Origin of the sequence: Aeromonas sp. ANP5 (assembly GCF_963870295.1) — a bacterium.
In the GTDB taxonomy this organism is placed as follows: Bacteria; Pseudomonadota; Gammaproteobacteria; order Enterobacterales; family Aeromonadaceae; genus Aeromonas; species Aeromonas veronii.
In genome coordinates this window covers 56,795-146,736 of sequence record NZ_CAWMRY010000006.1, presented here as the reverse complement: position 1 = coordinate 146,736, position 89,942 = coordinate 56,795, and the positions used below count along the sequence as shown (strand labels likewise).

The window sequence follows — 89,942 nt, the reverse complement described above, 5'->3', positions numbered from 1 at the left end:
GCTCCACATCCTAATCTGATGTGAATTGGTACACAAAATGGGCGATGAAAGCTGCGTGCGTTTAACGCGGTGGAAATATCATCCCGTGCAGGCTGTTGGAGGGGATGGAATACCCGGATGGGCACATTCCCCTTTATCGCTGTCGTTATGACCTGCAAAGAGTGATATGACCTGAATAGCCCGAGTTAACCGCAGCTTGAAAATCAGCTTTCAACAGTTTCACTCTATAAATCCCGTTTATCCTTGTCGCCTTATAGCGAATATAACCGCTGGTTATCCGTTATTTTTTCTCCAACTCTTCGGTCGCAGGCTATCGGGTGGGCTGGAGCGAGCATGGGAAGCTGTATCCAGAAGGCGGAGGTGTCTACCGCTATCGATGGCGACAAGGCGAATAAATGGGTGATGGAGTTCACAGTTTGGTTAATTAATTTGGGGATGGTGGCAGTTATGAGCGTTGTGGTGTGCCTTTATTCAAAATTCTTACTGGCAAACCGAGCACTCTTTAATTCTGATTAAGTCATAATTAAGTAAAGTTGGGGTGTTGATTGTTTCGCTCAGATATGAGTTTTTAAAATTGCTCACAATCTCTACGCGAGATTTAAAAAGTCTGCTCGCATATTTTTGAACGGATAAATATAACTTGAATGGGAGTGGCCAAATAAATCCAGCTGTGATCTTTGTCTTTTCAAGGTGCGCAGGTTCATAAATGTCTATAAAAACAAGGTAAAAGGCTCGGCTATTGACTAAGTTGATAGAAGGCGAAGCATAAAACAGCGCCAGTTTGATACGACAACATCGCATGGGACCCGGATCATGGACAGAGCGCAGGGCGCAGCCCCCTTTTCGTTGCAAGTGGATCTAAGGCAGGTGGTGTATGCCCTGTCAGCCTCGCTGGATCTGGTGGGCATTGGCGATGTGGCCCACGGTAAACGGGTCGGGATTATGGCTGCCGAGTGCAGCCGGGAGCAGGGGATGAGTGAGGCCGAAAGCTGTCTGCTGTTCGAGCTGGGGGTGCTGCATGATATCGGAGTCTCCTCGACCATCACCCATCATCATCTGGTCAGCGAGTTCGATTGGGAGTCCTCCCAGCGCCACTGCGAGGTGGGATATCAGCTGCTCAAGGATTTCCGTTTGCTGGCCCCGCTGGCCCTGCCTATCCGTTATCACCATACCCACTGGCATCTGTTGCGCGAGATGGCCGATGTGGACCCCAATGTAGCCCGTCAGGCCAACCTTATCTTTCTGGTGGATCGCTGCGATGCGTTGGCGGCGCCCTACTATGGCGATGGTTCATTGTTGATGCATACAAACGAGATCCGCGCACGCCTGCAGGATTTCCGTGACGAGTTTTTTGCCCCCGAGCTGGTGGATGCCTTCCTCAAGGCGTCTCGCTCTGAGGCATTTTGGCTGCAGCTGGAAGCGCGCTCTATCAATGATTACATGCTGGAGATGCTGCAGGTGCGGGAGCCTTGCCTGACCTTCAACGGGGAGCTTAAAGCGCTGGCGCAGATCTTCTCCGGCATTGTCGACGCCAAAAGTCCATTCACGATGACGCATTCACTCGGTGTGAGCAGGTTGTCTCGTGCGTTGGCAGAATTGATGGGAGTCAGTGCCATCCATTGTGACATGCTGGAGATCGCCGGTTTGCTGCACGATTTGGGCAAGCTCAGGGTGCCGGACGAGATCCTCGACAAGCCTGCCAGCCTGACGAAAGAGGAGCGGGCCATCATCAATACCCACAGCTTCGAGACTTACCAGATCCTGCGCCATATCGAAGGGTTTGAAGAGATTGCCTGTTGGGCGGCCTATCACCATGAGGAGCCTGACGGGGAGGGCTATCCGTTCCACCTGCCGGCATCCGCCATGGCGCTCGAAGCGCGGATCCTGCGGGTCGCCGATATTTTTCAGGCCATGGTGCAGGACAGACCTTATCGGCGCGGTCTGCCTGCCCGTGACGCATTGACCTTTATGCAGCAACTGGCGGATCAGGGGCGGGTCGATCCCGCTGTGGTGGCGGTGCTGGCCGATCACCTGCCGCAGATGATGATGGCAGCCATTCCGGATTGCGAGCCGGATCATGCCATCAATTGAGGGAGAGGCTGGCCGCTGACTCATACTGCCGCGAGCCAGCTATGCTTGGAACAAGCCGAGCATGGTGCCGGTACCGGCGCACAAGACGCCAGCTTGATGGACTACCGTAGGGGAGCAGATATGGAATCGCTAAAAGCCAAGGATTATATGCAGAGCAGACCCATCACCTTCACTGCCGACATGATGGTGCAAGCTGCGGTCGAGAAATTTCTGAACAGTCATCAGCTCGGTGGCCCGGTGGTGGATGGGCAGGGCCATCTGATTGGCTGGATCTCCGAGCAGGATTGCATCGCAGTGCTGCTTAAGGAGGCCTATCACTGCGAACAGGTGGCGCAGGTCAAGGATGTGATGCGCAAGGAGGTGTTGTCGGTGGGACCCGATACCAGCATTTTGAGCCTGGCGGAGATGATGATGGGGCAAAAGCCGAAGATCTATCCGGTAGTGGAGGAGGGGCGTCTGCTCGGGGTTATCAATCGCCACAACGTCATGCAGGCCATTCATGCCCAGCTCACCACCTGTTTTGTCCATCACACCCACGGTTAACCCTGTTTTTCTCTCTCCCAAGGCAAGCTTCGGCTTGCCTTGGCTATTTCATATGCTGCCATTTATTCATGTTATGCCATCTTACAATGATTGTTCTGTCATGTTTGGGGATTGGCCAATCTCTCAGTCTTCCCATATATAACGCTATGTTATGGCTTGCACCGTTCCCGCTCGCTCTTTAGGATCGCTCCCAGCTTATCGATATGGCCCCTCTGGGCACCTATTTAAGGAATTCGTACCTTGTCTCTCTCTATCGAGGCGCTGCGCCGCCGTCTCTCTGCCTGCATGAACCTCGACGCCCGTCGCCTTTCCAGCCGTCTGCACGGGGTCAAGAAGCTGCCTGAAGGCAAACAGGCCGCCGTGCTGGAGACCATCGCCGCTGATTTGGCCGCCGCCGAAGTGCGCTATCAAACCCGTCTGGCCGGAGTGCCCAAGGTCACTTATCCGGACAACCTGCCGGTGAGCCAGAAGCAGGCTGAGATCGCCAAGGCCATTCAAGAGCATCAAGTGGTGATCATTGCAGGGGAAACAGGCTCGGGCAAAACCACCCAGATCCCCAAGATCTGTCTGGCGCTCGGGCGCGGAGTGAAGGGCTTTATTGGCCACACCCAGCCGCGCCGTCTGGCGGCCCGTACCGTGGCGGCCCGTATTGCCGAGGAGATGGAGTCCGAACTCGGCCACTACGTGGGTTACAAGGTGCGCTTTACCGATCAGGTGAGCGAGCAGACCCACATCAAACTGATGACCGACGGTATTCTGCTGGCGGAGATCCAGAACGACCGGATGCTCACCCAGTACGACACCATCATCATCGATGAGGCCCACGAGCGCAGCCTCAACATCGACTTCATTCTGGGCTATCTCAAACAGCTGCTACCAAAACGCCCGGATCTCAAGGTGATCATCACCTCGGCCACCATAGACCCCCAGCGCTTCTCCCGCCATTTCAACAAGGCGCCGGTGATCGAAGTCTCCGGTCGCACCTATCCAGTGGAGGTGCGCTACCGTCCACTCACCAGTGACAAGAGTGAAGGGCTGGAAGAGCGCGATGAACTGCAGGGGATTTTCGATGCGGTGGAAGAGCTGGCCCGCGAAGGGCTGGGGGACATCCTCATCTTCATGAACGGCGAGCGGGAGATCCGCGATACCGCCGATGCCCTGCGCAAACTCAACCTGCGCGATACCGAGGTACTGCCGCTCTACGCCCGCCTCTCCAACGCCGAGCAGAACAAGGTGTTCCAGCAACATGCCGGACGGCGCATCGTGCTCGCTACCAACGTGGCGGAGACCTCGCTGACGGTGCCAGGCATTCGCTACGTTATCGATCCGGGCACCGCCCGCATCAGCCGCTACTCCTGGCGTACCAAGGTGCAGCGCCTGCCCATCGAGCCGGTCTCCCAGGCCAGCGCCAACCAGCGTAAAGGGCGTTGCGGTCGGGTGGCGGACGGCATCTGTATCCGCCTCTACTCGGAGGAGGATTTTAACAGCCGTCCCGCCTTTACCGACCCCGAGATCCTGCGCACCAACCTGGCCTCCGTCATCCTGCAAATGCTGGCGCTCGGCCTTGGCAATATGGAGGCCTTCCCCTTCGTCGAGCCGCCCGAGTCGCGCCATATCAAGGATGGCTTGACCCTCTTGAAAGAACTGGAGGCGGTGCGTGAGCTGCCTGCCACCGGCGAGCGCGAAGCCAAGTTGCAGCTGACCGAGACCGGTCGCCAGCTCTCGCGTATCCCCCTTGATCCGCGTCTGGCGAAGATGGTGATCAGCGCCGCGCAAACCGGCTGTTTGAGCGAGGTGATGGTGATCACCGCTGCCCTCAGCATTCAGGATCCCCGCGAGCGACCCATGGAGAAGAAACAGGCCGCCGACGAGCTGCACAGACGCTTTGAAGACAAGGATTCCGACTTCCTCGCCTTCGTCAATCTGTGGAATTACCTGAAAGAGCAGCAGGATGCCCTTGGCAGCAATCCGTTCCGCCGCATGTGCCAGAAGGAGTTTCTCTCCTACCTGCGGGTGCGTGAATGGCAGGACATTCACTTCCAGCTGCGCCAGACGGTCAAAGAGCTGGGTTTTAAAGCCAACCATGAACCTGCAGATTTCAAGACGGTGCACTGCGCCCTGCTGACCGGCCTCTTGAGCCATATCGGCAACAAGGATCTGGAAAAACCGGAGTTTCTCGGCGCCCGCAACGGCCGCTTCCACCTCTTCCCGGCCTCGGGTCTGTTCAAGAAGCCGCCCAAGTGGGTGATGGCCGCAGAATTGGTGGAGACCTCCCGCCTCTACGCCCGCATCAACGCCAAGATTGAACCCGAGTGGGTAGAGCCGCTGGCGGGTCATCTCATCAAGCTGCACCACAGCGACCCCCACTGGTCGAAGAAAAACGGCGCCGTGATGGCCAAGGAGAAGGTGACGCTGTATGGCCTGACACTGGTCAACGAGCGCACCATCAACTTCAGCCGTATCGATCCGGCGCTGTGCCGCGAGCTGTTTATCCGCCGCGCGCTGGTGGAGGGGGATTTCGAGACCCGTCACCGTTTCTTCAGCGACAATCGCAAGCTCCTGGCCGAGGTGGAGGCGCTGGAGCACAAATCCCGTCGGCGCGACATCCTGGTGGATGATGAGGACTTGTTCCGCTTCTACGATGCCCGTTTGCCGGAGGAGGTGATCTCCGCCCGTCACTTCGACAAGTGGTGGAAAGAGGCGCAAAAGCAGGATCCCGAGCTGCTCAACTTTGAGAAAGAGATGCTGATGAAGGGGGATGCGGCCCACATCAGCGATCTCGACTACCCCAACTTCTGGCAGCAGGGGCGCCTCAAGCTCAAGCTGACCTATCAGTTCGAGCCGGGGGAGGCCGCCGATGGCGTGACCCTGCATATCCCGCTGCCGCTCCTGAATCAGGTGGAGGTGAAGGGGTTTGAGTGGTTGATCCCCGGGCTGCGTCACGAGCTGTTGGTAGCCCTCATCAAGTCGATGCCCAAGCCGATGCGCAAGAACTTCGTACCGGCCCCCAACTATGCCGATGCGCTGCTTGCCACCCTCAATCCCGAGCAGGGGCCGCTGTTGGACGAAATGGAGCGCCAACTGCGCCGCATGACCGGCGTGACCGTGCCCCGAGAATCCTGGGATTGGGCTGCGGTGCCCGATCACCTGAAACTCACCTTCCGCGTGGTGGATGATAAGCACAAGAAGGTGGCTGAAGGGAAAGATCTGGAAGCCTTGAAAGAGTCGCTGCGTGGCAAGGTGCAGGAGACCCTGTCGCAAGTGGCGGATGATGACATCGAGCAGTCCGGTCTCACCCTGTGGAGCTTTGGCGAGCTGCCCCAGGAGTACAGCCAGAAGCGCGGCGGCTTCGAGGTGAAAGCCTATCCGGCGTTGGTAGACGAGAAGGATTCGGTCGCCATTCAGCTGGTGGAGAGCTCTGTGGTGCAGCAGCAGCTGATGTGGGCGGGCCAGCGCCGGCTGGTGCTGCTCAACGTGCCATCCCCCATCAAGTATCTGCAGGAGAAGCTGCCCAACAAGGCCAAGCTCGGGCTCTATTTCAACCCGTTTGGCAAGGTAGCGGAGCTGATTGACGACTGCATCGCCTGCGGCTGCGACAAGCTGATCGAGCAACATGGCGGGCTGGCTTGGGACGAGGTCGGTTTCGAGGCGCTCAAGGAGTTTGTCCGTGCCGAGCTCAACGATGCGGTGGTGGAGGTAGCCAAGCAGGTGGAGGCCGTACTGACGCTGTCCCATGAGATCAAGAAGCGGCTCAAGGGCAAGATGCAGCTCGATACCGCTTTTGCTATGTCTGATATCCAGCAGCAATTGGGCAACCTTATTCACAAAGGCTTTGTCACCGAGACCGGCTGGCAGCGGTTGCCTGATTTGCTGCGTTACCTGCGCGCCATTGAGCGTCGCCTGGAGAAGCTGGCTATCGATCCCAACCGGGATCGGGTCTACATGCTCAAGGTGCACAGCGTGGAGTCGGAGTACAAGGCGCTGCTGGCCAAGATCCCCAAATCCCAGCTTATTCCCACCGAGGTGGCCAATATTCGCTGGATGATCGAGGAGCTGCGAGTGTCGTTCTTTGCCCAGAATCTGGGGACCCCTTATCCGGTCTCCGATAAACGGGTGCTTAACGCCATCGCTCAGTGCTAAGCTGCTATCTAACTGTTTTAACAGCATGATAGCGGGTGATGAGAAGGGGTTGCCGGTCAGGTAGCCCCTTCAAACCGCAAATCAGGGAGGCAAGGATGCTGGGGATCTGGTTGAGTGTGGCGCAGGTGGTGATCAGCGGTTATCAACCCATCGCGGAACAAACCTGGGTGCAGTTGAACCCGGAATATTACCCGCTGGCTCGCACGCCGCCTGCGATGTTTGTGGCTTGGCGTGGCAATCAGTTTCCGCCGCTGGCCCAAAAGCAGAAGCAGGGTCGCTGGCAGATCCTCTTTCCAGCCCGGCTGGTGCCTCCCTTTGATCTGTTCGAGGGGGAGGCGCAGCTCTCCAAAACCTATCTGGCAAGGCTGCGGCGCATCGACGAGATGGCTTACGGGGTTGTCCCCGGGCAGGCTGTTGCGGCTGGTGCAATCGTGCTGCAGGGGAGTGGGTTCCCTGCTTATCACGCGCAACCTGTCGCGCCCTTTATCGCCGAGTTTCGCACACCCCAAGACGCGTTCGGTAGTGTTGATATGTCTACCGACCCCGACGAGAGCGAACCTCTACTGGCTCAACTGGGGGTGACGTTTCGCACTGCGGGGATGAGTGGTGCCAAAGTAGATGAGGGAGTAGTGAGCGCCGATATAGCGCTCGCCAGCCACACGGCTAGCTTATCCGCAGGCAGTGACGTCATGCTTACCCTCTCGGCTCCCGCTGCTGGCGGTCCACAAACCGTGTGTCATCAGGTCGCAGCAGGGGAGACCCTGTGGCGTATAGCGAATCAGTTATCCAGTGCCCGGGGAGCCGATACCTACAGCTATTTGCTGGCGCTGGTGGCAGAGAACCAGCCGCGGCTTGGCAAGAGCATTCGAGTCAGAACGGGGGAGGCTCTCTACTGCCCGCGCGCCGAGACCCTGGCGCGGTTTGATGCCCTGAGCCCGGCCCAGCGTCAGCAGCAGTTCGCCCGGTTGGAGCAGGGGCGCTAAATGCAGAGTCGGTACCTTGTATCCGAATTTGGCCCGTGGTAGTATTCGCGCTCGTTTTGCGAGGTGCTGACCGGTCGCAGTTAGCACCATAAATTCATCCAAAAGAGATACATACTATGTCTTTCGTATTCCAAGCTGAAGTCCGTTCTGACCTGGGGAAAGGTGCGAGCCGCCGCCTGCGTCAAGCTGACCAAGTTCCTGCCATCGTTTACGGTGCAGGCAAAGAAGCCCTGTCCATCACTGTTGACCACAAGAAAATGATCCTGGCTCAAGAGAAGCCGGAATTTTATGAGTCTGTACTGACTCTGGTTATCAACGGTGAAGAAGTTAACGTAAAAGTGAAAGCTATCCAGCGTCACCCGGTACGTTACAAGCTGATCCACCTGGACTTCGTTCGCGTTTAATAGCGAACCGTCAGGTTGAAGAAAAGCCACTCTCAGGAGTGGCTTTTTGCTATCTGGCATCTTGTGAGCGGGCTGAAAGGACTTACCTGATAAGCCAGCAAGGCGGTTATCCCAGCTGGCTAAGGGCTTGTTGGCAACGCTGCTCGGCGGCATCCAGCTCCAGCAGCACCATCCTGATATCTTCCATCTGCTGTTGCAGTGTCTCCCGTTTCTCCTCAACCAGTCCCAGCATGGTCTGTAACTGGGTGCGGCTGCTCTTGTCGGCATCATAGAGATCAAACAACTCGCGGATCTCGGCGAGGCTGAACCCGAGCCGCTTGCCGCGCAGGGTGAGCTTGAGGCGAACCCGATCCTGCTTGCTGTAAATGCGGGTTTGTCCCTCTCGGGCGGGATTAAGCAACCCCTGATCCTCGTAGAAACGGATACTGCGCGTCGTAATATCAAATTCCCGGGCCAGCTCACTGATGCTGAAGCGCCGTCCTTCATCCTTGTTGTTCATACAGACTTCTTGGCGAACTAAATCCTGTCTGCACCTTACCTAAACGTAAACTGCACTGCAACTCTTGTTCCATCGCGTCAGAACCCCTATGTTATGGCCATGTAACAAACAGAGGAAGGCAAATGGATATTGCAATTGTGGCGGCAAAACGGACTCCGATGGGGGCGTTTCAGGGGGCATTGGCAGAGGTAACTGCGCCTGAGTTGGGTGCCTGTGCCATTGAGGCGGCACTACAGCAAAGTGGGCTGAGTCCGGAGCAGGTCGATGAAGTGTTTATGGGCAATGTGCTGGCGGCGGGCGTGGGGCAAGCGCCAGCCCGGCAGGCGTTGTTGAAAGCAGGGTTGCCAGATAGTGTGCCTGCTACCACGGTCAACAAGGTGTGCGGATCCGGCATGAAAGCAGTGATGCTGGCGGCGGATACCATCCGCCTTGGTGACAACAGGGTGGTGGTCGCGGGGGGGATGGAGAGTATGAGCCGTGCCCCCTATCTGCTGGATAATGCCCGCAACGGCTTTCGGATGGGGCATCAAAAGGTGTTGGACCACCTATTCCTCGACGGTTTGCAAGATGCCTATGATGGTCAGCTGATGGGGATACATGCCCAGCGCAGCGCCGATCAGGCCGGTTTGACCCGCAGTGCCATGGATGAGTTTGCTCTTGCGTCGTTGCAGCGTGCCCGCGATGCGCAGCAAGCCGGCGCGTTTGCATCCGAGCTGGCAAGTGTCTATCGCGGTGATCGCTTGTTGCTGGCCGAAGACGAGCAGCCTGGCAAGGGCAGACCGGAGAAGATCCCGACCCTGAAGCCTGCATTTGGCAAGGAGGGCACCATTACGGCGGCCAATTCGAGCTCCATCTCGGACGGTGCGGCGGCGCTGATATTGATGGATGGCGCCACGGCGCAAGCCTGGCAGGTACCAGTGCTGGCACGGATCGTCGGTTATCAGAGCCACGCGGCATTGCCCGCCGAATTTACCTCTGCGCCCATTGGCGCCATTTCACGCTTGCTGGCGCGTCTTGCATGGTCGGTGGAAGAGGTGGGTCTCTTTGAGATCAACGAGGCCTTCGCCATGGTCACCATGCTGGCCATGAGCGGGGTCGGCATCCCTCATCCCAAGGTTAATGTGCATGGTGGGGCCTGTGCGCTTGGTCATCCGCTGGGGGCGAGTGGCGCACGCATTCTGGTGACGCTGATCGCCGCGCTGCGGCAACGGGGTTTGCGGCGAGGCGTGGCCGCGCTCTGTATCGGGGGCGGGGAGGCGACCGCTATCGCGGTCGAGGTGAATGACGAGACGAATTAATTGGTGGCTTCCATCGCCAGCAGTTGTTCCGTGACCCAGGTGGTGGCGGCCAGATAGAGGTGACTCACCTTATCCTCGCTCAGCCCCAGGCGGGCTGTTCTGGCCGTGACCCGTGACCAGTTGGCGCTTTCGTAATCTTCACAAAACGCGAGGTAGAAACCCAGATTGCCTTTGCGCTCCAGCAGCGCCAGCCGAATATCGTCGATAAGAGGGATAGTGCCGAGCAGCTTGTCCATCGGCTGCTCCATCAGTACATCCAGCAGGGAGAAGAGACCGGTGATAAAGGCTTGTTGTGCCTGCTGGCTCGGAGCGTGGGCGTGGGCCAGCAGTTCACAGAATCGGGCACGGATCATCGACATCTGGTAGAGCTCGGCGCTCTTGCCCTTGCCGGCGCTGGTCGCGGCTACCAGCGAAACAAAGCGCTTTAACTGGGTGTTGCCCAGATAGATTGCAGCCTGGCGAAATGACGAAATAGGGTTGGTGTGGCCTTTGAGATGGTTGACATAGCGCAACAGCTTGAGAGAGAGGGAGATATCCTGACCGAGCAGCTGCTCAATCTTGTTGATATCAGGCTCTGCCTCGTTGACCACGTTGAGCAACTGCATCACCACGACTTGCGCCGGCTCCATAGTAGCTTGCTTGACCATCTCGGGTCGACTGAAGAAAAAGCCCTGGAACAGCTGGATCCCCAGCTGTTTGACCCGCTCGAACTCCGCCTTGTCCTCTACTTTTTCCGCTAGATAGGTGAGCCCCAGCGTCTGATGCCGCTGGATAAACACTTTGATCTGCATCAGGGGGGTGGCACGAAGATCAAACTTGATGATGTGGATAAAGGGGAGGAAGCGCTCCCAATCCGGTGACATGGTGAAGTCATCGAGTGCCAGTTGATATCCCAGCTTGTGCAGCTGTTTCACCTTTTCCAGCAGGGCATCATCCGGTGGGGAATCTTCCAGGATCTCAATCACCACTTTTTCGGGCGGCAGGCACTCTGCCAATCCCTCCAGCAGCAGTGAGTGGGGGAAATTGATAAAGCAGGGGCGGCCCCCCAACAGCTGATCGATATTTTGTTGCAGGAACTGTTCGACCACCAGGCGTGACGTTGCCTGTTGGGAGGAGATGCTTGGGAAGACATTATTCAGACTATCGCGAAAGAGCAGCTCATAGGCATGAGTTTTGAGGTCTCTGTCGAGGATCGGCTGTCTTGCTACGTAGGAATACATGCCTTGCTCCAGTAAAGGTACTGGGTTGATTTTATGGTGTTGCAGAACACTATGCCAGTGTTCACCTTATTGAGTAAGGCAATAATTGGCATAGCGTTTTTTGCAGGGAAGGAATTTAGAAGAGATAGCTCAATTGTGCACCAGCCAGCCAGGCATCCCCTTCGGAAGTGCCCTGGAAGGTGGAGGTCGTCATCGGATTACCCGGTTGCAGCTCCATTTTTTCAGTGACATCCACCTTTTTGCCATCGATCAGGGTCAGCCCCAGATCCACGGTCAGGTTGGGCGTGAACTGATACCCCATTCCCAGGCTGTACCAGAGCCGATCGGCATCTGGGATGGAGATGGTACGACGATCGGCTGGCACCGGGCTGGCGTCATAGGCCACACCGGAGCGCAGTTGCCACTTGGGAGTGACCTGATAGGTCATACCGATGGCGTAGCGCCAGCTATCTTCCCAGTACTCGTCCTTGATGTGCATGTTCTGCAAATTGTTGAGATCAGCTTCCAACTGAACGAATTTGCTCCAGTTGGTCCAGTTTAGGCTGCCGTGGAGAGCCAGCTTGTCAGTCAGTTGATGGAATGCAGCAAGTTCTGCGGTGGCGGGTAATGGCAGATCCAGACTGCCGGTATCTCTGATCTCGGTAACGGAGCCATCTGCATTGGGTCGGCCCACGATAGCATCTCCCGAGAGGGTCAAAGTGACATCGTGACGGTAGGAGAGGCCAATTCGGGTTTGTTCGGACAACTCCAGCAAGGTGCCTACATTCCAGCCCCATGCCCAGCCATCCCCTTGCAAATGTTTTGCGATCAAGTTTCGAGAAGGGAAGGTGCCACCGACTTCGCCTTCGCCCTGAATAGCAGAGATCCCGGCACCAATTGACCACATCTCATTGATGCGGTAGGCGAGTGAGGTACCCAGGTCTATGGTCTTGATATCGGAGACATTGCCAAAGTGTCCTGCGCTGTAGTTATCCGGCATCTTGACGCCAAGGCCGTAGTAAGAGGTTGCCGAGAAGCCGAGGCGCCACTGCTCATTGAGTGGAATGATGAGATAGGCGTTGGGAACCCAGGCCGCGGCGGCGATATCGTGTGCACTGGCGTCGGAGGTGACGATACCGGCTTTGGTCGGCAAGCGGGTGTTACCTTCAATATTGACGTCAGGACTGACATAGATGACTCCGCCAGAGAGCGCCATCTGATCGAAGCGGGTCATGGCTGCTGCATTGCGGGAGAGCACACTGGCGTTATCCGCGATGGCGGCCTCACCGGCAAAGGCGCGTCCCAGGCCTGTAGCGGACTGTTCAGCCAGCTGGAACCCGGCGGCATGAGTCTGACCCGCGATCACCAGCAGGGCGATGGCGGACGGTTTGATGATGGGATGCATGGCAAAATCCTTGCTGTTACCCGAAGGTTCAATCGGTCATATGAATGAGGGCAGGATTTTATATGGTATGACCAGTAAGGCAACGGTAATGGCCAGTATCTGGATAAAACAAGATTAAATGCTGGGATGATGCACTCTAATAGCTTGATTGGAAAAGAAAAATAAACACGTGTGTGCTACATGTGTGCGCTGAACTGGCTTTTGCGGATAAAAAAAGAGCGCCTGGCGGCGCTCTTTCAATTCTATCAATAATCAGAACTTCATGTTGAAGCCAACAGATGCTAAGAATGCATCACCATGTGAAGTACCAACCCAATGCGGGTTTTGTAGGCTTGCAGGACCATGAGTCGCACCCAAGCTTTCATCTACATCAACTTTCTTGCCATCGATATAGGTCAAGCCGAAGTCCAAGCTCATATCTTGGTTGAAGTGGTATGTTGTACCAGCGCTATACCAGATTCGATCTGAGTCTGGAATGCTCAAGCTGCGATACTCAGCTTCGATTGGAGTTTTGTCATAAGCAAAGCCTAGACGTGCTTCCCAAACTGGGTTTATGTACCAAGTTCCGCCGATCGCATAACGAGTTGAGTCTTTAAACTTCTCGTCTTTTTGTAAAAGCGTTGCACCACTGCTGGAGGTTGCTTTCAGTTCTTGGAATGCGCTCCAGTCGGTCCAGTTAACGGAGTAGTGAACTGCAAATTGCTGATTAAGACGATGGTAACCAGCAAACTCTGCTTGTGCTGGCAAATCGAGCTTAAGATTGCCGTCAATCGTTCTACCGGCCAAGCCGCCAGCAATCGCAGGGAGGTCATTCGAGTAATCCCCGTCAAAGCTCATGTCAACCTGTGAACGGTAGGTTAGTGCCAAGCGGTTATTTTCGTTAATTTCGTAAAGTGTACCAATGTTCCAACCGAAGCCCCAAGTGTCTCCTTTCATGTGAGAAACACGAGTCGCATTAGGTAACTGAGGAATCAAATCTCCGTTGAAGCGATTCAACTCAGCTGCGCCATAAACTGCATTAATTCCAGCACCGATACTGAATTGCTCGTTGATTCTGTAGGCAATGTTGGGGTTTATGTTGAACGTAACAAGGGATGTGTCACCTGCTCCAGAGCCTGCGTTGAAACTCTTATCGTACTCGGTAGACAACCCGTAGTTGGAGAAGAGACCAATACCCCAAGCCCACTGGTCATTAATTGGTTGGATAAAATATGAGGCTGGCACAAAGGCTGCTGGTGCAATGTCATCTTGGCTGGCACTTACGCCACGCAAAGGAATAGTTCCCTCCACATCCACATCCGGTTTGATGTAGGTGCCGGAGACAGAAACTGCCATCTTGTCGAAGGTGGTCATGGCGGCCGGGTTACGGGCCAGAACGGAGGCGTTGTCGGCAATAGCTGCTTCACCGGCATAGGCGCGACCCAGACCGGAGGCCGAGTGCTCGTTCAACTGGAATGCCGCGGCATGGACTTGACCGGTGGCCAGCGCGATGGTGGCGGCAATCAGGCTCTTCTTGAAAATAGTTGTCGTCATGGTGTTCTCTCTTGTAGGCAGATTTTTTTGCCGATATTGGCTGCACGTTCAATGCAAACCTCGACAAAATCCGTTTTTATTTCAGCTTCTTCCCAATCAATTCTGGCGTGATTCTATGGATCTGGTAGGAGGTAAGAAATCAGACCAGTGACAGCAGAATACATAAAAGTGATCGACGTGTTAATCATTTGTTTTAACTTGCTGTTTAATTCATCATTTTGAGGGTCTAAAGGTGGATTATTGACCTGGATTGCCGATCTCCGTCACAAAAATAATTTTGTCAATTTTTCGAAATCTTGAGGCAAATGAGTGACAAAGAGGAGTAATCAGGGGGAGAACAGGCAGCGGCTGGTGACCGCCACCTGCTATTGAGGATGGATCTGAGGTTGTTAACCGGCGATGTTAAATGTCCCACTGCAGACGTGACTGCAGGGCGTTGGCAACGGGGGCAAGTGGCTCTTTCATCTCGCCAATCAGTACCATATTGGCGCCTTTGAGCTGGACAATCTCCCCTTTGAGGGTGCCATCTTCAAAGGTGGCCTGTTGCAGGGTTAATGGAACATGTTTGGGCACTAAAAAGAGGGTGACTGGCCCCATCTTTCCCTGGATCACCATGTGCAAGGCCGGACCCTGATAAAACGAGCAGTGATTGACATAGGTCACCTTGAGCCCATCCATCCCGCTTAAGGTGGCGCCATACTTCTCCATCTTGGCATTGATGTTATGCAGATTGACCTGCTCATCGACACCTTCAATAAAGGGTTCTTCGCCATAGACATGAGCCATCGCCACCTGTGCGAGGGAGAGAGCCGCAGGAGCCGTTTCTGGCAGCGTGATCCAGCGGGTGCTCATTCCCAGCAGGAAGGCGACCGATGCAGCCAAGGCGATCTGGCGCCAGGATGTAGATGTCCGGAGCTTGACTGGCACCGTGCCAAGGGGGCGGGATGGCGGTAAATCATCTGGCGCGTCACTGTCTTGCTGCATGGCTTGCCTGAGCAGGATCCGCTCGGCCAGTCCGGCTGGGACCTCTACCTGCATGGCGCGCTTGAGGGTTCTGTCGAACTGCTTCATCTCGTCGAGATAGTTCCGATTGGCCTGGCTGGCGTCAGCGGTTCTGAGAAAGTCCGGTTGTTGATCGTTGGGCTGGATCATGGCGTTGCGGCGAAATTCGAGTTCATCCATGTCCGTGTCCTCTTGCTTGGTTCTTCTGCTCCATCGCCTCCTTGATCTGGTTGCGGGCGCGAAACAGGCGGGTCATGACGGTGTTCTTGTTGAGGCCGAGCATCTCGGCAATCTCCTCACCACTGAATCCTCCCACGACTTGCAGCAGCAGTGGCTCCTGGTACTCCTCGGGTAACCGGGCGATGTGACGGTGCAACCACTCGTTCTCCATCTCCTGTTCGCTGTGCAGTGCATCGTGCTGGGGTTGAGGGTGATCGTCGAGATCAACCAGCTCCAGCTGTTTGCGTTCAAAGCGGCGGGCGTTTTCCCGTCTGAGGATGGTGATCAGCCACCCCTTGGCCGCCTTGTCATCCTGCAGGGTGTCGATAGCCTTCCAGGCGCGCAGGAAGGTCTCTTGCACCAGATCTTCCGCCACGTTGGGATGCCGGGTCAGCCAGTAGGCATACCGGTATAGATCGCCATGCAGCGCATGAACCAGTGCTTCAAATTTGGTTTGTTTGTCAGCCATGGGATCAGAGACCGGCGAAGTGGCCGGATCATTTCCACCAATATGCTGCTGAGCACGTTTTTTTCTAAAAAACAGTAGTGCCATAGGGCAATCCTTGTCAGGGGGCGTGGCGGCGGGAGCGGGAACTCCCGTGCGCCAGCAGGTAAATCAGGTGCGCAATACCGGCCGTTTCATCAGCCCTGAGGGTACGCGCCAGAGCGCGCCACTCGATGGGCGGGCCAGAAGAGGGCCGTGCAAAACAGGCTCGCTCGAGTGTGGCGAGCGCGTTGCCGAGCCGATTATGCCCAGCGTCAGGCAACTGGCCTAATTGATAATAGGAGACCTGCCAGCGCATGGTCGCCCACTTGATCAGCGCCTTGCGACTGGCATCCGGCTGGTGTCGGGCAAGGGCTCGTTGCAGTTGATAGAAGGCACGCCAGCGGGGCCAGTGGCGCCATAGCGTACGCAGCGTCACGGCCAGCACGACCCACCAAAGGCTCTCTCGCAGTGCCATCTGCGATGTCTGCTGATCAGGTTGCCGATTTGTCGTTGCCTGAAACGTCAGCGTGATGGCAGGCAGGCTGACCTGCTCAATCCGGCCACTTTGGGTATTAAACCAGGGCAGATCAATGGGGGGCAGCTGGTAGTCGCCGCTCTGCTCCGCGACCAGAGTCTGGCGCCACTGTCGCTCAAACAGCAGCTTGCCATCTCGGTAACGCTCCTGCTGTTGCTCGCCATCGGGATGTGCCTGTATGCCGTTTGGCAGTTGATGGGCCATCAGGGGGGCAAGCTGTATCTGGCCGCTGTCACCATTTTCCATGGTCAGGGTGAGGATACGGATCAGTGGTTCACCCACTTCCCCCGTGGAGGCCGGTTCAAGCCGTTGACTCAGGGTCAGCCGGGTGGCCACCGGCGTGGCGGGGGCTTTGTCGACCCGAACCTCGAGTGGTGCCGCGCGGGCCGAGAGTTTTTGCGGCTTGTTCCCTTGCTGCGTGAGCTGCCCCTGCAAGCGGGGTGAGTCGAGGAGCCATAGCCCAGGCGCTTTTGCCTGAATGAGCCAGCTGCGGGTGAGCCGGCCGGGTAGACCAGCCTGAGCGGGGGCGATCCACTCGTCACTACCGAGGCGACGGATGGTAAAGTGGGCAGAGCTGAGCTCGCTCAGGGCCGGGTTTTGCATGCTGGTAGGCAGCCAAAGAGTCAGGCGGTAGATCACCGGCTGGCCGGGATAGAGAGGGCCCTGATGATCAAGGCTGGCCTGCATTTCGAGGGGCGAGGGGGCTGCGGGTTGCGGCAGCGCCGCTGTTTTCGCCTCTCTCAATGGCAGGGGGAGAGAGGGGGTGAACTCATTTCCGAGCTTGAGCGGGGCAATCACCACCTTTGTATTAGCGGGTGAGTTGCTCTGGTGCAGCGGGATCTGCCAGCGAGTCAGTTGTTGTACCGGGGTGGTGACCCGGCTCATGGTCACTCTGCCCACCGCAAACTGGCGCAGTAAGGGGGTGATCTCCAGTTCGCTGCTCTGGCGCTCGCCATCCGCTTCGATGATCAGCAGCCAATCGCTGGGGTCTACCCCCGGCAGCAGCTCTGCTCGGGGGGGCAAGGCCCAGCAAAGTGGACTCGCGAGTGCGAGCAACAGCCCCCATCCTGCCCGCGTCACCAGGGCTCCTCCACCTTGATCAGATCCCGGCGTAGTGCCTCTTTGCGCAGTCGCTGCTCCAGCAGCAACACCGGGGGAGAGGGGGGCAGGGGCATTGCTGCTGCCTGCTGTTCAGCCGATGGCTTGGGTTGCTTGCTGGTGCTGGTATCGGGAGCGGCAGCCGCACCGCCTTGCAACAGAGAGAGGTTATAGAGCGCATCTTCATGGCCGGGCTCCAGTGCCAGAGCGGCCAGATAGGCCTCTTTGGCTGCGGCAAACTCCCCCAGTTGCAGCAGGGCATTGCCGCGGTTGTAGTGGGCAGTGGCGCTCGCCGCTTCCTGATAGGCTGAGATGGCTTGCCGGTAGGCTCCAGCTCGATACCAGGCGTTGCCGCGCCAGACTGGATCGTTGAAGGTGCGGGCTGCCCGCTGAAAATCCCCCTCTTGATAAGCCTGCATCGCTTGCAGGTCTCCCCTCTCTGCCGCTTGCAGGTCTTGTGGCGCAAGCAGCTGAGCACCCACCATCAGCGCCATCATCAACCGGGCGCCGACTCTGGCCAGCAAGGCCAGTGGTAACAAGGGGATCAGCAGCCAGGGGCCAAGATCCAGTGGTGCCGGGGTGAGGGCCGAGGTCGTGGCGGGGAGAGGGGCAAAGCGGGGGATGTCGCTGCCAAGCCACTGCAGCTCACCGCCGAGGCGATTGGCCAGTGCGGCAATGGCCTGACTATCGGGGGCGGGCAACTGCGCGGGCATGCGGGCGGCAAACCCCAACTCATTGGCCGGAATGGCGGGCATGGGGGCCGGTTGACCACTGCTGGCAAGCAGAATATCGAGGCGTGCCGACTGGGTGTCGCGGCAAAGAAGGCGTTGCTGGCAGGGCCACAGGGCGGCGATTTGGGTCATCTGATTCCGGGTGAGGTCGTCGGTGATCAGCAGCAGACGCGCTTGTTCTCCAGGGGCCAGCTGCTTCATGGCAAGTTCCACCGCCCGTGCCGGGTTGCTGCCCTGCAGCGGCATGATATCGGGGCGCAAGTCGGGCAGCAGCAGCGAAAGGGCTTGATGATCCCGGGTGGGCGGCATGGCGAGGTAGGCATCGCCTGCGTAGAGGATCAGCGCGATGCGCTCGCCCTGAGCACGGCTCAGCAGTTGCTGCAACTGCCACCTGACCCGGGTCGCCCGATCCGGTTTGAGATCGGTGGCGGTCATCGAGCGTGACAAGTCCAGTAGCCAGATATCTAGCGGTGCTGCAGGCTGCTGTTGCAGCTCACCGCGCAGTGCGGGGCCACTCAGGGCCAAAATCACGGGCAGGGTTGCCAGCCAGAGCCAGGGGCGCTGAGGACGGGAGGCTGGCAGCAGATAAGCCTGCATCGCAGGTGCGAGCAGCAGGGGCTGGCGACGACGGCGCCACCCTTGCCAGAGCCAGGGGATGAGTGCGATCAGCCACAGGGGGCGGAGCAAGATCAGATCCATCTGCGTGCACCTCGTGTCAGCCAGCTACGCACCATGCGAAACTCGAGCCTGCCGTGCCCTGACGGCAGAAGCAACAAGCCACAAAGCAGTGCCAACGGCCAGGGGTAGAGCTCGATCACCGGCTGGTAGTGGGCAATCGGCATTGGGGCAGGTTCAAGGGCATTGAGAGTCGCGTTGATGGTATCGAGATCGCTTTGGGTGCGTGCCCGAAAGTAATGCCCCTTGCCGATCTGCGCCAGCTCTTTAAGCAGCGGTTCGTCCAGTTCGCTGCTGGGATCGGCCTGACCGCTGCCCGCCTCATCGTAGGGTTGGATAAAGGTATCGGGATCGGCCCCGACCCCCAGCGTGTAGATCCGTATTCCCTGCGCTGCGGCGAGTTTGGCCTCCTGCAGCGGGTCGGCATTGCCTGCGGTATTGCGGCCATCAGTGACCAGCAGCAGGGCGGTGGGGCGACCAGGATCCCCATGCTGACGTGCCAGCTGGATCGCTTCGCCAAGGGCGGTGGTTCGGCCGACCAGATCAAAATCGAGCTCGTCGCTCAAGGTCAACAGCGCCGGGATCTCCTGAGTGAGGGGAGAGAGCAGGTAGGCGTGATCGGCAAATACGATGAGGCCCACCCTGTCTCCGGCCCGTTTGGCGATCAGCGCCTTGATCTGCTGGCGCACTGCCGTCAGCCGTGCTTGCTGCTCGCCGTTATCGAGCATATCCGGGGTGCGCATGCTGTCTGACAAATCCACCGCCAGCAGCAGATCCCGACTCCCTTCATATTGAATAACCGGTTCCCCCCACCACTGGGGGCGGCAGAGGGCGAGGATAAGGGCGCACCAGAGCAGCATGGCGCGCCAGAGCGGTAATCCGGCCTGAGGACACAGCAGGGCAAACCCGGGGTGAGCCAGATAGCCGCGGCGCAGGGGCGGCAAGCCGAAGCGCACCAGCAAGGGAAGCACCAGCGCCAGCGCAAACCAGGGCCAGGCCAGGATCATGGATGCCTCCGCGCGGTTTTACGCCTCGAGCGGGGGGCGAGCTGGAAGAAGAGGGTTTGACCCCAACGGCGATAATGTTGCTGAAGCTGTTCGCACTGCTCGCGAGTCGGGTTCTGGCTGCCATAGAGCCAACTGCTCCAGTGAGACGAGAACTGGCTAAAATCGCTGCCGCCGTGACGATCGACGAAGGCGAGCCACGCCTCACCTTGCAGTTGGCGCGCCTCGGGCCAGCGCTGTAGCGCTTCATGACGCAGGGCCTCCTGTATTTGCGCCACCAGCAGCGCCGGATCCCCCTCCAGCTGACGACACCAGCGGCGGTAACGTATCACCCTGCGGGCAATCAGGACGAGCAGCAGCAGAAGAAAACCGGCGATCAGGAGCCACAATAGCGCCTGCACTCTGGGGTCAAGACTCTGTTCAATCAGATCCGGCCCCGGGTGGATGTCGCGCATCAGGGCGGCCAGTGGCGGGGTGATGGCCTCGGAGGCGGGGCTGGTAATGTCGACGTCGGCGTGCGTGATCATCCCTGATGACATAACCCCTCCTGCCACTGTTGTTGCAGCGTCTGGCCGTTATCGAGCAGATAGAGGCGCTGCACCAATGGCAACAGCAACTGTTTGCCGTGGGTCAGTTGCTGTTCGGCGGCATACCGGTAGCGCTGGGAGAAACCGGCATGGCCCCCATCCAGCCAGCCCTGATAGTGTTGCCCTGGCCGATCAATGGCCACCGGCAGCTGGCCATCAGGGGGAAGGGCAGCCTCGAGGGGGTCACGGACCTGCCAATAGTGAATATCGTGGTACTGCGAAAGCAGTTGCAACTGCTGACAGAGCGCCGACTCACAGGGTCTGTGATCGGTGATGATCGTCAGCTTGGCTCCGTGAGGCAGCTTCACGCCGGACAAGGTATCGGCCAGTGAGTGAGAAAGCGCCCGGCGGGCCAGCCCTTGCTGATAGTGATGGCAGAGGGATTCGAGCAGGGGCAGCACGCTGCCGCGCTGGCTCTGGTGATGGGGGATAAGCCCGTGGCAGATCAGGGTGTTGTGCTGCTGCTCCCCTTGCCAGATCAGGGCTGCCGCCAGCTCGCATCCCAGGCGAGCCTTGAGTTGCAGCGTGGAGCCGAAATACATAGCGGGAGAGAGATCGAGCAGCAGCCAGTGCGCCTGATCGAGCTCCTCGCTATAGAGGCGGGTATAGGGACGACCGAGGCGTGCGGTCACTCGCCAGTCGATATGGCGTACCTCGTCACCAGCCTGATAGGCGCGCAGCTCTCGAAACGTGAGTCCGGGAGATCGGCCCGGTTTGCCGCGTTCGCTGCTGCTTCTGCCAGCGTGAGGTGGCTTCTTGGCCTTGGCCCAGAGCCGGATATTGAGCAGCCGTGGCAGCGACAGGGCGATATCGGGATGCAGACCGGGTTCTAGGGGCATGGCACCTGATCCAGCAGTTGGGCGATCAGGATATCGTTATCCAGATTGTCGGCCAGTGCCTGATAGCTGGGTATAAGGCGGTGGCGCAGCACCGGATAGGCTTGCAGCTGAATATCTTCCGGCAGCACATAATCACGTCCGGCAAGCCAGGCTCGGGCGCGGGCGGAGCGAGCCAGCCCAAGTGTGGCGCGGGGGCTGGCCCCTACGGCAATCAGTGGCTCAAGGGCAGGGCAAAGGCCACTACCCGGGCGGGTGGCGCAGACCAGCTCCACCAGATAGTGCTCCAGTCTGCTTTGCATGGTCACCGCCAGCACGTCGCTGCGAGCACCTTGCAAGCTGGTCTGGCTCAGGGTCACCGGCGCCGCGCCAAGTTGTTCGCCGCTGGCGTTGAGCTGCAAGATGGCGAGCTCCATCGTGGGGCTCGGGTAATCCACCATCAGCTTGAGCAGAAATCGGTCGAGCTGCGCCTCCGGCAGGGGATAGGTTCCCTCCTGCTCGATGGGATTCTGGGTGGCGGCGACCATAAAGAGGGGTGGCAGCCGCCAGCTCTTTTTGCCCACGGTGATCTGGTGTTCGGCCATGGCCTCCAGCAGCGCTGATTGCACCTTGGCTGGTGCCCGGTTGATCTCGTCCGCCAGCACCAGATGGTTGAAGAGGGGGCCGGGTTGGAATACAAAACTGGCATCCTGCGGGTGAAACACCTCGCTGCCGGTGAGATCGGCAGGTAGCAGGTCGGGAGTAAACTGGATACGGGCAAAGCGTCCCTCGACGGCGCCAGCGAGCGCCTTGACGGCGCGGGTTTTGGCAAGACCGGGGGCCCCTTCGATTAACACATGTCCTTCACATAACAGGGCAATCAGGAGCCCTTCTATTAGCTCCTCCTGTCCCAGGATCTGACTGCCAAGATAGTCCCTAAGCGCTCTGAACTCGGCCGCTGCCATGCGATAAACCCGTTGTTTTTATGGAAGTTGATCTTTTTATACTCCAGTTGCTTCCCAAGGGCGAGCAAAGGGGCCTTGCCGCGCTTAATTTAGTTTCAATCAGCTGTATGAAACTTGTGATTGGATTGTTAAGATGTGGCGCAATGAGGTCAGACCTCTGCCTTTTAAACCAAGGAGCCAGGATGAAACAGCCATTGAAACTGACGACTCGCCAGGGCGAACGGATTGCCGTCGTGGCGGGGCTGCGTACCCCCTTTGCCAAGCAGGCCACCGCCTTTCATGGCGTGCCTGCAGTCGATCTCGGCAAACTGGTGGTGAGCGAGATGCTTGCCCGTACCGATCTCGATCCCAAGCTTATCGACCAGCTGGTGTTTGGTCAGGTGGTTCAGATGCCGGAAGCCCCCAACATTGCCCGCGAGATCGTGCTCGGTACCGGCATGAGCGTCAATACCGATGCCTATAGCGTCTCCCGCGCCTGCGCCACCAGTTTTCAGGCGGTGGCCAACGTCACTGAATCCATCATGGCGGGGACTGTCGATATCGCCATCGCCGGCGGCGCTGACTCCTCTTCTGTGCTGCCCATCGGGGTGAGTAAGAAGCTGGCCCGCGCCCTAGTGGATCTCAACAAGGCGCGCAATCTGCAGCAGCGTTTCAATATCCTGCGTCAGTTGCGGGTCAAGGATCTGCTGCCGGTGCCGCCTGCGGTGGCGGAATACTCCACTGGCCTCTCCATGGGGCAGACCGCCGAGCAGATGGCCAAGAGCCACCAGATCAGCCGTGAAGCGCAAGATGCGCTGGCGCACCGCTCCCATACCCTGGCCGCGCAGGCTTGGGCTGATGGCAAGCTCAGCGGTGAGGTGTTTACCGCCCATGTGCCGCCCTACAAGTCGCCGCTCGAGCGGGACAACAATATCCGTGAAAGCTCGGATCTCGCGAGCTACGCCAAGCTCAAGCCGGTGTTTGACCGGGTCCATGGCACAGTGACGGCGGCCAACGCCACGCCGCTGACCGATGGCGCCGCTGCCGTGCTGTTGATGCGCGAAGGTCGGGCGAAAGAGCTGGGCCTCGAGCCGCTTGGCTATATCCGCAGCTTCGCTTTCTCGGCTATCGATGTCTGGCAAGACATGCTGATGGGTCCTTCCTATGCCACGCCGCTGGCGCTGGACAGAGCCGGCATCACGCTCAGCGATCTGACCCTGATCGACATGCACGAAGCCTTTGCCGCCCAGACGCTGGCCAACCTCAAGATGTTTGCCAGCCACGAGTTTGCCCGTGACAAGCTGGGCCGCGATCAGGCCATCGGCGAGGTAGACATGGAGAAGTTCAACGTCCTCGGCGGTTCGCTGGCCTATGGCCACCCCTTTGCCGCGACCGGTGCGCGGATGATCACCCAGACCCTGCACGAGCTGCGTCGTCGCGGCGGGGGATTGGGGCTCAACACCGCCTGTGCGGCGGGTGGATTGGGCGTGGCTATGGTGTTGGAGGTTGAATGATGAGCGCTAAGACTTTTTCCCTGGATGTTCGCAAAGATGGCATCGGCATCCTCACCATGGATGTGCCGGGCGAGAGTATGAATACGCTCAAGGCCGCCTTTGTCGAGGAGATCCGCTCCGTACTGGCGGAAGTGAAACGCAACAAGGATTTGATCGGTCTGGTGATCACCTCCGGCAAGAAGGACTCCTTCATCGCCGGCGCTGATATCACCATGCTGGCCGCCTGCACCAGTGCCAAGGATGCCGAGACCCTGTCGCGGGAAGGGCAGGAGATTTTCGCCGAGATCGAGGGGCTGACCATTCCGGTGATCGCCGCCATTCATGGCCCCTGCCTCGGTGGCGGGTTGGAGCTGGCGCTGGCCTGTCATGGCCGGGTGGTGACTGATCACGGCAAAACTGTGCTGGGTTTGCCGGAAGTGCAGCTCGGTCTGCTGCCGGGCTCTGGCGGAACCCAGCGTCTGCCGCGCCTTATCGGGGTGGCCAAGGCGCTGGATCTGATGCTGACCGGTAAGCAGGTGCGGGCCAAACAAGCCAAGAAATTGGGGCTGGTGGACGATGTGGTGCCGCCGTCAATCTTGCTGGATGCTGCCATCAAACTGGCCAAAAAAGGTAAACCGCGTCATCAATTGAAGCGGGATCTGCAGGGCAAGGTGCTTGAGACCAACAAGCTGGGCCGCAAGGTGCTGTTCGATCAGGCCAGCAAGGGGGTGAAAGCCAAGACCCGTGGCAACTATCCGGCGCCGGAGCGGATCCTCGAGGTGGTGCGGATCGGTGTGGAGGAGGGGATGAAGGCCGGTCTGGCCGCCGAATCCCGCCACTTTGGCGAGCTGGTGATGACGGCTGAGTCTGCCGCTCTGCGTTCCATCTTCTTTGCTACCACCGAGATGAAGAAAGAGGTCACCTATCAGGGGGCCGAGCCGCGCAAGGTGGCCCATGCAGCCGTGCTGGGCGGTGGTCTGATGGGGGGCGGCATCGCATTTGTCACCGCTACCAAGGCGGGCGTGCCGGTGCGGATCAAGGATGTGGCAAGCGCCGGGATCGGCAATGCCATGCGCTACAGCTATGACATTCTGGCCAAGAAGCTCAAGCGCCGTCACATTTTGCGCAGCGAGCTGGAAAAGCAGATGAGCCTGTTGACCGGTACCCTCGACTACTCCGGTTTTCACCGGGTGGACATGGTGGTGGAGGCGGTGTTTGAAGATCTCAATCTCAAACACCAGATGGTGAAGGACGTGGAGCGTGAGTGCGGTGAGCACACAGTGTTTGCCTCCAACACCTCCTCCCTGCCCATCAACCAGATTGCGGCAGAGGCGGCGCACCCGGAGCGAGTCGTGGGGCTGCACTACTTCAGCCCGGTGGACAAGATGCCGCTGGCGGAGATCATCCCCCATGCTGGCACCAGTGCCGAGACGGTCGCCACTACCCTGGCCTTTGCCCGTGCCCAGGGCAAAACGCCCATCGTGGTGAAGGACGAAGCCGGTTTCTACGTCAATCGCATCCTTGCCCCCTACATGAATGAAGCGGCGCGATTGGTGCTGGAAGGGGAGCCGGTGGAGGTGCTGGATAGCGCCCTGCTGGACTTTGGTTTCCCGGTTGGCCCCATCACCTTGCTGGACGAGGTGGGGATCGATGTGGGCGCCAAGATCTCCCCTATTCTCGAAAAAGAGCTGGGCGGCGAGCAGTTCCAGGCACCCAAGGCGTTCGACAAGCTGCTGCAAAATGATCGCAAGGGACGCAAGAACGGCAAGGGCTTCTATCTCTATGGCAAGGCGGCACCGCGCAACAAGCTGACTGGCAAAGAGGGCAAGAAGACGGTGGACGAGAGCGTCTATGGCGTGCTCGGCATCAAGCCTTCTGCCAAGCTGGCCCGTCAGGAGATCGCCGAGCGCTGCGTGCTGCTGATGCTCAACGAAGCGGCGATGGCGCTGGATAGCGGTGTGGTGGCGTCGGCCCGTGATGGCGATATCGGCGCCATCTTCGGCATCGGTTTCCCGCCCTTCCTCGGCGGCCCGTTCCGTTATATGGACACGCTCGGGATCGATCATCTGGTTGGCCGTCTGGAGTATTACCAGAAGCGCCACGGCGACCGGTTTGCTCCCTGTGCCCGCCTCAAGGCGATGGCCGCGGAGCAGCAAACCTTTTACTGATAACCGCTGCAGAGTGACCGCAAGACAGAGAGGCCCGCACACCATGCGGGCCTCTTTCTATATTGTGGTTTGTTCGGGTTATTCAGGTGGTGCTGCGATGATGCAGGCAGAGGCGAAGGCCGAAAAAACGGCCCACCGAAGTGGGCCGTCGAGATATCACGTCACGGGTTAGATCCCCGGTTTGCGCTCCGGGCAGCGGCCGATAATATCGGGTGGCAGATCGCCGTTATCCTGTTCCAGCACCACGTCGAACCCCCATAGCTGATGGAGGTGTTTGAGCACCTCGTGGCGCGAATCGCCAAGGGGGATGCGGTTGTGGGGCACATAACGCAGGGTGAGGGAACGATCTCCCTTCACCGCCACGTTGTAGACCTGAATATTTGGCTCCAGATTGCTGAGATTGTATTGAGCTGACAGGGTGTTGCGTACCTGACGGTAACCCTCGTCATTGTGGATGGCCGAGACCTTGATGTAGTTCTTCAGATCGTCGTCATCAATGGCGAACAGCTTCATATCCCGCATCACTTTCGGGCTTAAGAACTGGCTGATAAAGCTCTCGTCCTTGAAGTTCTGCATAGCAAAGTGGAGGGTTTCGACCCAGTTGCTGCCGGCATAGTCGGGGAACCAGTATCTATCTTCCTCGGTCGGGTTCTCGCAGATGCGGCGCAGGTCGGTAAACATGGCAAACCCCAGCGCATAGGGGTTGATCCCCGAGTAGTAGCGACTGTTGTAAGCCGGTTGATAGACCACATTGGTGTGGCTGTGCAGCACCTCCATCATGAAGCGATCGCTCAACTTGCCCTCGTCATAGAGGTGATTGAGGATGGTGTAGTGCCAGAAGGTAGCCCATCCCTCGTTCATCACCTGGGTCTGCTTTTGTGGATAGAAATACTGGCTGATCTTGCGCACTATGCGTACCACTTCCCGCTGCCAGGGCTCCAGCAAGGGGGCATTTTTCTCGATGAAGTAGAGAATGTTCTCCTGGGGCTCTGCGGGGTAGCGCCTGTCCTCCACGCCAGCCGCTTTATGCTGTTTGGGCAGGGTTCGCCACAGCTCGTTGACCTGAGTCTGCAGATAATCTTCCCGTGCCTTCTGACGCCGCTTCTCCTCAGCCATCGAGATCTTCTGGGGACGCTTGTAGCGATCCACCCCGAAGTTCATCAGGGCATGGCAGGAGTCGAGCAGCTGTTCCACCGCCTCGATGCCATGCTTCTCTTCGCACTGGGTGATGTAGTTCTTGGCGAACAGCAGGTAGTCGATGATGGAGGAGGCATCGGTCCAGGCCTTGAACAGGTAGTTGTTCTTGAAGAAGGAGTTATGACCGTAGCAGGCGTGGGCCATCACCAGTGCCTGCATCGGCATGGTGTTCTCCTCCATCAGGTAGGCGATGCAGGGATCGGAGTTGATGACGATCTCGTAGGCCAGTCCCATCTGGCCGCGCTTGTAGTTGCGCTCGGTATGGATAAAGCGCTTGCCGAACGACCAGTGTTGATAGCCGATGGGCATGCCGACGCTGGAGTAGGCATCCATCATCTGCTCAGCGGTGATCACCTCGATCTGGTTGGGGTAGGTATCCAGTTTGTAGAAACGGGCGACCCGGGCGATCTCCTGGTGATAGGTCTCCAGCAGATCGAAGTTCCAGTCTGGTCCGTCATCCAGTGGCGCTACACGTTTTTCTGTTTCGATCATGTGACCTCCTCACGCCGCTTGTTTCTTGAACAGCTCGCGGAACACCGGATAGATATCCTCGACCTTGCGAATGTGCTCCATCGCAAAGTGGGGGAACTGGCTGGCTACCGACTCATATTCGTGCCACAGGGTCTGGTGAGCACGGGTGGTGATCTCGATGTAGGAGTAGTACCGCACCCTTGGCATGATGTCCCGCGCCAAGATCTCCCTGCACTGTGGTGAGTCATCAGCCCAGTTGTCACCATCCGACGCCTGCGCCGCATAGATGTTCCACTGGTTGGCGGGGTAACGCTCATTGATGATGTCATTCATCATCTTGAGGGCGCTGGATACGATGGTGCCGCCAGTCTCCTGGGAGTAAAAGAACTCGTGTTCATCCACCTCCTTGGCCTGGGTATGGTGGCGGATATAGACCACTTCGACGTTCTTGTAGGTCCGGCTCAGGAACAGATAGAGCAGGATATAGAAACGCTTGGCCATCTCCTTGGTGGCCTGATCCATGGAGCCCGAGACGTCCATCAGACAGAACATCACCGCCTGACTGGAGGGGACGGGCCGTTTGACGAAGTTGTTGAACTTGAGGTCGAAGGTGTCGATAAAGGGCACCGCGTCGATCCGCCGCTTCAGCTCCCTGATCTCCTTCTCGAGCAGGGCTATTTCGGCAAAGTGCTCGTTAGGATCGGTGGCCAGCAGGGCCAGCCGATCTTCCAGTTCATGCAATTGGCGTTTCTTGCCTGCTTGCAGCGCCATGCGACGTGCCAGCGAATTTTGCAGGGAACGCACCACGTTGATGTTGGCGGGCACCCCGTTGGAGGTGTAGCCCGCCCGATAGGTTTTCACCTCCATCAGTTGATTGAGCTGGGTTTTCTGCAGCCTGGGCAGCTCCAGATCTTCAAACAGCAGATCGAGATACTCATCCTTGGAGATCTGGAACACGAAATCATCGGCCCCTTCACCCTGATTGGATGCCTGTCCCTCGCCGGAACCCTGTCCGCCGCCCCCTCCTTTGGGACGGTCAATCTTGTCGCCGGAGACGAACTGATCATTGCCGGGATGCACCATCTCCCGTTTACCGCCGTGCCCCTGATGAAAATGGGGCTCGCCGATATCCTTGGTCGGGATGCTGATGCTCTCGCCCTTGTCTACGTCCTGAATGCTGCGCTTGGAGACAGCATCCGAGACCGCTTGTTTTATCTGCTTCTTGTAGCGGCGAATGAAGCGCTGCCGATTGACAGCGCTTTTGTTTTTGCCGTTGAGCCTGCGGTCGATAAAATGCGCCATAACTCCCCCTTGAACAGTCAGGGTCAGGATGACTTGCGTACCCTGAGATACCATTCGGAGAGCAGTCGCACCTGTTTGCGGGTGTAGCCTTTCTCCATCATCCGTTCGACAAAGTTATCGTGCTTCTTCTGCTCCTCGGCCGAGGTTTTGCTGTTGAAGGAGATAACCGGCAGCAGCTCTTCCGTGTTGGAGAACATCTTCTTCTCGATCACGGTGCGCAGCTTCTCGTAACTGGTCCAGTTGGGGTTACGGCCTGCATTGTTGGCCCGGGCTCGCAGCACGAAGTTGACGATTTCGTTGCGGAAATCCTTCGGGTTGCTGATCCCGGCGGGTTTTTCAATTTTCTCCAGCTCGCTGTTGAGGGACGCTCTGTCAAACAGCTGGCCGGTTTCGGGGTCACGGTACTCCTGATCCTGGATCCAGAAGTCGGCGTAGGTGACGTAGCGATCGAAGATGTTCTGACCGTACTCGGAGTAGGACTCGAGATAGGCGGTCTGGATCTCCTTGCCGATGAACTCCACATAGCGTGGGGTCAGATAGCCCTTGATGAACTCAAGGTAGCGATCGTGCAGCTCTTGCGGGAACTGTTCGCGCTCGATCTGCTGCTCCAGCACATAGAAGAGGTGCACCGGGTTGGCGGCCACTTCCGCGTGGTCGAAGTTGAAGACGCGGGAGAGGATCTTGAACGCAAAGCGGGTAGAGAGACCATTCATCCCTTCGTCTACACCGGCGTAGTCGCGATACTCCTGATAGCTCTTCGCCTTGGGATCGGTGTCTTTCAGGCTCTCGCCATCATAGACCCGCATCTTGGAGTAGATGCTGGAGTTTTCCGGCTCTTTCAGCCGTGACAACACAGAGAACTGGCCCAGCAGCTCGAGGGTGCCCGGGGCGCATTTGGCCTCGGTCAATTCGCTGTTGATCAGCAGTTTCTCGTAGATCTTCACCTCTTCGGAGACGCGCAGGCAGTAAGGCACCTTGACGATGTAGACCCGGTCGAGGAAGGCCTCGTTGTTCTTGTTGTTGCGGAACTGCTGCCACTCGGATTCGTTGGAGTGAGCGAGCAAGATGCCGTCAAAGGGGAGGGCTGAGAGCCCTTCGGTACCGTTGTAGTTACCCTCCTGGGTTGCCGTCAGCAGCGGGTGCAGCACCTTGATGGGGGCCTTGAACATCTCCACAAACTCCATCACCCCCTGGTTCGCTTTACAGAGCGCACCTGAGTAGGAGTAGGCATCGGCGTCATCCTGGGCGAAGTGCTCCAGCATGCGGATGTCGACCTTGCCGACCAGTGAGGAGATGTCCTGGTTGTTGTCATCACCGGGTTCAGTCTTGGCAATGGCGATTTGATCGAGGATGGAGGGGTTGACCTTCTCCACCTTGAACTTGGTGATGTCGCCGCCAAACTCGTGCAGGCGTTTGGCCACCCAGGGGGACATGATGGGACGCAGGTAACGGCGCGGGATGCCGTACTCTTTTTCCAGGATCTCCCCATCCTCTTCGATATCGAACAGGCAGAAGGGGTGATCATTGACTGGTGAGCCCTTGATGCGATAGATGGGCACCTTCTGCATCAGGGATTTGAGTTTCTCTGCAAGCGAGGATTTACCGCCGCCAACGGGGCCCAGCAGATAGAGGATCTGTTTCTTCTCCTCCAGCCCTTGGGCGGAGTGTTTGAGGTAGGAGACGATCTGTTCGATGGCCTCTTCCATCCCGTAGAAATCCTTGAAGGCGGGATAGCGTGCCACGACGCGGTTGGAGAAGAGTCGGCTCAGTCTGGGGTTGGCTGAGGTGTCTACCATCTCCGGCTCACCAATGGCGGTCAGCAGACGTTCGGCTGCGGAGGCGTAGCAGGCTTTGTCCTGCTTACACATATCCAGGAACTCCTGGATGGTATATTCCTCTTCTCTCGCTTTTTCATATCGCTGTTGGTAATGCTCGAATATGCCCATAACTTTGCCCTCGTTATAGTCGCTTACCCTGAAAAAAGTGGATGACTGCTTTTGTGTTGTGCGCTTTTAAAGCCTAGTCAACAGACTCCAGTAATCCATCACGGTTGATAGGTTAAATTCTGAAGAAACCTGCCCGATCCTTGTGCGGGGAGGGTCAGTCAACAACACCGCTATGTTACTGACTGTTAAATTATTTTTGCCACGATAGTGAGGTAAATGTCAAAGACATAAAAAATAAATGTTTATGGGAAAGAGGGAACTTATTGCGAAAAGATTAAGGGGTTTGACGAAAGGCAATGGGGCTGCGGGTTGGCGGGGTTATGAATGAAAATATCATTACGTGAACGTCAACGTAAATTGCTTTGTTTGGAGTTTAGACTCTAATTTTTACATTGACGCTACATTTTGAGTGCCCTAGATTGGCGATGTGTGAGCAGCAAGACGCTTTAGCAAGAGAGTTGACTGTTGCCTCACCAAGCTCTGTTTAAGCACGTTTCCGTTGGCTTGACCCTCGCAACCGCGAGGGTCTTCTTTTTCTGCGTCTGTAAACGCTTGTTTCTGCTGGTGGCTATTGACGCCGCCAGCACTCATCTAGCAAGGGTAGGCTTGTTGCACTGCCGCCAGGACGCGGGCAAACGGGTACGCGGCCAACTGGCCTGCGCCCGCCAGCGATTTGGCTTTGACCCGGCTGGTCAGCGGTGTGGCGATACCGCACAGGAAACGGGCCAGAACACGCGCATCCACCGAACCTGTCTTGGCAATCAGCGGATCGCACCAGGCGCGGATCCCCGCCTCGTTTGGCATGGTCAGTGAGGGCAGGGGCGGGAGATGCGCCACCTCGCCGCGACAAACCGAACAGTGGCCACAATGAACCGGCGCCACCTCATCGGCAAAATAGCGGGCGAGGCGGTGGCTCAGGCACTCACTTGAGGTGAAAAAGTCGAGCATGGCTTGCAGTCTTGCCAGCTCGCTCTGCTCTTTTTGCAGGAACAGGGCGTGCAGGGCTTTTGCTTCCTGCTCGTTGTCCCACCCCTGACGGGTGATCCGGTAGACCTCGGTCATCTGTTTGCTTTCAAGCTCGATCCAGCCTTGCTGCTGCAGGTAGTCGAGCGCCGCAACGGCCCGCTGTCGCTCTCCCTGATAGCCCTGCCAGAGGGCGTCAAAGTCCATGGTGCACCAGCTGCGGGCTTGCGGGGCACAGGCGAACAGCTGCTCCAGAAACTGGCGGCGATCCGGATTGAAGCGGCTCACTATCTCGCCTTTATCCAGCACAAACTTGAAGCGGTAGTCGGCGTAGTAGCTGTAGGCCGGGGTGATGATGCCCGCCATCTCCAGATAGACCAGCAGGGTTTTAAGGGGCAACTGGCGGATATTGGTGTCGTTGGAGAGGCGCAGCAGGGTGAATTCCCACTCGTTCCCGCTCTGCTTGATGATGGCAAGGAGCTGGAGGATGGCACTCAAATCCGGCGTATCGCCGTAGACGAAGTTCTCCAGCACCGGCAGCTGGCTCTGGTTGGCCAGCACGATACAGCGCGATGGCTGGCCATCCCGCCCGGCGCGGCCAATTTCCTGGCTGTAGTTCTCGATGGATTTGGGCAGATCGTAGTGAATGACCCGCCGGATATCCGCTTTGTCGATCCCCATGCCAAAGGCGATGGTGGCGACGATGCAGTCCACCTTGCCCGCCATGAAGTCGTGCTGGATCTGACTGCGCAGAGCCGAGTCGAGTCCGGCATGATAGGCGCGGGCGTTGATCCCTTCTCTAATGAGTTGCTCGGCGCAGGCTTCGGCGGTGTGTTGCAAGGTGACGTAGACGATGGTGGGGGCCGCCGGATCGTTTGCCAGCTCCTGCGCGAGCCAGCTATCCCGCGCATCGGGCGACAGGGGAATGACCGCCACATCAAGATTGGGGCGGTAGAAACCGGTGACCACGACCCCCTCCGGCGCTATGCCGAATTTGGTCTGCATATCCTGAATAACCGCCGGTGTGGCGGTGGCGGTGAGCAGCAGCACCTGCGGGATCTTCAGATCATGGCGATAGCTCGGCAGCTTGAGGTAGTCGGGGCGAAAGTTGTGGCCCCACTCCGAGATACAGTGCGCCTCATCGACGACTAGCAGCGAGAGCGGCACTTGCTGGATAAAGCGGCGAAAGCGCTCGTTCTTGAGTCGCTCCACCGAGATCATCAGGATCTTGAGCTGGCCATCCAGCGCCTGCTGCATCACTCGTCGGCTCTCCTCCGGGCTCTGGCTTGAGTCGAGGGTGGCGGCGCTTATTCCCTTGCTTTTAAGGAAGGCGAGTTGATCGTGCATCAGCGCCAGCAGCGGCGATATAACCAGGGTCAGGTGAGGCAGGGCGAGGGCAGGCAGTTGATAACAGAGCGACTTGCCGGAGCCGGTGGGAAAGATGGCGGCGGCACTCTGACCTGCCAGCACCCGGCTGATCACCGCCTCCTGACCTGGCCTGAGTGCGGAGAAACCAAAATATTGGTTGAGCAGGGATGTGATCATGGCAAGGCTCCGCGGCAAATGGGGGATGATAGCACAGCGATTCCGGTCACGGGTGACACAGGAATGGTTGTGAGGGTGAGGGCAGAGAGTGTCGATAAAACGTACAAAAATGGGTGGTTGCTCTGTGGTTAAGGTTTTGTTGCGGTTTTTTGTGATGGAAACGGGATATTTTTTGGTGAGTCTCTGGAAAAAAAAGATGGCGAATGGGATATTCCGTCATGCAATCCGGTGACTGGCGGATCGGCCCGACAGAAGGCTGGCCACAGACACCACATCAGGGCGACAGGGGTCTCCCGATGAGTGGTTGCAGACAGGACTCATGATTCATGCACTACGGTGCTTAGGGACTTTTTTGATGACACAACAACACCCCCTCCTTCGGCTGGTCAATAGCACCAGCCTGGTCAGCCAGATCCTGGTTGGTCTGGTATTCGGTATCTTGCTGGCACTGTTTGCGCCCGAGTGGGCGAAAACGGCAGGTCTGCTTGGCAATCTGTTCGTTGGTGCACTGAAAGCGGTAGCCCCGCTGCTGGTATTCGTACTGGTGATGGCGGCCATCATTGGTCACAAGCAGGGTCAGAAGACCAATATTCGCCCGCTGCTGGCGCTCTACCTCTTTGGTACCTTCTCTGCGGCCGTGGTCGCGGTGATTGCCAGCTTCCTGTTCCCCTCCAACCTCCATCTGGTGGCCAATACTGCCGAGATCACCCCGCCAGGCGGGATCACCGAGGTGCTGCAGACCTTGCTGTTCAATGTGGTAACCAACCCGGTCAAGGCGCTGATGGATGCCAACTATATCGGTATTCTGGCGTGGGCCATCGGTCTGGGTATCGCCATGCGCCATGCCAACGAGAGCACCAAGGCGCTCATCACTGACCTGTCTCACGGTGTCTCCGCCATCGTGAAAGCGGTGATCCGCTGTGCTCCGCTCGGGATCCTGGGTCTGGTTGCCTCCACGCTGGCAGAGACAGGCTTTGACGCCCTGTTTGGCTATGCCCAACTGCTGGTGGTGCTGATCGGCTGCATGCTGTTTATCGCCTTTGTGGTCAACCCGTTGATCGTCTTCTGGAAGATCAAGCGCAACCCTTATCCGCTGGTGCTGACTTGCCTCAAAGAGAGCGGCGTGACCGCCTTCTTTACCCGCAGCTCTGCCGCCAACATCCCGGTCAACATGGCGCTGTGTGAAAAACTGCGCCTGCCCAAAGATACCTACGCGGTCTCCATCCCGCTGGGTGCCACCATCAACATGGCGGGTGCGGCCATCACCATCACTGTGCTCGCCATGGCGGCGGTACATACCCTGGGGATGGAAGTGGACATGGCAACTGCCGTGCTGCTCTCTGTGGTTGCCACCATCAGTGCCTGTGGCGCATCCGGTGTCGCTGGTGGCTCCTTGCTGCTGATCCCGCTGGCGTGCAGCCTGTTTGGTATCAGCAACGACATCGCCATGCAGGTGGTGGCCGTCGGCTTTATCATCGGCGTGTTGCAGGATTCTGCCGAGACAGCGCTGAACAGCTCCACCGACGTGCTGTTCACCGCCGCAGCTTGCATGGCTGAAGATGAAACCTTGCTGGATGTGGCTCCGGTACCGAGCCGCGAAGCCTGATCTCGTAACGGTCAGTTTCGCAACACACTAGCGCCCTCTTCGGAGGGCGCTTTTTATTGCCGGATTTGCTTTCTTTTCCTCTTTAAGCAGGCTCTTTGGCTGATGTGCTGGACATTCTGTCACCCTTGTCCAGGGCGCTGCCTTATCTTTGTCCCTTCGAGTTGTGCTTACTCCCTCTGTTGTGCGTCACACACCTTTGTCTGCTCTGCCAAGAGCCGGTTGCTATGGCTTACCCCAGATCTTCAGGACAATCACAGCATCACAGCATCACAGCATCACAGAAGAACGAAGATGGCTGGCTGCGGCAGATGAACCCAACCTGTCCTATCAGACACGCCATCATGGTTTGGTGAGGGGGAGTAAACGTGTTGGCGATATTGAGCTGCGGGCAGGGGGGCATGTTGATACCCGACGTGCTCAGTCATGGTGTTTGTGAGCATGCAGATATCCAACAAGGTGGGGGGGAGTAATAAGGAGAGTGCAGGACAATCGCGGTGGCACAGGTTGCAGAGATAAAAAAGCCAGCCGAGTGTTCGGCTGGCATTTTGCTATCAGCGGCAGGTAGGGGATTAACCGACCAGCTGATAGAGGATGGCGGAGATGGCGATCATCCCCATCACAGCGACAAATACGTTGCTGATATGGCCCTGATATTTCGCCATGGCCGGTACGCGCTTGATGGCGTACATCGGCATGATGAACAGGATGGTAGCGATGATCGGGCCGCCAAGAGATTCAATCATGCCCAGGATGGAGGGGTTGGCAATGGCAGTGCCCCACAGGGTCAGGATGAAGAAGGCGATGATGAACATCTCGACTTTCTTGGCGTTCGGCTCTTTGCCTGACTTGCGCATGTTCTGCACGATCATCCCCTTCAGACCTTCACGGGCACCCAGATAGTGGCCGAAGAAGGAGGAGACGATGGCCACGAACGCAACCAACGGACCGAAGTAGGAGATGATGGGGCTGGCATGCTGGTTGGCCAGATAGGAGAGCACGGCGATGTTCTGAGCCTTGGCTTCTGCCAGCTGGGCCGGTGTCAGGCTCATGACGCAGGAGAAGACGAAGAACATCACGAAGCCCAGCAGCACCATGGCGGTACGCTTGAGGATGGCATCGGCTTTCTCGACAGCCTGATCGCCATGGTCGCGGCGCTGGGCCAGAGAGAAGCTGGAGATGGCCGGGCTGTGGTTGAAGGAGAAAACCAGTACCGGGATGGTCAGCCACAGGGTAGTGGCGAAATCCTTGGCAGAGGGCACCTGCTCCAGCGCGGCACCGGTCCAGTCAGGGATCAGGTACAAAGAGATACCGGCCAGAATGGCGATCAGCGGATAAACCAGCAGCTCGGTCACTTTCAGCATCAGCTTTTCACCGGCCAGCATCACCGACATCATGCCCATGATCAGCACGATGGAGAGGATCCAGCGCGGCGGGGCACTCATCTGCAGCTGGTTGACCATGAAGCTTTCGACGGTGTTGGTGATACCCACGCCGTAGATCAGCACGATGGGGTAGATGGCGAAGAAGTAGAGCAGGGTGATTAATTTACCGGCACCCACGCCAAAGTGCTCTTCCACCACTTCGGTGATGTCTGCATTTGGCTTTTTGGAGGAGAGCACGAAGCGGGCCAGGCCACGGTGGGCCAGATAGGTCATGGGACCTACCAGCAGCGCCATGACGACCAGCGGCCAGAAACCGCCCATACCCGCGTTGATCGGCAGGAACAGGATCCCCGCACCAACCGCGGTCCCGAACAGACTGATGACCCAGGTAGAGTCGCGTTTTTCCCAACGAGTGGTTTGAGTAGAGCGGATCCCTTGCTCTGTTGACGCCGCAACTCCCTGCGTGCCAGTGACTGTGTTTGACATCTATCTCACCCCGAATGTGTGGTTCTTATTAAGTCGGCGCAAGGATACGGTTTTTCTAATCAAAAATGTTGATCAAATTCATCTTTACGGCACGAAAAACCGCACTTTCTTATGGAAATGTGATCAAAACAAGAAAAATTCAATTATTGTTTATCAATTGGCACGTTATTTTAGTGTTAATGATTAAATCTCGCTCAGCCAAATGTAGGTAAATTGTTATTTTTCGAGATGCTGGGCTAGTTGGTTGATCATGCTGGCGGTAGCCCCCCAGATAAAGTGCTGTTGCCAGGGGATCCAGTAGATGGTGTGCGCTTTCCCCCCTCTGGAAAGGGTCAGGGGGATGTGGTTGCGCCGATCCAGCAGATGGGTCAGCGGCACTTCAAAGGCGTGATCCACCTCATCAGGACTCAGGATGAGGGGATAGTTGCCATCGAGCAGCCCCAGCACCGGCAGCACCTCGAATCGTGACACGGTATTAAGCGGGTTGAGGGTGCCGATCACTTCAATCAGTCGGGCCGGAATGCCGAGCTCCTCTTCGGTCTCCCGCAGCGCCGTGGCAATCAGGTTTTCGTCGCCGGGATCCTGTCGCCCGCCGGGGAAGCTGATCTGCCCCCCATGATGACGCAGCCGTGGGCTGCGCCGGGTCAATAACACGCTGAGCCCCTCATCGCGCATCACCACCGGGATCAACACCGCCGCCGGACTGAGCCCGCCAATAGCGAGGCGATGGGCCGGCGCAGGTTGCTGCAACTGGAAGCGGGTCAGCAGTTCGTGGCGATCCATGGCGGGTGCTCTCTCCTGTGCGGTGGCCTGACAGTGGGGACGGTTACAGCGCCGAGAGCGGCGGCAGGATGCGGGCGACCTTGTCATAGGTCTCCTGATATTCGCTGTCGGCGTCGGAGTCGGCGATGATGCCTCCACCGGCCCAGCAGTGCAGGCGACCCGCTTCGGCGATCAGGGTGCGAATGCAGATGCTGGTATCTATCCGGCCGTGCTGGCTGAGATAGCCGATGCTGCCGCAATAGGCATTGCGCCGCTGGGGCTCCAGCTCCTCAATGATCGCCATGGCGCGGATCTTGGGGGCGCCGGTGATGGAGCCACCCGGGAAACAGGCCCGCAGCAGATCGACTCCTTGCCAGCGTGCATCCAGCTCACCGTGGATGGTGGAGACCAGATGATGTACCGCCGGAAACGACTCCACCGCAAAGAGATGAGGCACGCTGACCGAGCCCGGCCGGCTGACCCGACCGATGTCGTTGCGCAGCAGATCAACGATCATCAGATTCTCTGATCTGTCCTTGTCGGCCTGCGCCAGCTCCCGCGCGACTTGCCGATCGGTGGCCGGATCGGGGTGGCGAGGGCGAGTGCCCTTGATGGGTTTGGTTTCGATATGACGGCCATCGAGCAGCAGGAAGCGCTCGGGGGAGAGGCTCAGCAGCGCGCTCTCCGGCAGACGGATAAAGGCTGAGAAGGGGGCCTTGTTGGCGGTGGCCAGCAGGCAGTAGGCCTGCCACTCATCCCCCTGATAGGGGGCGCTGAAACGCTGGGTCAGGTTGATCTGGTAGCAATCCCCTGCGGCGAGATATTCCTGAATGCGGGCAAACTTCTCGCCATACTCGGCGCGGCTCATATTGCTCTGCCACGCCCCCAGCAAGGCAAAAGCGGGGGCCGGTTTGGCCTGCTGCTGTTCAAGCCAGGCCAGCCGGTTGGCAAGGCCCGCTTTATCCCCCCAGTGCACCAGCTGCCAGTCGCCGGTCGCCACATTGCGAAGCAGCGCCCAGTCGTAGATGCCCACCGCCATGTCTGGCAGCGCGATATCGGCGGCGGCCTGCACCGGCAGTCGCTCAAAGCGGCGGCCCAGATCATAGCCAAACAGGCCGAGGGCGCCGCCAATAAAGGGCAGGTGAGTGGCACACAAATCCAGCTCCCCCAGCAGCTGTTGCTGGGTATGGGCCAGCAGGGCGAGGGGATCTTCGCTGTGTTCGCTGATATTCGCCCCGATACGCAGAGTGGTCACCTCGCCACGGGTTTCGAGGGTCGCCAGCGGATCGGCAGTGATGATATCAAAGCCGTTATCGGCACCGAGTGGTCCCGCCGATTCCAGCAACATGGCCCACGGCTGATGTTGCAGGCGGGCAAAAAGCTGATGGAGTTCAGCACTATGGTCTAGATGATGGATATGAAGTGTTGGCGTCATTTTATGTTACACAGGCAACAGTTTGGTTCCCGAACCCTAGTCGGTGCTGGTGGGCAAGCGTATCATAGGTGTCGGTGACTTAAGAAAAAACTGCCGTGTCGTTCGTTTTTTGCTGGTTGATAGTTTTTAGCCAGCACGTCAGCACGGCCCATCATATGGAAGCCCTTGCCCTGCTCCGTGGCAGAGACAAGGACCAGTGAGGATGATATGAGCATTATAAAAAAACAGGATTTCATCGATTCTATCGCAGATGCCCTCCAGTACATCTCCTATTACCACCCGTTGGATTTTGTTCAGGCTGCCAAAGCGGCGTATGACCGCGAGGCCAACCCGGCCGCCAAAGATGCGCTTGCCCAGATCCTGATCAACTCCCGCATGTCCGCCGAAGGTCATCGTCCGCTCTGCCAGGACACCGGCATCGTGACCTGTTTCGTCAAAATTGGCATGCAGGTCCAGTGGGACAGCGACATGACAGTGCAGGAGATGGTGGACGAAGGGACCCGTCGTGCCTACACCAATCCTGACAACCCGCTGCGCGCCTCGGTGCTGGCCGATCCGGCCGGCAGTCGCAAAAACACCAAAGACAACGCCCCTGCCGTGGTCCATATCGACATGATCCCCGGCAACAAGGTGGAAGTGAGCATCGCGGCCAAAGGCGGCGGCTCCGAGAACAAATCCAAGATGGTGATGCTCAACCCCTCTGACGATATCGTCGAGTGGGTGCTGAAAACCGTGCCGACCATGGGCGCCGGCTGGTGCCCGCCCGGCATGCTGGGCATCGGCATCGGCGGTACCGCCGAGAAAGCGGCAGTGCTGGCCAAAGAGGCCCTGATGGAGCACATCGACATTCAGGATCTGATCGCCCGTGGCCCGCAAACCACTGAAGAGAAGCTGCGGGTCGAGCTCTACGACAAGGTCAACAAGCTGGGGATCGGTGCCCAAGGGCTGGGCGGCCTCACTACCGTGCTGGATGTGAAGGTGAAATCTGCGCCGACTCACGCCGCCTCCAAGCCGGTGGTGATGATCCCCAACTGCGCCGCGACCCGTCACGTTCATTTCGAGCTGGATGGTTCAGGCCCTGCTGAACTGACTCCGCCGAAACTGAGTGACTGGCCGGAGATCGCCCGTGAAGCGGGTGGCAATGTGCGCCGCGTCAACGTCGATGGCATCACCAAGGCCGAACTGGCCAGCTGGAAGAGCGGTGATACCGTGCTGCTCTCCGGCAAGATCCTCACCGGTCGCGACGCCGCCCACAAGCGTATCGCCGACATGCTGAAAAATGGCGAAGGGCTGCCTGAAGGGGTCGATTTCACCAACCGCTTTATCTATTACGTTGGCCCGGTCGATGCGGTGCGTGACGAAGTAGTCGGCCCGGCAGGCCCCACCACCTCCACTCGGATGGACAAGTTCACCGATATGATGCTGGGTGAAACCGGCCTTATCGGCATGATCGGCAAATCCGAGCGTGGTCCGAAAACCGTCGAGAGCATCAAGCAGCACAAGGCCGTCTATCTGATGGCGGTGGGCGGGGCTGCTTATCTGGTGGCCAAGGCCATCAAGAAGGCCCGCGTGGTGGCTTTTGCCGATCTCGGCATGGAAGCGATCTACGAGTTTGAAGTGGAAGATATGCCGGTGACCGTTGCGGTCGACTCCGAAGGCAACAATATCCACGAAACCGGCCCGGCCTACTGGTCGGCCAAGATTGCCGAGCTAGATGGCAAGCTCTCCTCCTGAGTGACCGTTTTCGCTGCCGGTTAACGGTATCGGCCCTGTAAAGAAGGCGCGTCCATCCGGATGCGCCTTTTTGCTTTGGCTGGCCTTATGGGCTCAGGTTTGTCGTTTGTGGCAAGCGGGCATAAAAAAGGATGGCGTGACGCCATCCTTTTTCCGTTGTGCTTGTGCTCTGGCAGCAGACAGCAGAGCAATCGCCCTTGGTTTAGGCCTTTTTCAGGTAGGCAGCAACCAGTACGATCTGCACGCCGTTGACCTTGCCTTCGATATGGAGCGGGTTGTTGGTCAGACGGATGCCCTTGACCAGGGTGCCTCGCTTGGCGGTAAAACCGGCGCCTTTCACGTCCAGATCCTTGATCAGGGTAACGGAGTCGCCCTCTTGCAGCACGGCGCCGTTGGAGTCAACGGTCGGTACGCTGTCGTCATCTTCGTCAGCAATACCAGCTTCAGCCCAGGCCTTGGCTTCGTCCTCCATGTACATCATGTCCAGCAGATCCTGAGCCCACACCTCACCCTTGCCGGAGAGTGCTTTGAGCTGGCGCCATGCCATCACCTGCACCGCAGGCACCTGGCTCCACATGCTGTCGCTCAGGCAACGCCAGTGGTTCACCACCAGGGTATCCGGTTGTTCCAGCTGACCACGGCAGGTGTCACAGATAGCAACGCTGTGATCATCGTCGCTGGCGGGGGAGTGAGGCACCACGAAGGCGGTCAGCGCCTGCTCGGCGCTGCACAGTTCACACTTGGCGCCCGCGCGCGCTTGCAGAATGGCGTTGATGGTCATGTTGTTGGTCCCATAGCTAGTGTAAAGCGACCCGCGTTGGACGGGGCGCGTGAAAGAGGGGGCGGAATATAGCATAAAACCCCGCACTTTGTCAGGTCTGCCCTGGCTCACAAGGTTGGCTGTGCTGTTGCGCGGCGCTGATCGTTTGGTATTGAGAGTGCAATTTGAAGCGGGATCGATAGAATGAGCCTCCTTTTTGACTGCAAGGCAGGGGCATTCGTGCTGGCTCAACGTTTTCAACAACTGGATCGACTGCTCACCCGCTACCAACGCTGGTGGCAATATCAGCCATATCATCATCTGACCATGGCCTTTGCCGATGAGGCGCCCGAATTGGCTGCGTTGCTCAATGGGCTGACGCTCGGCCAGTTGGCAGAGCTCGATGCGGATATGGATGCCCTCAGCAGTCTTCTTGCCCCCTGGATTGCCGAGGGCGCCGAGCTGCAGCAACTCAGCCTGCTTGCCCCGTTTACCCCTGAGCCCATCACTTGCAGCAAGGAGATGGCGCTGCATATGCCGGGGCGCAAGCAGGCCCAGATCGAGTCGTTCACCGCCTGTCTGCCGGCCCATCAGGGCCCCTATCTGGAGTGGTGTGCCGGCAAGGGGCATCTTGGGCGGCTGGTGTCACTTCATCGACAGGCTCCGATCCTCAGTCTGGAGTTGCAAGGGCAGCTTTGTGACGAAGGTCGGCTGCTGGCCGAGCGGGATGGCGCCAATATGACCTTTACCTGCGCCGATGCCTTTGCCCCCGAGTCGGCGGTGCTGATCGCCCCCGAACATCATGCCATGGCACTCCATGCCTGCGGCGAGCTGCACACCCATCTGCTGGAGCGGGTGGCCGAGCGCGGTGCCCGCGGAGTGACCATCTCTCCCTGTTGTTACCACCTGATCCGCAGCAGCCACTATCGCCCGCTGTCGGCCGCGGCCAATGCCAGCGAGCTGGTGTTGAGCAAGGCGGATCTCAAGTTGCCGCTACAGGAGACGGTGACTGGCGGTGCGCGGATCGCCCGCCTGCGCGAGCAGGAAGTGGTGTGGCGGCTCGGGTTTGACTGCCTGCAGCGTCAGGTACGCGGGGTGGATGAGTATCTGCCGGTCCCCAATATGCAAAAGAGCCTGCTGACCGGCACGTTTGAGGCATTCTGCGGCTGGGCTTCCGAGCGCAAAGGGATTGTGCTGCCCGCTGGGCTCGACTATTCCGCCTGGCTGGAACACGGAGAGCGTCGCTTTGGTGATGTCGCCCGCATGGAGCTGGTGCGTCATTTGTTTCGCCGTCCCCTCGAGATCTGGCTGGCGCTGGATCGCGCGCTCTTTTTGCAAGAGCAGGGCTATCGGGTCGAAGTGGGGGAGTTTTGTGCCAAACCCATGACCCCGCGCAATATCCTGATCCGTGCCGTGCGTGCCTGACATCCGGCTATTTTGAGCATTTTTCTTGAACATTGATGATGGCTGACAGGTTGAGCCTGTCAGCCATTTTTTTATCACGAACAATGACCGTATGGCAGGTCACCTGGCTGTCTCAACTGTTCTAAAAATGGGCGACAGATCACGCTGTAGCGTTTTCGTTTGGGTTCTTTTTCTTTGTTTCAGCTGCACTGAATATCACAAAGTGAAATGGCTCACAAATTCTGCTTATTTCTTAATTCTCATCGTGAATTTAGTTGTTGAAACACCTACTCTTGGAACGCATTAATTCAAACAAGGACGATAAACATGTTCAAACCCAAGCGTTGTGCCTGGCTGATCGCTGCCGCCTGCGCATTGCCAAGCTATGCCGCAATGAGTGCAGCCATGAATATTCAACCCGATCCGCAAAATGCGGGAGGATATGTGATTGCGGCCCCGGATCTGGCTGCCATGGAAAAAGCCAAGACGGCCAATCCCATGTATGCAATATGGGCCAAGGCATTGGCGACCAGGTCAAATAAAATCGTTGATGCCATTGAACCGGGTCTGGCAAGCAATCCTGACAACGTAAAACGGGTTGAACGGGTATTTCCCCAATCTGAATGGGAATATTTAACCCAGATGGCAGCGCCGGAATATACTTATGTCCGCTTCTTGCGAGCCATCGGTAAATTTCCTGCGTTCTGTGGCGAATATACCGACGGTCGCGACTCTGATGCGATCTGTAAAAAATCCATCGTGACCGCCTTTGCGCACTTCTCTCAGGAGACCGGTGGCCATATTGCCAAGGAGAACGTCTCCGATAACCCGCTGGGGTTGGAGGAGTGGCAACAGGCACTGGTGCATGTGCGGGAGATGGGCTGGTCAGAGGGACAGACCGGCTACACCACCGGCTGTGGCCAGAACGACTGGCAGAACAAAAAGTGGCCCTGCAGCACGGGGCAGGGTTACTTCGGTCGCGGTGCCAAGCAGCTCTCCTACCACTTCAACTACGGCGCCTTCTCCGAGGCGATGTTTGACGGCGATGCCTCCGTGCTGCTCAACAACCCGGGGCTGGTGGCGGACTCCTGGCTCAACCTCGCTTCGGCCATCTGGTTCTTCCTCACCCCGCAGGCTCCGAAACCGGCCATGCTGCACGTGATTGATCGCACTTGGGTACCCTCAAAACGGGAAGCTGACGCCGGTATCGGCTATGGCTTCGGTACCACCATCAACGTGATCAACGGCGGTATCGAGTGTGGTGAACAAAACAAGGACAAGGGGCAGCCGGTCAATCGAATCCGCTACTGGGAAGGGCTGGCCAACCACTACCAGATCCCGATCAAGGCGGATGAGAAGAACACCTGCTGGCAGCAGACTCCTTATGGCAGCCTCAATCTCAATGGCGCTACCGACGTGCTCTACACCAACTGGGATGGCAATTGGAAATACTACCCGGATCGCCCGGGCGGTTACTCCTTCGAGTGTGAGTTGGTGGGCTTCCAGACCGCATATTCCGCGCTGGTACCGGGTGATTACGAGAAGTGTGTGACCAACTTCTACGGCTCCCACGCCAACTGGCCGAAAGTGCGGGTTGTGGACAAACTGACTCCACCACCGGTCGATCCGAGCGACCCCCCCATCGGTGGCAACCCGGCCTGGGAAGTGACCAAGGTCTACACCGCGGGCAACAAGGTGAGCTACAAGGGCGCCGTCTATCAGGCCAAATGGTGGACACAGGGGGATGATCCCGCCAAAGGCGGCCCCTGGGTTGTAGTTCCTGCCAAATAAGATGGCGTAATTTAACTCCCAAAGAGGAGAGGGGGGATAACTCCTTCTCCTCGTTAATTATCAGCAGTGCATCACTGAATATTATCTTGTATTTTCAATGGTGCTTATGTTCTAACTGATAAGGTGAGTTTTTATCTGAAAATTGAAATAAAATAGTGTTGAATCAACGTTGAGAATGAAATTTATATTCAGGTTCGTTAGCCCCTATAAACTGGCATCTTCTGATAAGAGTAGCGCGCTACTTGCTAATTCATTTCCCACCATAAATTGAAACCTCTCATTGCGAATATGAGGAGTATCTTCTCTATTGGTAAACTGTCATTTATCACCTGAAATGGTGAGGTCTTGCTATATCACTCAGCTTTATCTCGGTACATTGTCGCTTATTCCCTTGAGAAAATAGATGTAAAGGGCCGGTTTATATTGGTAATCTCTTTGGCTTGTGCAAAATTGCAACAAGGGGGGCAAGATGAAGGGCGGTTGTCATTGCGGGGCGATCCGTTATGAGATGCTGGCAGCACCTTTTGCGGCCGATTTTTGTCACTGTCGGGATTGCCAGCGCACCACGGGTGCCCCGGTCGGGGCCTGGATGGACTTTCGCATCGAGCGGGTAGAGTGGCTTTGCGGCAAACCGACCGAGTATGCGTCTTCAGACTTTATCCGCCGGGGATTTTGCGCCGAGTGTGGCTCCACCCTCACGTATCGCAGCACCCAGTACCCTGACTATCTCACGTTGGCCATCGCCTCCCTCAATAATCCGAAGGCCGTTGCGCCAACCTATCACATCCATACCGACAGTCAGCTGCCCTGGTTGCCGATCCAGGACGAGCATCCCCGTTATCGCAAAGGGAAGTAAAACCAGGTAGCCCCAGCAAAGGAGGTCGGCATGGAGCTGGTAGTTATCCGCCATGGCGAGACGCAGGCCAATGCGGAAGGGCGTTATCAGGGCGCGCTGGATATCGGGCTCAATAACGATAGCGTGCGCCAGATATCTTGTCTGGCTGAGAAGGTAGCTGTGACAGAGCCGCCGTTCGATCGGCTGCTGGCGTCCCCCCTGCTGCGAACAAGGGAGAGCGCTGCCATCTTGTCTCGTCAGCTGGGATTGCCTGTGGAGCTTGTACCAGCCTTTCGTGAGCGGGATGTCGGCCTGTTTGAAGGGCTGACACAGGTAGAGGCGAGAACACGCTATCCCGAACTGTGGGCGCGCAATATCACCCGGCGCTGGGCTGAAGCTCCTCCCGGTGGTGAGACCATTGATGAGGTGATTGCCCGGGTCTCGCAGGGACTCACGGAACTTGCTTCGACCATGCAAGGGGAGCGGATACTGCTGGTGGCGCATGGAGTGGTCGCCAAGGTGATCCGCGCCGTAACGATTGCCGGATTTGATGACTTCTTCGAGTGGCAATTGCCCAACAGCGGCATGCTGTCGGTGAGGCTCTCTCAGACTGATGGTGGCCCACTGCGCTTTAGCCGTCCCCTTGATGGTTGTGATTGAAAAGTGCACCAAAAGCAGGACGAAAAAAGCGCTACCGAAGAGAGTAGCGCTGTCTTTTGTATTCGTTGCGGTTGGTTATCTCTACAGGCACAGGTTAGCAGTGTCACCAGAGGGCAGGGGCGTGCGCCATCAGGTCGGCTCCGGCTCTTCTTTGCGGCAGCAGTTGCGCCCCTGCTTTTTGGCCAGATAGAGGGCGGTGTCGGCCCGTCTAACCATCTTCTCTACAGTGTCATGGCTGCCCTTGCTGGCGCTGATCCCGATACTGATGGTGAGGGAGATCTCAAGATCCCCCTCCAGTGCATGGTGCTGGGATTCGATGGCGAGCCTGATCCGCTCGGCACTGGCCCAGGCGAGTTCGAGGGAGGTTTCCGGCAGCAGCACGATAAACTCCTCGCCACCCCAGCGCCCCAGCATGTCCACCTCCCGCAACTGTTTGCTGATCCGTTTCACCAGACTCAGGATCGCCTGATCCCCCTGCTGGTGGCCAAAGGTATCGTTGACTTCCTTGAAGTGGTCGATATCGATCAGCAGCAGGCTCATGGTATGGCCAAAACGCTGGCAGCGTTGCATCTCGGCGTTGACCAGCTCGTTGAAGCGGCGCCGGTTGGCAATGCCGGTCAGGGGATCCGTGGTGGCGGCGACCTTCAACTCCTCCACCAGTCGGGCTCGCTCAGAGATATCCCGCAAGATGGCGGTCATCTCGGTGGTCGGGCCCAGATTGATCTTGGCGATGGTCACCTCCAGCGGAAATTCGCTGCCGTCGCGGCGCAGCCCCATCACCGAGGCGCGGGCATGCATCGGGCGCGAATTGATGGGGGAGCTGCTGAAGGCTTTGAAATAGGTCTCGTGATTGGCGCGAAAACGCTGTGGCAGCAGGGTTTCCAGCCGCTTGCCGAGATAGCTTTCGTCGATGCCGAACATCTCGCAGGCAGCAGTATTGATAAGCTCGATGCGCGATTCGCTGCTGACACTGATGATGCCGTCATAGGCGGAGTTGACCACCGCTTCGAAGCGACGGCGACTGGTGGTGAGCGCCTCTTCCAGCTGCATCCTGGCGGTGATGTCGATGGCGGTGACGATGATCCGGGTGATCCGTGCCTGCTCGGGGATGATGGGGGAGAGAATAAAGCGCCACCAACTGGTGCGCGACAGGCTGTCGATGGGCAGCTCGCTCTCGAGCCCGGTCTGCATGCGCACACATTCGTGCATTGGCGGCTCGATGGTATTGGTGATGTAGCGGGGAAACATCTCGCTCAGCTGTTTGCCAATGCTGCCAAGGACATCCAGCTCGAACGCCTTGGCAAAGGTATCGTTGGCAGAGACCAGCACAAAGTGATCATCCTTGTCGAGGCTGAACACCGCCACGGCAGCGCCGATGGCGTCGAGGGATGACTTTATGTCGGCATGGGAACCCTGTGTAAACATGCGACCTCCACGGCGAATAACACATTGATATTCAGTATAGTGTGGTCGTTTGGCTAACTACTCTTCGATATCCAGCAACACCAGAATGGCGCTGTCGCCGCCCCATTCGCGGGGGGCCTGATGGAAGGCGCGCACATTGGGGTGCTGGGCCAGCCAGCTGGGAATGCGCTGCTTGAGAATATGTTTGCCGATGCCGTGCATCACCGAGGCGACGTGAATGTTCTCTTTCTGGCAGAGGGTGAGCAGAGCCGCCAGCTCCTGTTTTGCCTGCTGCTGGTTCATGCCGTGCAGATCGAGGTAGATCTCCGGCGGATAAATGCCCCGCTTGAGCTTTTTCAGCTCAAATTTTGACACATCTTCCCGCACGTAACGGGTCGGCCCATCATCGTCGAGATGGGGCTGATACTCATCGCTGAAATAGTGGTCAACCCCAAGCTTTTCGCGGGTTTCGCGCAATTCGCGTTTCTGCTTGACCGGGCGTAACTCGGCCCTTATGGTATCTTGCTTGATTTTCCGGGTACCTTTTATCGCATCGCGGAACAGCAGGGTTTCCTCGTCTGTCGGTGAGGGCGTTTTTTTCATCAGATGCTCATGTATTAGGTATGCGTCTTGCCCGCAACGTAAACGGGGCTCGGGCCGGATATTACTCGACTTGGAGGTGGATTTGGACAAGATATTTATCGATGAGGTGGTTGCCGAGATGCACACCATCCAGGACATGTTGCGTTGGGCCATGAGTCGTTTCAACGACGCCGGGATTTTTTACGGTCATGGAACCGACAACGCCTGGGATGAAGCTGTGCAGCTGGTACTGCCCGCGTTACATCTGCCACCGGATGTAGACCCGGCCATGCGCCACTCCCGTCTCACCAGCAGCGAGCGTCACCGCATCGCCGAGCTGATTATCCGCCGCGTACAGGAGCGGGTTCCGGCCGCCTACCTGACCAACAAGGCCTGGTATGCCGGTTGGGAGTTCTACGTGGACGAGCGGGTGCTCATTCCCCGTTCCCCCATTGCCGAGATGGTGGCCAACCGTTTCGCGCCTTTCCTCAAACATGAACCGACCCGGATCATGGACCTGTGCACCGGCTCCGGCTGTATCGCCATCATCATGGCCCACGAGTTCCCTGAAGCGGAAGTGGATGCCATCGACATCAGCATCGATGCACTGAACGTGGCCGAGCGCAACATCAATGATCACGGGCTGGAGCAGCAGGTCATTCCGATCCGCTCCGATCTGTTCCGCGATCTGCCAGCGGGCGACAAGTACGATCTCATCGTCTCCAATCCGCCCTATGTGGACTCCGAAGACATGTCGGATCTGCCGGACGAGTTTCGTCACGAACCCGAGCTGGCGCTGGCGTCCGGCTCCGACGGCCTCAAGCTGACCAAGCGCCTGCTGGCCAATGCCGCAGATTTCCTCAAGGATAATGGCGTGCTGGTGGTCGAGGTGGGCAACAGCATGATCCATCTGGAAGCCCAGTTCCCCGAGATCCCCTTTACCTGGGTTGAATTTGAAAACGGCGGTCACGGCGTCTTTGTGATGACCCGTGAAGAGCTGATGCAGTATCAGGATCATTTCGCCATCTACAAGAACTAAGCAGGAGCGCGCATGGCAGGGAACAGTTTTGGTCAACTCTTTCGGGTCACCACCTTTGGCGAGAGTCACGGTCTGGCGCTGGGCGCCGTGGTCGATGGTTGCCCGCCGGGGCTGGAGATAAGCGAAGCGGATCTGCAGGGGGATCTGGATCGGCGCAAACCGGGCACTTCTCGCTACACCACGCCGCGCCGCGAGCCGGACGAGGTGAAGATCCTCTCCGGGGTGTTCGAGGGCAAGACCACCGGCACCTCCATCGGGCTGCTCATCGAGAATACCGATCAGCGCTCCAAGGATTACTCCGATATCAAGGATTTGTTCCGGCCGGGCCATGCTGACTACACCTATCACCAGAAGTATGGTCAGCGGGACTATCGCGGCGGTGGTCGCTCCTCGGCACGCGAGACCGCGATGCGGGTGGCGGCGGGGGCCATTGCCAAGAAGTACCTCAAACAGGTGCATGGCATCGAGATCACCGGTTTTCTCTCCCAGCTCGGCCCCATCAAGGCTGAGGCGTTTGACGCGGCGCAGATCGAGCAGAATCCCTTCTTCTTCCCCGATGCGGGCAAGCTGGAAGAACTGGATCAATACATGCGTGACCTGAAAAAAGAGGGCAACAGCATCGGTGCCAAGGTGCAGGTCATTGCGCGCAATGTGCCGGTGGGCCTGGGTGAGCCGGTGTTTGATCGCCTCGACGCCGACATTGCCCACGCCATGATGGGCATCAATGCGGTGAAAGGGGTGGAGATCGGCGATGGCTTCGCGGTAGTGGAGCAAAAAGGCTCCGAGCATCGCGACGAGATGACCCCGACGGGCTTTGCCAGCAACCATGCGGGCGGCATTCTGGGCGGTATTTCATCCGGTCAGGATATCGTGGTGAGCATGGCGCTCAAGCCTACCTCCAGCATCACGGTGCCGGGCAAGACCATCACCACCGAGGGTGAGGCCATCGAGATGATCACCAAGGGGCGCCACGATCCTTGCGTCGGAATCCGCGCCGTGCCCATCGCCGAAGCCATGCTGGCGCTGGTGTTGATGGATCACCTGCTGCGTCATCGTGCCCAGAATCAGGGGGTGTTGACCCATACCCCGCAGCTGCGCTGATCGCTGTTGCTGCTCATCGACTGATCGCTCCCTGTTCGGGGAACAAGTTCGAAATACCAAAAAGGCGACCTTCGGGTCGCCTTTGCTATTTCAGGTGATTACTCAACTCGTCAATGCTTGCGGAGGGTGCGGGTCAGCAGATCCGCAGCGCCAGGATCGGCATTGAGGCGACAGCTGGGGGGCGAGAACTTGCCATAGGTTTTGGGCATGGCATGGATCACCTCGTTGATCTTGAGGAGCTGCGCGTCGTTCACGCTGTTTTTGGCAAACATCAGGCTGACCGGCTGGTGGTGCAGCAATAACTGGCAGCTGATAAACCCTTCGGCCCCCAGCTGGGCCAGCCGGTAGCGGGCATATTGCCACTCCATGATGATGCCATCGAGGCGGCGAGCCAGCAGCAGATCGATCATCCGCTCATCGGCGTTGTATTCGGTCGCCATTTTAAGCGCTGGGCAGCTATCCATCTGATGCATGGGGCGGGTGCCGCGCAACTTGCCTATCTTGAGCCCTTTCTCGTTGCACAACGCGGGCAGATTATCGAGCTGTGCCCAGCGATCCTGATGGCCAGGGATAGGGTCATTGCTCAGCAGCACATAGGCGCTCTGGCGGTAGGGGGTCGAGAAGCGGGCATAGCTCTGGCGCTCCGGCAGAGGGAGAGCTGCCATCGCCACATCCAGCTGATCGTGTTCTACCAGATGCAGTGCCCGCGCCCAGGGCAGCTCGCGAAACTTGGGAGCAAAGCCCGCCTGGGTGAGGATCTGGCGGGTCAGGCTGGCATCCAGCCCATCCAGCTCACCCCGGTTATTGATTTGGCTGAAGGGGGGCCAGTGACTCCAGGCCACGGTCAGAGTCTGACTGGCCTGCAGTGCAGGGCTTAGCAGCAGAAGCAGCAGGCCAATCCTTGCCTGCCAGCTGCCGCGGGGACGATATGGCGTGGTCATAGCTAAACCTCGTTATTGTGTTCTTCTATCCCGTGCGTTTGCCCCGCGAGCCATGCCTGCGAGGGCTGATATTGTGTTGCCAGTTAATAGTGTGGTGCGTGCTACATCAATCAACGGGATTATTCGGGGGGCAGGAGGGGGATTTTCTGTTCGTGCTGGGAGGAGCATCACATTTTTCTCGTTTATCCCGGGCAACTCCGTTAGACTGCGCCTCTATTCTTTCCCCTTTGCTCTGCTCCCCGGGGAAATCGTTGTTTTCTCAATAGGCCCAGATCTTGTGAGATGGCATCGGCTCAGCAGAGGAGCCCCACCACAAATCCCCGGCGCCCCTATCTCTAGCAGGTAATTATGAGTTTTACTTCCCTCGGTCTGGCCGAACCCTTGTTGCGTGCCGTTGCCGAACAAGGCTACGACACCCCGTCTCCCATTCAGCAGCAAGCGATCCCCGCCGTTCTGGCTGGCCGCGATCTGATGGCGGCGGCCCAAACAGGGACCGGCAAGACCGCAGGCTTTACCCTGCCGATGCTGCAACGTCTGATGGAGAGCAAACGCAAGGTTTCTCCGAACCGCATTCGTGCGCTGGTGCTGACCCCGACTCGCGAGCTGGCCGCCCAGGTGGGCGAGAGCGTGCGTAACTACGGCAAACACCTGCCGATGCGCAGCCACGTCGTCTTCGGCGGCGTCAGCATCAATCCGCAGATGATGGCGACTCGCCGTGGTCTGGACGTGCTGGTGGCCTGTCCCGGCCGCTTGATGGATCTCTACAACCAGAACGCCGTCAAGTTCGACGAGGTGGAGATCCTGGTACTGGACGAAGCGGATCGCATGCTCGACATGGGCTTTATCCGCGACATCCGCCGCATCCTTGCCCTGATGCCGAAGAAGCGCCAGAACCTGCTCTTCTCCGCCACCTTCGCCGACGAGATCCGCGAACTGGCCACCGGTCTGCTGGATAACCCGGCTGTCATTGAAGTCGCCCCGCGCAACAGCACTGCCGAGCGTATCGAGCAGCTGGTGCACCCGTGCGACAAGGCCAACAAGATCGCGCTGCTGAGTCATCTGGTCACCAGCAACAACTGGCAGCAGGTACTGGTGTTCACCCGTACCAAGCACATGGCCAACCGTGTTGCCGAGACCCTCGACAAGAACGGCGTCAGCGCCGCCGCCATCCACGGTAACAAGAGCCAGGGTGCCCGTACTCGCGCGCTGGCCGGTTTCAAGGATGGTAGCGTCAAGGTGCTGGTGGCGACCGACATCGCCGCCCGTGGTCTGGACATCGACAAGTTGCCGCAAGTGGTCAACTTCGAGTTGCCCAACGTGGCGGAAGATTACGTTCACCGCATCGGTCGTACCGGCCGTGCTGGCGCTGCCGGTCACGCCATCTCGCTGGTGGCTGCCGATGAAGGCAAGCTTATCAAGGCGATCGAGCGTCTGACCAAGCAGAACATTCCGTGCGAGCAGGTGGCCGGTTTTGAAGCTTCCCGCGAGACCTTGGACAACATCGCCCGTGGTATCGGCGCGCCGCTGCGCAAAGAGCCCCGCGATCCGAGCGAGCAGCGCCGTGCGCCGCGTCCGCAAGGTCAAGGCCAGCGTCAAGGTGCCGGTCGTTCCGCCTCCAATGGCAATGCGGGTGGTGCACGTACCGGTAACGGTGGCAAGCCCAAGCCGCAAGGTGGTCAGCGTCCGGCTGATGGCGCTGGCAAACCGGCTCAGGCCCGTCGCCCACGTCGCTCTACCCACAACCAGTAAGCGTCTCGGGAGCTTGACTCCCCAGCTATGCGGTTGACTGAAAAAGCCCTGCCAATCTGGCAGGGCTCTTTGTTTTTTCAGCCATACAATCGGCACTGTGTGGTGCTGCGAGAACCGCGCTAGATGGCGGAGAGGTACTGCTTTTGCATCGCCAGCCAGCGGCCGTTATTGATAAACGCCAGCTGTACCTTGAGCAGGGCCGCAATTTCCGCCCGGTGCTTTTTATCGAGGTAGAGAAAGACCTGCTCTTTGGTGATCTTCTGCCAGGGGGACGTCAGTGCAGGTTGAGAAGCGGGGCGCATCTTGATGAGCCAATCCACTTTGCCTCGATGCAGTTGGGCAAGCCCTTGCTTCTCATCGTTCAACCAGATGACCTGATAGTTGCCGAGGAAGCGTTCGCACCATTGGATGCCACGCAGGCAGCCAATCACGGTACCCTTGGCGGGGGGCCAGCTCGGGTTATCCCTTGGCTGACCATAAATCGCCGCCTCCGAGATGGGGGCACCGATCTGCAGCAAGTGGGGATAGGTCTGATCAAAGCCCTTGATCCGGGCCATATCGCCATCGACGGCATGGTCTGCCTCAATCAACTTTTCGCAGCGGGCATAGGTGCAGGGGATCAACTGAAAGTCGATGCCGGCCCGGCCAAACCAGTCATGAATAAAAGGGCGCAATATCGCAGTGTGTTCGACCGCTGCCGCCAGCTTTAGCGGGGTTGCGTGGGCAACGGGAGTCAGCCCGACAAGCAGTAACCAGCCAATCCACTTCATATCGCACTCCTGAATCGGGCTTGTTTAAGCAGCACTGTTGCGACGATCTGTGCAGTGAAGAATAGCCGATGGGGATGGCTGCCAGACCGCTTCGCCAGCTATTCGTGGCGGCCGGGTCAGGGGAGCTGCGCCGTGATCAGGATATGGGCAGCGCTCACCAGGATCACCGTGAAGGTCAGCCCCATTCCCGCCACCCGATAACGGAAGTTTTCCGGCGTGCGGCTCATGCCAAAGGCGTGGCAGAGACGGCCAAGCAGCAAGGCACTCCCCAGCAAATGAACCAGCCAGGGGGCATGGCTGCCGGTTTCAACGAAATAGATGAGCAGCAGGGCGAGGGGGACATACTCCGCAAAGTTGGCATGCACCCGCATGGCCCGCAGCATGGCGGGATCATCCCCATGCCCCAGCGCCACCTTACGGCTATGGCGGGTGCGAATGGTTCGAATGCTCAGCAACACAAACAGCAGGGCGAGCAGGGCCGCGTAAACAGGCAGTATGGTCATGGTATCTGTCTCCTTGTGTGATGATATCGAGTGGCTGGAGTTAAGAGACGCGATAATGCTCGGCATCTCAATGGCTTGCCTTGAGGGTAGCAGCAAACTGCTTTAGCACGACCGTCATCTATTCACTTACCATCTGCCAAGCGCAGGCGCAAAAAAACAGCCCTGCCGAGTTGGCAGGGCTGTTTTTTGATCATATTGATGGTGGGCAGAGCAGGGCCCCGTCATTACCCCTCATAAGGGAGGGAGGAGTGGTGTAGCACGATACGCACCTTGCCATCATCCCCCTTCTTGAAACCCCAGGTCTTGTCGACTGTAGTTTCCTTGTTGTCGCGATCTACCAGATGCACCTTGCCCATGGTCAGCGCCATGTCGCCGTTGATATAGACGGCGGCATTGTCATAGCGATAGCTCTGCCAGTTTTTCAGGGCGAACCCTTTGTCGGTGGGGTAGGCGCTGTTGTTGCCGACAAAGTAGGCCAGCGCCCCCTCGCGGTTGGTGCGAAAGGTCTGCTCGCCACCGGCCAGGGTGGGTTTGAACAGCACCGGCCCCTGCTGGTAGCCATAAGCGCTGTCGAGCACCGACTCGGCGGTCGCCTTGGCGCGCTCAATCCCACCGGCGCGATAGTCATCGCTGATCTTGATGAGCGCCGCGCCCCAACCATCCTGCGCGGCCTTGATCTCCGCCTCGGTAATTTTGTTGTTGGTGATTTCGGCGGCGCTAAGTGCGCCGCTGGCGGCAAGCAGGACGAGGGCAAGGGTGCTCTTCTTGAGGTGCAACATCATTGTTTTCAAACTCCTGATAGCGATAAACGAGCGGGCAGTGTAGCGAAGGGGCATGAACGGTTTTTGAACTGATTATTCAGGGTTAGGTAGTAAAAAGGTCGGTATATAGCTGAAGGTTTGGGGGATGGTTCGGTGGAGTGTCGTGACAGTTTGGAACTGGAGGAGTTGACGGGAAACTTCGTGCAGAAACATCTTATCGTTTGGCCGTGCCAGTATTAGTTGGCACGGCGTATAAAAATATCACCTGCTATTTTAATTTATGCTATTACGGTAAATAGCGTCATTTCTAGTTTTTAGTGCTGCCTCAACAACATTGAAAACCGTTATGAATCTTTCAGCCCAATCTAAAGAATCTGATGCAATTGCTTTTTCTTTTAAATAGTTTCTTAGTTGCTCTTTGTTGGCGGTTGTACGAACATCGAATGGTTTTAAAATACCTTGAACATCAGTGGCGAAATTAGAAAACCAGTTGGGGTGTTCATTATTAGCCTCAATAATCCATGAGTGAGGGAAGAGCCCCTCTAGAGAGAATCCATCATGCAATGTGACGAAGTCCTTATTTGCTTGAAAGGGGATTCTCTTATTCCCAAAGTAATTTTGAAGATTCTTTCTTGTGTTATCCCCTGCAGAATCGCCATCTAAGATAGTGACAACCGGACGTTCAAGATAAATGAACTCGTATGTTGCTTTCATGAAGGCTTCCATACCGGCTACACCAGTGAAATCAAGAAACTCTGATTTTCTGACGAATGGCCATTCAAACCTACTATCAAGTTCAGGTGTTACATGTTCTAAAAACCATCTGAAAACCTCTCTATCTGACTTCCCTTCGACAAAAATATTTGAAACGCCTAAATTATAATAATCACTAAATCTTACACCTAATGCTTTTCTTATCGATGTTGTGGCATGAACATAATTGTCATATTTTATTATTTTTGTTCCACTTGCATCACTGACAGTTCCTGCTATTCGAGTTGGATCTTGTGATACAAAAGCTAAAGAATGTGTGGTCGTAACCAATAAAGCTTCTGCACCAATTTCGTTCAACATTTTGTGGCATGATCCAGCTAACTCTGGATGTAGGTAAGATTCAGGTTCTTCAATAAGCCATATTGTACTCTTATTTAATTTTCTTTCTTCTTTTGTAATCCAAAGAAATGAGGCTAGAATGGCAGAGGCTTGAATTCCCATGCCTTTTCGCTCTATCGAGGTCATGTTCGGGTCTGACAAGTTAAACTCAAATTTATGTATTAGTTCCTCGAGAGAGTTGTTTGGCAGTGAGAAGTGTGAGGTGATATGATTTAGTCCAGCATTTTTCAATTGGGCATCTAAATGATTGGATATTTCTTTTAGGCTGTTGTTGATATCTTGGAGTTTATCATCTAAAACTTTTGCAACATAACGTTTTATGAACGGCTGCAATAATGATGAATAGAGATCGCCAATGCTTTTTGATGATGGAACATAATGACATATAAATTTATCAAGCAGAACTGAAACTGCTTGGCGTTGAATTCTAGAGATTGACTTTGCTGTATCTGGCTTTCTTTTTTCATTCGCAAAGAATACATATTTAGGATTTTCTGAATTTGGGAATGAAAGATAAAGTTGGAATGTGTTGCTTAAAGGTTTTGGCTCTTCAAGCATATCGTTTAACTCATCATATAATTCAAAGAAATCTTTATCTAAATCAAGCCTATCACCAGAAAATGTAACAGTTAAAGTAGTCTGCTCTGTTGTAATACCAAAGGTTTTGTCAGTTTTTAACTCATATCCGAACTTATTTTCAAAACCAGTGAAAATTAATTCTATGGCCTTTAGTATATTTGTTTTACCACTACTGTTAGGGCCGACAATTGTTACGCCATTGGTTAGGTCTATAGACTGTTCTTGCCCAATTGTTCGGAAATTTCTTATCCTTAAGTTCTCAATTTTCATTGTGTAAAACCATAGTTAGATGTATATGCAATAATGATTATTAACTTCTATGTTTATATAGTAATATAATGACTCGTTATGGTAAATGAGATAGCAGTCACAGTTTACATATAAAACAGTGCTCAATAGAAAGAAGTGGTCATTGGGATAGGTGAATATCATTTTTTGGCTAATTTATAGCCAGGTTTATGTTGGTTGATGCTAAGTCGCCAAACTACGCCATAACCATAACGCGGGGCAAAGCCATAAAGCGACAACTCGTGGGTTGTGCTGACATATTGCGTTTAATCTAGTACTACCAATTTGGCCTGTAAGTCAGAGTAATTTCACTAATAAAAAGCCCCGTCAAGTTAATTGGCGGGGCTTGGCTATTTGGGGCATTCAGTATCTGGGATTACAGCGCTGGCAGCATTCCAAGGCTGACGCTGATCTGTACGCCGACAATCAGTAAGCCCATGGCGGCGGCCACTCCCAGCGCCACTACGCCACCCGGGGCGCGGTAGTGGTGGGCTGGCGCCTGTTTGCGGCTCTGCCATACCAGCGCAACCGGCAGCAGTACCGCGAGGATCGCCAGCGCAATGGCAGCGTATCCGAGGGCCATGATAAAGCCCTGCGGGAAGTAGAGGGCAAACAGCAATGGCGGCACAAAGGTGATAAGGCCAGTCTGGGTGCGGCCCTGCCAGTTGTCCTTGCGGCGGGTCACCTTGGCCATAAAGTCGAACAGCCCCAGAGTCACCCCGAGGAAGGATGTGGCGAGTGCCAGATCGGCAAACAGGTGCATCGCCTGATTAAACGCAGGCCAGCTCACCAGCTTGCCGACGTTGGCCAGCAGGCTGTCCAGCGCGCCGCCTGTTTGCAGCAGGGCTTGCTGGCCGAGCAGACCGAGGATCGCCACCTGCCACAGCACGTAGAGGATCAGCGGCAGGGCTGAGCCCCAGACAAAGACCCGGCGCAACTGCTTGGGGCAGTCACCAAGGTAGAGCATCACACTCGGAATGGAGCCGTGAAAGCCGAACGAGGTGAAGATGACCGGCAGGCCCGCCAGCAACAGGCCCTGACCTAGCGGCATCGAGAGCAGATGCTGCCCTTCGGTGCGTGGTAGCAGCAACGCCAGCACCACCACCATGATCACCAGTTTGACAGTGAACATCAGCCGGTTGAGGTAATCCACCGATCGGGTACCGACACAGACCATGCCGCCAAACAGCAGAGTAAAGGCCCAGGCGGCCTGCTCCTGGCTGAGGGGCATGCCCGCATCGGCCAGCGCCTGTGCCAGCAGGCTGCTGCCGCCGCTGATGTAGGCGGAGGCCAGCGAGTAGAACAGCATCAGGATACAGAAGGAGGCGATGCGCTTGCCCCATGGGCCGAGCAGATGATCCGCCAGCTGGTGCAGGTACCACTTGCCGGTGTTGAGGCTGGCCTCTACTTGCAGCATGGCGGTGAAGGCCATCAGGGCCCAGAGGCCGACCATCAATATCAGGGTGGCGGGGCCGCCGAGAGAGGAGGAGGCCAGCGGCAGGGCCAGCATGCCAGCGCCTATGGTGGTGCCGGCAATCAACAGGGTACAACCCAGGGTTTTGGTATTCATGTTATCCATCCGAACGTAGCGGTGTCAGTGCAAACAGGCGATGTCAGCAGTGACGTCAACAAGAGGGGGCCAATTGGCGTTATCAGAAGGTGCCTCCGGTGATAGGGCCGGAGGCTAGCAATATCGGAACGGGAACATCTGTACCTAAAACCTGTCAGTTGTAAAAGATGGTTGCCACGTTAGCGGATCAAAATAGCGGAAACAACCCCTTTTACACGGATCTTGTGCTGGCTTGTGGCAACAAGTGGAAATAAATGATGACAGTGATGGCTAATTGCAGGAAAAAGCACCGAACAAATGACTGGCAGGGGCTCATTGATACAGGTCAGCCAAGTGGTTGCAGCACGGATGGGGGAGTGCCTTGTCGTGGCGTTGGCGTTGGCGTTTAGTTGCGGGGTGAAAGGTGTGTGGAGGCCGGTTGTTTAGTCGGCCAGACGGTAGAAAATGCAAGGCGGGCGGGTAGGGTTGTGGGGGAAAACAATAAGGCTGCCGATGCTGGCAGCCTTATTGTCATCTGTTCGCTTTACCCACCCATTGACAGCAAATCGGGTCTGCAGCGGTCAGGTTAGCGACGGCGCTTGAGGGTGCGGCTCACATAGTGCAGCCCGCTCTGGTAGTCGCCGTTCACCGCCTTGAGTGCCAGCTCCAGCGCCTGGCTCGCCAGCGCGTCGTGCTGCTGGGGTAGGGAGTTGATGCCAAAGGGGAGGAAGTCGAGCAGGCGATCGTCCCCGAAGGTGGCCATGGCGAGCTGGCTCATGTCGATCTCTTGCTCCAACAGGTAGTCGAGTACCCCCTCCATCAGGATATAGGAAGTAGTGATCAGCGCTTCGGGCAGTTGACCCAGCTGCTGATGCAGATCCTTGATCAGGCGATACCCCTCAAGGCGGGAGAAGTGATCTCCCTCGCATAGGTGGCGAGCCGCGCTGTGACTGGCGACAGCCTGCTCGAAACCCGCTTTGCGCTCCTGACTGATCGTGAGTGCTGGCAGCGCGGTGATCAAGGCGATATGGCGCAAGGTCGGGGTGAGCAGGGAACTGGTGAGATCAAAGCTCGCTTTCTCGTTTTCACTGGCGACAGTGACGAACTTGTCGGTGGCCATCGCCCGGTCGATGGCGAGGATTTGGCTGCCTTGCGCCTGCAATTTACCGTAGAAGGGGTCGTCCGGCGGCAGGCAGCTGGCCACCAGCAGGGCATCCACATGGCGGCTCACCAGCATCTGGGCCAGCTCTTTTTCGGTAGCGGGCTCATCTTCCGAGCAGACGATAAGCAGCTGATAGCCCTGCGCCCGGGCCCCCTGTTCCAGCCGTTTGGCCAGCTTGGCGTAACTGGCGTTCTCAAGGTCGGGCAGGATAAAGCCGAGGGTCTTGGTCTGGCCGCCACGCAGGGAGGCGGCGCGGCTGTCCGGCTGATAGTTGTGGGCGGTGACCACGGCCATTACCTTGTCGCGGGTGGCTTGGCTGATGCGGTATTGGTCGGCCTTGCCATTGATCACATAGCTTGCCGTGGTGCGCGAGACACCGGCGAGGGCGGCGATTTCATCCAGTTTCATCATATTGGCTCTGTTTGAGTTGCAAGGCCCACGGTCACTGCCGGGTGAGGGCACCGAAAAGTGTGCGCGGGATCATATCATTGAAAAGCACTTTTGGTGGGTACTTGATCAATTCGCTGAAACGATTCAGTCTGAGTGTAAGTGAAACGATTCAGCCTGTCAGCAGCGAAGAGACCCAGTGGCCTGAAAATCAGGCTCCGATCACAGTCAACCGTGTTCGGGTCTATTGTCAGCTGGCGAGTTATCCGAATGTTCAATTGTGACGTACCGGCGCGGCCGGAACCTGATGGAGAGTCTCTATGTTGAAGTTGGCGCGAGAGCAGATCTTGCTGGGGCAGTCGGTGGCGACCAAGTCGGACGCCATTGCCCTGCTGGCAGGCAAACTGACTGAAGCCGGTCTGGTGGAAGCGGGGTATGTGGATGGGATGCTGGCCCGTGAAGCGCAGCATGCCACCTATCTTGGCAGCGGCATCGCCATTCCCCACGGCACTACCGATACCCGTCATCTGGTGAAGAGCACAGGCGTCATGGTGGCCCAGTTCCCCAATGGTATCGAGTGGGATGAGGGGCAGATCGCCTATGTCGCCATCGGCATCGCCGCCAAGTCCGACGAGCATCTGGGCATTTTGCGCCAGCTCACCCATGTGCTGGGTGACGAGCAGGCGGCAGCCCAGCTCAAAGAGGCCACCGATGCCGACACCATCATCAACATCCTGACTGGCGCCACTGCCGCCAAAGAGGTGCAATACCTGACCCTGGCTGACTTCCCGGCCGATGATCGCGACCAACTGCTGCTGGGAGCAGCCGCCCGCGCCAAATCGGCGGGCTGGGGCGATGCCGCCATGGTGAGCGCCCTGCTGGCAAGCGATCCTGCCTATCTGGGCGAGGGCGTCTGGTTGGCCCGGGCGCAAGCGGCCCAGACCGGTTGGGTGCTGGCCACCCCGAGTAGCGCCATCACGGCAGGGGAGCTGCCGGTCAGCGCTATGCTGCTGCTGTGCGCCGCAGATAGCGGCCATCTGCCGCAACTGGAGAATCTGGCCAAACTGGCGGCTGCTGGTCAGCTGGCGACGCTGGCGGGCGGCGAGGGGTTGGCCATGTTGCAGGCAGGGCCAGCGAGCGGTCTTAGTGAAACCTTCACCATCATCAACCCCCACGGCTTGCACGCCCGTCCCGGCGCCATGCTGGTCAAGGTGGCCAAAGAGTTTGCATCCGACATCCGGGTGGCCAATCTGGATGGCAGCGGCGAAGCGGTTTCCGCCAAGAGCCTGATGAAAGTGATCGGCCTTGGGGTCAAATGCGGGCACCGTCTGGCGTTTCGCGCCGAAGGGGCTGATGCCGAAGCCGCCCTCAAGGGGATCGGTGAGGCGATCGCCGCTGGTCTCGGCGAGGGGGCACACTGATGAAGATTGTCACCATTACCCTCAACCCCGCCCTCGATCTCACCACCCGCCTCGAGGCGATGAGCCTTGGTGAGGTCAATCTGGTGAGCGAGGCCAACCTGCGCGCGGCGGGCAAGGGGATCAACGTCGCCATGGTGCTCAAGGATCTGGGCCGCGACGTAGGCGTCACCGGCTGGCTGGGCGCAGACAATGAGCAGAGCTTTGTCTCCCTGTTTGCCGAGCGTGCGCTGGATGATCACTTTGTCCGTGTCGCGGGCAGCACCCGCATCAACGTCAAGATCTCCGAGCAATCCGGTCGGGTCACCGATCTCAACCTGCCGGGACTCACCATCCAGCAAGGGGAAGTGAGTGCGCTGGAGCAGGCCATCGACGAGTTGGCTCCGCATGCTGAGTGGTTCGTGCTGGCGGGCAGCCTGCCCAAAGGGGTGGCCCCCGATTACTGCGCTCATCTGATCCGCCTGCTCAAGGCCAAGGGCAAGCAGGTGATCTTCGATTGCAGCGGCGCGGCGTTAAGCGAAGGGATCAAGGCGGCGCCGACCCTGGTCAAACCCAATCTGGAGGAGCTGAGCCAGTGGGCGGGTCGACCCATCAAGACCCTGAGCGAGCAGGCCGAGTGTGCCCGCGCGCTGCAGGCCAGCGGCATCCCCAACGTGGTGATCTCCAACGGTGCCGATGGTCTGATCTGGTTTGCCCCGGATGCCGTCTGGCAGGCCATTCCGCCGCGGATGCAGGTGGTCAGCACGGTAGGTGCTGGCGATTCTCTGGTGGCCGGTCTCGCCCATGGTCTCAGCCTCGGCTGGGCGCCGGAGCAGACCCTGCGGCTGGCCACCGCCGTCTCGGCCTTGGCGGTCAGTCAAGTGGCGGTCGGCTTTGACGATATCAATGTGCTCAACCCCTTACTTGAACAGGTGCGCGTAGAGCGTCTGGATGCGCTGGCACCGGTTCAATGCCATACCCCCTCAATGGAAAACTCAGGAGATGCCCAATGAAAGCAATCTTGGTTACGGCTTGCCCGGCGGGCATTGCCACCAGCTTTCTCGCTGCAAAACGGATAGAACAGCAGGCCAAACTGGCTGGCTGGGAACTCACCCTCGACGTCGGCTCCAGCGTGCAGCCCCGCCAAGTACCGAGCAAGGAGCAGATTGCCGCCGCCGATCTGGTGGTGGTTGTCGCCAGTGCCCCGGTGGATCTCGCCGCCTATGATGGCAAGCGAGTCTATCAGGGCAGCATGGATCTCGCCCTGCAGGATCCGGCTGCCTTGCTGGAAGCTGCCACCAGCGGTGCCAGCGTCTATCGTCATCAAGCCGCTCCCGCTGCCGCCAAACCGGCCGCTGCTGGCAAGCGCATCGTGGCGGTGACAGCGTGCCCGACTGGCGTTGCCCACACCTTTATGTCGGCAGAAGCGCTGGAGACCATGGCCAAACAGCTGGGTTATCAGATCCGTGTCGAAACCCAAGGCTCGGTCGGTGCCCAGAACGCCCTGACTGCCGAGGAGATTGCATCTGCCGATCTGGTATTCCTCGCCACCGATATCGAAGTGGACATGGCGCGCTTCGATGGCAAGCAGGTCTATCGCACCAGTACCGGTGCGGCGCTAAAGAAAACCCGCGCCGAGCTCGACAAGGCGTGGAGTGAGGCGAAAACCTATCGCCACAGCGGTGCCAGCCAGCCCAAGAAAGAGGAGAAGGCAGGCCCATACAAGCATCTGCTGACCGGTGTCTCCTTCATGCTGCCCATGGTGGTCGCGGGCGGCCTTATCATCGCGCTCTCGTTTGTGTTCGGTATCGAAGCGTTCAAGGTGGAAGGCACCCTGGCCGCCGCCCTGATGAAGATCGGTGGCGGCTCTGCCTTTGCCCTGATGATCCCAGTGCTGGCCGGTTACATTGCCTACTCCATCGCTGACCGCCCGGGTCTCGCTCCCGGCATGATCGGCGGTATGCTGGCAAGCTCGCTGGGCGCCGGTTTCCTCGGCGGCATCGTGGCCGGTTTCCTGGCCGGTTACAGCGCCAAATACCTGAGCGACAAGGTGCGCCTGCCGGTGACCCTGGAAGCGCTCAAGCCCATCCTGATCATTCCGCTCTTTGCCAGCCTCTTTACCGGTCTGGTGATGATCTACGTAGTGGGTGGCCCGGTGGCCGGCATCATGAATGCCATGACCACCTTCCTCAACAACATGGGCTCTGCCAACGCCGTGCTGCTGGGTGTCATCATCGGCGCCATGATGTGCTTTGACATGGGCGGTCCGGTCAACAAGGCGGCCTACGCTTTCGGGGTTGGTCTGCTGGCCTCCAAAACCTACGCCCCGATGGCCGCGGTGATGGCCGCCGGCATGGTGCCGGCACTGGGGATGGGGATCGCCACCTTCTTGGCCCGCACCAAGTTCATCAAGGCGGAGCAGGAAGCGGGTAAAGCCTCCTTCGTGCTGGGTCTGTGTTTTATCTCCGAGGGGGCCATTCCGTTTGCCGCCAAGGATCCGATGCGCGTTATCCCGGCCTGCATGGTCGGCGGCGCCCTGACCGGTGCGCTCTCCATGCTGTTCGGCTGCGAGCTGATGGCACCCCACGGCGGCCTGTTTGTGCTCTTTATCCCGAACGCTATCAGCAACGTCATGATGTATATCGTGGCGATTGCAGCAGGGTCACTGCTGACCGGTGTCTCCTACGCCATGCTCAAGCGCGGTGAAGAGCAGGCCAAGCTGGCCACGGCCTGATAGCTCATCCTCGATAACAGAAGATGATCAATGCCGCCCGGTTGCAAAACCGGGCGGCATTTTTATATGCCTTTTAAACAGAATCGTTGAGCAGCGGTTACTGAAGTCTCGCATATCAGGGCCAGCGTCAGGCTCAGTTTCAACACTTAATTGTGTGGGGAAGGACCGTAACCAATATCCCGTGTATAGATTGTGCTGCCGCTAGGATAGGGGGGAACTGGCGAGCTTTCGGGAAGCCAATCTGTATCAGCGACAGTTACCTATATGTACATCTGTGTAGATGCAACCTGAGTTGATCATCAGTTAAACAAGACCTGAGGCAGGTTTGCTTTATGACAAACCTCCTCAATTCTGCGAAAGGGGGATTCAGGTTTTGGTACAACCGAATGCCCTAGTTGGCAAGTATGCATTGAACCAGACGGTTCCATATCAAATGAATCTTGAACCCCACACCAGCCCATTGCAGACCGTCATCTATACAACTTTTTGTATGCCAACAAACAAGATTTTAAACAAACAAAATCAGTTGGCCTCAATGCTGAACATAGGCGCTGAAAAACTGGCTTCTCTGTTACGTGAAAAAGTAAACATGAGTTAACGCAGTGTTCAATGATAGAGAGATAACAGACAAAGCGGCTTTGCAGAGCATGGGTATTAATGTGTCTGTGAGTGCACAGGGGAAAAGAGAAATAAAAAAGCCACACCGGTTGGTGTGGCTTTTGTTTAGGGGGTCAACCTGGGTTGCTTAGGGGCGACCGGCCGGGCAGGTGGCCACGTTGACGGCGGCAGTGCTGCCACCATGACGACCTGATGTGCTCACTTCGTTGCGTACCAGCGGCGGGTAGTTAACCGGCTCACGAGCAGGCAGGGCAGGGGCTTCGGCAGGGGTTGCCATCGGGGCGGATGCTTTGCGGGCACGAGCCAGCAGGCCAGCACCGTGAGCTACCTGTTTGGTCACGACCGGAGTCTCTTCCACCGCAACCGCAGCGACAGGAGCCGGTGTTTCGACAACAGCAGCTGGCATTTCGACTGCAGCCGGTACAGCTTCCACGACAGGAGTGTTGACTGCAGGGGCTTCTTCAACAACCGGAGCGGCGACAACGGCAACTTCCGGCTCTGCTGCAACCACGACTTCTGCGACAGCGTCAACAACCGGGCTAGCGGCCACATCAGCTTGAGTTGCTTCAACCTGAACAGCAGCCTGCTCGGCAGCTTCTTCAGCAACGGCTTCGACAACCACATGCTCGGTCAGTGCCGCAGAGGCTTGCAGGGCAGCAGCGACGGCTTCAGCGCTCGGGATGGTAACAACAGGCACTACCGGCTCTTCAACCTGCGCTTTGGCAATGTCTGCCTGGGCTGCGGTGGTCAGAGTGGTGGTATCTTGCTGTTCTTCGTCACGTTGGCTGCGGGCATCTTCGTTGATGCGCTTGCGGCGCTGACCTTCGATACGCTGGCTGCGCGGAGTGCGGCGTGAACGGCGCTGGCCTTCACTCTGCTCTTCCTGCTCGTTACCCACGGTGGCATCGATCACTTCAGCTTGCGCTGGTACTTCTTCAACCGGCAGGGCAGGGGTGTCAGCAGCGGCGACATCGACGCGGATCTGCTTGCGCAGTTGGCGACGTTCGCGGCGCTCGGCCACTTTCTGCTCTTTCTCCTGACGTGGCTGGACGGCAGTTGCATCAACGGCGTCTACCGCTTCAACAACGACTTCGGCGCGCGGCTCACGGGGAGCACGAGGTTCACGGGCAGGACGTGGCGCACGTTCCTGCCGCGGTTCGCGAGGCTCACGCTCCTGACGGGGTTCACGTTCCATGCGTTGTTCGCTGCGCACTTCGCCACGAGCTTCACGCTCCTGACGAGGCTCGCGCTCTTTACGTGGACGGCGATTGCGGTTTTCACCGGCTTCGCGGTTGCCACCTTCACGCTTCTCGCCAGCTTCCGCATTGTTGCGGTTGCCACGATTGTCGTCACGACGAGGACGCTGACCACGGCCACGACCTTCTTCGCGCTGGTGACGTTGACCTTCATCCTTGCGTGCTTCACGAGCTGCAGGTTTCTCGGCGGGAGCTTTCACGTCGGCAGGGGCTGCATCGCTGCTGAACATGCCGGTAATGCCTTTGATCAGCTTGCTGAAGAAGCCGGCTTCGGCAGGGGCCGCAGCAACGGGAGTCGCCGGCTGTTGCGGTGCAACAGGGGCCGGTTGTGCCGGTTGGGCAAAGCCTTGCAGCAGCGGTTGCTCACGCTCGATCACCTGAGCTTGCTTCGGTTGGTAGACCGGCTTGGCAATCTCGGTTTTCAGCTCGTAGCTGGCCGCTTCCGGGATCTCGTTCTGACGAATGCGGGTCACTTCGTAGTGCGGAGTTTCCAGATGCTGGTTCGGAATGATGTAAACACGCACATCATTGCGCTGTTCCAGACTGGCGATGGCAGCACGCTTCTCGTTAAGCAGATAGGCGGCAACATCCACCGGCACCTGGCCGTGAACCTGCTCGGTGTTGTCCTTCATGGCCTCTTCTTCGATGAGACGCAGGATGGACAGGGCGAGGGATTCGTTGTCACGGATCACGCCTTGACCTTGGCAACGGGGGCAGATATGGCTGCTGGACTCGTTGAGGGAGGGGCGCAGACGCTGGCGAGACATCTCCAGCAGACCGAAACGGGAGATCCGGCCAAGCTGGATGCGGGCACGATCCTGATGCACCGCTTCACGCAGACGGTTTTCCACTTCGCGCTGATGGCGAACCGGGGTCATGTCGATGAAGTCGATTACGATCAGGCCACCCAGATCGCGCAGACGCAATTGACGGGCAATTTCGTCGGCCGCTTCCAGGTTGGTTTGCAGCGCAGTCTCTTCGATATCGCCGCCCTTGGTGGCGCGGGAGGAGTTGATATCGATGGAGGTCAAAGCTTCGGTCGGATCGATAACAATGCTGCCACCGGAAGGGAGGCGCACTTCACGCTGGAAGGCTGATTCAATCTGGCTCTCAATCTGGAAGTGGTTGAACAGGGCAACTTCACCCTTGTACAGCTTCACACGGTTGAGGAAATCGGGACGTACCAGCTCGATATGGGCCTTGGCGCGTTCGAAAATCACCGGATTGTCGATCAGGATCTCGCCCACATCGCGACGCAGATAGTCACGGATGGCACGCACGATGACGTTGCTTTCCTGATGGATCAGTACCGGCGCAGCGCGCTCCTGGGAGGCCTTGTGGATGGAGTCCCAGTGGTTGAGCAGAACGTTCAAATCCCACTCCAGCTCTTCCGGAGACTTGCCTACACCGGCAGTGCGCACGATCAGGCCCATGCCTTCCGGCACGGTCAATCCGCTCAGGGCTTCTTTCAGTTCAGTCCGCTCATCACCCTCGATACGGCGGGAGATACCACCGGCACGGGGGTTGTTGGGCATCAGTACCAGGTAGCTACCTGCCAGGCTGATAAAGGTGGTGAGGGCTGCACCCTTGGTGCCACGCTCTTCCTTGTCGATCTGGACGATAACTTCCTGACCTTCGCGGACCACTTCTTTGATGTTGGGACGACCCTGATAGGAGTAACCGGAGGGGAAGTAATTGCGGGCGATCTCCTTCAACGGCAGGAAACCGTGGCGCTCGGCGCCGTAGTCGACAAAAGCAGCTTCAAGGCTGGGTTCTACGCGGGTGATCTTACCCTTGTAAATGTTCGCTTTCTTCTGCTCGTGTCCCGGACTTTCAATATCCAAATCGTAGAGCTGTTGTCCGTCAACCAGCGCTACGCGCAACTCCTCTTCTTGAGTTGCGTTGATAAGCATTCTTTTCATTGAGTTCTCATTATTGTGTCATTTTGATTTCCTCCATCTGGGTCCTGCCAGCGCCGGCCTCGGGTCTTCAGCATACTGGGGCAACCTCCCGGTTGGGGTATGCATGAGGCGCAAACTAAGGGCGTTCTGGTCATCACTTCTCGAGAAGGAATGAATAAGGATGCCGAAATGGAGACAAATAAACGGTGATGTTTGTGTTCTCCATGCGTTGTACCTCGCACCCGGGAACCGTCATGTTCTTGTATACACGGTGTTTCGGGATTGGGTGGCATACTTTTTGGCCACTTAGTACAAGGCTTGAACACAATGACAAAACCTTGTTTATTATCCCATTTAAACCTCTTTTATAGCAAGGCGCCATTTTTCAACAAACCATGCAGCCAAGGGGCGCTGGCAGTGTTAAAATCCGCGCCATGACACAGATACAACAACAAGTGCAGCTGCTCACCATCGAAGCTGAGCATGACGGGCAGCGCATCGACAATTTTCTCAAGACTCAGCTAAAGGGCGTCCCCAAGAGCCTGATCTATCGCATCCTTCGTAAAGGTGAAGTGCGAGTAAACAAAAAGCGCATCAAACCGGAGTACAAACTCTGCGCAGGCGATGAGGTGCGGGTCCCCCCCGTGCGCGTTGCCGAGAAGAATGAACTGCCATCGGCCAACCTCGGGGTTATCCAGCGTCTGGAGAGCCAGATCCTGTTCGAAGACGATGCCATGATCGTGCTGAACAAGCCCTCCGGCATGGCAGTACACGGTGGCAGTGGCCTGAGTTTTGGCGTTATTGAGGGGCTGCGAGCCCTACGTCCGGAAGCCCGTTTCCTCGAATTGGTTCATCGACTGGATCGCGACACCTCTGGTGTATTGCTGGTTGCCAAAAAACGCAGCGCCCTGCGCAGCCTGCATGAACAGTTGCGGGTCAAAACGATGCGCAAGCAGTATCTGGCGCTGGTGCGCGGCAAATGGCAGGCTCACGTCAAGGTGGTCAATGCCCCGCTGCGCAAAAACGATCTGCAGTCAGGTGAACGGGTGGTGCGGGTCAGTGCCGATGGCAAGCCCTCCGAAACTAGGTTCCGTATCGTGCGTCAATTTGCCGAAGCGACCCTGGTCGAGTGCAGCCCCATCACAGGCCGAACTCACCAGATCCGCGTGCACACCCTGCATGCCGGTCACCCGATCGCCTGTGACGATAAGTACGGTGAAGCGGCGTTTGACGAGAAAATGCGCAGCCAAGGTCTGAAACGGCTCTTTTTGCATGCCTGGAAGCTCAGCTTCACCCATCCGGCTGATGGTCGCGAAATGCAGGTAGAAGCGCCGCTGGCACCTGAGCTCGACAACTTCCTCAACGGCTTGCCACGCTGATGCAGGATATCCGACTCGCCATTTTCGATTGGGACGGCACCCTGATGGATTCGGTAGCCCGGATTGTTGCCTGTGTGCAAGGGGCCGCCAGAGATTGTGAGCTGGCGGTACCTGCACCAGCCCAGATCCGGCAGATCATCGGATTGAGCCTTGATGTCGCCATGTCCCGTCTATTCCCTTTAAGTAGTGGCAGTGGTAGTGCCTTTGATGAGCGCCAGATTGCCGCACTCATCGATCGCTATCGTCATCACTATCTGCACGATGCCACCCCCAGCCCGTTGTTTTCTGGGGCAGGGGAGTTGCTGCATGATTGGCGGTCACGAGGGCTGCAACTGGCCGTCGCGACCGGCAAATCACGCCGTGGGCTGGATCGGGTATTGGATGAGACCGGGCTGCGCCCGTCGTTTGTGACCAGTCGTGGGGCCGATGAGGCTCGCTCCAAGCCTGATCCGCTGATGCTTGAGCAGATCCTGGACGAGCTGGGGCTATCACCCCGTCAGGCCGTAATGATCGGCGACTCTGTTCACGATATGGCGATGGCCGAAGCAATCGCCATGCCGCGTATTGGCGTTACTTGGGGTGTAGATAGTCGTGATGCCCTCGGTCGTCACGGGCCTGTGGCGGTGGTGGATTCCATGGCGGCTCTTCGCGCGCTGTTATAAACGCCTCTCTTTAAGAGACATCGATCTGATTGATAACAGAAGCCCGGTGTATTGACCGGGCTTTTTATATTCTCGTTCTAGCTTATCTATTCGTCCGCAATCAGGGCAGGGCAATACCGTGGCGCTCCAGCAGCTCGATCAGGCCGATCAGCGGCAGACCGATCAAGGCGTTAGGATCGCGCCCTTCCAGCCCCTTGAACAGCACGATCCCCATCCCTTCGCATTTGAAACTGCCCGCACAATCGAGGGGCAGTTCAGCCTCTACATAGCGGCGAATGGCGGATTCGTCGAGATCGCGAAAGTGGACCGTAAACGGTTCAATCAATTGATGAATCTCATTGGTTGCAGCGTTAAGTACGCACAGCCCGGTGTAAAAGGTGACGCTGCGACCTTGAGCCGCCATCAGCTGGGCGATGGCATTGTCGATGGTGCCCGGTTTGCCGAGGATGTGATTATTGCAGACACACACCTGATCAGATCCGATGATCAAGCCGTGATCACGATGTTGGGCGACAGCATCAGCCTTGGCACGAGCCAGTCTTGCCACCAGCGCCTCGGCGGATTCGCCAGCCAGCGGGCGTTCATCCACATCGGGAGCCGCACATTCAAAGGGGAGGCCAAGCTTCTCCAGCAGGGCTTTGCGATAGCGAGAAGTTGAGGCGAGGATCAGATTCTGTGGCATAATCAGGTACCGATGAAAGCAAGTACCGGCATTCTAGGGACTTGTGGCGTTAAAATCATCGGCGGTAAGGACTTTTTCCTTTGACTATCAGTTGTTGGACCTATATTATTCGCGCCCTATGCAAAAGGTGAAGTTGCCCGTTAAGGTTGATCCAGTCCGTAGTGCCTTGAAGCTGCTCGACTATGTCGGGATAGTGGAAAAGTCGCAGATGCCCAGGCTGGAGGAATCAACCGCTGGCTTGCGGAGTGATATCGAGGTATCGCTGCACTTTGGCAAAGATGTCCAGAAGTTAACCGTTATGAAAGGCACTGCCCATGCCAAGGTTGACCTGGTTTGCCAACGTTGCGGAGAGACTTTCGAACATCTCTGTGAAGCTGAATTTATCTACACTCCGCTGTTCGAAAGAACAAACGAGGAAGAACTGCCGGAAGCTTATGAGCCCATTGAGTTGGACGAAAACGGCGAGATGGATCTTCATCAAATCCTGGAGGATGAACTCATCCTCTCGTTGCCTCAGGTAGCCATGCATTCTCTGGATGTGTGTCCCCGCGGTAACATGGAGATGACTTGGGGTGAAATCGAACCTGCTGATGAGCGGCCGAATCCCTTTGCAGTTCTTGAAGAGCTTAAACGTAAGTGAATTTAGGAGTTAGCCTACAATGGCCGTACAACAGAACCGTAAAACCCGTGCCAAGCGTGGCATGCGTCGTTCCCACGATGCGCTGACCACCGCTGCCCTGACTGTTGATCAGACCAGTGGCGAAATCCATCGTCGTCACCACGTGACTGCCGATGGTTTCTACCGCGGTAAAAAGGTAATCGCTTAAGGATTGCCTTTGTCTACGCAAACTGTCGCGCTAGACATCATGGGGGGAGATATTGGCCCCTCGGAAACAGTGCCTGCCGCCGTGCAGGCACTGTCTCTTTTACCCCAGCTAAAACTGATGCTGGTCGGCGACCAGCACCAGACCTCCTCTCTGCTGCAGCAACATGGCTTGCTGAATCATCCCCGAGTCCGTTTCGTACATGCATCCCAAGTGGTTGGCATGGGCGATAAACCGATCGTGGCGCTGCGTACTCTGAAAGACTCCTCCATGAGGGTGGTACTCAATCTGGTGAAAGCCGGTGAGGCCGATGCTTGCGTCAGTGCCGGCAATACCGGTGCGCTGATGGCGATGGCCAAGTGCGTGCTCAAATCCCTGCCCGGGGTCGATCGGCCGGCACTTATCAAGGCGCTGCCGACATTGAGCGGCAAGCGCACCGTGATGCTGGATCTCGGCGCCAACGTCAGTTGCGATGCGGATACCCTGTTGCAGTTTGCCGTGATGGGCTCCGTCGTAGCCGAAAAGGTCGAAGGGATTGCATCCCCCCGTGTTGCCTTGCTCAACATCGGCGAGGAGGAGATCAAGGGCAATGATCTGGTACGCCACAGTGCCGAATTGTTGCGCCAGTGCCACGCGCTCAATTATGTCGGGTTCATCGAAGGAGATCGCATCTTCAGCGGTGACAGCGATGTGATCGTCTGCGACGGTTTTGTCGGCAATGTCGCCCTCAAGACGGCCGAGGGGGTGGTGCGGATGATGGCCCAGCTGGCCGGATATCCCCGCAAGAAACGCACTTTTCTTGGCCGGATCGCCGGATTTATGTTCAAACGGCGTTTTTCTTACCTGAACCCCGACCAGTATAACGGGGCAAGTCTGTTAGGATTGCGCGGCATTGTGGTAAAAAGTCATGGGCGGGCCGAACGGCGCGCTCTGTGTAATGCGATCCTGCTGGCCGCACAAGAGGCCAAACATCAACTTCCACTGCAAATAGCAGATCGCCTTGAAGCTGTCTTCTCTGACAGGGATCTATAAGAACTCTATGCATAGCAAAATTCTGGGTACTGGCAGCTACCTGCCGAGTTCAGTGCGTACCAACGCCGATCTCGAGCAGATGGTTGAGACCAGTGATGAGTGGATCGTGGAACGCACCGGTATCCGTGAGCGCCGTATTGCCGGTGCTGACGAGACCGTTGCCACCCTCTCTTACCAGGCCGCTCTGCGTGCCCTGGATGCAGCCGGTTTGACCGCTGCTGATCTCGATATGATAGTGCTGGCCACCACCAGTGCTGAAAATGCCTTCCCGGCTGCCGCCTGCGAGCTGCAGGGGCTGCTCGGCGTACCGGGCATTCCTGCCTTTGACGTGGCAGCGGCCTGTGCCGGTTTCACCTACGCGCTCTCCATTGCCGATCAGTTCGTCAAATCCGGCGCTGCCCGCCATGTGCTGGTTGTCGGGGCCGATGTGCTCTCCCGCATGTGCGATCCGCAAGATCGCGGCACCATCATCCTGTTTGGTGATGGGGCAGGGGCTGTGATTGTCGGTGCCAGCGAGACGCCTGGTATCCTCTCAACCCATCTTCATGCCGATGGCCGTTATGGTGAGCTGCTCAAGCTGCCTCATCCCCGTCGCGGCATGCCGGGTGCCGAGCTCGAAGCCTACATGTATATGAAGGGCAACGATGTCTTCAAGGTCGCGGTCACCCGTTTGAGCGAGATCGTAACCGAAACGTTGGCCGCTGCAGGTATCGAGCCGAGCGAGCTGGACTGGCTGGTGCCGCATCAAGCCAACTTCCGCATCATCAGTGCCACCGCCAAGAAGCTCGGTATGAGCCTCGATAAAGTGGTGCTGACCCTCGACAAGCACGGCAATACCTCTGCCGCTTCTGTTCCGGTCGCCTTCGACGAAGGGGTGCGGGATGGCCGGATCAAACCGGGTCAGCTGGTACTGCTGGAAGCCTTTGGTGGCGGTTTTGCCTGGGGCTCGGCGCTGGTTCGCCTCTGATCTTCGGCGGGATGGTGCGCCCATCATCCCGTCACCGATTTCATTTTTGTCTTATCTAAAAGGAATCAATGATGACCCAATTTGCCATTGCCTTCCCGGGACAAGGTTCCCAGTCCGTTGGCATGCTGGCCGAGCTGGCCGAACAACATGCCGTGATCAAGGAGACCTTCGCCGAGGCGAGTCAGGTGCTGGGTTATGACCTGTTTGCCCTGGTGATGAATGGTCCGGTTGAAGATCTGAACAAAACCTGGCACACCCAGCCTGCGCTGCTGACGGCCTCTGTCGCCCTGTGGCGCCTGTGGCAACAGCTGGGTGGGGCAACCCCCGCCGTCATGGCGGGTCACAGCCTGGGTGAGTACTCCGCGCTGGTTTGCAGTGGCGCACTTGATTTTGCCGATGCGGTCAAACTGGTCGAGCTGCGTGGTCTGGCCATGCAGGAAGCGGTACCCGAAGGCACCGGCGCCATGGCTGCTATCATCGGTCTGGATAACGAATCCATCGCCGCCAACTGCGAAAAAGCGGCACAAGGGCAGGTGGTCTCTCCGGTCAACTTCAACTCCCCGGGCCAGGTGGTTATCGCCGGTCACAAAGAGGCCGTTGAGCGCGCCAATGTGCTGATGAAAGAGTCTGGCGCCAAGCGTGCGTTGCCGCTGCCAGTCTCCGTGCCGTCTCATTGCGCGCTGATGAAACCTGCCGCAGAAAAACTGGCAGCTGCGCTGGACGGGATCGAGGTCAAGGTTCCAACCATCGCGGTCATCAATAATGTCGACGTATCCTGTGAACAGGATCCGGCCGCCATCAAGCAAGCGCTGGTACGTCAGCTGTTCAGCCCGGTTCGTTGGACCGAGACTGTCGAGCGGATGGCCAATGAGGGCGTTACCCTCGAGATCGAGATGGGACCGGGCAAAGTGTTGACCGGGCTCGCCAAGCGCATCGACAAGCGCGTGGAAGGTATTCACGCCAACGATGCCGTCTCTTTCGAGCAGGCGCTGGCCCAGATCAAGTAAACAGGAGCAAGTGATGAGCTTTACCGATAAGGTTGTGTTGGTGACCGGTGCCAGTCGTGGCATCGGCCGTGCGATTGCCGAAACATTCGTGGCCCGTGGCGCGAAAGTGGTCGGTACGGCGACCAGCGAGAGCGGTGCCGAGGCGATCAGCGCCTATCTGGGCGACAATGGTTGCGGCATGGCACTGAACGTGACCAGCCAAGAATCCATCGAAGCCGTCTTCGCCGCCATCAAGGCGCGCTTTGGCGACATCGACATCCTGATCAACAACGCGGGGATCACCCGTGACAACCTGTTGATGCGGATGAAAGATGACGAGTGGAACGAGATCATCGATACCAATCTGACCTCGCTTTATCGTCTGAGCAAACCGGTGTTGCGTGCCATGATGAAGAAACGTCACGGTCGCATCATCAGCATTGGCTCCGTGGTGGGAACCATGGGCAATGCCGGTCAGGTCAACTATGCTGCCGCCAAGGCCGGTCTGGTTGGTTTTACCAAATCGTTGGCGCGGGAAGTGGCATCCCGTGGTATCACAGTGAACGCGGTTGCCCCCGGTTTCATCGAAACCGACATGACCCGTGCCCTGAATGACGATCAACGTGCCGGCATCATGAGTCAGGTGCCTGCCGCCCGTTTGGGTGATCCAAAAGAAATTGCCGCAGCTGTGGTATTCTTGGCTTCTGATGAAGCAGCCTATATCACCGGCGAAACCCTGCATGTTAATGGCGGGATGTACATGGTGTAATCAATTTGTCGTAAGATCTGTTCAAATTTGCGATAGTACGCCGAAGTTTGGCACATTTCGTGGTTTGACCAGCGGCAAGCTACTTGCAAACTCACGTCAATTGAATAAACTACCCCAACCAGACGCAAATAGCGTATTTTTAAAGGAAAATTCAGGTCATGAGCAACATCGAAGAACGCGTAAAGAAAATCATCATCGAACAACTGGGTGTTAAAGAGGAAGACGTTAAGAACGCTGCCTCCTTCGTCGACGACCTGGGCGCTGACTCTTTGGATACCGTTGAACTGGTAATGGCGCTGGAAGAAGAATTCGATACCGAAATTCCTGATGAAGAAGCCGAGAAGATCACCACTGTTCAAGCGGCTATCGACTACATCACCGCTAATCAGGAATAAGTTCCTGTTCTAAGAGAAGCGGCCCAAGGGCCGCTTCTTTTGTATTTGTTCCCTTTCAAAACACCTCTCGGAGACTACCTCAGTGTCAAAACGCAGAGTCGTGGTGACCGGCTTGGGGATGCTTTCCCCGGTGGGTAACACTGCCGAATCCAGCTGGCAAGCACTGCTCAACGGGCAGAGCGGCATTTCCCTTATCGAACATTTTGATGCCAGCGAGTTTGCAACCCGCTTCGCAGGTCTGGTCAAGGATTTCGATCCCGAGCAGTACGGTATCAACCGTAAAGACGCTCGCAAGATGGATCTCTTCATTCAATACGGCATCGCGGCCGGTATGCAGGCGCTGGATGATTCCGGCCTGACCATCAATGAAGAGAATGCCGAACGTGTCGGCGTGGCGATTGGCTCCGGTATCGGCGGTCTGGGTCTGATTGAACAGAACCACGAAAGCTTGGTCTACGGCGGCCCGCGCAAGATCAGTCCCTTCTTCGTTCCGTCCACCATCATCAATATGGTGTCCGGTCATCTTTCCATCATGAAAGGTCTGCAAGGGCCGAACATCGCCGTGACTACCGCCTGTACCACAGGTACCCATGCCATCGGTATGGCTGGCCGGATGATCGCTTACGGTGATGCCGACGTGATGGTCGCCGGCGGTGCCGAGAAAGCCTCCACCGCGATGGGGATGGGTGGCTTCGCTGCCGCCAAGGCACTCTCCAACCGCAACGACGAGCCGCAAAAAGCGAGCCGTCCGTGGGATAAAGATCGCGATGGTTTCGTGCTGGGTGACGGTGCCGGTGTACTGGTGCTGGAAGAGTACGAACACGCCAAGGCCCGTGGCGCCAAGATCTACGCCGAGCTGGTAGGTTTTGGCATGAGCGGTGACGCGTACCACATGACTGCGCCTCCTGCAGATGGCAACGGTGGTGCTCGCGCCATGAAAAATGCCATCAAGGATGCTGGCATTGCCCCCGAGCAGATTGGTTACATCAACGCGCACGGTACCTCCACCCCGCTGGGTGATGTGGCTGAACTGCGTGGCATGAAGTCGGTGTTTGGTGAGCACGCCAAATCCCTGATGGTCAGCTCCACCAAGTCCATGACCGGTCACCTGTTGGGCGCCGCCGGTGCCATCGAGGCGATCATCACAGTGTTGGCCCTGCGTGATCAGGTGGCTCCGCCCACCATCAACCTGGACAACCCGGATGATGAGTGCGATCTGGATCTGGTACCCCATGTGGCCAAGCCAGGTAGCTTCGAGTACGCCCTTTCCAACTCGTTTGGTTTTGGCGGCACCAATGGCTCACTGATCTTCAAACGCGTATAATTTGCCGCAGGGCAAAGACACAGGCCCGATACTGCCGGTATCGGGCCTTTTTTATCGGAGGGATCCCTTTGCTTATCAATGGCATGAAGCTTGATACCATCTCGGCCTATGATCGGGGGCTGGCTTATGGTGACGGTCATTTCACCACCATGGCGGTCAGGGAGGGGCGCGTGTTGCAGTGGCCTGCCCATCTGGCACGGTTGCAGCAGGCGAACAACCGGTTGGGATTGGTTGAACCGGACTGGGATCTCTTGACCCGGGAGGTTGAAGAGATGGTGGCCGACCAGCCACAATGCGTGGCCAAGGTGATCCTGACCCGCGGCGAAGGGGGGCGGGGCTATGATGGCAGCGTATGTCAGCACACAACCCGGATTGTCACTCTGGCGTCATTTCCCACTCACTATGGCCAGTGGCAACAGGAGGGGATCGAGATAGTGGTGTGCCGCCAGCGGATCGGCGATGCGCCCATGCTGGCCGGGCTTAAAACTTTGAATCGTCTGGAGCAGGTATTGCTGAAAAGCGAACTTGTCAGTCGAAATGCAGTCGAAGGGATAGTGCTTAACAGTCGCGGTTTTCTCATTGAAGGGGTCAGTGCCAATCTGTTTTGGCGTCGGGGCAAGACGGTGTTTACGCCCGATCTCGCCCGCGGTGGTGTCGATGGCATCATGCGCCGCCAGGTGATGGCGATGCTGAAACAGATGAGTATTGAGTTGCGTGTGGTAGAGGCTCCGCTGGAGTCACTATGGCAGGCTGAAGAGGTGTGGCTCACCAATACCCTGATGGGGATCGTGCCGGTCAATGGCATAGAGGATATTCACTATCCCCCAGCGGTATTGAGTCGCCGTTTACAGGAGCGTTTGGTCATTGAAGTTTAATCGGCTTTACACCCTGCTCGCGGGGGCGGCACTGACGGTAGCCGCTGCCGGGGGCTATGTACATTACAAATGGCAACAGGTAGAGACGCTCACCAACAAGGGGCCGACCCGGCTCTTTACGGTGGAGAAGGGCGCCCATGCGGCGCGCCTCATCGCCGAACTGGGTGAGGGGGAAACCAGCCCCTGGGCGGTGCGGCTTTGGCTGCGCAGCCACCCCGAACTGGTGGCCATCAAATCGGGCACCTACGAAATCAAGGAAGGGGCCCCTCTCAAGGAGACCCTTTCTCTGTTCGCATCGGGTAAGGAGTTTCACTTCAGCCTCACCTTCGTCGAAGGTTCCCGTTTCGAGGATTGGCAGAAGCAGCTCTCCAGCGCCCCATACCTTGAGCGATTGACCGTCGAGCAATCCGAAGCCGACCTGGCGCAGGAGCTCGGCATCGAGAATGGCAAGCTGGAGGGTTGGTTTCTGCCGGAAACCTACGCCTATACCACCCATGCCAGCGATCTCTCGATCCTGCGTCGTGCCCATCAGGATATGGAGACTTTCCTGCAGCAGAGCTGGGAGAAACGTCAGGCCAACCTGCCTTACAAGACCCCCTACGAGGCGTTGATCATGGCCTCCATCATCGAGAAAGAGACCGGCCAGCCGGACGAGCGGGCACAGATCGCCTCGGTGTTTGTTAATCGACTGCGTCTGGGCATGAAGTTGCAAACCGATCCCACCGTCATTTACGGGGTGAAAGATCGCTACGATGGCAACATTCGCCGCAGCGATCTGACCGACAAGAATCCCTACAACACCTATGTGATCGATGGTCTGCCGCCCACGCCTATTGCCATGCCGGGCAAGGCCTCCATCGAAGCTGCGCTTAACCCCAAGTCGACCGACTATCTCTACTTTGTCGCCAAGGGGGGCGGTGCCCACTATTTCTCCAAGACCCTCGATGAACACAATCGGGCGGTTCGCGAATACATATTGAAGAAACCCTAATGTCTAAATTTATTGTGATCGAAGGATTGGAAGGGGCAGGGAAGAGCTCGGCCGTGCGTTATGTGACCGACTATCTGCAGCGTCACGGCATCGATCGGATCGAGTGCACCCGGGAGCCGGGTGGTACGCCGCTGGCCGAGCGGATGCGGGCCATCGTCAAAGAGGTGCACGACGAGCGCCTCACCATCGAGGCAGAACTGCTGCTGATGTACGCCTCCCGGGTACAACTGGTGGAGACCCGCATCAAACCCGCACTGGCCGACGGTGTCTGGGTGGTGGGGGATCGCCACGATCTCTCCTCCCAGGCCTATCAGGGTGGCGGCCGTGGTATCGCTGCCCAGCTTATCGGTGCCATCAAGCAGGCGGTGCTCGGCAACTTCAAGCCGGATCTCACCCTCTATCTCGATATCGATCCTGCCCTTGGCTTGCAGCGCGCCCGCCATCGCGGCGAGCTGGATCGCATCGAACTGGAGCAACTGAGCTTCTTCGAGCGTACCCGAACTCGTTATCTCGAACTGGCCGCCAAGGATGATTCCATTGTGGTGATCGATGCGGCGCAAATGCCGGAACAGGTCAAAGCTGCCATCGAGCGTGCATTGGATCACTATCTGTCGAACGAGCCCCTATGTATCCCTGGCTGATCCCTGACTGGCATGCCCTGAGCCAGACGGCACAGTCCGGTCGTCTCGGCCACGCCTGGTTGTTGCTGGGCGATCCCGGTCTTGGCAAGGAGCAACTGGCTGAGCGGCTGGCGCGTTTGCACCTTTGCCAACAACCGGATCGTGGAGAGCCGTGTGGTCAGTGCCACTCCTGCCAGCTGTTTGACAAGGGCAACCACCCGGATCTCGGCACCATAACGCGCGACAGCAAGACCATCGGGGTCGAGGCCATTCGAGAGATCTGCACCCGGCTGCAGGGCTCTGCCCAGCTCGGCCGTGGCAAGGTGGTGATCATTCCTGATGCGGAGCGGATGACCGAATCGGCAGCCAACGCCCTGTTGAAAACCCTGGAAGAGCCGGCCGGCGACAGCTTGCTGTTGCTGATTGCCTCCCAGGTTTCCCGGTTGCTTCCCACCATTCTCAGTCGCTGTCACAAACATGTCTGTCAGTTGCCTGCGGAAGGGGAAACAGTACGCTGGTTGGCCGAGCAGGGTCATCAGGCCACTCTGGCTCAGGTGCGGATCTGTCAGGGGGCCCCGCTGCGGGTACTCGACTATATCGAGCAGCAACAGGACGGTACTCGCCGCGAACTGCTGGAGCAGTTTGTCGCCCTGAGTCAAAGTCCGGTCAAGGCGACGGCATTGTGCAGCCAGCTTGGTCAGGAGACGCAGGTCAGGTTGCACTGGTTGCAGCTCTTCTTGTGCGATGCCCTGAAAACCCAGGCCGGATGTGGTCACCATCAGCTGGCAATGCCTGATCTGGCCATCTTGAGTCAACGGTTGGCGGAGCAGCACTCCAGCGAAAAACTGCTGGAGGCAGAACAAGATCTGGTTGCCCTGAAAGCCGCATGTCAGCCGGGACAGCTCTCCAATCCCACCATCCATCTGATGAACTGGCTCAGTCGCTGGTTATAAGTACTGACAAGCAGAAAGGTTTTATATGTTACTCGTTGATTCCCACTGTCATCTCGATCGCCTCAGCTATGGTAGCAAGCAGACCAGCATGGCTGATGTACTGGCAAAGGCCGCGAAACTGGACGTGGGATATTTTCTCTGTGTCAGTGTGACTCAAGCACAATTCCCGACCATGCTCGAGGCGATCGCGCCCTATCCCCAGGTGTTTGCCTCTTGCGGGGTACACCCGCTCAATCAGGAACCCGGTGTCGATGCCGAGTTGCTGCTCAAGCAAGCTGCCGATCCACGTGTGGTGGCCATCGGTGAGACCGGTCTCGATTACTTTTACTCGCCCGAGAACAAGGAAGTTCAGCAAGCCTCTTTCCGCGAACATATCCGGGTTGCTCGCGCGCTGAACAAGCCGCTGATCATCCATACCCGCGATGCCCAGCAAGATACCTTGCAGATCATGCGTGAAGAGGGAGCAGATCAGGTTGGCGGTGTGCTGCACTGTTTCACCGAGTCTCTCGAGATGGCGCAAGCCGCGATGGCGATGGGGTTCTATATCTCCATCTCCGGGATCGCCACCTTCAAAAATGCGTCCGCCCTGCAAGAGGTGGTCAAGGCTCTGCCCCTCGACAGATTGCTGGTCGAGACCGACTCGCCCTATCTTGCCCCCATACCGCATCGGGGGAGGGAGAACGAACCCGCCTTTGTACGAGACGTTGCGCAGTTTATTGCTGATCTGCGCCATATTCCGCTTAACGAATTGGCAGAAGCGACCAGCCGAAATTTCTTTGAACTATTCAAACTGGCGAAAAAATAACACCGAAGCCCCTTTGCTTGGGGCTTTTTATATTTCAAATGCCAAGCTGATTACCCACCTGAATATAAACACTGAGCCGCGTTATCTCTCACTTCTTCCTGCCAATTTTACTTTTTCGTTTCTGCTAAACTGGGTCGAATGATATTCCTATGTTTCCTTTATTCAGAGTGGTCAAAGGGTATTGAAATAAGATGTTCTAAGTATCGATAATATTCATTATCGATACTTGATGTATGGGAAGGATCCTGTAAGATCCTCTCAAACTTCATATGAATCATAGAGTTCCGTGGCATATCCATCCTTGTCCAATCCAGCTCATCAGTCACTGCAGACTGTTTTCGATGCACAGCTAAATAGTCGGGCACGCCGCTTTTTACGCAGTGCAAAAGCGGATTCCACCCTCAATGCCTATCAGGCGGATACCCGTATTTTTGTCTTCTGGTGTCAATTGCACGGGCTGGATCCGCTACAAACGACCCATCACGACATCATGAATTTTCTCGCTGATCAGGCCGACGGCGTATTGGCCGACTGGATATGGCTGGATAAAGAGGAAGGGAAGGGAGAACTGCGTAATGGCGAGCCTCGAAAACCAGCAACCCTGGTGAGACGGCTGGCGGGGATCCGTTATGCCTTCAAGCAGAAAGGCATTCACCCCATGCCCACCGAACATCCCGAAATCAAGGAGATGATGCGTGGTATTGTCAGGTTGGGGGATAACCGTAAACGCAAAACCGGCGCCCTGACGCTGCAACCATTGACCCAGGTGCTGGATGGCATCGACACCCATGATCTGGCGGGCTTGCGTGATCACACCCTGCTGCTCTTGATGTTTAGTGGCGCCTTGCGCCGCTCGGAAGCAGCCCGAATTGAGGTGAGCGATCTCGATTTTGTGGGGCAGGGGATCCGCCTTCGCCTCAAACCGAGCAAGCATCAGCTGCATGAAACCGAGATAGCCCTGATCCCGGGCAAACACTATTGCCCCGTGTCGGCACTGCAAAAATGGCTACACAAAAGCCGGATCAGCGAGGGGCCGCTGTTTCGGCGCATGAACCGCTGGGGTCAACTGATGGCTGAACCACTCGGCCCCCAGGGCATCAATCTGATGATCAAGCGGCGAACTGGCCAAACCATCGACGATCTCTACGTCAGTGGCCATAGCCTGCGCCGTGGATTTATCACCTCAGCGGTAACTGCCGGCAAGCCGATGAACAAGATCATTGAGGTGACGCGCCACAAGGATATGCGAACCCTGCAGGAGTATTTCGATGACGCCCACAAATTCTCCGATCATGCCCTTGATGGCTTGCTTTGACATAACTGCGCTACTGCATTTTTTATGTTAAATGATATCTTGTTGATCTGATGATATATTTGCCGTGCAGCCAGCAGCCCAAGGTGGAAGGGGCATCTTCCAATGGATAATGGCATGTGATGAGAGATAACAAATCTGGAAATGGAACATCGCAAGGACATATGAGCCAAAAAATGACAGTGCGTGAAGAGCAAGAGGCGGGGCCCCAAAACAATGCCGAGCGGCAGCGCCAACATGTAAAACGCAAGCAGGAGACCCATACCCGGCTGCAATGCTGGATCAGCAATCGCCACGCCGAGCGATTGGCCGCTCTGGGTCTTCATCTCGAAGACAGTCAGGCATCACTTATCGAGCAGGCGATCGATCTGCTCTACCAACATGAGCTGGGTAGAGAACCTCCGTTTGAAAACAGAGTCGCCATACAGGTCGAAGAGACTGTTGAATAGACACAAAAGTGAAGTAACAGCGATACGTGAAGAGATAAAAAAAGCCAGGTACGAATTCCTTGTACCTGGCATAGGGGAATTGGCTCCTTGCAGAGCCGTGCGCTAACTGGTGTTCGGATTGCCTTAAGCTTAGACAAGGCTCAAGGCTTTTCAAGATCCGAAGAAAAGTTCAACCAGAGTGTGGGTATTTCAGACTCGTTCAAGTGCTTATGCACCGAACGGCCCACTACGCATTGAACAGATTGTTGTCACGCACCAGCTCGCGGGGGAGGGCATTCTTGACCCGACTACCCACCCATTTCCCCATGCCCAGGGTATGCCCCTGATAGCGGACGATCACCTCGCCAGCGCCCGCATCCTGTTCTGGCCAGACGTCCCGTCCCATCATGAATTCCCGCGCATTGGCGCTATCCAGCTCGACAACACCCTTGCTCGCTTTATCGCCATAGGCCAGTGCCCACTCATGAGTGAGGCGATAGCCTTTCTTGAAGGTTTCGGCCAACTTGATGCCGATGCGATCGAAGCGCAACTTGCCCTGCACCTGATCAAACCGCTGAGGGAAGAGCCAGATCTCGTCATTGCGGCCAAACAGCTGACCCTGCGGTGCCACCCCAAAGTTGGCTTCAATCTCGCGCAACATGGGTTCAGCCTCTTTGGCAGGAAGCGGCGCAAAGGGGAATTTACCCAGCTTGCCCGGCTTGAACATGGTGTTGGGCACAGAGTGATGCTTGCGCAATCTGGCGACGAAAAAGCCTTCACTATCGAAGATTTGGGGCCAAACGTGCAGGTATCCTTCGGATGTACAAGCTTGCTCTGCATGAGGGAACAGGTCAGCCAACGAGTCAAAACTCAAGGCATCGCCAAACTTGTCCAGCAGGGATTGGCAGACCGCCTGATTCTCCTGCTCACTCAAGGTACAGGTGGAGTAGACCAGTACGCCACCCGGTTTCAAAGCATGGAAGGCGCTCTCCAGCAACCCTTGCTGCACCGCCGCAATCTCGTCGATGCTCTCGATGCTCCAGTTGCGCAAGGCATCTTCATCCTTGCGCACCGTCCCTTCGCCGGAGCAGGGGGCGTCGAGCAGGATGGCATCGAAGGTCTCCGGTAACCACTGGCCAAACACCTTGGCATCAAAATGGGTCATGCCCACATTGGTCACGCCGCAGCGCTGGATATTGGCGCTGAGCACTTTCAACCGGCTGCTGGAAAACTCGTTGGCAACCAGCATTCCCTGATTGTTCATCAGGGCCGCGATCTGGGTGGTCTTGGAGCCGGGGGCCGCCGCTGCATCCAGCAACATGCCGTCCGCTTTGATCTTGTCGCAGGCAAAGAGCGCCGTCACCGGCAGCATGGAGCTCGCTTCCTGAATGTAGAAGAGTCCGCTCAAATGTTCGGCTGTGTTGCCCAGCGGAACGGTTTCATCGCGGCGGGTCAGCCAGAAGCCGGTGTCACACCAGGGCACCGGGTCGAGCTGCCAACCCAGTGGCTGCATCAGGGCGACGAAGTCGGAGACGGCGATCTTCAAGGTATTGACCCGAATGCTGCGACGCAGCGGACGTCGACAACTGGCCACAAACTCATCCATCGAGAGATGGGCCGGCATGATGGCCGCTATGTGGCGTAAAAAGTAATCGGGAAGGAAGGTGTTGTCGTGCACTGTGCCGTCTCGTTGACCGAAAAAGAGGGGCGATATCCTACCACAAGGCGAGGAATATTCTGAATCTGAACCCCAGGCACCGGAATATAAAAAAGCCCGGCACGGGGCCGGGCTTGGATGAGATACACAAAGGGGAGGGATCAGGGCTGGATGCGCGGGCTCCACTCCAGCCACTCTTTCTCGGCCTTGCCGTAGAGCGGATAGCTGTGTCCTGCCTTGACGGTTGGACCCATCTCTTTCTCCGGGGTATTGAAGGCAATGCCGCCAGCCAGCAAGCTCTGCACCGTCTCCACTTCGATAGTGCCGCCAGTCAGACCGATATCCGCCTTGACCCCGGAGACATTCCAGAAACGGGAGTTGGCCCGCACCAGATGGGCATACTCCTGATCCACGTTAACGTCGATCACCACCTCGCTGCCATCCCGAGCCAGCGCCACCTTGGTGACACTGCCCACCACCATCTTGCGAAACAGCAGCGGGCTGCCAACCGAGAGGCCATTCACCGACGGGCTTTTCAGGGTGAGGGCCAAACCGGCCGGGCCGCTCTGGCTCAGGCGGAAGCTACTTCGGCCCGCACCTTTACCGGGCTCGGCCTCGACAAAGGCCCCCTTGATCAGGGTATCGAGATGGGCGACCCCGCCCAGACCCAGCTTGGCTTGCACCAGGGTAAAGCGCGCGCCGGATTGCAGGAAACGCTCGGCGTACTGGCCATCCAGCTCGGCTTTGAAGATCACCTGCCCCAAGGTCGGCTCCAGTTCAATCTGCTCAATCTTGCCGATATCGACCCCGCGATAGCGGATCGGGCTGCCAATCCCGAGCCCCGGATTACTCTCTGCCACCAGTGACAGCTGGCGTACCTTGGCCTTGGCTTGCTCCCTGGAATCGAACAGTTGATGGCTGCTGCGGCCATTGGCCAACCGATCGAACTCGATAGCACCGCGCAGCAATGTACCGAGGTTGCCCACCTTGACCTGCACCCCATCGACCCGCACCTTGGTGTCGATGGCCGGTTTTTTCCAGAACTGGGGTTGCTGGGCGAGGAGGGGAGCATAGACCCCATCAATCTCGAGTTCGATCTCGACCCCCTCTTTGGCGGCGCGTAGCTGTTTGACCTTGCCCGCTTCCAACCCCAGATAGAGCACAGGTGAGCCAATGCCGATGCCATCGGCCTGATCTGCCTTGAGCAACCAGCGCTGGGGCTTGGCATCACGTGCCCCAAGCAGTGCCAGCTCCTGACTCGGGTAGAGACGGTTAATCCGCTCTCCACTGCTGGCTTGTACCAGCTTGATCCCGCCCCCCAACCAGGCACTGGCCGGACTGGTTTCTACCTTGATGCCGCTCAGATCGGCATCGATCTGCAACGGGGCGGCGCGATAGAAGCGGGCACGGTTGAGCAGATGGCCATAGTTCGGCGCCATCACCAGCTCAACGCTGGCATTGCCGCGTGCATCCAGGGTGAGCTGGCTGATACGGCCCACCTGCAATCCCTTGTACCAGACAGGTGCATCCTGATTGAGCCCCGCCAGATCGTCAGCCTGCAGCGTCACCTTGGTGCCGCTCTGGGGGGCGCGATCGGTCAGAGCCATCTTCCGCGCCGGTTTTCCCGCCACATAGTCGAGGCGAATGGCCGGGCCGGAGAGCAGGCGATCTGCATGCTGCACACCGGTCGCGGAGAGGGAGACGCTCTCCCATACCAGTTGGCTCTTGTCGGTAATGCGATAGGCCTGCTCCGGGTTGATCAACGCTGTGACCATCCGGCCTTTATCGGTAAGCCGAATGGGGTCGATACGACCAATCTCGATCCCCTCATAGAGGATGGACATCCCCTCCTTGACCGGAAGATCGCCAGCCGCAATGTCGATACGCTCGCCACGCGCCGCTTCCGCCAGCCCTTTATAGAGGACGAAGGTCTGTCCCTTCTCCGGCTCCGGTGAATCTTTGGGCGAGTCAAAGGCAATGCCGCCGCTCAGGATGGAAGTGAGGCTGCCAGCCTCCACGCTCACCCCGGCCAGACTGAAGGAGCCCTTGATGCCGCTGATATTCCAGAAGCGGGTATCAGCTTTGACCAGATGTTCGAAACGCGGCTCGATCACCAGGTCCAGAATGACGTTCTGGTTGTCCTGACCCAGGCGGGTATTGATGACGCTGCCCACCTCGATGCCGCGGAAATAGAGCTTGGCGCCAATCCCCACCGAACCCAGCGAATCGGCAGTCAGGTGCAGCATGCGTCCCTGTGCCTGATAGCCTGGGGGAGGGCCTTCCAGGGCATCGAAGGTCTCCTCCAGCGGATTGCTTTCACGCCCCGGTTGCAGGTTGATGTAGTTGCCGGAGACCAGGGTATCGAGGCCGGAGATCTCGGTGAGCGACGCTTTGGGGCTCACCAGCCAGAAGTCGGAACCCTTGCGGATCAGCGGTCTTGCACGGCTATCGATTTTTGCCAGCACGGCAATCTTGCGGCCATCTTCAGCAAGCTCGAGCTCCTGCACCACGCCGATGGCCACCCCCTGATAACGAACCTGGGTTTTACCCGGCAAGATGCCGTTGCCCTGGGCGAAGTTGATCTGGATAAGCTGGCCACGGCTCAATACCTGCTGATAGAGAAAGCCACCCGCCAGCAGCAGGGCTATCAGGGGTAACAGCCAGACCGGCGATAACCAGCGACGCTTTTCGATGACGGGTTCAGCCCCGATCATAGTGACTCCTTATTGGCTTGATTAAACAGCACATCAGACAAAAACAGAGAAATCATCAACGGGCCGCCTTGTCCCACAGTAAACGGGTATCGAGCATGCGAGCCGACATCATGGTCAGCACCACCACACCGGCAAAGGCGGTGGCCCCCGGGCCTGCGCGGACACTCAGCAGCACACCCCGATCGACCAGCGCCACCATCAGCGAAATCACGAACAAGTCCAGCATCGACCAGCGACCGATAAAATCGATCACCCGATACATCACCAGCTGGCGCTTGCGCCGCACCGGCTTGGCCCGCTGCAACTGCCAGCAGATCCAGCCCAGCCCCAATATCTTGCCCACGGGTACCAGTATGCTGGCGGTGAGAACTATGGTGGCAATCCCGCTCATTTTGCTGCGATAGAGCATCATGATACCGCTGAAGATGGTATCTGACTGCAGCAACCCCTTGTTGTAGAAATGGGTTATGGGCAACAGATTGGCAGGCAGCAACATGAAGGTGGCGAGCGCCAGCAAGCCCCACGACCAGGCGAGGGAACGGGGAATGCGCACCTGCAATTTGCTGCTGCAACGGGGGCAGACTGCCCCGGCTTGATAGCGCACCAGCAAACCACAGGTATGGCAGCGGCAGAGTCCCATCTCACGGGCGCTGGTCATGTTCCGGCTCCTTTAACGGGATCCGCGCCCAGTAGGGGGCGGGGTCAAACAGGATCAGCAGGGTCATGTTGAGCAGCATCAAAATACCGAGGCTGAGCAACCCGCCACCGAGGCGCACATCGGCGATGTCGATCAGTTTGAACAGGGCAACCAGCAGGCTGACGATATAGACCTCCAGCATGGCCCAGTGGCGAAACACCTCGACCAGCTTCAAGGTGACGGGAAGAATGTGCCAACGTTTGGCCAGACCCGAAGCCAGCACAAAGATCCCCGCCAATAATCCTACCGGTGCCAGTACGGCGCACCAAAGCACCAAAGAGGCCACCCAAAACTCACTTTCGCCAAACAGCACCAGGATACCGCGCAGCAGGTCGGCGTCGGTGTTGACCCCAGCCAGCCGCAGATAGATCAGCGGTTCAAAAAAGGCAGAGGGCAGCAGCAGAAATCCGGTGATGGTCAGGGCCATCAACTGGGAGGGACGAAAGGCATAACGGCCATAGAGATGTTGGTGACAACGCGGGCAGTGGGCATGGCGACGCAGCGGCAGTGCTTTGCGCTGGATCAGCAAGTCGCACGCCGGACAGACAATCACGGAACCGGGCTCCATCATACAATTCAACCTGTTGAAGGAATTGGTGAAATTTACCCTAAAACCGGTTTCCTGTCTTGCCTGCGGCCAGAATGTTACGAAAGTATAATTGACGTTAACGTAAACGTGATATTAGATAGCCAAACTAGACAGGTGAAAGGAGTCATGATGTCCAGTTTGTCCCCCTCGGCAGGCCTGCGCTTTCGCACCGCCCTTGCCAATGAACATCCCCTGCAGATCGTCGGCACCATCAATGCTTATATGGCGCTGATGGCCGAGCGCAGCGGTTTTCAAGCCATCTATCTCTCCGGCGCCGGAGTAGCCAATGCCTCCTACGGCTTGCCGGATCTCGGCATGACGTCCCTTAACGATGTGCTGATCGATGCCGAGCGGATCACTGCTGCCACCCGGGTGCCGCTGCTGGTCGATATCGATACCGGCTGGGGCGGGGCATTCAATATCGCCCGCACCATTCGCGCGTTCGAGCGCGCCGGAGTGGCAGCCGTGCACATGGAAGATCAGGTGGCTCAGAAGCGTTGTGGTCATCGCCCCAACAAGGCGGTGGTCACGCAGGAGGAGATGTGTGATCGCATCAAGGCCGCAGTAGATGCCCGCGAGAATGGCGAGTTCGTCATCATGGCGCGCACCGATGCGCTGGCGGTGGAGGGGATGGAATCTGCTCTTGAACGCACTGCCGCCTATGTGGCCGCTGGGGCCGACATGATCTTCGCCGAAGCGGTGACCGAGCTGGCCCAGTACGACCAGTTCAAGCTGGCGGCCGAAGTGCCGATCCTCGCCAACATGACCGAGTTCGGCAAAACCGCGCTGTTTGACAAAGAGCAACTGGCCGCGCACGGAGTCGACATGGTGCTCTATCCCTTGAGTGCCAACCGGGCCGCCAATCAGGCCGCCCTCAACGTCTATCAACATATTCGCCAGGATGGCCATCAACGGGCTGTCGTGGAGACCATGCAGACCCGGGAGTCGCTCTACGACTTCCTCGGATATCACCACTACGAGCAGACACTGGATCGTCTGTTTACAGCCAAGGAATAGGAGGCAGCTTATGGGACAGCAAAAACCGTTGGGCGGGGCAGGTCTGCGCGGGCAGAGTGCGGGGGAGACCAGTATCTGCACCGTGGGCAAGAGTGGCACCGGTCTTACCTATCGCGGCTATGACATCAAGGAGCTGGCCGACAGCGCCCAGTTCGAGGAGGTCGCCTATTTGCTGCTCAAGGAGGAGTTGCCCGATGAGCAGCAGCTTGACGCCTACAAGCGCGAACTGTGTCGCCTGCGCACTTTGCCCCAGCCGCTGTTGGAGGTGCTGGAACGCATTCCCGCCGATGCTCACCCC

General features: G+C 57.6%; 74 protein-coding genes (1 of these 74 cut by a window edge). 39 read left to right on the top strand and 35 right to left on the bottom strand.

The window, feature by feature from the left end; all coding sequences use genetic code 11:
- The first annotated feature begins 813 nt into the window (after nt 1-813).
- From AACT07_RS05725 to rplY, 5 genes are all read left to right on the top strand, one after another.
- The gene (locus AACT07_RS05725) at nt 814-2,091 is read left to right on the top strand and encodes an HD-GYP domain-containing protein (RefSeq protein WP_069526881.1); all 1,278 of its coding nucleotides are present in this window, start codon (nt 814-816) and stop codon (nt 2,089-2,091) included.
- 120 nt (nt 2,092-2,211) lie between these two features.
- The gene (locus AACT07_RS05720) at nt 2,212-2,634 is read left to right on the top strand and encodes a CBS domain-containing protein (protein WP_005333273.1); all 423 of its coding nucleotides are present in this window, start codon (nt 2,212-2,214) and stop codon (nt 2,632-2,634) included.
- Between the two features lie 240 nt (nt 2,635-2,874).
- The gene (gene hrpA / locus AACT07_RS05715) at nt 2,875-6,774 is read left to right on the top strand and encodes an ATP-dependent RNA helicase HrpA (protein ID WP_069526880.1); all 3,900 of its coding nucleotides are present in this window, start codon (nt 2,875-2,877) and stop codon (nt 6,772-6,774) included.
- A gap of 95 nt (nt 6,775-6,869) precedes the next feature.
- Nucleotides 6,870-7,757: a hypothetical protein gene (locus AACT07_RS05710; RefSeq protein WP_069526879.1), complete on the top strand. Its 888-nt coding sequence runs from the start codon at nt 6,870-6,872 to the stop codon at nt 7,755-7,757.
- A gap of 116 nt (nt 7,758-7,873) precedes the next feature.
- Nucleotides 7,874-8,161, top strand: coding sequence for a 50S ribosomal protein L25 (gene rplY / locus AACT07_RS05705; RefSeq protein WP_005333252.1), 288 nt, complete (start codon nt 7,874-7,876; stop codon nt 8,159-8,161).
- Between the two features lie 106 nt (nt 8,162-8,267).
- Here rplY and AACT07_RS05700 read toward each other — a convergent pair whose 3' ends face one another.
- Nucleotides 8,268-8,660, bottom strand: coding sequence for a MerR family transcriptional regulator (locus AACT07_RS05700; protein WP_005360322.1), 393 nt, complete (start codon nt 8,658-8,660; stop codon nt 8,268-8,270).
- 122 nt (nt 8,661-8,782) lie between these two features.
- Between AACT07_RS05700 and AACT07_RS05695 the strand changes: the two genes are divergently transcribed.
- Nucleotides 8,783-9,958, top strand: a complete 1,176-nt coding sequence (locus tag AACT07_RS05695) for a thiolase family protein (RefSeq protein WP_069526878.1) — start codon at nt 8,783-8,785, stop codon at nt 9,956-9,958.
- Here the strand turns inward: AACT07_RS05695 and AACT07_RS05690 are convergent.
- The 11 genes from AACT07_RS05690 to AACT07_RS05640 form a co-directional block, all read right to left on the bottom strand.
- Complete coding sequence (locus AACT07_RS05690; protein ID WP_005333249.1) at nt 9,955-11,178, bottom strand: EAL and HDOD domain-containing protein; 1,224 nt, start codon at nt 11,176-11,178, stop codon at nt 9,955-9,957. The genes AACT07_RS05695 and AACT07_RS05690 overlap by 4 nt on opposite strands.
- Before the next feature lie 115 nt (nt 11,179-11,293).
- Nucleotides 11,294-12,562, bottom strand: coding sequence for an OmpP1/FadL family transporter (locus tag AACT07_RS05685; protein ID WP_069526877.1), 1,269 nt, complete (start codon nt 12,560-12,562; stop codon nt 11,294-11,296).
- A 252-nt stretch (nt 12,563-12,814) separates the two neighbouring features.
- Nucleotides 12,815-14,095: an outer membrane protein transport protein gene (locus tag AACT07_RS05680; protein ID WP_005351698.1), complete on the bottom strand. Its 1,281-nt coding sequence runs from the start codon at nt 14,093-14,095 to the stop codon at nt 12,815-12,817.
- Nucleotides 14,096-14,497: 402 nt separating this feature from the next.
- Complete coding sequence (locus tag AACT07_RS05675; RefSeq protein ID WP_069526876.1) at nt 14,498-15,277, bottom strand: DUF3379 domain-containing protein; 780 nt, start codon at nt 15,275-15,277, stop codon at nt 14,498-14,500.
- Nucleotides 15,270-15,869: a sigma-70 family RNA polymerase sigma factor gene (locus AACT07_RS05670; protein WP_069526875.1), complete on the bottom strand. Its 600-nt coding sequence runs from the start codon at nt 15,867-15,869 to the stop codon at nt 15,270-15,272. The genes AACT07_RS05675 and AACT07_RS05670 overlap by 8 nt, the downstream gene beginning before the upstream one ends.
- 13 nt (nt 15,870-15,882) lie before the next feature.
- Nucleotides 15,883-17,394: a BatD family protein gene (locus AACT07_RS05665; RefSeq protein WP_069526874.1), complete on the bottom strand. Its 1,512-nt coding sequence runs from the start codon at nt 17,392-17,394 to the stop codon at nt 15,883-15,885.
- Between the two features lie 20 nt (nt 17,395-17,414).
- On the bottom strand, nt 17,415-18,866 hold the full coding sequence (locus AACT07_RS05660) for a VWA domain-containing protein (RefSeq protein ID WP_069526873.1): 1,452 nt from the start codon (nt 18,864-18,866) through the stop codon (nt 17,415-17,417).
- Complete coding sequence (locus AACT07_RS05655) at nt 18,857-19,849, bottom strand: VWA domain-containing protein (protein WP_069526872.1); 993 nt, start codon at nt 19,847-19,849, stop codon at nt 18,857-18,859. Before AACT07_RS05655 ends, AACT07_RS05660 begins: the two co-directional genes overlap by 10 nt.
- Nucleotides 19,846-20,385, bottom strand: a complete 540-nt coding sequence (locus AACT07_RS05650) for a DUF4381 domain-containing protein (protein WP_069526871.1) — start codon at nt 20,383-20,385, stop codon at nt 19,846-19,848. Before AACT07_RS05650 ends, AACT07_RS05655 begins: the two co-directional genes overlap by 4 nt.
- Entirely contained in the window at nt 20,370-21,272 is a 903-nt protein-coding gene (locus AACT07_RS05645) for a DUF58 domain-containing protein (protein ID WP_069526870.1), read from the bottom strand. Before AACT07_RS05645 ends, AACT07_RS05650 begins: the two co-directional genes overlap by 16 nt.
- Nucleotides 21,263-22,213 carry an AAA family ATPase gene (locus AACT07_RS05640; RefSeq protein ID WP_069526869.1) on the bottom strand — a complete coding sequence of 317 codons (951 nt, stop codon included), beginning with the start codon at nt 22,211-22,213 and terminating at the stop codon, nt 21,263-21,265. Before AACT07_RS05640 ends, AACT07_RS05645 begins: the two co-directional genes overlap by 10 nt.
- A gap of 182 nt (nt 22,214-22,395) precedes the next feature.
- Between AACT07_RS05640 and fadI the strand changes: the two genes are divergently transcribed.
- Nucleotides 22,396-23,706 (top strand): acetyl-CoA C-acyltransferase FadI, encoded by a 1,311-nt coding sequence (gene fadI / locus AACT07_RS05635; RefSeq protein WP_069526868.1) that lies wholly within the window; start codon nt 22,396-22,398, stop codon nt 23,704-23,706.
- On the top strand, nt 23,706-25,853 hold the full coding sequence (fadJ, locus tag AACT07_RS05630; protein WP_069526887.1) for a fatty acid oxidation complex subunit alpha FadJ: 2,148 nt from the start codon (nt 23,706-23,708) through the stop codon (nt 25,851-25,853). The genes fadI and fadJ overlap by 1 nt, the downstream gene beginning before the upstream one ends.
- A gap of 168 nt (nt 25,854-26,021) precedes the next feature.
- On the opposite strand, the gene AACT07_RS05625 is transcribed toward fadJ, so the two are convergent.
- From AACT07_RS05625 to AACT07_RS05610, 4 genes are all read right to left on the bottom strand, one after another.
- Nucleotides 26,022-27,542 carry a SpoVR family protein gene (locus AACT07_RS05625; protein ID WP_069526867.1) on the bottom strand — a complete coding sequence of 507 codons (1,521 nt, stop codon included), beginning with the start codon at nt 27,540-27,542 and terminating at the stop codon, nt 26,022-26,024.
- 9 nt (nt 27,543-27,551) lie between these two features.
- Nucleotides 27,552-28,823, bottom strand: coding sequence for a YeaH/YhbH family protein (locus AACT07_RS05620; RefSeq protein ID WP_005360363.1), 1,272 nt, complete (start codon nt 28,821-28,823; stop codon nt 27,552-27,554).
- 23 nt (nt 28,824-28,846) lie between these two features.
- Nucleotides 28,847-30,769: a PrkA family serine protein kinase gene (locus AACT07_RS05615; protein ID WP_005333223.1), complete on the bottom strand. Its 1,923-nt coding sequence runs from the start codon at nt 30,767-30,769 to the stop codon at nt 28,847-28,849.
- A gap of 591 nt (nt 30,770-31,360) precedes the next feature.
- Complete coding sequence (locus tag AACT07_RS05610; protein WP_069526866.1) at nt 31,361-33,277, bottom strand: RecQ family ATP-dependent DNA helicase; 1,917 nt, start codon at nt 33,275-33,277, stop codon at nt 31,361-31,363.
- A gap of 355 nt (nt 33,278-33,632) precedes the next feature.
- Here AACT07_RS05610 and sstT point away from each other — a divergent pair, with 355 nt between their 5' ends.
- Complete coding sequence (sstT, locus tag AACT07_RS05605; RefSeq protein ID WP_069526865.1) at nt 33,633-34,883, top strand: serine/threonine transporter SstT; 1,251 nt, start codon at nt 33,633-33,635, stop codon at nt 34,881-34,883.
- 569 nt (nt 34,884-35,452) lie between these two features.
- Here sstT and AACT07_RS05600 read toward each other — a convergent pair.
- The 3 genes from AACT07_RS05600 to pabB form a co-directional block, all read right to left on the bottom strand.
- Nucleotides 35,453-36,751, bottom strand: a complete 1,299-nt coding sequence (locus AACT07_RS05600; RefSeq protein WP_005351750.1) for a serine/threonine transporter — start codon at nt 36,749-36,751, stop codon at nt 35,453-35,455.
- Between the two features lie 216 nt (nt 36,752-36,967).
- Nucleotides 36,968-37,534, bottom strand: coding sequence for a CoA pyrophosphatase (locus AACT07_RS05595; protein WP_069526864.1), 567 nt, complete (start codon nt 37,532-37,534; stop codon nt 36,968-36,970).
- 43 nt (nt 37,535-37,577) lie between these two features.
- Nucleotides 37,578-38,861 (bottom strand): aminodeoxychorismate synthase component I, encoded by a 1,284-nt coding sequence (pabB, locus tag AACT07_RS05590; protein ID WP_069526863.1) that lies wholly within the window; start codon nt 38,859-38,861, stop codon nt 37,578-37,580.
- Between the two features lie 294 nt (nt 38,862-39,155).
- Here pabB and AACT07_RS05585 point away from each other — a divergent pair, with 294 nt between their 5' ends.
- Entirely contained in the window at nt 39,156-40,682 is a 1,527-nt protein-coding gene (locus AACT07_RS05585) for a fumarate hydratase (RefSeq protein WP_069526862.1), read from the top strand.
- A gap of 202 nt (nt 40,683-40,884) precedes the next feature.
- On the opposite strand, the gene AACT07_RS05580 is transcribed toward AACT07_RS05585, so the two are convergent.
- Entirely contained in the window at nt 40,885-41,463 is a 579-nt protein-coding gene (locus AACT07_RS05580) for a PhnA domain-containing protein (protein WP_005333203.1), read from the bottom strand.
- Nucleotides 41,464-41,646: 183 nt separating this feature from the next.
- Between AACT07_RS05580 and AACT07_RS05575 the strand changes: the two genes are divergently transcribed.
- The 4 genes from AACT07_RS05575 (at nt 41,647) to AACT07_RS05560 (ending at nt 46,132) form a co-directional block, all read left to right on the top strand.
- A complete protein-coding gene (locus AACT07_RS05575) occupies nt 41,647-42,867 on the top strand; it encodes a methyltransferase (RefSeq protein WP_069526861.1) in 1,221 nt (406 codons plus the stop codon).
- Nucleotides 42,868-43,173: 306 nt separating this feature from the next.
- Nucleotides 43,174-44,637 (top strand): chitinase, encoded by a 1,464-nt coding sequence (locus AACT07_RS05570; protein ID WP_083249921.1) that lies wholly within the window; start codon nt 43,174-43,176, stop codon nt 44,635-44,637.
- 469 nt (nt 44,638-45,106) lie between these two features.
- Nucleotides 45,107-45,493, top strand: a complete 387-nt coding sequence (locus tag AACT07_RS05565; protein ID WP_069526860.1) for a GFA family protein — start codon at nt 45,107-45,109, stop codon at nt 45,491-45,493.
- Between the two features lie 30 nt (nt 45,494-45,523).
- Nucleotides 45,524-46,132 carry a histidine phosphatase family protein gene (locus AACT07_RS05560; RefSeq protein WP_069526859.1) on the top strand — a complete coding sequence of 203 codons (609 nt, stop codon included), beginning with the start codon at nt 45,524-45,526 and terminating at the stop codon, nt 46,130-46,132.
- Between the two features lie 129 nt (nt 46,133-46,261).
- On the opposite strand, the gene AACT07_RS05555 is transcribed toward AACT07_RS05560, so the two are convergent.
- Together AACT07_RS05555 and smrB are read right to left on the bottom strand one after the other, a co-directional pair.
- Nucleotides 46,262-47,557: a sensor domain-containing diguanylate cyclase gene (locus AACT07_RS05555; RefSeq protein ID WP_069526858.1), complete on the bottom strand. Its 1,296-nt coding sequence runs from the start codon at nt 47,555-47,557 to the stop codon at nt 46,262-46,264.
- Between the two features lie 57 nt (nt 47,558-47,614).
- The gene (smrB, locus tag AACT07_RS05550; protein ID WP_005333198.1) at nt 47,615-48,139 is read right to left on the bottom strand and encodes an endonuclease SmrB; all 525 of its coding nucleotides are present in this window, start codon (nt 48,137-48,139) and stop codon (nt 47,615-47,617) included.
- 82 nt (nt 48,140-48,221) lie between these two features.
- Between smrB and prmB the strand changes: the two genes are divergently transcribed.
- Nucleotides 48,222-49,157, top strand: a complete 936-nt coding sequence (gene prmB, locus AACT07_RS05545; protein ID WP_069526886.1) for a 50S ribosomal protein L3 N(5)-glutamine methyltransferase — start codon at nt 48,222-48,224, stop codon at nt 49,155-49,157.
- Nucleotides 49,158-49,169: 12 nt separating this feature from the next.
- On the top strand, nt 49,170-50,258 hold the full coding sequence (aroC, locus tag AACT07_RS05540) for a chorismate synthase (RefSeq protein ID WP_069526857.1): 1,089 nt from the start codon (nt 49,170-49,172) through the stop codon (nt 50,256-50,258).
- A 110-nt stretch (nt 50,259-50,368) separates the two neighbouring features.
- Here the strand turns inward: aroC and AACT07_RS05535 are convergent, their stop codons facing one another.
- Nucleotides 50,369-51,199, bottom strand: a complete 831-nt coding sequence (locus tag AACT07_RS05535) for a substrate-binding periplasmic protein (protein WP_069526856.1) — start codon at nt 51,197-51,199, stop codon at nt 50,369-50,371.
- Between the two features lie 348 nt (nt 51,200-51,547).
- Here AACT07_RS05535 and AACT07_RS05530 point away from each other — a divergent pair, with 348 nt between their 5' ends.
- Complete coding sequence (locus AACT07_RS05530) at nt 51,548-52,948, top strand: DEAD/DEAH box helicase (protein ID WP_005333194.1); 1,401 nt, start codon at nt 51,548-51,550, stop codon at nt 52,946-52,948.
- Between the two features lie 119 nt (nt 52,949-53,067).
- Here AACT07_RS05530 and AACT07_RS05525 read toward each other — a convergent pair whose 3' ends face one another.
- The 6 genes from AACT07_RS05525 to cra form a co-directional block, all read right to left on the bottom strand.
- Nucleotides 53,068-53,718: a hypothetical protein gene (locus AACT07_RS05525; RefSeq protein WP_069526855.1), complete on the bottom strand. Its 651-nt coding sequence runs from the start codon at nt 53,716-53,718 to the stop codon at nt 53,068-53,070.
- A 116-nt stretch (nt 53,719-53,834) separates the two neighbouring features.
- Nucleotides 53,835-54,221 (bottom strand): MAPEG family protein, encoded by a 387-nt coding sequence (locus tag AACT07_RS05520; protein WP_069526854.1) that lies wholly within the window; start codon nt 54,219-54,221, stop codon nt 53,835-53,837.
- A 224-nt stretch (nt 54,222-54,445) separates the two neighbouring features.
- The gene (locus tag AACT07_RS05515; protein WP_069526853.1) at nt 54,446-55,003 is read right to left on the bottom strand and encodes a hypothetical protein; all 558 of its coding nucleotides are present in this window, start codon (nt 55,001-55,003) and stop codon (nt 54,446-54,448) included.
- A 252-nt stretch (nt 55,004-55,255) separates the two neighbouring features.
- Nucleotides 55,256-56,944: an ATP-dependent nuclease gene (locus AACT07_RS05510; protein ID WP_069526852.1), complete on the bottom strand. Its 1,689-nt coding sequence runs from the start codon at nt 56,942-56,944 to the stop codon at nt 55,256-55,258.
- Between the two features lie 394 nt (nt 56,945-57,338).
- Nucleotides 57,339-58,532, bottom strand: coding sequence for an aromatic amino acid transport family protein (locus tag AACT07_RS05505; RefSeq protein ID WP_069526851.1), 1,194 nt, complete (start codon nt 58,530-58,532; stop codon nt 57,339-57,341).
- A 565-nt stretch (nt 58,533-59,097) separates the two neighbouring features.
- The gene (gene cra / locus AACT07_RS05500; RefSeq protein WP_069526850.1) at nt 59,098-60,084 is read right to left on the bottom strand and encodes a catabolite repressor/activator; all 987 of its coding nucleotides are present in this window, start codon (nt 60,082-60,084) and stop codon (nt 59,098-59,100) included.
- Between the two features lie 296 nt (nt 60,085-60,380).
- On the opposite strand from cra, the gene fruB reads away from it, so the two are divergent.
- Genes fruB through fruA form a run of 3 tightly spaced genes read left to right on the top strand, consistent with a single transcriptional unit; the run spans nt 60,381 to nt 64,191 of the window.
- Nucleotides 60,381-61,481: a fused PTS fructose transporter subunit IIA/HPr protein gene (gene fruB, locus AACT07_RS05495; protein ID WP_069526849.1), complete on the top strand. Its 1,101-nt coding sequence runs from the start codon at nt 60,381-60,383 to the stop codon at nt 61,479-61,481.
- Nucleotides 61,481-62,470 carry a 1-phosphofructokinase gene (gene pfkB / locus AACT07_RS05490; RefSeq protein WP_069526848.1) on the top strand — a complete coding sequence of 330 codons (990 nt, stop codon included), beginning with the start codon at nt 61,481-61,483 and terminating at the stop codon, nt 62,468-62,470. Before fruB ends, pfkB begins: the two co-directional genes overlap by 1 nt.
- On the top strand, nt 62,467-64,191 hold the full coding sequence (gene fruA, locus AACT07_RS05485) for a PTS fructose transporter subunit IIBC (RefSeq protein ID WP_069526847.1): 1,725 nt from the start codon (nt 62,467-62,469) through the stop codon (nt 64,189-64,191). Before pfkB ends, fruA begins: the two co-directional genes overlap by 4 nt.
- Before the next feature lie 745 nt (nt 64,192-64,936).
- Here fruA and rne read toward each other — a convergent pair.
- Nucleotides 64,937-67,987 carry a ribonuclease E gene (gene rne, locus AACT07_RS05480; protein WP_069526846.1) on the bottom strand — a complete coding sequence of 1,017 codons (3,051 nt, stop codon included), beginning with the start codon at nt 67,985-67,987 and terminating at the stop codon, nt 64,937-64,939.
- Nucleotides 67,988-68,400: 413 nt separating this feature from the next.
- Between rne and rluC the strand changes: the two genes are divergently transcribed.
- Together rluC and AACT07_RS05470 are read left to right on the top strand one after the other, a co-directional pair.
- Complete coding sequence (gene rluC / locus AACT07_RS05475) at nt 68,401-69,345, top strand: 23S rRNA pseudouridine(955/2504/2580) synthase RluC (RefSeq protein WP_005351815.1); 945 nt, start codon at nt 68,401-68,403, stop codon at nt 69,343-69,345.
- The gene (locus AACT07_RS05470) at nt 69,345-70,007 is read left to right on the top strand and encodes an HAD family hydrolase (RefSeq protein WP_069526845.1); all 663 of its coding nucleotides are present in this window, start codon (nt 69,345-69,347) and stop codon (nt 70,005-70,007) included. The genes rluC and AACT07_RS05470 overlap by 1 nt, the downstream gene beginning before the upstream one ends.
- 100 nt (nt 70,008-70,107) lie before the next feature.
- Here the strand turns inward: AACT07_RS05470 and AACT07_RS05465 are convergent, their stop codons facing one another.
- Nucleotides 70,108-70,689: a Maf family protein gene (locus tag AACT07_RS05465; RefSeq protein ID WP_069526844.1), complete on the bottom strand. Its 582-nt coding sequence runs from the start codon at nt 70,687-70,689 to the stop codon at nt 70,108-70,110.
- Nucleotides 70,690-70,807: 118 nt separating this feature from the next.
- Here AACT07_RS05465 and yceD point away from each other — a divergent pair, with 118 nt between their 5' ends.
- The 15 genes from yceD (at nt 70,808) to AACT07_RS05390 (ending at nt 82,991) form a co-directional block, all read left to right on the top strand.
- Nucleotides 70,808-71,329: a 23S rRNA accumulation protein YceD gene (gene yceD / locus AACT07_RS05460; RefSeq protein ID WP_069526885.1), complete on the top strand. Its 522-nt coding sequence runs from the start codon at nt 70,808-70,810 to the stop codon at nt 71,327-71,329.
- A gap of 19 nt (nt 71,330-71,348) precedes the next feature.
- Nucleotides 71,349-71,516, top strand: coding sequence for a 50S ribosomal protein L32 (rpmF, locus tag AACT07_RS05455; RefSeq protein ID WP_005300935.1), 168 nt, complete (start codon nt 71,349-71,351; stop codon nt 71,514-71,516).
- 9 nt (nt 71,517-71,525) lie between these two features.
- Complete coding sequence (gene plsX / locus AACT07_RS05450; protein ID WP_069526843.1) at nt 71,526-72,545, top strand: phosphate acyltransferase PlsX; 1,020 nt, start codon at nt 71,526-71,528, stop codon at nt 72,543-72,545.
- A 7-nt stretch (nt 72,546-72,552) separates the two neighbouring features.
- On the top strand, nt 72,553-73,512 hold the full coding sequence (locus AACT07_RS05445) for a beta-ketoacyl-ACP synthase III (RefSeq protein WP_040065495.1): 960 nt from the start codon (nt 72,553-72,555) through the stop codon (nt 73,510-73,512).
- A gap of 71 nt (nt 73,513-73,583) precedes the next feature.
- A complete protein-coding gene (gene fabD, locus AACT07_RS05440; protein ID WP_069526842.1) occupies nt 73,584-74,519 on the top strand; it encodes an ACP S-malonyltransferase in 936 nt (311 codons plus the stop codon).
- 13 nt (nt 74,520-74,532) lie between these two features.
- On the top strand, nt 74,533-75,267 hold the full coding sequence (fabG, locus tag AACT07_RS05435; protein WP_005351850.1) for a 3-oxoacyl-ACP reductase FabG: 735 nt from the start codon (nt 74,533-74,535) through the stop codon (nt 75,265-75,267).
- Nucleotides 75,268-75,425: 158 nt separating this feature from the next.
- Entirely contained in the window at nt 75,426-75,662 is a 237-nt protein-coding gene (gene acpP / locus AACT07_RS05430; RefSeq protein ID WP_005300909.1) for an acyl carrier protein, read from the top strand.
- A gap of 82 nt (nt 75,663-75,744) precedes the next feature.
- The gene (fabF, locus tag AACT07_RS05425; RefSeq protein ID WP_069526841.1) at nt 75,745-76,986 is read left to right on the top strand and encodes a beta-ketoacyl-ACP synthase II; all 1,242 of its coding nucleotides are present in this window, start codon (nt 75,745-75,747) and stop codon (nt 76,984-76,986) included.
- A 68-nt stretch (nt 76,987-77,054) separates the two neighbouring features.
- Nucleotides 77,055-77,861, top strand: a complete 807-nt coding sequence (pabC, locus tag AACT07_RS05420) for an aminodeoxychorismate lyase (protein WP_069526840.1) — start codon at nt 77,055-77,057, stop codon at nt 77,859-77,861.
- Entirely contained in the window at nt 77,851-78,852 is a 1,002-nt protein-coding gene (gene mltG / locus AACT07_RS05415) for an endolytic transglycosylase MltG (RefSeq protein WP_005333156.1), read from the top strand. The genes pabC and mltG overlap by 11 nt, the downstream gene beginning before the upstream one ends.
- Complete coding sequence (tmk, locus tag AACT07_RS05410; protein ID WP_069526839.1) at nt 78,852-79,493, top strand: dTMP kinase; 642 nt, start codon at nt 78,852-78,854, stop codon at nt 79,491-79,493. Before mltG ends, tmk begins: the two co-directional genes overlap by 1 nt.
- Nucleotides 79,478-80,425, top strand: coding sequence for a DNA polymerase III subunit delta' (holB, locus tag AACT07_RS05405; protein WP_069526838.1), 948 nt, complete (start codon nt 79,478-79,480; stop codon nt 80,423-80,425). Before tmk ends, holB begins: the two co-directional genes overlap by 16 nt.
- Before the next feature lie 25 nt (nt 80,426-80,450).
- The gene (locus AACT07_RS05400; RefSeq protein WP_069526837.1) at nt 80,451-81,230 is read left to right on the top strand and encodes a TatD family hydrolase; all 780 of its coding nucleotides are present in this window, start codon (nt 80,451-80,453) and stop codon (nt 81,228-81,230) included.
- A 286-nt stretch (nt 81,231-81,516) separates the two neighbouring features.
- Entirely contained in the window at nt 81,517-82,545 is a 1,029-nt protein-coding gene (locus tag AACT07_RS05395) for a site-specific integrase (protein ID WP_139123747.1), read from the top strand.
- Nucleotides 82,546-82,718: 173 nt separating this feature from the next.
- Nucleotides 82,719-82,991, top strand: coding sequence for a RepB family protein (locus AACT07_RS05390; protein ID WP_151286039.1), 273 nt, complete (start codon nt 82,719-82,721; stop codon nt 82,989-82,991).
- A gap of 226 nt (nt 82,992-83,217) precedes the next feature.
- On the opposite strand, the gene rsmF is transcribed toward AACT07_RS05390, so the two are convergent.
- The 4 genes from rsmF to AACT07_RS05370 form a co-directional block, all read right to left on the bottom strand.
- On the bottom strand, nt 83,218-84,648 hold the full coding sequence (gene rsmF, locus AACT07_RS05385) for a 16S rRNA (cytosine(1407)-C(5))-methyltransferase RsmF (protein WP_069526835.1): 1,431 nt from the start codon (nt 84,646-84,648) through the stop codon (nt 83,218-83,220).
- 140 nt (nt 84,649-84,788) lie between these two features.
- Nucleotides 84,789-87,341, bottom strand: coding sequence for an MlaD family protein (locus AACT07_RS05380; RefSeq protein ID WP_069526834.1), 2,553 nt, complete (start codon nt 87,339-87,341; stop codon nt 84,789-84,791).
- 55 nt (nt 87,342-87,396) lie between these two features.
- Nucleotides 87,397-87,999: a paraquat-inducible protein A gene (locus AACT07_RS05375; protein WP_005333132.1), complete on the bottom strand. Its 603-nt coding sequence runs from the start codon at nt 87,997-87,999 to the stop codon at nt 87,397-87,399.
- Nucleotides 87,983-88,609, bottom strand: a complete 627-nt coding sequence (locus tag AACT07_RS05370; protein ID WP_069526833.1) for a paraquat-inducible protein A — start codon at nt 88,607-88,609, stop codon at nt 87,983-87,985. The genes AACT07_RS05375 and AACT07_RS05370 overlap by 17 nt, the downstream gene beginning before the upstream one ends.
- 147 nt (nt 88,610-88,756) lie before the next feature.
- On the opposite strand from AACT07_RS05370, the gene prpB reads away from it, so the two are divergent.
- Both prpB and prpC read left to right on the top strand, forming a co-directional pair.
- A complete protein-coding gene (gene prpB, locus AACT07_RS05365; protein WP_069526832.1) occupies nt 88,757-89,644 on the top strand; it encodes a methylisocitrate lyase in 888 nt (295 codons plus the stop codon).
- A 10-nt stretch (nt 89,645-89,654) separates the two neighbouring features.
- On the top strand, nt 89,655-89,942 hold the 5' end (the start) of the coding sequence (gene prpC / locus AACT07_RS05360; RefSeq protein WP_069526831.1) for a bifunctional 2-methylcitrate synthase/citrate synthase. 840 nt of this gene lie beyond the right edge of the window; 288 of the gene's 1,128 nt are visible here — the first part of the coding sequence; the start codon lies at nt 89,655-89,657; its stop codon lies off the right edge, out of view.

Excerpts from the sequence above, each read along its gene's own strand:
- AACT07_RS05725 (WP_069526881.1), top strand. The coding sequence starts at position 814 with ATGGACAGAGCGCAGGGCGCAGCCCCCTTTTCGTTGCAAGTGGATCTA.
- AACT07_RS05720 (WP_005333273.1), top strand. The coding sequence starts at position 2,212 with ATGGAATCGCTAAAAGCCAAGGATTATATGCAGAGCAGACCCATCACC.
- AACT07_RS05710 (WP_069526879.1), top strand. The coding sequence starts at position 6,870 with ATGCTGGGGATCTGGTTGAGTGTGGCGCAGGTGGTGATCAGCGGTTAT.
- rplY (WP_005333252.1), top strand. The coding sequence starts at position 7,874 with ATGTCTTTCGTATTCCAAGCTGAAGTCCGTTCTGACCTGGGGAAAGGT.
- AACT07_RS05700 (WP_005360322.1), bottom strand. The coding sequence starts at position 8,660 with ATGAACAACAAGGATGAAGGACGGCGCTTCAGCATCAGTGAGCTGGCC.
- AACT07_RS05695 (WP_069526878.1), top strand. The coding sequence starts at position 8,783 with ATGGATATTGCAATTGTGGCGGCAAAACGGACTCCGATGGGGGCGTTT.
- AACT07_RS05690 (WP_005333249.1), bottom strand. The coding sequence starts at position 11,178 with ATGTATTCCTACGTAGCAAGACAGCCGATCCTCGACAGAGACCTCAAA.
- AACT07_RS05685 (WP_069526877.1), bottom strand. The coding sequence starts at position 12,562 with ATGCATCCCATCATCAAACCGTCCGCCATCGCCCTGCTGGTGATCGCG.
- AACT07_RS05680 (WP_005351698.1), bottom strand. The coding sequence starts at position 14,095 with ATGACGACAACTATTTTCAAGAAGAGCCTGATTGCCGCCACCATCGCG.
- AACT07_RS05675 (WP_069526876.1), bottom strand. The coding sequence starts at position 15,277 with ATGGATGAACTCGAATTTCGCCGCAACGCCATGATCCAGCCCAACGAT.
- AACT07_RS05670 (WP_069526875.1), bottom strand. The coding sequence starts at position 15,869 with ATGGCACTACTGTTTTTTAGAAAAAAACGTGCTCAGCAGCATATTGGT.
- AACT07_RS05660 (WP_069526873.1), bottom strand. The coding sequence starts at position 18,866 with ATGGATCTGATCTTGCTCCGCCCCCTGTGGCTGATCGCACTCATCCCC.
- AACT07_RS05655 (WP_069526872.1), bottom strand. The coding sequence starts at position 19,849 with ATGATCCTGGCCTGGCCCTGGTTTGCGCTGGCGCTGGTGCTTCCCTTG.
- AACT07_RS05650 (WP_069526871.1), bottom strand. The coding sequence starts at position 20,385 with ATGTCATCAGGGATGATCACGCACGCCGACGTCGACATTACCAGCCCC.
- AACT07_RS05645 (WP_069526870.1), bottom strand. The coding sequence starts at position 21,272 with ATGCCCCTAGAACCCGGTCTGCATCCCGATATCGCCCTGTCGCTGCCA.
- AACT07_RS05640 (WP_069526869.1), bottom strand. The coding sequence starts at position 22,213 with ATGGCAGCGGCCGAGTTCAGAGCGCTTAGGGACTATCTTGGCAGTCAG.
- fadI (WP_069526868.1), top strand. The coding sequence starts at position 22,396 with ATGAAACAGCCATTGAAACTGACGACTCGCCAGGGCGAACGGATTGCC.
- fadJ (WP_069526887.1), top strand. The coding sequence starts at position 23,706 with ATGAGCGCTAAGACTTTTTCCCTGGATGTTCGCAAAGATGGCATCGGC.
- AACT07_RS05625 (WP_069526867.1), bottom strand. The coding sequence starts at position 27,542 with ATGATCGAAACAGAAAAACGTGTAGCGCCACTGGATGACGGACCAGAC.
- AACT07_RS05620 (WP_005360363.1), bottom strand. The coding sequence starts at position 28,823 with ATGGCGCATTTTATCGACCGCAGGCTCAACGGCAAAAACAAAAGCGCT.
- AACT07_RS05615 (WP_005333223.1), bottom strand. The coding sequence starts at position 30,769 with ATGGGCATATTCGAGCATTACCAACAGCGATATGAAAAAGCGAGAGAA.
- AACT07_RS05610 (WP_069526866.1), bottom strand. The coding sequence starts at position 33,277 with ATGATCACATCCCTGCTCAACCAATATTTTGGTTTCTCCGCACTCAGG.
- sstT (WP_069526865.1), top strand. The coding sequence starts at position 33,633 with ATGACACAACAACACCCCCTCCTTCGGCTGGTCAATAGCACCAGCCTG.
- AACT07_RS05600 (WP_005351750.1), bottom strand. The coding sequence starts at position 36,751 with ATGTCAAACACAGTCACTGGCACGCAGGGAGTTGCGGCGTCAACAGAG.
- AACT07_RS05595 (WP_069526864.1), bottom strand. The coding sequence starts at position 37,534 with ATGGATCGCCACGAACTGCTGACCCGCTTCCAGTTGCAGCAACCTGCG.
- pabB (WP_069526863.1), bottom strand. The coding sequence starts at position 38,861 with ATGTTGCTGGAATCGGCGGGACCACTCGGTGCCGATAACGGCTTTGAT.
- AACT07_RS05585 (WP_069526862.1), top strand. The coding sequence starts at position 39,156 with ATGAGCATTATAAAAAAACAGGATTTCATCGATTCTATCGCAGATGCC.
- AACT07_RS05580 (WP_005333203.1), bottom strand. The coding sequence starts at position 41,463 with ATGACCATCAACGCCATTCTGCAAGCGCGCGCGGGCGCCAAGTGTGAA.
- AACT07_RS05575 (WP_069526861.1), top strand. The coding sequence starts at position 41,647 with ATGAGCCTCCTTTTTGACTGCAAGGCAGGGGCATTCGTGCTGGCTCAA.
- AACT07_RS05570 (WP_083249921.1), top strand. The coding sequence starts at position 43,174 with ATGTTCAAACCCAAGCGTTGTGCCTGGCTGATCGCTGCCGCCTGCGCA.
- AACT07_RS05565 (WP_069526860.1), top strand. The coding sequence starts at position 45,107 with ATGAAGGGCGGTTGTCATTGCGGGGCGATCCGTTATGAGATGCTGGCA.
- AACT07_RS05560 (WP_069526859.1), top strand. The coding sequence starts at position 45,524 with ATGGAGCTGGTAGTTATCCGCCATGGCGAGACGCAGGCCAATGCGGAA.
- AACT07_RS05555 (WP_069526858.1), bottom strand. The coding sequence starts at position 47,557 with ATGTTTACACAGGGTTCCCATGCCGACATAAAGTCATCCCTCGACGCC.
- smrB (WP_005333198.1), bottom strand. The coding sequence starts at position 48,139 with ATGAAAAAAACGCCCTCACCGACAGACGAGGAAACCCTGCTGTTCCGC.
- aroC (WP_069526857.1), top strand. The coding sequence starts at position 49,170 with ATGGCAGGGAACAGTTTTGGTCAACTCTTTCGGGTCACCACCTTTGGC.
- AACT07_RS05535 (WP_069526856.1), bottom strand. The coding sequence starts at position 51,199 with ATGACCACGCCATATCGTCCCCGCGGCAGCTGGCAGGCAAGGATTGGC.
- AACT07_RS05530 (WP_005333194.1), top strand. The coding sequence starts at position 51,548 with ATGAGTTTTACTTCCCTCGGTCTGGCCGAACCCTTGTTGCGTGCCGTT.
- AACT07_RS05525 (WP_069526855.1), bottom strand. The coding sequence starts at position 53,718 with ATGAAGTGGATTGGCTGGTTACTGCTTGTCGGGCTGACTCCCGTTGCC.
- AACT07_RS05520 (WP_069526854.1), bottom strand. The coding sequence starts at position 54,221 with ATGACCATACTGCCTGTTTACGCGGCCCTGCTCGCCCTGCTGTTTGTG.
- AACT07_RS05515 (WP_069526853.1), bottom strand. The coding sequence starts at position 55,003 with ATGATGTTGCACCTCAAGAAGAGCACCCTTGCCCTCGTCCTGCTTGCC.
- AACT07_RS05510 (WP_069526852.1), bottom strand. The coding sequence starts at position 56,944 with ATGAAAATTGAGAACTTAAGGATAAGAAATTTCCGAACAATTGGGCAA.
- AACT07_RS05505 (WP_069526851.1), bottom strand. The coding sequence starts at position 58,532 with ATGAATACCAAAACCCTGGGTTGTACCCTGTTGATTGCCGGCACCACC.
- cra (WP_069526850.1), bottom strand. The coding sequence starts at position 60,084 with ATGATGAAACTGGATGAAATCGCCGCCCTCGCCGGTGTCTCGCGCACC.
- fruB (WP_069526849.1), top strand. The coding sequence starts at position 60,381 with ATGTTGAAGTTGGCGCGAGAGCAGATCTTGCTGGGGCAGTCGGTGGCG.
- pfkB (WP_069526848.1), top strand. The coding sequence starts at position 61,481 with ATGAAGATTGTCACCATTACCCTCAACCCCGCCCTCGATCTCACCACC.
- fruA (WP_069526847.1), top strand. The coding sequence starts at position 62,467 with ATGAAAGCAATCTTGGTTACGGCTTGCCCGGCGGGCATTGCCACCAGC.
- rne (WP_069526846.1), bottom strand. The coding sequence starts at position 67,987 with ATGAAAAGAATGCTTATCAACGCAACTCAAGAAGAGGAGTTGCGCGTA.
- rluC (WP_005351815.1), top strand. The coding sequence starts at position 68,401 with ATGACACAGATACAACAACAAGTGCAGCTGCTCACCATCGAAGCTGAG.
- AACT07_RS05470 (WP_069526845.1), top strand. The coding sequence starts at position 69,345 with ATGCAGGATATCCGACTCGCCATTTTCGATTGGGACGGCACCCTGATG.
- AACT07_RS05465 (WP_069526844.1), bottom strand. The coding sequence starts at position 70,689 with ATGCCACAGAATCTGATCCTCGCCTCAACTTCTCGCTATCGCAAAGCC.
- yceD (WP_069526885.1), top strand. The coding sequence starts at position 70,808 with ATGCAAAAGGTGAAGTTGCCCGTTAAGGTTGATCCAGTCCGTAGTGCC.
- rpmF (WP_005300935.1), top strand. The coding sequence starts at position 71,349 with ATGGCCGTACAACAGAACCGTAAAACCCGTGCCAAGCGTGGCATGCGT.
- AACT07_RS05445 (WP_040065495.1), top strand. The coding sequence starts at position 72,553 with ATGCATAGCAAAATTCTGGGTACTGGCAGCTACCTGCCGAGTTCAGTG.
- fabD (WP_069526842.1), top strand. The coding sequence starts at position 73,584 with ATGACCCAATTTGCCATTGCCTTCCCGGGACAAGGTTCCCAGTCCGTT.
- fabG (WP_005351850.1), top strand. The coding sequence starts at position 74,533 with ATGAGCTTTACCGATAAGGTTGTGTTGGTGACCGGTGCCAGTCGTGGC.
- acpP (WP_005300909.1), top strand. The coding sequence starts at position 75,426 with ATGAGCAACATCGAAGAACGCGTAAAGAAAATCATCATCGAACAACTG.
- tmk (WP_069526839.1), top strand. The coding sequence starts at position 78,852 with ATGTCTAAATTTATTGTGATCGAAGGATTGGAAGGGGCAGGGAAGAGC.
- holB (WP_069526838.1), top strand. The coding sequence starts at position 79,478 with ATGTATCCCTGGCTGATCCCTGACTGGCATGCCCTGAGCCAGACGGCA.
- AACT07_RS05400 (WP_069526837.1), top strand. The coding sequence starts at position 80,451 with ATGTTACTCGTTGATTCCCACTGTCATCTCGATCGCCTCAGCTATGGT.
- AACT07_RS05390 (WP_151286039.1), top strand. The coding sequence starts at position 82,719 with ATGACAGTGCGTGAAGAGCAAGAGGCGGGGCCCCAAAACAATGCCGAG.
- AACT07_RS05380 (WP_069526834.1), bottom strand. The coding sequence starts at position 87,341 with ATGATCGGGGCTGAACCCGTCATCGAAAAGCGTCGCTGGTTATCGCCG.
- AACT07_RS05375 (WP_005333132.1), bottom strand. The coding sequence starts at position 87,999 with ATGACCAGCGCCCGTGAGATGGGACTCTGCCGCTGCCATACCTGTGGT.
- AACT07_RS05370 (WP_069526833.1), bottom strand. The coding sequence starts at position 88,609 with ATGATGGAGCCCGGTTCCGTGATTGTCTGTCCGGCGTGCGACTTGCTG.
- prpB (WP_069526832.1), top strand. The coding sequence starts at position 88,757 with ATGTCCAGTTTGTCCCCCTCGGCAGGCCTGCGCTTTCGCACCGCCCTT.